A 114592-nucleotide genomic window follows, 5' to 3' on the forward strand; every position below is an offset into this window, starting at 1 on the left:
GTTTTCGTAGGTGACGATCATGCTTTCATCATCAAGCATGGCAGACTGGAAGCGCGGCCACGGGCACATATAGGTGCAGACCTGCTCACGCGCCCAGCCGGCCAGAAGATAGGTCGAACCGGTCAAAAACGCGATCGTGACATAGGTGCCAAAGCTGGCATTGGCGGTAAAGATATCGACCATCACGGTCGGTGCGTCATGGAAATACAGGACAAACGCCCCGCCGGTCGCCATGGAAATCACGATCCAGGCCAGATGGGTGGCACTGATTTTCCAGACTTTTTCCAACGTCCATTTCGATTTGTCGAGACGGACACGGGCGTTGCGGTCACCCTGAATGTAACGTTCAACCAGCATGAACAGGTCGGTCCAGACCGTCTGCGGGCAGGCATAGCCACACCAGATACGGCCAAACAACGACGTCGCCAGGAACAGACCAACAGCCGCCATGATCAGGATGCCGGTGATGTAATAGACTTCCTGCGGCCAGATTTCGATGAAGAAGAAATAGGCACGGCCCAAATCCATGTCGATCAGAACAGCCTGATCGGGGGCGGTCGGACCCCGATCCCAGCGCAGCCACGGCACGACCCAATAGATGCCAAGAAGGGCGATCAGTGCAAACCACTTCAGGTTCCGGAAGCGACCGGAGACGCGTTTCGGATAGACTTTGTCGCGCGTTTTATAAAGCTGGATATCCTCTTCCTCTGGTGTGAGGTTCGGATTAGCCTGCGGGGGGACTTCGGAATGCTGCAAATTGGACATGGCCATGTTCGCTACCTGGTTGTTGCTCTGAACCCGACGACTGCTCTCTGTGCGGGGCGAACCCGCCAGTCGTTTTGAAGGTTAGGCTGTCAGGAGAAGTTGGTTTCTGGCAGCTTTGCAGGGCAAACTCTAATTATTCAAATCTCAGTCAGAAGATACGAGAGGCCCACTTCAGACACCATGACACATGTCAATTTGTCGGACGGTTCTGTGGGAAAAGTACGCGAAAGCAGCCCGATTGATCAGGCGCGCAGAAAAAAGGCCCGCGATCATTGATCGCGGGCCTTCCTTGAAAGCGATTTGGCGTGCTGCTTACTGGCCGCCACCGAGCGAGTGGACATAAACCGTCAGCATTTTGATGGTTTCTTCGTCCAGACGACCACCCCATGCCGGCATGACTCCGCCGCGGGAATTCATGACCGTCTCGGTGATGGTTTCTTTCGAACCACCATAGAGCCAGATGGCATCGGTCAGGTTCGGCGCACCGAGATCCTGAATGCCTTTGGCATCTTCGCCGTGGCAGGATGCGCAGTTCTCTTCAAAGACGACCGCACCACGATCCGCTGCAGCGGTGTCGGTTGCACGATCGGTGAAGGCAAGAACATACTCGACCACATCTTCGATCTGGTCACGTTCAAGCAGTTCGTCACGACCGAAGGCCGGCATGTCATTGAAGCGGGTATCTTCGTTGGCATCCCAACGCACACCGACATGCAGTGTTTCGTTGATCGCCTCAAGCGTACCGCCCCAAAGCCACGCATCGTCCTGAAGCGACGGGAAGCCCGGGTTACCCGAACCGCCCGTGCCATGACACGGTGCGCAGTTGTCGGCAAAGACCGCCTTGCCGCCAGCCATGGAGAAGTTCAGAAGTTCACTGTCATTGGTGATTTCCGAGACATCCAGGGCTGCCAGACGTTCCATGTAAGGTGCACGTTCGGCCGCAACGTTGGCCATGGTTTCGTGCAGCTGGGTACGGTTGGTGGTTGCAAACATACCCTTGAGATAATCATTGGCAGTCGGCCAGGACGGGTAAACCACCCAGTAACCAACCGACCAAATGCACGTAATCCAGAAGACATAGACCCACCAGGAAGGCAGCGGAGTGTTGAGTTCCTTGATGCCATCCCATTCGTGACCGGTGGTATCTGTTCCGGATACCTGATCTTTCTCGACTTTAGTCGACATAGCTCTGTTCTCCCCTCAATCCTGATCCCGGAAGGGGATCTGCGCATGTGCTTCCATGTCCTTGTTGCGCTTTTTGCTCGGCCACATGACCCAGGCAATAATCGCGCTGAACAGCAGCATCAGCCACAAACCCCACAGAGGGCGGAAAAAGTCAGCGAGTTGCGTAAAGAATTCCATGACGATTCCCTTGCGTTAGCGCAGGTTCATCTGCGGGTTGTAGGTGGTGAAGTCGACCATCCGGCCAAGGACCTGCAGGTATGCGACAAGCGCATCCATTTCAGTCAGCTGTTCCGGGTTGCCGTCAAAATCACCTGTTGCCGCATTCGGATACCGTGCGAGGAAATCATCATCCCACGCCGCATCCTCGCTGGCCTGCAGGTAAAGGTCTGCCTTGGCCGCCTCGATCATCTCGTCTGAATAGGGGACACCTACCAGTTTGAGGGTCTCGAGATGTGCCTGAGCGTCATCGAAGTCCAGTTTGCGTTCCGCCAGGAACGGATAGCCCGGCATGATCGATTCCGGCACAACAGCGCGCGGGTCAATCAGGTGGGCAACGTGCCATGCGTTGGAATATTTGCCACCAACACGGGCCAGATCCGGACCGGTACGTTTTGAACCCCACTGGAACGGGTGGTCATACATCGATTCTGCTGCAAGGCTGTAATGGCCATACCGTTCGACTTCGTCGCGGAACGGACGAATCTGCTGGGAATGGCAGTTATAGCAACCTTCGCGGATATAGATGTTACGACCGGCCTGTTCGAGCGGCGAATAAGGACGGACACCTTCAACCTTCTCAATGGTCTGTTCCATCGTGAACAACGGTACGATTTCAACGATACCGCCGATGATGACAGTCAGGAAAATACCAAGGATCAGAACAAAGACGTTCTTTTCAACAAAATGGTGTTTTTTAAGAAGCATATCTCGTTCCCCCTTATTCGGCTGCAACGGTTGCAGGTGTGCCGATTGGTGCTTCTTCGCGCAGGTCACCCTTGATGGTCTTGTAAACGTTCCAGACCATCAGCAGCGAACCCAGCACGAACAACAGGCCACCGGTTGCACGAATGATGTAGTAGGGATGCATTGCCTCGACAGTTTCGATGAAGGAATACTGCAGGAAGCCAAGCTCGTCATAGGCGCGCCACATCAGGCCCTGCATGATCCCCGAAACCCACATCGAGGTGATGTAAAGAACGATCCCGATGGTGCCGAGCCAGAAGTGATGGGCCACAAGGCGCATCGAATACAGGCGTTCACGATTCCAAAGGACCGGGATCAGGAAGTAGATTGCACCGAACGATACGAAGGCAACCCAACCCAATGCACCGGAATGCACGTGGCCAATGGTCCAGTCGGTATAGTGCGACAGGCCGTTGACGGCTTTGATCGACATGACCGGGCCTTCGAAGGTCGACATGCCGTAGAAACCGACAGCTGCGACCATGAAGCGCAGAACCGGGTCCGTGCGCAGTTTGTCCCAGGCGCCCGAAAGCGTCATCAGGCCGTTGATCATCCCGCCCCATGACGGCATCCACAACATGATCGAGAAGGTCATGCCAAGGGTCTGTGCCCAGTCAGGAAGCGCGGTGTAGTGCAGGTGGTGCGGACCAGCCCAGATATACAGGAAGATCAGCGCCCAGAAGTGAATGATCGACAGGCGATAGGAATAAACCGGACGTTCGGCACGCTTCGGAATGAAGTAGTACATCATGCCCAGGAAGCCAGCCGTCAGGAAAAAGCCCACAGCGTTGTGGCCGTACCACCACTGGGTCAATGCATCCTGCACGCCAGAGAACATCGAATAGGACTTCGTGCCAAACAATGAGACCGGAATGGCAAGGTTGTTGCCCAGATGGAGCATCGCAATGGTCACGATAAAGGCCAGATAGAACCAGTTCGCAACGTAGATGTGCGGCTCTGTACGCTTGAGCAGAGTACCGACGAAGACCGCCAGATAGCAAACCCAGACAATGGTCAGCCAAAGGTCAACAAACCATTCCGGTTCGGCATACTCACGCCCCTGGGTCACACCGGTGACATAACCGATGGCTGCCAAGACGATGAACAGCTGGTAACCCCAGAACACAAACGCCGGAAGTGCCTTGCCGCCATAAAGCGGAGCGCGGCAGGTGCGCTGCACCACATAGAATGACGTCGCCAGCAGCGCGTTACCGCCAAAGGCAAAGATCACTGCGGACGTGTGCAGTGGACGCAAACGTCCGAAGTTCAAAAATTCGGTATCAAAATTGAGAACCGGAAATGCGAGCTGCCATGCGATGACATCGCCCACCAAAAATCCGACTACTCCCCAAAATACGGTCGCAAGTGCGCCCCAGCGCACAACGTCCATATTATAATCGACAGCAACTGAAGGCGATGCTGCCTGTGCCATGCTCCCCTGGCTCATGCTTGACTCCCGTTCAAGGTGGTCGGGTGAACTGCCCAAAACCCTCTCGGGCAGTTTCAATAGTCCTGGTGAATCGCTGACCTTCCGACCTTTGATTCACCTGCACAAAAAGCCCCACCCAAAATACGCCTTGGCTTTACGTCAGGGCGCGTCATTCCGGGCGAGGTTTCCTAATTCGTTCGATGAGTATGCGGACTGATCGTCCCAAAGCCATTGACCTACGTCAATATTGGCTTGCAAACCCGTCAGAAATTCAATCGGAGGAAACGTTAAGGCCCTTCGGATGGGTACTTCTGTACTGGCTGTGTTTATGCGCGCCAAACCCTTAAAAGGTGTTGATGCACATCAAGGTGAGCGCGAATTATTTCCGGCATGATCTGATAAATTCTAGAGGGCAGGATCATGTCAGAAGCCTATAAGTCACTTCCACTTACAGCACAGACCGCGGATATGACCTATCCGCTGGTTCAGATGTTGAAAGTCGACATGTCATTTGATCGTTGGCGTGCATTCGTCGATCAGTATTGCGTGCCGGTGGCCAAGGAGCCTTTTGGTGCGAGAACCGATGGTGATGACATCCTCTGGCAGCGTCAGCGCGGCATCATCGTGATTGCCAATGAACGCGGTTATATCCACGGCCTGTTTTCCTATTATGTCCGCGATGACATGACCGATGGCCTTGTCTTGCATGTCGACAATGTCATGGCGGTTGAAATTGTGTCGGGCGACTATGTTCTGGATGCCATGCGCGATGGCATGACCCGTCTGGCCCGCATTCACCAGTGCAGCAATGTCTATGTATCGCTTGGTGAACCTGACGACCGCCTGCGGACCTATTTTGCGCGTTCGGGATATGCGCCCAGCAAAGTGCGTTATTGTGCGCCAGCGGAACCGCGTATGTCGGCCTAAGTCCCCCAACCACCCAATTCCGTTCTAATCGATCATCGCTGCGAGAATCGCGCAGCCTGTCGGGGATTCCCCCTGTGGACGCAGTGCGCAATCAGGATTATAAGGCGGGTATGAACGGTATTCCTTTTATCAAAATGCATGGTCTGGGAAATGATTTCGTTGTCTTTGACGGACGACGCGATCCCGCTGTGCTTGATCTTGATAACGCGACTGCGGCCCGCATTGCCGATCGCAAGACCGGGGTTGGCTGTGATCAGCTGATTGTTATTGAACCGGCGCGTGATGATCTGGCCGATGCCTTTATGCGCATCCGCAACAATGATGGCGGCGAGGTCGAGGCCTGTGGCAATGCCACGCGCTGTGTCGCCAATGTCATCATGGGCGAACTGGGCCGCAAGGAAGTCATCATTGAAACCGTTGTCGGATTGCTTGATGCCAATGGTCTGGCCGATGGCCGGGTGACGGTTGATATGGGGCAGGTCAAACTGGACTGGCGTGATATCCCGCTGTCCGAGGCGGTTGATACCAATCATATTCCGCTTTCCCTTGGTCCGCTGTCAGACGCGGTTGGCGTTAATGTCGGCAACCCGCATGGCGTTTTCTTTGTCGATGACGCCGAGGCGATTGATATCGAAAAGCTGGGGCCGGTGCTTGAACATCACGAAATGTTCCCGGAACGTGCCAATATCGAGGTTTGCAGTATCATTGATGAAAACAAACTGCGCATGCGGGTTTGGGAACGCGGCGTCGGGGTCACTCGGGCGTGCGGCACCGGGGCCTGTGCCGCGGGTGTTGCGGCAGCACGCCGTGGCCTGACCGGACGCAAGGTCGAAGTCGTTCTTGATGGTGGGCCGCTAACGATTGAATGGCTGCCCGATGATCATGTTCTGATGACCGGGCCGGTGGCGACCAGTTTCTCGGGCTTTTTGCATGCATCCCTTCTGGGGAACCATTGATCAGGTTTTGAAAACCGGCCGGGCGGAAACGTTGGCCGGTTTTTCTTTTAGGTAATTTTGCGGGCCTGATCCGGCCTTGCGTCGGTTGCGCTGATCGGGCAAAACAGGGCGCATCAGGATTTGGCTCAATCCATGTCGGGACACCCAATCCCGTCTTTTGTGAAACTCAAAAGCAGGTTCAGATAATGGCTGACTTCAATACGCTTGACGGTGTCAATGTCGCTGGCAAGCGCGTTTTGCTGCGCGCTGATCTTAACGTTCCGATGAAAGATGGGGTTGTGGGCGATACGACTCGTATCGACCGTACCGTTCCGGGCCTGATCGAACTGGCCGATGCCGGTGCGAAACTGGTGGTCATCACCCATTTCGGCCGCCCGAAAGGCGCGCGCGTTCTGGAAATGACCCTGAAACCGGTGGCCGAGGCCCTTGCCAAGCAGCTTGGTCGTCCGGTGAAGTTTGCCGATGATTGCATTGGCGATGCAGCAGCCAGCGTTGTGAATAGCCTCGAAGACGGCGAAATCGCCCTTCTGGAAAACCTGCGCTACCACGCCGAAGAAGAAAAGAACGATCCGGCCTTTGTCGCCGAGCTCGCCAAACTGGGTGACGTTTATGTCAATGACGCCTTTTCCTGCGCGCACCGTGCGCACGCCTCGACCGAGGGGCTGGCGCGCGCACTTCCGGCCTATGCGGGCCGTTTGATGCAGGCTGAGCTCGAAGCACTTGGCAATGCGTTGGAAGCACCGAAACATCCGGTGATGGCGATTGTCGGCGGGGCGAAGATTTCCACGAAGCTTGATCTTCTGGGCAATCTGGTTGCCAAGGTCGATCAGCTGGTCATTGGCGGCGGTATGGCCAATACGTTTTTGGCGGCCAAGGGTGTCAATGTTGGTAAATCGCTGTGTGAGCATGATCTGCTTGATACCGCACGCGCCATTTTCAAAAAGGCCGAAGCCGCGAATTGTGAAATCGTCCTGCCGGTCGATGCGCTGGTCGCCAAGGAATTTGCCGCCAATGCGCCGCATGATGTTTCCGATATCGATGACGTTGCTTCTGATGGCATGATCCTCGATGCCGGTCCGGCAACCATTGTTGATCTGAACAAGCGTCTCGAGTCTTGTGAAACGCTGGTCTGGAACGGCCCGCTTGGTGCGTTTGAAATCACGCCGTTTGATACTGCAACCGTCTCGGTCGCTCAGCATGCTGCTGAACTGACCAAGGCAGGAAAACTTCTGTCGGTTGCCGGCGGTGGTGACACGGTCGCAGCCCTGCGTCATGCCGATTCCGATCAGGCATTTTCATATGTCTCGACCGCGGGTGGCGCGTTCCTTGAATGGCTTGAAGGTAAAACCCTTCCGGGGGTGGCAGCGCTTCGCGCGAGCTAAGCCATCGCCTTGATGGTAAAATGACAAACCCCGCCAAACTGGCGGGGTTTTCTTTTGGCTGTTCCGGGAAAGCCCAGGGATCTAGAGCGCAACGTGCTCTAATCCCTTTTGACGTCGGGCAGGCTGTTTTGCGCGGTGCTTCGCATGATGGCATCGCGATCCTTGAGGAAGGCGGCATAGCCATTTTCGGTCATCGCACCAGCCAGTTCGATATAGACGGTGAACAGGCGCGATAATGTATCGGCCTCGTCGGTATCAAGGACGGACAGCAATTCGCTTGATCGCGCCTGACCGGTTTCAAAATGCTCCCACGCATGTTCAAGCAGGATTTTGCCAAGATAATCCAGGTCATCATATTTGCCCTGACCGATGGCATTGCGGATCTCGCCCAGGGTGATGTCGGCGGCAATCAGCATTTCTGAGGGGATGGTAACCAGGCGGTCCGGGCCTTTGATGTCTTCGGGCAGGTCGCGCAGAATGTGAATGATATAGCAAAAGATCGCCATATCACGCGCATGATAAAGCGGCGGATTGGTCAGCGGCGAGGTATAGCCGATTTCCGGATCATGTCTTGCAGAAAGCAGATAAACAAAGATCGATGCCGGAGCAGCGGTCGCCCCTTCGCAATAGGCGATGAAATCGTCCCATTCATCCATCGGTTCTTCCGCGATGTCGCGATGAAGCGCATCGGCCAGTTCAATCCATGGATCGGCGGGAAGGTCGCTGCGGCCAAGGGTCAGGCGGAGCGCGTCATAAACCGGACCGGTCAACAGCCCGCCTTCGGGCATCGGGTTGTCCATATCAGCCTTGGCGGCCATGACCTGGGCCTGCCACTGATGCACGGTTTCAAGGACGTCTTCACGTTCGGCATCGCGCTGGGCGTCGGGAAGTTCAAGGAAACCGTCATCGACGATATCGTCAATCACGCGCATCGAGGCATAGGCAGCCAGAAAGAATCGCTGACGTTCCGGGCCAAGGCGCATGGCCGCACGATAAAGATTGGCGTTTTTCGCCGCGGCCAGATCGTTACAGGCATCAAATGGTGCGCCAAGCACAGCGTGTTCTGGTGGAAGCGAATGGCTCATGCGCGTCTGAATGTCCCCTTGGGTTTCCTTTCAAACAGTCATACAGGACTGCCCGGCCCGCGCAAGATCAGAATTCGATCCGATAGCTTGCCGTCAGCCCCAGCATCGCATCAATGCCATCAAGTAAACCGTCCTGTGTATTGCGGGGCGTCAAATCGCGCGAAACCGACCCGTGCAATCCAATCCAGATATCTTCAAGCGGCATATAGGATAGCGATCCAGCAAGTCCGGCATCATGGGCATCACCCGCCCCGGTTAGATTGAGACCCGGACGGACGCGGCGTTGGGCACCAAACCGATCGGTCTGGTAAATGCCGATCCTGCCCGGGGTTGCGGCATCAAGATCAAGGAACGGCCCCACGGTAAAACCAAGATCGGGGGACGGCGAATAGCCAAGCCCGATCTGGGCATTCATGCCGTGATCAGCACGCGGCGCGCCGCCGAATTCAAGCCAGTATTGTGAAGGGTTTTGCGGATCGCTTGGCGCGGGTGCCAGCGCAATGCCATAGCGGGAAGACGGGGTGAGCCCCTGATCAAAGCCGGGCGGGAGTGTTGATGAAATGCCGTCGGGACCAAAGGCCGAACCACCCGGAACCAGCTGCATCCCGGTTTTTGACGGCGGCACATTTTCAAGCGTTTGTGCCCATACAGAAGGGTTCTGAGCCAGACTTGCCAAAAGCAAGGCCGTCAGAAACGTCAGGGTCCGGTGTCTTTTTACCCAATTTAACCACTGCAGCTTTGTCATGTCGACTGTTCCCACAGGTGATTGAGCAACCACAAAAATCGAGGCAACAGCCAGACGGCGTCTCGTCCCGGACGCTTGAATGGTGTGATTTTGTCGGTCCCAACCAACAACCGCCCAACCCGTGCCGCGTTCTTGGCGCGCGGCAAAACATCATCGGATTTATGACGGACGGGATTTTATGGCGTGAAGATATCCTTACGTGTGACCGGGCTTTGGCCGGTCAGGATGTGCTCTTGCTCAGAAAGTCCCGAATTGCGTCGATTTGCGCTTTATCATTTAAGTGGGGTGCGTGCCCGCAGTTCGCCACTGCAAAAACCGGCATTTCCGGTTTTTTCTGCTTCATCTTATCAACAATCGGTTTGGGAATCAGGTCGGATTTCTCGCCACTGATTAACATGACCGGGCAGGGTAGGGCGTCGAATTCGGCCCAAGCATCAAACTTATCAATATGTTCGGCAAAGACCCGCATCACTTCCGGGTCGTAATGCATCATGAAATTACCGTTCGGTAGACGGCGGACCGATCGCGATGCCAAAAAGGACCAGGTCGCGTCGTCGACCACCCCGAAAGAGGCATAAACAAGCCGGACAAGCTGTTCGACCTCATCAATGGTTTCAAATTCCGGTGACGCCCCGACATAGGATTTGATACGGGCAACGGCATCGGGATCAAGTTCCGGTCCAATGTCATTGAGAACCAGCCGTTCGATCCGCCCGGCGACCTCGGTCGTGGCGTGAAGGCCAATCAACCCGCCCATCGATGTGCCAATCCAGTCGCAGGTATCAATGTTGAAATGATCAAGCAGTTCAAACATCTGTGCGACATAAAAAGGCACGGTGTATTCCGTATCCGGATCGCTGGCCCAGCCAGAGAAACCACGCCCGATCATCGATGGGCACAGCACATAATATTGATCGGTGAAATGCGGCGCGACATGGTCGAAATCATCGGCCAGGCGGGCAAGCCCGTGCATCATCAAAAGCGGCCGGTTGGCCGGATCGCCCCATGCCCTGACATGGACCTCATACCCGCAGCATTTGACGAAATGTTCGCGAAAGTCGACCATGCGGTGCTCCTTGTCAGGGATGTCTGGTTCTGACTTTGATCGTTATGCGGATTTTTTGCACGCGATCATGAACAGTCGGTTGAACGGAAACAGGGTGCGTCCGTCATCGCGGGACGGATAAACCTGATTAAGGCGTTCCTTGTATTTCTTGGTAAAGGTCTCGCGCGCTTCGTCATCGGGCAGGGCGGCCATGACCGGCCGCAAGATGGTCGAACTGGTCCAGTTATAGACCGCATCCGGACCGGTCAGGACATGGCAATACTGGGTTTGCCACAGATCGATGTCGTCACAGGCCGGTGCGAGCACATCAAAATAATCGCCCGGGCGCATGATGCGTGCGGCATGCATGGCGGTTGCCACTTCCTTGCGCCAGTCCATGCCGGCTTCGCCGATCAATTGATGGCTGGGTGCCAGGAAATTGTTGGGCACCTGAATGGCAATGATGCCGCCGGGGCGGATATGCTCAAGAAGGAGGGGAAACAGTTTCGAATGATCGGGCACCCAGTGAAGGGCTGCATTCGAAAACAAAAGATCAACCGGTTCATCTGGCTGCCAGTCGGCAATGTCGGCCTTTTGCCAGGTGATGTTTTCATCACGCTTGCGCGCGGTTTCAAGCATCTCGTCTGAAGAATCAACCCCGATGATGTCGGGTCCGTCCGTTGTGCCCGCCCCATAGGCATCAGCAAGAACGGCGGTCACCGATCCCGGACCGCAGCCAAGATCGACAATGTGACGGGGTGAAAACCCGTTTGCCGGTTTGGGCAAACGTGAAATCAGATCGATGGCCGGTCGCAGGCGCTCATTGCCAAATAAACCGTAACGGGCAGGGTCCCAATGTGTATTGCTCATGGGAAACTCTTATCGCGTTTCGGGAGTCGTTTGAAGCATTGAGGTGACGAAACCCCAAAGACTTGCGCCCCGAACCAGAGAACGGGGCGCAGCAAACCGGACCCGAGGTCCTGTCACATTCCGTCAGCGATCAGTGATCAGCTGCTTCGAGCTGGTCATAATGGCCTTTGATCAGGTGGAACATGAACAGCACGGCGCCAATGAACATCGTAAGGCCGACGAAGTAGGAATAGCCGTCGTGCGAACCTGACGCATAAAACAGGCCAAACAGACCGACCACGATGGTCAGAACACCAAAGATCAACCGATCCATACCCATGCTGGAACTCCTCTAAGCCGGATGTGAGTTATAATAAGCAAAATGTAGCGAAAACTGTGCAGCGATCAAGCCGCAAACATCGTTTTATGCCCGACCCATTTCACGAATTCTTTGCGGTACATCATGAAATTCGGCCGCAATTTGAAAATAAACCGGCCTTTTGAATGGCACAATCAGGTCAGGCAGGGTCGCCAGATCATTCCAGCGCCAGCTATCAAACTCCGGATGCGGAACATCAATATTGATGTGCTTGTCTTTGCCGGTGAAGCGCATGGCAAACCATTTTTGCTTCTGGCCGCGATACTTGCCCTTGAACGCCTTGCCAATCAGATGCTCTGGCAAGTCATAGGTCAGCCAGCTTGGTGTTTCGGCAACGATTTCGGCCTTGTTGGTGCCGATTTCTTCTTCGAGTTCGCGCATGGCGGCCTCAACCGGGGTTTCACCATCATCAATGCCACCCTGTGGCAATTGCCAGGCGCCTTCAAACCCGAACCGGTTGCCCATCCACACCAGGCCGTCAGCGTTAAACAGGGCAATGCCGACACACGGACGATAGGGAAGATCGTCAGCCGTGACTTTATCGGGGGTAACGGTTTCCGTCTTTTTGGGTTTATCGGACTTTTTTGCCATGATTTCTCCTGACGGACGGGCCGGGTGGTCCGGCATCTGTCACTCGTTCTCGATTGTGTTGGCGGGTTCTGCGTTTTCTTCTTGGGCTGCCTGCTCGGCCATGACTTCACGTTCTCGTTCTTCGGCTTCAAGGCGGGCGGCTTCGGCCTCGTCAGCGGATTGCGCGGTGACTTGTTGGCCGGTAATTGCACTGACCGGGACAAGAACCACACCCTGCCGGCGCAGGCGGAAGGCCCAGTTGCGCAGGCGCTGGATCGTGACCGGATAGGATTGGGCAATCCCGACAGCAACGCCGGTACGCTTGGCCATTTCGACCAGTTCGGCCAGACGGCTGTCGATCTGGCGGCGGCTTGGCGTCTCGTCAATGATCACATTGCCGATTGCATTCGGGGTGTCGGCATTTGCCGCCAATTGTGCGCCGTAACTGGCGACACCGCTGCCCGATCCTTCGACATACATCAGACCCGTGCGCGAGATGAATTCGATCACCGGGCGAATGGCACTATCAAGGCTGCCAAATTTCGATCCCTGACGGCTGACCAGTCCAGCATATCCCGGGAAACGCGCCAGAAGCCATTCCAGTCGGACAAGGTTTTCACCCTCTGACAGGGATGTCAAAAGTGCACGCGGGCCGGGGTCGGAAAGCGGGAAGTCGGCCGGTTCCATCGGAAGTTCAAGGAAGACTTCATGGCCCATGGCGCGTGCTTCGCGGGCAACCGTTTGCAGATCCCGGGCATAGGGCGAGATCGCCAGTGAAATGTTAAGCGGCAGATCATTGATCGCCGTTTCGGTACGCTGTTCGTTCAGGCCGACACCGGTCAGCATCACAGCGACAACTGGTGTGTCTTCGGGCAGTTCAAACGGGCGCTTATAGGCATCAAATGGTGTTGTGCCATCATCGCCAATACGCGGGATCCGGCCAAAGCTGCCTTCTTCATCAAGTCCCGGCAGCGGTGCCGGACGCAGCGGATCGGGTTCGATCGGTTCGTCAAGCGATCCTTCTTCCTCGATCAGGGCGGCGAGCTCTTCGGGCGTCGGGGCGTCGTTACCATTGGTGCCGTCCGCACCCGGCGTGCCGATGAGATCAGAGACACCATCAAGGTCGCCTGCAATGTCTTCGGCAGACTGGCCGTCGCCATTTTCGCCGTTGGCGGCTTCCTGTGCGGCGCGGTCGCGATCCTGAACGTCCTGAACGCCGCGTGCGATTTCTTCTTGCAGTTCACGCTCTGTGCCCGGAACCGTCATCGTTGATTCAGGTCCGCCGGTATGGAAAAGCCGCCAGCCGGTTTCAGGATCCAGGATAGGGATCATCGCCACGGCGGTTGCGCCAAATGGTGACAGGAAAAGCGTAATGATCAGCATTTTTGACAGCCAGCTGCGCCGTGATTTCGGGCGCTTTGGCAGTCGTTTGAACTGGACTTCTATCGGCAGTTCGTCAAAGGGCAGGTCATCAAGATTGACGTCATCTTCATCTTCGTCGGCGTCAGTCATCCCCTCGCCAAGGTCTTCGGCCAGATCATCGGCCATTTCCCCGTCGATGTCGCCGTTCTTCTTTTTTCGGAACGGCAAGGAATTTAGGATTTTCCTGAACACGAACAGTCAGTCTCTCACGATGCCGGGCCCACCCTTATCCATTCGGACGTGGGCCAAACAGGGAAATACCCCGGATCATGTCAAGCGCACGTGATAGCTGATAGTCATCAATCGCCAGCTGCTCGGCCTCGTCACGGCGGGAATTTGCATCCTGTTCCGCATCGGTGATGCCTTCGTCCTCGTTGCGAAGCGCCCCGCTAAGGGATGCTTCCGAGCGACGGGTATCGGCCTCGATGCTTTCGACACGTGCCTGCGGAACGATGATGTCCGGCACGATGCCCACTTCCTGAATTGATTTGCCTGACGGCGTGTAATAGCGCGCCGTGGTCAGGCGAAGGGCGACGTTGCCCGGCATTGGCAGGATGGTTTGAACCGATCCCTTGCCAAAGCTGCGCGTGCCCATGATGACCGCACGGCGGTGATCCTGAAGGGCGCCTGCGACAATTTCGGATGCCGAGGCAGAGCCGTCATTGATCAGAACCACGATTGGCAGACCTTCGCTAAGGTCACCATTACGCGCGTTGTAGCGTTCGGTATTCTGGGTGTCTCGCGGGCGGGTCGAGACGATCTCGCCCTTATCAAGGAAGGCGTCGGATACCGAAATCGCCTGATCAAGAAGGCCGCCCGGATTGTTGCGCAAGTCAATCACCAAGCCCTTGATTTCCGGGCCGATTTCTTCGCGCATGTCGCCAATGGCGCGCTGCAGGCCGCTAAAGGTCTGTTCGTTGAATTTGGTGATGCGGATATAGCCAACATCATCCTTGGGTTCGGCGCGCACCGACTGGATCTTGATCACGGCCCGGGTCAGGGTAACGTCAAACGGGGTTTGTTCGCCCTTGCGAATGATGGTCAGGACAATGTCGGTATTGACCTTGCCGCGCATCATCTCGACCGCATCATTAAGCGTCATGCCACGAATGGCGGTGCCGTCGATGTGGGTGATGAAATCGCCCGGCTGAAGGCCGGCCTTTTCGGCGGGCGTGTCATAGATCGGTGCGATGACTTTGACAAAGCCGTCTTCCATCGTGACTTCGATGCCAAGGCCGCCAAATTCACCGCGGGTATCGACCTGCATTTCCTCGAAATTATCCATATTGAGATAGGAGGAATGCGGATCAAGCGATGTCAGCATGCCGTTGATGGCGGCTTCGATCAGTTGTTTGTCATCGACGTCTTCGACATATTTGCCTTTGACCTGTTCGAACACGTCGCCGAACAGATTAAGCAGGCGATAGGTCTCCGCCGAGGAGGTTGAAGATTGCGCCAAAACTGGCGACGCAAGGCCGAAAGTCATGCCGGTCGCGAGTGCGAGTACTGCCAATCGTGAGGTTTTCATCCACTTACCTTGCCGTTTTTCGAGGCCAGCCATGGAAGCGGATTGATTGCTTCCCCGTCCTGGCGCATCTCCAGATATAGTTTTGGCGAAGTTTCACCCATAATACCAACAGGTTCGCCCGCCAACAGATATTGTCCTACCACACTGTCGAGCCGATCAAAACCGGCGATAAGGCTATGGTATCCTTCGCCGTGTTCGATAATCAAGAGGCGGCCGTACCCGCGGAAGGGACCGGCAAAGACAACTTTGCCGTCAAAAGGTGAGACGACCTGCGCATTTGCGCGGGTGCTGATCTCAATTCCCTTGGATCGGTTGACGGTCAAACCATCCGGACCACGCGATTTTTCACCAAAAAGTGTAACCACTTTACCACTGGCAGGCATCCTGAGGTTGCCTTGCGCCAGGGTAATTGAACTGCCAACGGCAAATTCTTCTTCGTCATTGCCATCGCTGCCGCTGCTCGGAGCATTGCTTGCTGGCTCAGTCTTGCTCTCGGGCGGCGGAGGTGGCGTGCTTTTCGCAATCGTTGTTGCGCCCAGCATATCGGTATCCGGTTCGGTACTTGCAGTCGCGCGCATTTCAGGACGTGCGCGCGGCATCGGCAGGCCTTCGGCACGGTTTTGCAGATTGCGCAAAAGCTCGCCCAGTGATTTGGCCTCATCGGCGAGCAGGCTGACCGCCTTGGCGGCTTCTTCGGCTTCGGCCTCTGTCTGGGCGCGCAGGCGGCGCTTTTCATCCAGCAGGGCAGCAAGGGATGTACGTTCCTGCTGCAATTCATCGGTCGCACTGGCGACATCACTTCGCCGTTCCCGGATGTCTTCACGCAGTGTTGCGATTTCCGTCAGTTCCTTGCGCAGATCACGTGCATGTTGCTCGACCCCGGGCAAGGCGGCCTTGAGCAACACGGCAGAGCGCAGGGTATCCTGCGGTGATGTCGGCAGGGCAATCACGGCTTCAGGCGGGGTGGTCGACAGGCGCTGCAGAGCCATCAGGATGCGGGCATATTGCCCGGCCTTGTCCTCAAGGCTGGTGGCGGCAGTTTTTTCGCGCGCTTCAAGCGTTTCGAGCTGATCTTCGAGATCGGTCAGCGTGGTTTCAAGGCGCTGGGTACGCCTGGCAACTGAAATCGCTTCGGACTGAAGGGCTTGTTCCTCGGTCCAGAGTTCACGCGATTTGCGCGACAGGAATTCTTCCTGTTTTTGCTGTTCGGAAAGCTGGCTTTCGAGTTGATCAAGCTGCTGATCAACCTTTTGCAGCGATTGGGCAAAAGAAGGCGCTGCCCCGTTCGCCATGCACAGCACAAGTGCAGTCATAGCGAACGGGGCGATCTTCGAGACTGATTTAGCTCGCAAGAAGCGCGTCATTCTGTTTCAGGCCCTTCAGCAAGGGTTTGCCGGTCATCTCGGCCGGTTGTGGCACGCCCAGCAATTGCAGCAAGGTCGGTGCGACATCGGCCAAACGGCCATCTTCCAATGTTACCCCTTCCGGAGCGTTAACAAGGATGGTCGGAACGAGATTAAGCGTATGTGCCGTATGCGGTTCGCCGGTTTCGGGATCGACCATCACTTCGCAATTGCCATGATCGGCGGTGACAAAGGCAACGCCGCCGACCGATTTGATCGCGTCAATCACCTTGCCAAGGCAGGTATCAACCGCCTCGGCCGCCTTCATGGCGGCTTCAAGAATGCCGCTATGGCCGACCATGTCCGGGTTGGCGAAGTTCAAAATGATGGTGTCGTATTTTTCCGCCTTGATGGCCGCGACCAGTTTTTCGGTCACTTCGGGGGCGGACATTTCCGGCTGCAGGTCATAAGTCGCGACTTTGGGGGATGCGACCAGAATGCGGTCCTCGCCCTCAAATACCTGTTCTTCGCCGCCGTTAAAGAAGAACGACACGTGCGGGTATTTTTCGGTTTCGGCGATGCGAAGCTGCTTCATGCCGGCCTTGGAAACCACTTCGCCAAAGATGTTTGGCAGGGTCTGCGGCGGATAGATCGCATCCATGTATTTTGCATGTTCGGACGAATATTCGACCATCCCGGCCTGCACGGCGAAGTTTACCGGCGTGCCGCGATCAAAGCCGTCAAAGTCCGGCGCACAGAGGGCGGCGAGAATTTCACGCGCCCGGTCGGCGCGGAAATTGGTCATCAAAAGACCGTCGCCATCCTGCATGCCGGCATAATCGCCAATCACGGTCGGCAGAACGAATTCGTCGGTGGTGTCAGAGCCATAGGCATTGGCAATTGCGGCCTCGGCACTTTCAGCCGTGCGGCCGTCGGCATAGTTCGTGCCCTGAACCATGGTGAAATAGGCCTGGCTGACACGTTCCCAGCGATTGTCGCGGTCCATCGCATAATAGCGGCCCGTAACCGTCGCGATTTCAATATTGGCATCGCCTATCAGGGTGCGGAATTTCTCAAGAAACTTGGCGGTACTTTTCGGCGGTGTGTCACGGCCATCAAGATAGGCGTGGATTTTCACCGGCACGCCCGCACCGGCGATGATTTTGGCAAGGGCTGCCATATGCGCCTGATGGGAATGCACCCCGCCTTCGGACAGAAGACCGGCAATGTGGCAAACGCCCTTGGAATCGGACAGCTTGGCGATGATCTTTTTGACGGTCTCGGTTTCGGCGATGGTGCCGGTTATGACCGCCTCGTCAATTTTGGGCAGTTCCTGCATGACGACGCGGCCAGCACCGAGGTTCATGTGACCGACTTCCGAGTTGCCCATCTGACCTTCGGGCAGACCGACATCCAGACCGCAGGCCTTGAGGAACCCGGTCGGATTGTTGGCGTAAAGGTCATCCCAGACAGGCGTGTTGGCAAGCGCAACAGCGTTGTTCTTGCTTTCTTCGCGATAACCCCAGCCGTCCAGAATGCACAGCACCACAGGGCGCGGGCGCTTTACGGAATTCTTGTCAGTCACGTTCATAACCCCCCAGATAAAGGAAAAGGCTGAATGTCCCGTAAATATGGTGACTTAGGGGATATTTCGCCATCAATCCCGTCACGCGGGCAGGGTGGGTCTACCTTCGCGCACAACAGGTACATGAATTACACGGGCAATTTAGCACGATTACCGGTGCTTAACAGCATCCACCGCAGAAAATTTTGCAGATGCAAACCAGTTCTTTTGACAGTGTCTAAAGACGCAGATAGTGTTCAATCTGACGGTGAACCTCTGAGGTGGCAGAAATGCCATTTCGCACCGTGACGGGAGAGTTCGGATATCACGCGATTTGCATGATGTGCGGCGCCGAAGGAGCAATGCCTCATAAACACTCTCAGGCAGATGGACCGTCACGGATAGAGGCTCTGGAGAGAGAAATCAAAAAGCGTCAGGGAGAAGGCGCGAGATGGTTTCCACCGAAGGATGAACGCCAGTTATCCGGTCTTGATCGGACGATGGCGGATAATCTCAGGTCAAGGGACAGAGGGGGCAAAAACACCGGTTCGTAAACAGCGCGAAAACAAGCGCTTTATTGAGCCGTGAAGGAGGCCCTTGATGACAAATCCCGCAACCGATCCCTCTTCGGGATCGCAAGACAATTCCCAACATGACGTCAACCTGTCGGTTGTCGACCTTTACACCATTGGCATCGGCCCATCGAGTTCGCATACGGTTGGCCCGATGCGCGCGGGATATCGTTTCTGCCTTGAGCTGGAAGCACGCAATCTTTTGCAAAATACCGGCAGTGTCGTGGTGGATTTGTATGGCTCGCTTGCCCTGACCGGCAAGGGGCACGCTACCGATACCGCCGTCATCATGGGGCTGAATGGCAAACGCCCGCGCAACATTGATCCCGATGATATCGTGCCAACCGTCACGGCGATTGATGAAACCAGCCTGTTGCAGCTTTACGGGCAGTATCCGGTGGCCTTTAACCGCGATACCAATCTGGTGTTTCATTTCACCGAAACCCTGCCGCAGCATCCCAACGGCATGCGCATTACCGCCTTTGACCGCGATGGTGTAAAAATCCACACTCAGGAATATTTCTCGGTCGGGGGTGGCTTTATCGTATCGAGCGACGACCACGGTGCGGAATATTCCGGCGATAACATCACCCTGCCATTTCCGTTCTCCTCGGCCGATGAGCTGATGGAAATCTGCAAGCGAGAAGGTCGCTCGATTGCGGAAATCATGATGGAGAATGAGCAAAGCTGGCGCAGCCCGGAAGAAACCATCGCCTTTGTCGATCGTGTCCATGATGCGATGATGAGCTGCATTGATCGCGGCGTTCGCACCGATGGCATTCTGCCAGGCGGACTGAACGTCAAGCGCCGGGCATCAAACCTTTATAAGGAACTGACCGAAAAGCCCGAAGCGGGCCTGCGTGATCCACTCACCGTGATTGACTGGGTCAATCTTTATGCGCTTGCGGTCAATGAAGAAAACGCTGCTGGCGGGCGGGTTGTCACCGCGCCGACCAATGGTGCTGCGGGCGTTATTCCGGCGGTTCTGCGCTATTACGAAAAGTTTGGTGCCAACGCCAATCAGCACAATATCCGTGAGTTCCTTCTGACCGCGGCGGCCATCGGGTCGATCTATAAAAAGCGTGCCTCGATCTCGGCCGCTGAAGTTGGTTGTCAGGGGGAGGTCGGGGTGGCCTGTTCGATGGCGGCTGGCGCACTATGTGCGGTTCTAGGTGGCACGCCCGAACAGGTTGAAAACGCCGCCGAGATCGGCATGGAGCATAACCTTGGCCTGACATGCGATCCGATTGGCGGGCTTGTGCAGGTGCCGTGCATCGAGCGCAACACCATGGGCGCGGTCAAGGCGATCAATGCCGCACGTCTGGCATTGCGCGGTGACGGACAGCATACCGTGTCGCTCGACAAGGTGATCGAAACCATGCGTCAGACGGGACTCGACATGCAAAGCAAGTACAAGGAAACCAGTCAGGGCGGCCTTGCGGTCAATGTCAACGTGGTTGAGTGCTAAACCCAATTCTTAAGAATAGGGCAGAAAACCGGGCTTTTTCGCATGTGTCATGGAAATGACCCGGTTTGCTGCGATTGTTTCTTGCGACTTGTGGTTGGTGTTTTGCTATGATTTGCCGATTAAAAATAGGGGCAAAGACCCCAATATCGGTTGGACATAGACATGAGCAAAAAACTGTTCCGCATTTATATCGCGGTCAGTCTGGATGGCTTCATTGCGCGCGCCAATGGTGCGGTGGACTGGTTGGGCGAATACGACCCGGCCGAATTCGGCTTTGATGACTTTCTGGACTCCGTTGGCACGCTGATCATCGGGCGAAACACCTTTGATCAGGTGATGGAATTTGGCGACTGGCCCTATGAGGCCCGTCGCACAATCGTACTGACATCGCGCGATCTGCCCCGGGACCGGCCCGCCAATACAGAGGCCTATGGTGGCAGCATCATCGAACTGGTCGATCAACTGCGCGACCGCCGGACCGGCGATGGCGACATCTGGGTCGTTGGCGGCGGCAGTGTGGTGACACAGTTCCTGTTTGGTGGCTTTGCCGATCAGCTTGATATCTTCACGATCCCGGAAGTGCTGGGCTCGGGCATTTCATTGTTCGGTCAGGATGCCGGGGGACTCAAGCCCCGCCTGCTGGCATCCGAGCGATACAATTCCGGCGTCGTGCGCAGCCAGTACGGTTTGGCATAGGGTGTTTCGTTTGACTAGGCACGGAGCTTGGGCGTTTTCAGAGAGTAGCTAGGTCTAATAGTGCTTCTTCGAAGACGCCTTTACTCTTGCATGTGATCCCATCGGCTCCAGCACCCTGCTCTTGCGTGGAAAAGGATACTTGAGAGCTATTCATTTCCTGATGGTAAGCGGTGACCCCGGTTATCTTCACTTGAATGTTCAACACATAGCTAGCATTAGCCCGCATGAGAGTCTGAGACGAATTCAGTGGGGCAATATAAATGTTTGCTCGTCCTTCAAGGCTAGTTTGCCTTACTCGATCTACTATGTGATTTGTGCCTTCGACGCCAAGCCAATGACTGGAGCTACCCGCAACAGGATAGGTAAACGTTTGGGTTCCGCGAGCAGGGTGCTTGGACGTAATCGTTGTAGTGCCGCATTCGACATATTTTGTCGGGTCATTGGCTGAAAACGAGACGTTGATAATCCTACTCTCTTTAGAGATGTTATTGATTACGAAGAAACTTTGGGAGAGTTCTTTTACATATTCATCCCACACAGCTTCGAAGTCTGCTTCTATCGTGATCTCGTTTGTGCCTAACGAACTGGAAAGGTCCGGTGGGGAATAGTTTACCTGACTTCCAGCACACCCCGAAATCACCAGAACTGTCGACAAAGCTAACCAAAGGCGTACCGAAATCCGGCGGAACATTGCAACCCCCAAGTGTTATTTCTTCTGAGAAGAATATTACTTTGAGATCGCATTGAAAGTTCTCTTAAGGGTAGCTGCTTAAATCTCTTCAAGTGCCTCAAGCGATTCCGGCAGGATCTGACCGCCATCGACGACGATTTGCTGGCCGGTGATATAGGCCGCTTCATCGGATGCAAAGAACAGAGCGGCATTGGCGATATCCTCGACACTGCCCAGACGTTTGAGCGGGATCGAGTTCGCCATGGAATCAAGATATTCCTGACCAAGATCTGCCAACCCTTCTGTCATGATATTGCCAGGCATGACGGCATTGATCGTTGTGTTATAGCGTGACAATTCCATGGCCGCCGTCTTGATAAAGCCAAGCTGGCCGGCCTTTGATGCGCCGTAATGCGACCAGCCCGGATAGCCCGTGACCGGCCCGGTGATCGAGGATGTTATCACCACGCGGCCCTTGCCGGTTTTTTCGAAATAGGGGATGCAGGCCTTGACGCACAGGAAGCTGCTTTTGAGGTTGGTCGACATCACCTGATCCCAATCATCGGCGGTCATATCAACCATCTTGATTTGCGGGAAAATGCCGGCATTGGCGCACAGGATATCAATCCTGCCAAAGGTCTTTGCGGTGTATTCGGCAAGCGCGCTTACCTGATCGAAATCCGACACATCACACAGGAACTTGTCAGCGGTGCACCCGGCGGCCTTGATTTCATCGACGGTGGCTGCCGCGTCCTTTTCGGTGCGGGCGGCAATCATGACCTTTGCCCCCTTGCTGGCAAATACCATGGCAATGCCCTTGCCAATGCCCTTTGAGCCACCGGTGACGATGACGCTTTTGCCGGAAATCGAAGTCAGCATGGTCGATCCTTTCGTGAAGTCATTAGGCAATGCGCCTGCGCCAGATGCGTATTGTGCTGCGGATTGCCGGTTCTCTGATTGTGCGCTGCGTTATGTTTCCTTGATGATTGGGCGAAATATTCCATGATGCAACAAAAAATGTTGCAAGTTACACATTTTGTGCCGCATTATTCACAAAATGGCACGGAAGCAGCCCTGAAACGGCGTGATAACCCGTTTTGCGCGGTCACGATAAAGCGACAGGAGGCATCGGTTGGGCGGCATTTACGATGACAACATGATTGATGTTCTGAAAAAGGGCGCGGTATCGGTCCTGCCCGGTTGGGGCATGGGCGCCAATACCGATGTGTCGCTTCTGACCGTTTCGGAGAACGCGACTTTTCTCGCGACCGATTCTGATAGTGGCGCAAAGCTGATTTTGCGGGTGCATCGGCCGGGTTATCACACGCGGGCGGAAATCGAATCAGAGCTGGCCTGGATCAATGCCCTGCGTGCCAGCGATATCGTCGATACCCCCAAGCCGCGCCTGCGCAGTGACGGATCATTGGTCGCCGAATTTGATCAGGACGGGGTCAGTCGCCATGTGGTTGCCTTTGATTTCATGAGCGGTGAGGAACCCTCTGCTGATGAAGCATTGGTCGATGGCTTTTTCAAGTTGGGTGCGATCAGTGCACGTCTGCATGGACATGCGCGGCAATGGACGCGTTCGGTCAATTTCGTGCGCAAAAGCTGGACGTTTGACACAACGCTTGGCGCCAACCCGCATTGGGGGGATTGGCGCGCGGCCCCCGGTCTTGATGATGACGGCTTGGCCGTGCTTGAACGGCTTTGTGTGCATCTTGATCAGAAACTGGCCGCCTTTGGCATGGGCAATGATCGCTATGGCCTGATCCATGCTGATTTGCGTTTGGCGAACCTTCTGGTCGATGGTGATCGGCTGGGCGTGATTGATTTCGATGATTGCGGCTTTGGCTGGTTTGGCTATGACTTTGCCGCTGCAATCAGCTTTATTGAGCTCGATCCGATTGTCCCGGCCCTGAAAGAAGCATGGATTGAAGGGTACCGAACTGTCGCGCCGTTTTCGGCTGCTGACGCGGCAATGCTGGATAGTTTTGTGATGCTGCGGCGTTTGCTTTTGACCGCATGGATCGCAAGTCATCCGGAAACACCGACGGCGCAAGAGATGGGCACGGACTTTACTGCCGGAACCCTGCAAATGGCGCAGGATTATCTCACCGCCGAGAGTGCGAAATGAAACCTGCGCGCCCCATCCTTGATATGAATGCCTATGATGGCAAAACGTCCATCGGTCCCCCACCGACCGGTGATGACCTGTTGTCGCGTCGGACCCGGAATTTCGGGGCGGCATCGGTTTTGTTTTATCGTGATCCGATTGAAATGGTGTCGGGGTCTGGCTGTTGGATGACGGCGGCAGATGGTACGAGCTATCTTGATTTTTATAACAACGTTCCCTCGGTCGGGCATTGCCATCCACGCGTGGTTGCAGCCATGGCCGATCAGGCCGCCAAGCTTAATATCAACAGCCGTTATCTGCATCAGACGACCGAGGAATATCTTGATCGGCTCAAGGCGACATTCCCCGATTACCTTGAAAATATTGTCCTGACCTGCAGTGGCAGCGAGGCCAATGACCTTGCGCTGCGCATTGCCGGGCGGGCAACAGGGGCGCGCGGCATCATCGTGACCGAGTCCGCCTATCACGGTAATACGAGTGCAGTGACAGAGATTTCGCCATCGGCACTCAAGCGCGGCAATCTGCCTGATCATGTCGTTGCCGTTCCGGCACCGGGCAAGCTGATCTATGGCGATGATGTCGCCGCCGGCTTTGCCGATGAAGTTCACAAGGCCGCACTGGTTTTGCAGGATCGCGGCCATGGTGTTGCGGCCCTGATCGCAGACAGCATTTTTTCAAGTGACGGTGTCTTTTCAAATCCGCGCGGGTTCTTGCGGCTGGCGGTGGCGGTGGTTCATCGTTGCGGCGGGATTTTTATCGCCGATGAAGTCCAGCCGGGCTTTGCGCGGACCGGGGATGCGTTTTGGGGCTTTGATCGCCACGATGTCGAACCCGATATCGTCAGCATGGGCAAGCCTATGGGCAATGGGTTCCCGATGGCTGGTATTGCCGTGCGCCCGGAACTGCTAAGCGCATTTTGCGAGGATGTCGGATATTTCAATACCTTTGCTGCAAGCCCGGTGGCATCGGCAACGGGCTTGGCGGTTTTGAATGTCATCTTTGATGAAAACCTTCAAAGCAATGCAGCACTTTGTGGCAAGTCACTGCGCGAAGGGTTGATGCATCTGGCCGATATTGATGGTCGCATCAGTGATGTGCGTGGGGCCGGGTTGTTCCTGGGTGTCGATCTGTCCCCTGATGGTGATTCGGCCAAGCCCAGCGGGCAGCTGGTTGGTGATGTGATCAATGCCATGCGCGAACATCGCGTTCTGATCGGGGCGGCCGGGAAATATGGTCAGACGTTGAAAATCCGCCCGCCACTGTGCCTGAAATCGTCAGAGGTTGATTTCTTTATCGAGGCGCTGGCGAAGTCGTTGCGGGCCTGCCGCTAGGAAAGCGCAACCGGACTGAATTCGGGTGTTAGCTGCTGGCGGCGGCCTTGATCGTGCAGCCGCTGGCACGGATGGTTTCGCCCAGCACGCCCATCGGATGTTCATCCGTGACCAGAACGTCAACCGACGTCCAGTCGCAATAGCGTGCCGGGAAGGCCTGATTGAATTTGGTGTGATCTGCAACGATCATGCTGCGGGTCGCGCGTTCCATCATGACGGAATAAACATCAGCCGCCTCGATCAACGCATCACTGGCCCCGTCGCCATCAAGACCACTGGCGCCCAGAATGGCCCATTCCACCCGATAGTTTTCCAAAAAACGGACGGTCTGTGCACCATGCATCGCGCCTTCCTGGGCGTGGTAAACACCCGGCGCCATGATCACCCGGATGGTTGGGTTGATGGCAAGAACCGTGGCAACCCCGAATGAATGGGTGATTACGGTCAGATCGTTCATGGTGACGGCAAGGCGTTTGGCGACATGCACCGTGGTTGCCCCGGACCCGATCATGATGTGGCGCGCACCGGCCAGAACCGGGACGGATTGTTTGGCGATGCTTTCGCGTTCAGTAATGTGAAGCTGATGGCGTTCATTCAGGCCCGGCTCGCTGGCCTGACGGCGGACCGCCCCGCCATAGGTGCGGTTGATCAAGCCTTGCGACGTCAGTTCGTCAAAGTCGCGCCGAATGGTTTCATTCGACACATTGAGACGTTCCGCCAGATCCGCGATCCGAAGGGACGGTTCGTGATCCAGTTCGCCAAGAATGCGTTGTTGTCGAAGGGTTTTCTTGTTTGACGCCATGGCGCAATGATAGTGCCCGCACCCTCATCACGCCAGCCGTTTTGCACAAGGTATTTAGTCGGTCGAAATCCCGAACTTCCGGCAATGGGCGTGGTAGCTGCTGGCAAGTTCGTCCGCCCCGATCAGATTGCCGGCCTCATCCTTGTAGGTCAGGTGATGTTCAATCGGCTGACCTTGCCAAAGCTTCTCGATCTCGGCCCGTTTTGATGTCTTGCGGAATTCGGCGATGAAGTCATTGATCGCACAAAGCAACGGATAGGATGCCGGTTCGGCCGCGACCGCCGCGACATAGAAGAACGGGTGCGGCAGGATCGGTTTGGGCAGGACTTCAAGCTTGCCATGCCATGGGCTTTGCGGGTTTTTCGACGCCCAATAAAACACCGGGTGGTCCCCGGCAAAGGCATCAATTGCCCCGTCGGCAACCGCATCATGCACGCGCGAAATATCGCCATAGGCAATCATGTTGGAAAGCTTGGCAATGCCACCGGGCTTGTTTTCATTATCGGCCCAGCGCAGGCCGACATCTTCAAGCACGGCAAGGGCAGCCGGGTCGTTGACCGTGCCCAGGACCTTGCCTTCAAGATCGGCAATCGTGCTGATCGATGTGTTGTCCGGGCGACGGATCAGCGAGAAGTTCAGATAGGTGTAAGTATCCGAGAACGCCACACCCTTATAGAAATCACTTGGCGGCAGGGCGCACCAGACAACATCGGCGGGCGGCTGACCGGCCTTTTTGCCGACAAACAGAAGTTCGGTCAAAAGGTCCCACGGATGTTCAATGAATTCACATTCAACGCCGATGGATTTGGCAAATGCCACTGCATAATCGATATCGATGCCGTGCAACGGCCCGCCTTTTTGCGGGCGGAAGGATGCGCCGACCAGTGCCGGATCAATCGCAATGCGGATATTGCCGCGCGCCTTGATGTCGGCCAAACGGTCATAGGCCGGGTCTTCGGGAATGTGGTTGGCCGCCAAGAAGCGCGAAAGTTTGGTTGAGACGTTTGCAGGATCGGTAGTGCAATCAGACAGCTTGCCGATTTCGCCCGACGCCCAGCTGACCTTGCTGCGTGTGCGGGCCGATGAATCCTTGCTGGCATCAAGCAGTTCAAACACGACCTGATTATGCCCGCTGATATGTTCAAGCCGACCGGACATCTGGGCAAAGCGATCTTTCAGATCCCCAAGGGCCTCTTCGATTTCGCCACCCAGGCTATCAAGGTCATTGCCGATATTGCCCATGCTTTCGCGCAGGGACTTGGTGACATCGGAAAGATCGATCAGGTCGACGGCCTCATTGGTGCGCTGCATGGTGCTTTGCGCCAGGTTGCCGACTTCCTTGGCAACCACGGCAAAGCCACGGCCATGATCACCGGCACGCGCCGCCTCAATCGTGGCGTTAAGCGCCAAAAGCTTGATGCCCTTGCCGATATCTTCAATCGCGCTCAGCACCTTTGCGGCCCCTTCGGCCTTGGTTTCAAGATCCTGACTGATCTTTTCAAGGTCACCGCGGATGGCATCGGTTTTCGACGACACGGTTGCGCGGGTGCTTTCTTGCACGTCGTTGGCCGTGGCCGTGCTTTCTTCGATTTCGCGGCGGGTTTCTTCAAGACCGGTGCGCAAGTTGTTGGAGCGCACATCAATCTCGCGCATCAGGCTGTCCTGGGTTTCGCCGGCGGTATTGGCGAATTCCAGCAGGTTTTCGATGTAATCAAGGGCAGTGGAAATGCCACGCATCAACGCATCAAGTTTATCGGCTTGCGGTGTGGGCGCAACTGACTCCATTTCGGGGATGTCTGATGATTGTTGCGGCGCGTCCTGATCGACTTCGTCCGCACGCGGAGCCATGATGGTTTCGTCCATTTTTCAAAGCCTCACCGCTGCCACTGAATTGTGTGAATTTTTATTTCTTATAAGGAAACTTTATCGCCCGGTGGAAATTGTTGCAAGGCAACATATTGTGAAAGTTGATAAAAGCACCTGTGACGCCTTGAAGTTGCGATGTTTTTCAAATGCCGCTCCGCGATCCGTGCCCGCAAAACGGCATTTGATGTTGCGTTGCAAAGTCTAGGCGTCGGCAATGCCGAACTTGCGGCAATGGGCGTGATACAGGGTCGCCAGTTCATCGGCGCCAATAAGGTTTCCGGCCTCGTCCTTGTAGGTGAGGTGATGTTGCAATGCCCGACCCTGCCATAGTTTTTCGATCTCGGCCCGCTCATTTGAACCCCAGAATTCGCCAATGAATTCGTTGATTGCACACAGCAATTTCCACGATGCTGGCTCGGCTGCAACAGCAGCGGTATAGTAATAAGGCAGTGGCAGGATGTTGCCCGGCAGGACTTCGATCCGGCCATGCCACGGGCTTTCCGGGTTATTGGCAGCCCAGTGGAAAATCGGCTGATCAACCGCAAAGGCATCCACCGCCCCATTGGCTAAGGCATCATGCAGGCGGGTCTGGTCGCTATAGGCAATCAGGTTGGACAGCTTGGCAATGCCGCCCGGCTTGTTTTCATTATCCGCCCAGCGCAGTCCCTGTTCTTCAAGAACCTGAAACGCCACCGGGTCATTGATGATGCCCAAAACCTTGCCATTCAAATCCGAAAGACGATTGATCTCGGTATTTCCTGCACGTCGACACAGTGCGAAGTTCAGATAGGTGTAGGTATCGGAATAGGCGACACCTTTATAGAAGTCGCTGGGTGGCAGGGCGCTCCAGACCACATCGGCGGTTGGCGCACCGGGTTTTGCGCCAACGAACAAAAGCTCGGTCAGCAAATCCCATGGATGTTCGACAAATTCACACTCAACCCCCAGCCATTTGGCCAGCGCGCGTGCGTAATCGGCATCAAGGCCGCGCAACGGATCATTTGGCTTCAGGCGGAATGACAGGCCGACAAAGGCCGGTTCGATGGCAATACGGATTTTGCCGCGCGCCTTGATATCGGCCAACCGGTCATAGGTCGGATCGTCATGCAGGTGATGTTTATCAAGAAACCGGCTGAGGTTTGTTTGTGCCGTGCTCGCATCGCCCAGGCTTGCGCCCAGTGCCTTGGTGTCTTCATGTGCCCAGGTCACCTTGCTGCGTGTCCGCGCCGAGGCATCCTTGCTGCCCGCGAGCAGTTCGAACACCACCTGGTTATGTTCGGAAATATCGGCCAAGCGGCCGGACATGTTGGTAAAGCGTTCCTGAAGGGTGGTCAGCGACCCTTCGATTTCATTGCCGAGACTATCAAGATCACTGCCGATATTGGCCATGCTTTCGCGAAGGGCCTTGGTCACGTCAGACAGATCAATCAGGTCGACCGCTTCGTGGGTGCGCTGCATGGTGCTTTGCGCAAGGTTGCCGACTTCCTTGGCGACCACGGCAAATCCGCGGCCATGATCACCGGCGCGGGCGGCTTCAATCGCGGCATTGAGCGCCAAAAGCTTGATGCCCTTGCCGATATCTTCAATCGCGCTCAGAACCTTGTTGGCCCCTTCGGCCTTGGTTTCAAGTTCGGCACTGATGCGTTCAAGGTCGGCGCGGATGGCTTCGGTCTTTTCGGCCACGGTGGCACGGGTAGAGTCCTGCACATCGCGGGCGACACTGGTGCTGTTGTCGATCTCGCGCCCGGTATCATCAAGACCGGCGCGCAGATTGTTGGAACGCACGTCAATCTCGCGCATCAGGCTGTCCTGGGTTTCGCCTGCGGTGTTGGCAAATTCCAGAAGATGCTGAATGTAATCCAGTGCGGTGGAGATGCCGCGCATCAGTTCTTCGATGCCAGCGTTGGTTTGGGCGACGTCGTGCGCAGTTTCGTCGTCCTGCGCGGCCAAAACGGTTTGTTCCATATTCAAAGCCTTACCATTGCCCAAGAGTCTTTTTGATTTTGGGAATATTTATTTCTTGTAAGGAATGTTATCGGGGCAATTGGCATGTTGCAAGGCAGCATGCGCTAAAAAGGAGAAAAGATCCTTGTTTTATCGCGCATTGCTTGAGCAACGGTATAGGTGATATTCGACCTCAGGTGGGGTTAAACCCCACCTTTACGCCGCAACGCGAAATTGTTTCTGCCGGATCGGGAGGTCGGTCACTTTGGTGCCGGACCAGATTTAAAAATTGATAGGTGGTTCAGGCGGCATTTCCGGGAAGGAAGGTAAATCACTTGGCTGTTTGTCCCACGAAGGGGCTCGGCTGGCGTAAACTACCATGCTGGGCTGGGCGATTTCCGGATCGTCAAGGCTGGATGCCCTTGGAAAAACCACTCCGGGCATGCCGACATTACGGGAAAACAGTGCAGACCCACATGTCGGGCAAAAAGCCCGACTGATCATGTTGCCGCTGTCGGCTTTGCGATCATAGACAGTGACTTTTCCGGTAAGCGTAAAGCCATCCTCGGCAACAATGACATGGGTGCAATGCCCGGTGCCGCTGCTTTTGCGGCAATCAACGCAATGGCAATGTCCGGTCAGTTGCGGCGGGTTGGCGCTTTTGTAACGGACAGCACCGCACAGGCAGCCTCCTTCAAAGCCACCGCTTTGTTCATGGCCGGAAGGGCCGCCCGGGAGCGGATCTGGATGCGGTTTTTGGTTCTGTGACATAGTTTTCTCCTGACATCTTCATGAAACGGGAGTAGATTGTAAGTTGTAACTTGCAAGTTACAATTTACAATTGATAAAGAACTATATTTCAAATGGTTAAGAGAATTGTAGAGCCGCGCTCAGGGTGCCCGATTGCAACGACTCTGGATATTATCGGAGATCGATGGACCATGGTGATCTTGCGAGACCTGATAAACGGAAAGACAAAATTCTCGGAATTTTTGGACTCACCAGAAAAGATCACCAGTAGTGTTTTGAGTGATCGTCTGGAAGCAATGGAACGATACGGCTTGGTTTCCCGAAAACTTTACCAGAGCCGACCCAAACGATACGAAATTCGGTTAACCCGAAAGGGCGCAGAACTCTTGCCAGTCATGCAGGAAGTCTGTCGCTGGGCAAACCGTCACATCCCAGGAACCTGGATTCCACCGGAAGACTTCATGGCGTCTGGAATTCCATCACGTGATTAGCTTGGCTGGTAAACGCAGCCGCAACTATTCGCGGTGATAGGGATGGTTGGTCTGGATGGCGTGGGCGCGAAACAGTTGTTCGGCGATAAGCGCACGCACCAGCATATGCGGCCAGGTGGCCTTGCCCAGTGACCAAAGCGTGTTGGCCCGTGATTTCAAAGCCGCCCCATGCCCGTCCGCCCCGCCAATGGCAAAGGCAATATTGCCGGCATATTGATCCATCCAGCCTTCAAGCTTTTGCGAAAACTCGATAGAGCCGTATTCCTTGCCGCGCTCATCAAGCGCGATCAGGAAGGCATTTTCCGGAATGACACCAAGCAGAAGGTCTGCTTCGCGGTCTTTGAGCTGATTGGGGGGAAGCTTCTTTTTTTCTTCGACTTCGCGCAGCACGAACGGCCAGCGCAGTCGGGCAGCGTAATGGTCAAAAAGATCTTTCTCGGGGCCGGATTTCATCCGTCCCACCGCAGCAAGGGTGATTTGCATGTCTTCGATCCAGACCGTTCCGCAAGATACCTGTTTGGTGCCAGACCCGTGATGATAGGCAGGCGCCAAACAGCGCGGGCTGTTAGTACAGCCGCGCTGCCTGCTGTTTCAGGGCCGGGTTTTCAACGCCCCACATTTCTTCGATGTTGTAGAACGCACGAACTTCCGGACGGAACAGATGAACAATAACATCACCCGTATCCACCAGAACCCAGTCACCCTGTTCCTTGCCTTCGGCCAATGCACGGCCCTGGCCAGCATCCTTGATGGCTTCGACAATGTGCTCGGCCATGGCTGCCACCCGGCGCGAGGACGAGCCGGTTGCAATAACCATGTGATCAGCAAGGGGGGTTTTGTCGGTCAGATCAATGGTGACAAGGTCTTCAGCCTTGTCATCTTCAAGCGTACTCTTGATCAGCGAAAGCATTTCGCCCGGCTTAAGAGTCTGTTTTGCGGTACCTATGGTCGCCACCTTAATGTTCCGCGCGATGGTCGGAATTGTCCGACAAACACATCGCTGCGATGCTTACACCTGCCATCTGCCTTCGGCGCGAATTGCAGTCGAAGAGGCCGGATGGCGCTTGATTGGCAGGTATACCCAGGCCGGAACATCGAGATCGGCCAGCAAACCCGCCCTGTCCATGGGAATGCGCCAGCGTTCCATACGGCGCGCGGCGGTTCCGGACAATGCCTTGTTAGAATACCCCTCACGGTCAAGAACCGCAATGGGAGCACGTAAAATCAACCTTTCCCACCATTTCCATTTATGGAACTGGGCCAGGTTGTCTGCTCCCATCAGCCAAACGAACTTTGTTCGGGTAAAACGGCGTTGCAAGGCTGCAAGAGTGTCGGCCGTATAGCGGGTTCCAAGTTCGGTTTCAATTGCAGAAACAACAATGCGGGGATGCTTTGCCATCATCAGTGCCGAATCAAACCGGTCGGCAAGGTCGGCCATGCCGGTCGATGACTTGAGCGGATTTTGCGGCGACACCAGCCACCAGACAGCATCAAGCTGCAAGCGTTTTAACGCTTCGAGCGAGATATGCAGATGGCCTTCATGGGCGGGATTGAACGACCCGCCCAACAGGCCGACCCGGGGTGGGGCCGCATGTGATCTGGGTGCCGCTGAGGTCATGGACGGGTTTGGCCCTGACCACGGACAATGTATTTATAGCTGGTCAGCTGCTCGACTCCGACCGGGCCACGTGCATGCAGCTTGCCGGTCGAAATGCCGATTTCGGCCCCCATGCCAAATTCGCCGCCATCGGCAAACTGGGTCGATGCATTCACGATCACGATCCCGGAATCCACGCCATTCAGGAAAGTGGTCGTTGCAGTCGCGTTTTCGGCAACGATCGCGTCGGTATGGTGAGAACCAAACGTGTTGATGTGATCAACCGCTTCTTCAACACCCGACACCACCTTGATGGAGACGATCGCATCCAGATATTCGGTGACCCAGTCATCGGATGAAGCCGGTTTGATCCGGCCGTCAATCGCCTGTGCGGTTTCGTCGCCGCGCAACTCGCAGCCCTTGTTAACCAGTGCCTCGGCAATACGGGGCAGAAGACGCCCGGCAACCGAACTGTCGATCAGAACGGTTTCGGTCGCACCACAAATCCCGACACGGCGCATCTTGGCGTTGACCACGATATCCACGGCCTTTTGCGGATCGGCGCTGGCATGGACATAGGTATGGCACAGCCCTTCAAGATGCTTGAATAGCGGAATGCGGCTTTCATCGGTAATGCGCGAAATCAGCGACTTGCCCCCGCGCGGGACAATGACATCGATGTAATCTGATAGTTTCAGCATCTCGCCCACGGCTGCACGGTCCGTGACCGGGATCATCTGAATGGCATTTTCAGGCAGGCCCGCTTCGACGATGCCAGCCACCATGCAATCAAAGATCGCACGCGATGAGTGGAAGCTTTCCGAACCGCCGCGCAGGATTGCAGCGTTGCCCGATTTGATGCACATGGCCCCGGCATCGGCGGTCACGTTCGGGCGGCTTTCATAGATGATGCCGATCACGCCAAGCGGTACGGACACACGCGCGATATCAAGGCCGTTATGTTCCGGGCTCCAGCGGGCCAGTTCACGTCCGACAGGATCGGGCAGGGCGCCAACCGCTTCGACACCTTTGGCAATTGCTTCGATGCGGTCTGCATCAAGTGCCAAACGATCAAGCAGGGCTGCCGTCAGCCCCTTGGCGCGGCCAGCGTCCATATCTTTTGCGTTGGCGGCAAGGATGGCATCGGAATTTTCACGCAGCTTGGCCGCCGCAGCCTTAAGGGCGGCTTCCTTTGGCTCGGCCGGGACCTGTGCGAGTTCGAGTGCCGCCTTGCGGGCCTTGATTCCCATATCGCGCATCAATGCTGCGATATCCTGGCTTTCGATACTGGCAAGCGCCGTCATGGTCCTGGTTCCGTTCCTGTGTTTCCGGCCTGTGCAAAAGCGCATCTGGCCGTTTGTTCTGAGATTTTATCAACAAATTGGCAAAATAGACGTCAAACCCGCTATCTGCAATGTCCTTGAATGCATAAAGCGCGCTGAATGCTTGCCAAACAGGGCGCGGCGGTCCATCTGTTGATGACAGAAAGACATGACATGCCGTGCGCATACCGCAATGCCGTTCGGTACCTGCTTGGGGATAAGGTTTTGAAAAATATGGGTTCCGACCAACCGACTGCGCGTGCAGAGTTCGGCGTCATCAAGACGTTCCTGCCCTATTTATGGCCGCGCGGCGAGGTTGAGCTTAAGGCACGCGTTGTTCTGGCCCTGCTGTTTCTGGTTGGGGCCAAGGTCGCCAATGTCTATATCCCGGTCCTCTATAAATACGCGGTTGATGCGCTTGGCGGTGGCGACAAGGCCGGTGATGCCGCGTCCAATGCGGCCCAATCCGGATCGGCCGATACCACAGCCCTGATCGTTGTGCCGGTGGCATTGATTGTTGGCTACGGCCTTGTGCGGATTCTCGTCTCGGCCTTTGGCGAGATGCGCGATGCGGTCTTTGCCAAGGTGGCCCAACGTGCGATCCGCCGATCCGCGCTGAGTGTTTTTGAACATCTGCATGGCTTGTCGCTGCGCTTCCATCTTGATCGGCAGATGGGCGGTCTTTCGCGTGCAATTGAACGCGGGGTGAAGGGCATTGAATTCCTTCTGTCCTTCATGCTGTTCAACATCTTGCCGACCCTGCTTGAGATCGTCATGGTCTCGGTCATTCTCTGGGCGCTTTATGATGTCTGGTTTGCGCTGATTACCTTTACCACCATCGTGATCTATATCGTTTTCACCCTGGTGGTCACCGAATGGCGCATGAAGTTCCGTCGCGAAATGAACAAGCGCGATGACGAGGCCAACACCAAGGCGATCGACAGCCTGATCAATTACGAGACCGTCAAATACTTCAATAACGAAGCCCATGAATCGGTCCGCTATGACAAGGCGCTGCGTGGCTATGAAACCGCGGCGGTGCAGTCGCAAGTCTCGCTGTCAAAACTCAATGTCGGGCAGGGCGCGATCATTGCGGTGGGCTTGGTTCTGAACATGTTGCTGGCGGCCCAGGGGGTGAAGGATGGCAGCATGACGGTGGGTGACTTCGTTCTGGTGAACACCTATCTGCTGCAGCTTTACATGCCGCTCAACTTCCTTGGTTTTGTCTATCGTCAGATCAAACAGTCTCTCACCGATATGGAGCGGATGTTCTCGCTTCTTGATGTGGAAAAGGAAGTCGAAGACAAGACGGATGCGAAGGGCCTTGCGTGCGGCAATGCCGCCATCCGGTTTGAGGATGTGCATTTCTTCTATAACCCGGATCGTGAAATCCTCAAGGGTGTGAGTTTCGAGGTGCCGGCGGGTAAAACCGTTGCCGTTGTCGGGCCAAGCGGGGCGGGCAAATCAACGCTGACCCGTTTGATGTTCCGCTTTTATGATGTGTCGGGTGGCAAGATCACGATTGATGATCAGGACATCCGCGATGTGACGCAAAATTCGCTTCGGCGCGAAATCGGCATCGTGCCCCAGGACACCGTTCTGTTTAACGATACCATTGCCTATAACATTTCCTATGGCCGTCCCGGCGCGGAGCAGGGCGAGATCGAAAATGTCGCCAAGCTTGCAAGCATTGACGGCTTTATCGAAGGTCTGCCCGAAGGCTTCAAAACCATGGTCGGGGAACGTGGCCTGAAACTGTCGGGCGGCGAAAAACAGCGCGTATCAATCGCGCGCATGTTGCTTAAACGTCCGAAAATCATGATCTTTGACGAAGCCACATCAGCCCTTGATACCCGAACTGAAAAGGATATCCAGCAGGCACTTCGTGACGTGTCGCGTGGCCATACCACGCTGATTATTGCGCACCGTTTGTCGACGGTGATTGATGCCGATGAAATCATCGTGCTGCGTGACGGCCAAGTCGCCGAACGTGGCCGCCATCAGGAATTGTTGGACCGTGACGGCCTGTATGCCGAGATGTGGGCCCAGCAACAGGAAATCCGCGAGGCCGAGGAAATCCTCGCCCATGCGGGCGAAATTCCGACCTGACCGCCCTACCGGGTGAAATTGTTCTGGAACCTTGCGACGTCATCGCCAAATAATGGGGATGACGTCGCAACTGGTTTTGGGGGAAGTCCGGTGGGGAAATTGACACGAAGCGATCTGCATGCGCTTGAGGGAGCGTCATCAGAACACCAACATGATCATAGCCATGATCATCATCATCATGGACCGATGGATGAAGGTGATTATGCCGGGGACACGCGCGAAGAAGTTGATCGCATGCGTCGCAACATTCTGGTGGGGATGGGCATGTTGCCGCTTGCCGGAATGGTGCTTAATCCGACAAAGCAGGCTTGGGCTTTCTCAAACGAAGTCAGCATGCGTGAAGACGATCAATATCGCTATATCCGATCCAATGCGATCCCGGATCACGCGACTGGCAGCTTTCCGAACGGCAAGAATCCCAATTCCATCAAGGCACAATCGCTTGAATTTCGTTTGCCTCTGAACCCGGCGAAAACCGGACGGTTTTCATCAATTGATCACATGTCATTTGGTGTCGCTGTCAATGGCGTGCCGTTTGATCCCTATACAGCGGAGTTCTGGCAGCGTGATCGGCAGTCCGGCTGGCGTTACGAGGCGATCTCGCCAACGGTCGATCTTGGCCTTGATCAGAATAATGCCCATGTCCAGCCGGACGGGACCTATCATTATCATGGCTTGCCCAAGGGATTGATCAAAAGCTGGTCGCCCGATCAGCATTCCATTCGCATCGGCTTTGCCGCCGACGGTTTTCCGATCTATGCAATGTTTGGCTATTCCAATCCAAACGATCCGGCATCACCGGTGGTCGCCGTGCGCAGTTCATGGCGGGTGAAATCCGGCACACGTCCGAATGGACCCGGCGGCACCTATGACGGCACTTATGGCGAAGATTTCGAATTCGTTCCTGGCTTGGGTGATCTGGACGAGGCCAATGGGCGTGAAACCGTAACGCCTGAATATCCAAACGGCACCTATGCCTATTTCGTGACCGAGAGCTTTCCGTTTATTCCGCGCCTTCTGGCAGGGATGCCGGATCGAAGCTTTGCCAAGGGGCAGCGTGGTATGGGGCCCGGTGGCCCTGGTGGTCCCGGCAGTGGTCCCGTTGGAGGACCCGGCGGTGATCGACGTGGCCCGCCGCCGGGCGGTGGCTTCCCCGGACAACGTCCAAAATTCGGCCCCCCGCCACGGTAATCAGGGCAAGGGTCCGAAGACGGCCGTGCTATCAAGCAGCCAAAGCGATGTGCTGATGGTGATGAAGGACAGCAAGGTCGCGGCCATCAGGGCAGCCGCACTCATGCCTTCGTGACCATAACGCTGGCCATAGATGGCATAGACACTAAACATCGGTGCGCAGGCAAAGGTGACGGCGGCGATTTTCATCATCGGATCAAGATCTGGCACAAGGCCCAGCAACAGGAAAATGATCAGCGGGTGCAGCACCAGTTTGCCAAATACGATGCGCGCCATGTCAAAGCGCAAACCGCGCAGCTTAAGGCCAACTAGCCCGCCGCCAATGACAAACAGTGCGACCGGACCAGACGCCGATGCCAGCATATCAGTCACCGAGAATATCGGGCCGGGCAAAGTGATGCCGGAAATCGAAATGGCAAGACCGATCAGAAGGGCAACAATAATCGGGTTGCGACCAAGGCGGACAAAGGTCTTGCGCCAAATATGCCAGCGGTTTGCGTCTTCGGTTTGCGCACTGTCGCCCAGAATCAATGTCAGCGGTGTGATCACCAGATTTTCAATGATAAAACACAGTGCCAGTGCAATTGCCGCCGTCGGGCCAAGCAATTGAACGACAATCGGATAGCCAACAAAGCCGCTGTTTGAGGCCGACATGCCCATTCCTTGAAGGGCAGCGTTCTGTTGGCTTTTCCGGGTGATGACTCGGGCAAAGAAATAGCCCAGTGCAAACACGATCAGCGACCCGGCGCCATAAACGGCCAGGTAGTCGGCATTAAGAACTTCGGTGATGTCACGCACGATCAGGGCGTGGATCAACAGGCACGGCAGGGCAAAGTTGATGACAAATGCCCCCATGCCACGTACGACCGGCTGCGGCACGATGTTGCGAAAGACCGCGATATAGCCAATGGCAATCAGTAGGAAGATCGGTGTCGTAATGGCAAGGATATCAAGCATATGTGCCAGAGGCTTTCATTTTAAGTGCGCGCAGCTATGAGCTATCCCTGCTTTGGCGTGCAGGTCAAGAAACGGAATGATTTCCAAGATGAACCAAACGGTAAAGGATTGGCCTGACGGGCTGGATCGACAAAGTTTTTCCGGGCTGGCTTTGTTAAGGGGCGCATCCGCGCAAGGCGCGCGGGCGGTCGAAATTCTGGGCCGTTATCGGGTGCTTGAACACTTGGCGCCCTGTGATCCGGAGGTTGTCGGAACCTTGCCGCTTGCGATCGATACGCCGAAATCCGATATCGATATCCTGTGCAACGTGTCTGATCTGGCAGGGTTCGGGGCGTTTGCCGATCAGTGCTTGGGTCATTTCGATGGCTATACCCGCCATCGGCGCGATGCCACCAGGCATGTGAATGAGGCGCTTGTCGTCCGTTTTGAGTGCGAAGGTCTTCCCATCGAAATCTTTGCCACAGATTGCCCGACGCGAGCCCAATACGGCTTTATCCATATGCTGGTCGAGGCGTGAATTCTGTCGCTGATGGGGGATGATTTTTCCAAGCGCGTGCGTGAGCTCAAGCAATCGGGCCTTAAGACCGAACCGGCTTTTGCCCGGCTTCTGGGATTGGTGGGTGATCCCTATATCTCACTGGCGGAACTGCTGGATTTATCGCCGGTGGAAATGCGGGCCCGGCTTCGAGTGCCGAGGCTTTAGGTCGTCGCGCCTGATACCGGCAACGCGTGATAGACGACGTTTTCGATGTCCTGATCTCTTGCGACCGTAAGCGCATTGGCGGCGATATCGAGGATTTCACGTGCCGTGCAATTGAATTTGGCTTCGGGTTCCGCCCAGGTCGCACCGACGCTGACCGTGATGCGCACCGGATTGCCATCGGCGTCGGTAAAGCGGCATTGTTCACGCACCGTATCGCACAGTTTGAAACCAAGAAAGCTTGTCTGTTCCTCACGCGCGCCGGGCATCAGGCAGGCAAAGCCATAATCGTCAACCCGGCTGACAACATCACGATCGCGAAGCGATGACGTCACCGCTGATGAAATGGCCAGAACAACGCGCTCCATGGTTTCCTTGCCATATGTTTTGACAAGGTTTTCATGGTCATCGACCTCAAAGCAGTAGATGGCAATCGGCGTGTGTTTGAGCCGCGCATTGATCAGTTCGCGATGCAGGAATTCCGTCATACCCGCTGCATTCCATGAACGCGTTCTGGGATCGGTCAGCATTTCCTGTTTGGCCGGATCAAGGTCATCATAGACCTGTTGCGGGGTTCTTGCCCCGTAACGCAGCGCGATGATGGTCTCAGCCCACAGTCCCAGATCTTCAAGAATCTGAAGGGTTTCATCGCTGAACTGGCGGCTGGTGGTGTCGACAACACACAGGGTTCCGATCTTGAAACCATCCGGATTGGTCAGCGGGACGCCGGCATAGGATCTGACAAAAGGCGCGCCGGTAACCAGTGGATTGTCGCGAAACCGGTCATCGGAGACCGCATCTTCGACGAAAAAGGCCTGATCGTCATGGATGACGTGGCCGCAGAATGAAACGTCGCGCGGGGTTTCCGATGTCGGCTGGTTGATGTTGGATTTGAAAAACTGGCGGTCGTTATCAAGCAGGGAAATCGCCACTATTTCGGAGCCGAAAATGCGTTGCGCAACACGGGTGATGCGATCAAGTTCCGGGTCGGCTTCACTGGTCAGAATGCCCATGCTTTCAAGCGACTTCTGACGATCAAGCTCGTCCTTGGGCAGTACTGCCTTGTGCATCCGATTTCCCCCGTTTCGTGTTTTATGCCCCGAATTCTAGTCGGTTCCGGCGTGCAATCAAGGTGACCTTTGATCTAGTTTTTATCGCTAACCGGATCACCAATGGCAATCTTGCCGCCCTCAATCACCCGGCAGGTTACGCCACCGCGCCAGTCCGGCATCAAGGCGTCTTGCAGGCCCATGGCAACGTCATCCATGCGATTGCAGGGGTCGGTTTCACCGGTGATTTCAAAAACCACGTCACCTATTGAAAGTTTGCTGCCTTTGGAACGGGGCAGGGCAATCCCGCGGACATACAAATTGGCCCGGCGTTCGGTCCATGGAATGTCACTACGGCCAATCTCATCGCATGCCGCCTGCCAGTCTTCTTCTGCCAGGATGGTCACCTGACGCCGGCGCAGTTTGCCACGGTAATCCCCGTCAACGCCAAGTTCGGTTGTGACATCAACCTGATCAAGCGTTTCCATCGGGGCGTGCGAGCGGGCCTTGCGTGCAATGCCAATCAGTTCAGCCTTGATAACCATTTATGTTTTCCACTGACCGGAAATGACCCAACGACCCGCGAAGTTTTCCGGCACCAGAATGGTTTGACGCGGGGTTCCGCTTTCATCCAGCTCCGGATAGTCGATGGTGTAATGTAAGCCGCGGCTTTCACGCCGCCACAGCGCAGACTGAATGATCAGCTTGGCGACTACCGACAGGTTACGCAGCTCAAGCAAGTCATTGGTGACACGGAAGTTGCCGTAATATTCGTCAATTTCCGAAAGCAGCAAATCCACCCTGTGCTGGGCGCGCTGCATGCGTTTGGTGGTGCGGACAATGCCGACAAAGTCCCACATCACGTTGCGCAGCTGTTCCCAGTTATGGGCAACAATGACTTCCTCGTCGGAATCGGTAATGCCAGTTTCATCCCAGTCCGGGATCGGTTTAAAATGATCCTGCACCGGCAGGGCTTCGACAATGTCCTTTGCCGCCGCATCGCCAAACACCAGGCATTCCAGAAGCGAATTCGACGCCAGCCGGTTCGCCCCGTGCAAACCGGTACCGGCACATTCGCCAATCGCATACAGCCCGGTCAGATCAGTTCGCCCGCGCAGATCGGTCAAAACCCCGCCGCAGGTATAATGGGCGGCCGGCACAACCGGGATCGGTTGTTTCGTCATGTCGATGCCATAGCTCAGGCAATTTTCATAGATGGTCGGGAAGTGTTCCTTGATGAAATCGGCCCCCTTGTGGGTGATATCAAGGTAAACGCAATCCGCGCCCAGTCGTTTGAGCTCATGGTCAATTGCGCGTGCGACGATATCGCGCGGTGCGAGTTCACCCCGTTCATCAAACCGGTCCATGAAACGTGTGCCATCGGGCAGCAACAGCTTGCCGCCTTCGCCGCGCACGGCTTCGGAGATCAGGAAGGATTTGGCTTGCGGGTGATACAGGCATGTCGGATGGAACTGGCTGAATTCCATATTCATCACGCGGCAGCCGGCACGCCACGCCATGGCAATACCATCCCCCGTCGATCCGTCCGGGTTTGAAGTAAACCGGTAAACCTTGCTCGCCCCGCCGGTCGCTAGGATCACGGTGCGTGCGTTAAAGGATTTGACCTGCCCGGTATCAAGATCAAGCGCATAGGCCCCGATACAACGCCGGCCTTCGCCGCCGAACTTGCGATCGGTGACCAGATCAATTGCCAGATAATTTTCAAAAATCTTGATGTTGGGGTGATTAAGCGCCTGACCCTGAAGGGTCGTCTGAACCGCGCGCCCGGTGGCGTCAGCGGCATGGACAATACGCCGGTGACTGTGGCCGCCTTCGCGGGTCAAGTGGAATGGCTGATTGTTGTCGCCATTCGGATCACGGGTCAGCTGAATGCCCAGTTCATCAAGCCATGCAATCGCCTTTGGCGCATTGGTGGCGACGAATTCGACGGTTTCACGTTTGCACAGATCGGCACCGGCGACCAGGGTGTCGCGCACGTGATTTTCAATGCTGTCAGTGGCATCAAGCACAGCGGCAATCCCGCCCTGTGCCCAATTGGTCGAGCCGTCATCAACCTTTCCCTTGGAAAGAACGGCGACCTTTACGTGCGGGGCAAGCTTAAGCGCCGTGGACAAACCGGCAGCACCACTGCCGATGATCAGCACATCATACTGGAAAGAATTTTCGGACATTTTTCCCATCACTTTCGGGCGGTGCCAGATGGCGGAAATTGGCGCGGTGGCGTCAACATCAGGCTCCGAACAGAGGCGCAGAATAGGACTGCTTTTGTCCAATCTCAAACATAATTGTCTGAAAAAGTATGATGAAATACCGTCGAAGCAACATTGTTGATCGCGCATAAGGCCGCGATCGGGTTACCATCAAACCGGTTTGCGTCGTGCAGTCCGTCTTGACCAAGGGAGAGTCCGATGACGTCAGATACGGCCCGTCAGCATCACCACACAGGAAGCTGTCATTGCGGCAAGGTGCGCTTTGAAATCCAGGGGCAGGTTGACAATCCGGTGATGTGTCACTGCTCTCTGTGTCGCAAATTGCACGGCCATGTCAGTGCCTATGCCCGGTTTGATCGCAAGGACTTGCACCTGATCGATGAGGCCGGATTGCGGTGGTATCGGATGTCAGGCAAAACGGATCGAGGCTTTTGCAAGCTGTGCGGGACGGGGATTTTCTGGCGACCGTTGCGATCACAAAGCATGGCGGTGATGCCCGGTACCCTTGATGATACCAGTCAGCTTTCTATGTCAGGCCAGATTTTCTGTGCTGATAAAGGCGATTATTATCAGCTAGACCCAGCACTTAAAATGTTCGATCAGGCTGATCCGTAACGCCGGGTACCTTAAGCCAGGTCAGTTCGTGCTTGTTGTTATAGAGATGCACGACCTTTGATCCCGGGATATCGGCAAATTGGGTGATGGCGGAATAATCTGTATCGCCCTGCAGCTTGATGGTGCAGATGAAATTGGTCGCCATATCGGCCTCCATCCACTGATTGACCAGCTGATACAATCGATCCGGATAACAGATCACGTCCGAGCACAGCCAATCGATATGGCCGATTTCCTTCGGGTCGAGGCCAAATGCACTTTCCTGACGGAAATCCACACGCGGCAGATTGGCGATCTTGCTATCAAGACGCGCCTTGTCGATGGAAATCACATCGGTGCCAAATTCATGCAGCACCCAGGTCCAGCCACCCGGGCTTCCGCCCAGATCCATGGTGCGTTGTCCGGCTTGCGGATAGGCGCCCAGTCGGGTGAACGCCTCCCACAGTTTCAGGTAGGCCCGGTTCGGGGGCGTGACCTTGTCTTCTTCAAACTCGATATCGCCGTTTTTCCACGGGCTGGAACAATCAGCTGCCGCAATGATGGTGTCGGGATCAATCAGTGTCCATGACCCAAGCGGTGCGGTCGGGGCCGGTTCGCCAAATACTTGGCGTTTGGCCGAAACATGGGGCAGGTGGCTTTCGATCAGCTTGGCACGGGAAAAATGGTCAAACTTGAACAGGGCCCAGTTGCGCTGATTGAATTTCAGGATTTTGGCTGCCCCCTTGATCGACGGGATGGCAATGCGCACCGGATTGCGCCAGACATTCTGTGCCCAGAAAACACGCCGCTCGGGACCCGGGGCAAACATCAGGCGATCATGGCGTTCAATCACGTCGCCAAGTTCGGCTTCCAGCTGATCCTCAAACCCGACAGGGGCGAGATAGCCGGTGGCATCCATGGGTTCAATCACGGCATCGATGCCGTCCGGGGTGTCGAATATGTTTGTGTTTTCCATCATGGGCCTGCTTTTACGCCGTTTTGACCCAATAAAAAAGCGGGAAAGCTGCATGACAGCTTTCCCGCCGGTGATTGCCGATCAGGGAAGCGACAACTTAGAATTTGTCAGCCTGGACCAGACCGTCGATCAGAAGAACCTTGGTCGGATCGCCTTTGATACCAAAGTCATTGTCGTTGATCATGGCAAGCGCGCCGTCACCCATGATGGCCAGGCCTTCAAGCTTGTTGGGCGCTTCCGGGTAATCGGCACTGTCAAAACGAAGCGTCTTGGAAACCGCGACCAGATCAATGCTGCCAAGATCATTTTGCTGTTCCAGCGACGGGCTGGTCGACATGTCATCCCAGCGGGTGGCAAGGATGTTGGTCGCACCGGCAAGTTTGACTTCATGCAGCTTGGTGGTCTTGTTGGTGCGTTCAAGCACCAGCAGACGATCATTGCCAAGGGCGAGAACTTCGGAAATACGCGGTGCGTTTTGTTTTCCCGACGGATCATTGCGGAAGGTCTGTGGGTCATCAAGCTGATAGATATACTCGCCGCTCAGTTTGGAAGAGGCGCGGTCATACACAAACAGGCGGGTGTTCTTTGCCTTGGTGTAGGCGGCCTTGTCCGGGTTGGCCAGCGGGTTTTGAACCATGAAGTACAGCTTGCTCTCGTCTGGCGATACCGCCATCGATTCAATGCCGCGGTTGGTTTGACGTTTGACCAGAATGGCCGGAAGACCGCCGGTCACCTTATAGGCTGATCCTTCGAAATCCTTTTCCGAGCCGGCCGGAACGATGCGCTCATTCACGGTACCATCCGCCGCGACATGCAGGATCGACGGACCGTTTTCTTCGCCAATCCAATATGACCCGTCAGAAAGGCGAATGATGCCTTCGGCGTCGATCGAGGACACCGACTGTTCCAGCATATTGCCATTGGCATCAACCGGCTTTTCGGTTTTGGCGACGGTCAGCTTGTTGGTCAGCCCGGTCAGGGGCACGCCATTCTGGTCTTTCAGCGTGATGACATCCTTGATGTCAAAGCTGCCATTGTCATTGAGGAAAATGGTGTAGATCGACGGCGAATAATCCGGGGTCGGATAGACACGGACTTTCTGGCCCTTGCAGACCTGATCGGCGGAGACGCCCAGAACCGCTTCGACATTTGCGCAGGTAAAGTTCGGACCCCGGTCAGACACGGCATAGAACATGTTGCCCGGATCGCCTGGACGGCGATAAGCGCCAGAGCCCAGACCAACGGTCAGATCGCGTGCCTTGCCGCCATCGACCATAACGGTCGACAGGTTGTTGATCGCACTTTTGGTTTCAAAAACCTTGGCCTCGCCCGCCATGGCAGAGCCCGCCATCAGCATGGCCGTAACGCCGAAGAGACCGGCTGCAAAAGTCCGTTTCATCACTGGGAATCCCCTGGAAAATTTCACAAAAACAAGCAGCTCAAGCCCGCAATGCTCGGGCGAACTGTGTTCCTGTTCACATTAAGGGGTCTGTGTGACAGTTTGTTTGCGCTTGTGCGTCGCTTTGATGAAACAAATCAGATGTTTGGCAACGAGGCATCTGTTGCCGGACTACTTCCAGAAATCCTCACGGCGCACCGTAAAGGTCTCCGAAACGCTGGCATATTCCTGATAGCCAAGGCGTGCGAGCGGCTCAAACAGGGTGATATCCACCATCCCGTCGCGAATGATGGCGTCATCAATATGCATGCCGACCACCGTACCAATCACCATGGCACAGGGACGTTCGGGATTGGCGCTTGGCAGATCGACGATCTGGAAAACCTTGCATTCCATATGCACTGGCACACCCCTGATCAGGTGCGGTTTGACGCACTGGGCAGGTAGTTTTTCCAGGCCTGCATATTCAAATTCGTCTTCGCCTGGCGGCAACGGGGCGGAGGAAAAGTTAAGTTCCTTCAGCAACGCCTTCGGGGCAACACCAACCACAAATTCGCCGGTATCGCGCGCATTGCGCAAACTGTCGACCGAGCCGCCCGACGAAAACATCACCATCGGCGGATTGCCATGCACCGCATTGAAAAACGAATAGGGTGCAAGGTTAGGGCGACCATCGACATCAACCGTCGACACCCAGCCAATCGGACGCGGCGCCACACAGGCCTTGAACGGATCATGCGGCAGGTTATGCGCGGTTTTTCCCGGTTCGTAGAACATGGTGTGTCCTGATCTGTTTGCGTGCTGTTCCTTATCCGGTGTCGCAGCCCGTTTGGATCACCGATAATTGTCCGGCCTGTTATTGGCCCGGTGCGTAATCATGTTCACGCACATGTTCGGGGCGGTCGGAAAGGTGCAGGCGAGTCTGGGGCATCGGGGTTTCGGCGATGATTTTGCCGTTCTTGATGACAAACAGGCGATTGGCGCGCATGCGGATGGCCTCGATGGTGTCTCGGGCCTGAAGGATGACGAAGTCCGCCTTGTTGCCGACCTCAATCCCGTAACCCTCAAGGCCGAGGATCTTGGCCGGTTGGGTGGTGACGGCATCAAAGCAGGCGCGGATATCATCGCGCGAGGTCATCTGGGCAACGTGCATCCCCATGGAGGCGACCTCAAGCATGTCACCCGATCCCATCGAATACCAGGGATCCATGACACAATCATGACCAAAGGCCACTGTGAGCCCGGCGTTGCGCAATTCCGGTACACGGGTCATGCCGCGGCGTTTGGGGTAGGTATCGTGGCGACCCTGCAGGGTGATGTTGATCAGCGGGTTGGCGATGGCGGAGACCTCTGCCTCGGCCATCAGCGCGATCAGCTTGGAGACGTAATAATTATCCATCGAATGCATCGATGTCAGGTGTGATCCCGCCACCCGGCCATTAAGCCCAAGACGCTGCGTTTCATAGGTCAGCATTTCGATATGGCGCGACAGCGGATCATCCGACTCATCGCAATGCATATCAACCATAAGCCCACGGTCCGCCGCCATCTGGCAAAGATCCGTAATGCTTTGCGCACCATCGGCCATGGTACGTTCGAAATGCGGAATGCCGCCCACCACATCCACCCCCTTATCAAGGGCGCGAATGACATTGTTCTTGGCTGTCGGGCTGCGCAGATAGCCATCCTGCGGGAAGGCCACGAGTTGCAGATCGATATAGGGTGCGACCTGTTTCTTGACTTCCAAAAGGGCATCCACCGCCAGCAAACGATCATCGCAGACATCAACATGGCTGCGGATGGCAAGCAGGCCTTTTGATACCGCCAAATCACAGTATTTCAGCGCGCGTTCGATCACCGCTTCGGGCGTCAGAAGCGGTTTGAGCTCCCCCCAAAGCGCGATGCCTTCGAGCAGCGTGCCCGACTCATTCATGCGCGGCAGCCCCAGTGAAAGCGTCGCATCCATGTGGAAGTGGCTGTCGACGAAGGGCGGGCTGACCAGCATGCCGCCGCAATCAAGCACCTCGACCGCCGGAACGTCAATGTGACTGGCGATCTCGACAATCTTGCCATTCTGACAGGCAATATCGACGCCGGTCTGGCCGTTGGCGATATTGGCATTTTTCAGGATCAGATCGGGTTGCATGATGTCATCCTTGGTCTGGTGGTGGCAGTCACAAATGGTATGCGCAGCTTATCGCTGTCCCTTGAACCATGGCACAAGAAGCGCCTTGGGGTAATCGGCTTTGCGGGCGACAACAATAAGCGCAATGATCGACAGGATATAGGGCATCATCAGGAAGACCTGCGATGGCAGGAATGCGCCGACCTCGGTCTGAAGACGCACCTGAAACGCATCGAAGGCCCCAAACAGCAACGCCCCGATCAAGGCCTTGCCCGGTCGCCAGCTGGCAAACACGGTCAGCGCAATACAGACCCAGCCGCGTCCATTGATCATGCCAAAGAAGAACGCATCAAAGGCCGACATGGTCAAAAACGCGCCGCCCAATGCCATGAGCGATGAGCCAACCACGACCGCCCCGATACGAAGGCCATAAACCGAAAGACCCTGTGCCTCGACCGAGGACGGGTTGTCGCCAACTGCCCGGATCGCAAGACCCAGCGGGGTGCGATACAAAACCCAGCCGGTTACAAACACCAGAACAAGGGCCAGCATCGTCATCGCCGTTTGCGAAAACAGAGCCTGCCCGATGAAGGGAAGGTCCGACAGGAACGGAATATCAAGCGGTCGGAACGGCTCGATCCGGGGTGGGGACGAAACATCGGGTAAAGCCGTGCGATAGGTGAAATAGGACAGGCTGGTTGCAAGCAGTGTCACGCCAATCCCCGAGACATGCTGGCTCAGCCCCAAGGGCACGGTCAGGATCGCATGGATCAGGCCAAAGAACGCCCCGGCAAGGGCGGCAACCAATACGCCACCCCAAAGCCCGGCACCAAGCCATACAGCCATCCAGCCCGCCATGGCGCCAGCGGTAAAGATGCCCTCGATCCCGAGGTTAAGGACACCGGCCCTTTCGCAAATCAGTGCGCCCAGAACGCCAAAGATCAGCGGCGTCGCGATGCGAATGGCGGCTTCCCAGAAGCTGGCGGCAAGAAGAATATCAATGATTTCCATGGTCTTTTCCCTTGCCCTAGCCGTGCGCCGATTTGCGATCAAAGTGAACTTTAAACCGGGTCAGGAACCCGCCGATCAAAACGCACAGCAATGCCATGGCAACAATCAGATCCGCCAGATAGCTTGAAACGCCAATCGCGCGGCTCATGGAATCTGCACCGACGAAAACGGATGCGACAAACAAGGCCGATGCGATCACTCCGATCGGCGACAGACGGGCAAGCATAGCCACCACGATCCCGGCATAGCCATAGCTCGGTGACAGATCGGTTGCAAGATAGCCACGTGTGCCGGCCACTTCCGATACACCGGCCAGACCCGCCAGACCACCGGAAAGGGCTGCAACCAGGATCATGGTTTTGGTTACCGAAATGCCGGAGAACTTGGCAGCAGCAGCATTTTCCCCAACCGCCCGAATTTCAAAGCCCCAGATCGTGCGTTTGACGAAAACCGCCAAGGCAACGGCGGACACAAGTGCAATGATTAGGCCTATATGCACCCGCATGCGTTCCAGAAGTGCCGGGAAAGCGGCACTGTCGATGACCGGTTCGGATTGCGGCCAGCCCATCGACATCGGGTCTTTAAGCGCCCCTTCAAGCATCATCTGCACAAACAGCAAGACAATGAAGTTCAACAGAAGGGTGGTAACGACCTCATCCACGCCAAGGCGGGTTTTCAACAGCGTCGGGCCAATCAGCATAAGCGCCCCGGCTGCCATACCGGCAAGGATCACAACCGGGACCATCACCCAGCTTGGTCCGTCAATCACGCCCGAACCAGTGGCAACGGCGGCCATGGCCCCCATGTAAAGCTGACCTTCCGCACCAATATTCCAAAGCTTGGCGCGGAATGCGATGGCAGCGGCAAGCCCGGTCAGGATCAGCGGCGTTGCACGGGTCAGCATTTCCGAGATCGAAAAGACCGAGCCAAAGGCACCACTGATCATAAGGCCATAGGCCTCAATAATCGGGGCACCGGCAAGGGCAAGCGGAATGGCGGCCAGAAGAATGGCAATCGTCGCGGCCAGAACCGGCACGCCATACACCAGAAACGGGCCGGGATTATTGCGGGGTTCAAAGCGGATCATGCCGTTTCTCCCGGATTGGTGGTCTCTTTCGCATTGGGGGCATTCGAGGCATGAGGTGCCGCTTTTTGTCCGGCCATCATCAGACCCAGTTCGGACCGATCAATGCTGTCGGTGGGCATGGCGGGCGTAATGTGCCCGGCATGGATCACGGCGATCTGATCGGAAATCGTCAGAAGTTCATCAAGGTCTTCGGAGATCAATATCACTGCCGCCCCGCCTTGGCGGGCTTCAAGCAAGCGACGATGGACTTCTGATTGCGCGCCAACATCAAGGCCGCGTGACGGTTGATTGGCAAGGATCAGCCTTGGTGATTTTTCCAAAACACGTGCCAGGATCAATTTCTGAATATTCCCACCTGACAAAAGGCGCGCCGGGGCATCCGGGCCGGGGCAGCGCACGTCATAATCGCTAATCGCATGTTCGGCACGTTTGCGGATGGCATCGAAATCAAGGAAACCGAGTTTCTGGTAATCCGCACTTCGGACATCCTCGATCGCAATGTTTTCGGCCACTGTCATCGACCCGACCATACCGTCATGATGACGGTCTTCGGGAATGCGGGCGATGCCGTTCTGGGCAAATTTATGGGCGTCAAACTTGGTGACGGTTTCACCAAATATCTCGACCGTGCCGCTATCGGGTTTATCAAGCCCGGCGATCAACTGTGCCAGTGCTGCCTGACCGTTGCCCGATACCCCGGCAATTCCGAGAATTTCGCCTTCGCGGGCGGTGACATTTACCCCATGCAGGGACCGGCGGGAATCCCCGCGATCAATGGTAACCTCATGAAGGGTGATCACCGGCTTTCCGGCTTCGCGCGGGGTGCGTCGGCTGGCGGGGACTTCGCGACCAACCATCAGTTCGGCAATGGATTTATGATCGGCGTCGCTTGTTTTCATCTCGCCAACCTTTGCCCCGCCACGCAGCACGGCGATCCGGTGCGAAACAGCCAGAACCTCGGCCAGTTTGTGGGCGATGATGATCACGGCAAGGCCGTTTGCGGCCAACGTGCGCAGGATGGCAAACAGACTGTCGGCTTCTTGCGGGGTCAAAACCGCCGTTGGTTCATCAAGCACAAGCAAGCGCGCATCGCGATACAGCGCCTTGAGAATTTCCACGCGCTGCTTTTCGCCAACGGTCAGTTTGTGGACCGGCTGATCCAGATCGACATTCAAGCCAGATCCGGCCATCAGTTCGCCAAGCTTTGCGCGCGCGCTGCTGTGATCACGCCGCAGCCTGAAAATCGGTTCGGTCCCAAGGACAATGTTATCAAGCCCGGTCAGGTTTTCGGCCAGGGTGAAATGTTGGTGAACCATGCCGATCCCGGCATCAAGGGCAGCCTGCGGGGCGCCCGGTTCAAGCTGTTCAAGCTCACCTGCGCGACTGGCGACCGTAACGGTGCCTTCGTCTGCGACATAGTGACCGAACAGGATATTCATCAGGGTGGTTTTACCCGCACCGTTTTCACCAAGAAGGGCGACGATTTCGCCCTTTTGAACGGTCAGGTCGATGGCGTCATTGGCAACGAGTGGGCCAAATCTTTTGGTGACAGCTGCCAGCGACAGCAGCACGTCTTGCGACGTTTCGGGTGATGTGTGCGCAGCAGATGACATTCGGGTAATCCGTTTTGTTTTTATGCGTCACGCTGTGGGGCTGTGGGCGTATTCGTGGTGGGATCGGGTGTAAGACCCTATCATGTCGTAAACGACAAAGGGCAGTTCGATTGTTACACCGAACTGCCCAATAAGTTCACGGAAATCTTACATCGTTGATTTCGGTTCTTCGTCGTTTACTTCGACAGTGAAGGACCCATCAAGGATTTCAGCCTGTTTGGCTTCGACTTCTTCGACCGTACCGTCCGGCAGCAGGGCCGGATCGAGAACGACAGAACCGCCGCCAAATTCCATGTAGCTGAATTTGCCGTAATCTTCGGCTTTGAATTCACCAGCTTTGACCGCCTCAATCGCGTGGTCAATGGTGGCTTCCATGTGCCAAAGTGCGGAACCCAGAATGGTGCCCGGGTAATCCGCCGCCGTGTCGATCACGTTACCAACGGCCAGAATGCCGCGTTCCTTGGCGGCATCGGAAACGCCAAAGCGTTCGGCATACATGATGTCCGCGCCATTATCGATCATGGCAAAGGCTGCTTCTTTTGCCTTGGGCGGATCGTACCAGCTGTTGATGAAGGTCACCATGAACTCGACATCCGGATTGACCGATTTTGCACCTGCCATGAAGGCATGCATCAGACGGTTCACTTCCGGGATGGCAAAGCCGCCAACCATGCCGATTTTGTTGGTTTCGGTGGCCTTACCAGCCGCCATGCCGACAAGATAGCTCGGCTCATGGATAAAGTTGTCAAAGACCGAGAAGTTTTCCCCGTCCGGTGCGAAGCTCGAACCCATCAGAAACGCGGTTTCCGGATAGTCAGCCGCAACCTTGCGGGCGGCGCGTTCGACACCAAAGACTTCACCAACGATCAGATCAGAACCGTTTTCGGCATATTCGCGCATGACGCGCTCATAGTCGGTGTTGGCGACGTTTTCAGAAAACTCATAGGAAATATCGCCGCGTGCTTCAGCCGCGTTAAGCGCCTTGTGAATGCGCGAAACCCACTGCTGTTCGACCGGAACGGTGTAGATCGCCGAAACCTTGAGCGGATCGGCGGCCTGGGCCGGTGCACCAAAGCCAAACGAAACGACGGCGGCTGCGCCAGCGATGGCCGACAGCATGGCACGACGCGTTAGGCGGAAAGTACCAGACTTCATTTTTGTCCCCCTGCGGATTATTGCCGTTATGCGAAACTCAACCTTTTGCATAGATTGTGAGCAGATTGTATACGCGATCACAAAAGAGGCAAAGCACCTTCTGTCCAAATGGTCAGTTTTCCGCTCTTTGGTGTAAGTCGCTGGGAATGAACGGGGATTGGATTAAATTTCCGCGCGCAATTGGCCGGTTTTTGCTCAGCCATGAGGTGGGGCAGGCGTTTTCTGTTCCCGATTGGCACCGTTGAGCCCGACGTTGATTTACCGAGTCCGGGCTGTATAACCGACCTGTTCGGTTTTTGGTGTAACGGGCCAAAATCTTCCGGTTTTTCGACCATAGCAGTTAAGATTGTCTAAACAGGTGACGCACTTTCTAGCACAATGCGAATCCTTGAAAAATTTCGGAGTCGGTTAACTCTTTCATTAACTATTTCCGTTGATGCTTTCATCAAGATTTCAAGGGGGAACCTAGAAGGCATCATGACAAAAAAGACATCTTTACCACTTGATCAGGTGATGGTTGGCGATTGCATCGAACTGATGAACAGCCTGCCGGAAAAATCCGTCGATCTGATCTTTGCCGATCCGCCCTATAACCTTCAGCTTGGCGGTGATCTGCTACGTCCGAACAATTCCAAGGTCGACGCCGTTGACGACCATTGGGATCAGTTTGACAGCTTCCGTCACTATGACGAGTTCACCCGTGACTGGCTGACTGCGGCCCGCCGTGTGCTTAAGGATACCGGTGCGATCTGGGTGATCGGTTCGTATCACAACATTTATCGTGTCGGGAATACGCTGCAGGATATCGGGTTCTGGATCCTCAATGATATCGTCTGGCGTAAAACCAACCCGATGCCGAACTTCCGCGGCAAGCGTTTCTGCAACGCGCACGAGACCCTTCTGTGGTGCTCGAAAAGCGAAGAACAGAAAGCCATCACCTTTAACTACGAAGCGATGAAGCAGCTCAATGAAGGCTTGCAGATGCGCTCTGACTGGTTGATGCCGATTTGCTCGGGCTCTGAGCGTCTCAAGGATGACAAGGGCAAGAAGGTCCATCCGACCCAGAAGCCCGAAGCACTCCTTCAGCGTGTTCTGATGGCAACCACCCGTCAGGGTGACGTGGTGCTTGACCCGTTCTTTGGCACGGGCACGACCGGTGCGGCGGCTCGTCGTCTGGGCCGTCACTTCATCGGTCTGGAACGAGAAGAAAGCTATGCGGAAGCTGCGCGTGATCGCATTGCCAAGGTCCAGATGCTTGATGGTGACAGCCTTGAGCTGACCGAGTCGAAGCGTTCCCTGCCGCGTATTCCGTTTGGTGCGGTCATCGAACGTGGCCTGCTTGCACCGGGCGACAAGATCTATGACAACCGGGGCAATGTGGCCGCGATGGTGCGTGCAGATGGCTCGATCAGTCACAAGGACAATGCCGGCTCAATCCATCAGGTCGGCGCGCATGTTCAGGGCGCACAGGCTTGTAATGGTTGGACTTATTGGCATTACAAGTGCGATGGCCGACTGGTTTCGATCGATAACCTGCGCAGCCAGCTGCGCAAGGAAATGGGTCAGGTCCCCGCCTGATCCGAACCGGGAAAACTCCGGCTAAATCATTGATGCCCAAAAGAACCGGCGTGGTTGCAAAACCCGCCGGTTTTGCTTTTTTTCGAAATTATTGCTATATTTTCGAGATCAATGCTTATCCGCAAGGATAGATGGAGACAAAGATGCAGCCAGGTGCAGTAGGGGGTGCCGCATACGCACCCAACCCGGTCCAAATTCAGCAGGCAGCCGCGCCGATTGCTGAAACGGGCAATAATGACCTGAATTCACCGCCGACACAGCGGGTAGAGCAAACAGCAGAAGCCGAAACGTCGCAGCAGGCCGCGCCGACCCCGACAGAGGGCCGCGGACAGGTGATCGACATTTACGCCTGATCGCGCCGCGCGAGGTTCAAAAACAAAAGGCCCGTGGTTTTGACCGCGGGCCTTTTTAATTGCGCTGGTTAACTGCGCGGGGTTTATGCCGCGAAAGAACTGCGATCAATCCGGCCCGTATTTCAGGGCATGGCGCACGATCTTTTTCATCACCGTCGGCAGGGCAAAATCCGAAAGCCCGTCAATGGTTGTCCAGCTGCCATCAAGTTTGTCGGCCTCCTGCGCGGGCAGGCTTGTGGCCAGTACGCTGACATTGAGATGAAAATGCGTGAAGGTATGGCCAACCGTGCCATCAAGCTCCGACCATTTGGCTGATACCGGCGCCTCGGAGAGCATGACATCATCAGGCGCCTCGATCGCGCGCCAGTCACTGCCGGGCACTTCGTAAAGGCCGCCCAGCAATCCCTTTTCCGGGCGACGGCGCACCAGAATGCGGCCATCATCTTCGCGCCGGATCCAGAAGGCATAGCCGACCCGGGTCGGTTTCGGCTCCTTTTTGCGTTTCTTGGGAAGGTCGGGCGCGATGCCGGACTTGCGGCCTTCGCAATCGGCCTGCCACGGACAAATGCCACATGCCGGATTGCGCGGGGTGCAAACGGTCGCACCCAAATCCATCAATGCCTGGGCGTAATCACCGGGGCGATCGGATGGGGTCAGGGCGGCCGACTTTTCCTTGATTTCTGGTTTGACGTCAGGCAACGGCGTTTCCAGCGCAAACAGGCGCGAAATTACCCGTTCGATATTGCCATCCACCGGGCTGGCATGGCGGTTAAAGGCAATGGCGGCAACTGCGCAGGCGGTATAGGGACCAATGCCCGGCAGTTTCAGCAAGCCTTCCTCGGTATCGGGAAAAACACCGTCATAGTCAGTGGCGACCACCTTGGCGCATTTATGCAGGTTGCGCGCACGGGCATAATACCCAAGCCCTTGCCAGGCATGCAGAACATCATCAAGTTCGGCATTGGCAAGATCGGTCACCGTTGGCCAGCGGTTCAGAAAGGCCGCAAAATAGGGTCCCACCGTTTGCACGGTGGTTTGTTGCAGCATGATTTCGCTGAGCCAGACGTGATACGGATCGGGCGTCTCGCCGGGTTCTGATCGCCAGGGCAGGGTGCGGTGATGGCGGTCATACCATTCCAGCATGGTTGCTGCGAGGCGTTGGGTGTCCTGATGGGTGAAATGCACGTCGATCCCGTGTTATGTTGTTTTACGGATCTGGTCCGAAGTTATGCAGACCCTACGAAAGAAGCGGGCGTGAGCAAGAAAAAAGATAGTATTGGTACGAAAAGTGGCTCGGTGCTGGATCAGGCATCGAAGTCTGTCGCACCAAAAAAGAAGCAGGGATTTTCCCCGCTGGGCAGTTCGGAGCGCCGCATGGGACTTCGCAATGTTGCCCCGCTTGTGGGTAATCTGACCCGGCCACTTGTGCGCAAACGCGGCTTTTTCCAGACCGAGATCATCCTGCATTGGGCCGAGATCGTCGGGCGTGATCTTGAACAATATACCATGCCGCTGAAATATAGCCCGCCGCCCAAAGAAAGCATTGCCGGCGGTACCTTGCTGATCCGGGTGGTTGGCCCGGTTGCGCTTGAACTTCAACATCGCATGCCGCAGATCATCGAGCGGGTGAACAGCTATTTCGGCTATCGTGCGATCAACAAGATCACCATGCTTCAGGGCGATATTTCGCGCCCCGAACGCACCGTCCATCGCCCGGCCGAAGTGCCCGAAGCGGACATCAGCCCAACCAGTCAGGCCGACCTCGAAAAGATCGAAGATCCCCACCTGCGCGAAGTGCTGACCCGTCTTGGCCGTCATATCGCAGGCGCAAGCGGTGGTCTGCGCCCCAAACCTGGCAAGAAATAAGGCATTCACCACGGTTGGCGGGGGCTGTTAACCGCGCGTTGCGTGATCACGGCCTGTTGTCTTGTGCGTCGGGGATAATCGAATCAGTTTATTGAAATGAACGATCACGGAGTTGCCGCAATTGCGCGCCAACTTGGCGACTCGTTGGTGGCATAGCCGTTTTCGGGGGTGTGTTGACTCCCGCGCTGCAACAGGCTTGTAATCACAAAACTTTGTTTTAACGGAGGTTTCCTTGCTAAAGGCAGTTAAGTTTCTTGCTGGTGCTTTTTTGATGATGGTTGGTGTGGCAAGCACCCAACAGGCACAAGCAGTTGAATGGAAAGAACATGTGATGGGAGATGCAAATGCGCCGGTCACGATGATTGAATATGCATCTTTGACCTGCCCGCATTGTGCGTCCTTCCACACCGAGGTTCTGCCTGAGATCAAGGAAAAGCTGATTGATACCGGCAAGCTGAAGCTGATCTTCCGCGACTATCCGCTTGATGGTGTTGCCCTGCGGGCCGCGGCCATCGCGCAGTGCGCGGGCGAAGATCGCTATTTCGGTGTTCTGGGCATGCTGTTCAAATCCCAGCTGACATGGGCACGTTCGCAGGACCCGATTGGCAGCATCAAGGAAGTGGTACGCTTTGCCGGCATGACCGGTGATGCGGTGGATGCCTGCATTGCCGATCAGGAACTGATTGACGGTATCGTCGGGTCGCGCATGACCGGTGAACAGGAATTCAACGTCAATTCCACGCCGAGCTTTGTGCTGGACGGCGACACCATTGCTGGTTCGCGCGATGCGGAATTCTTTATCGAAAAAGTCGAAGACCTTATCGACTAACCAAAACAATTCTGCCGGACACCGCATCCGCGGTGTTCGGCAACAGGGGACAGGGTCGGACCGGGGGACATGATTGGTCCAGTTTAAATCGCTAAAGCTGACGGGGTTTAAATCCTTCGTCGATTCAACAGATCTACTCGTTGAAGACGGGCTGACCGGTGTTGTCGGCCCGAACGGCTGTGGCAAATCCAATCTTGTCGAAGCACTGCGCTGGGTGATGGGCGAAACATCAGCCAAGCAGATGCGCGGTTCTGACATGTCCGACGTTATTTTTGGCGGCACATCAAGCCGCCCCGCACGTAACGTCGCCGAAGTTTCTGTGACCCTTGATAATAGCGAGCGCAAGGCGCCCGCGATGTTTAATGATTTCGACATGCTTGAGGTCACGCGCCGTATTGAACGCGGCGGCGGGTCGAACTATCGCGTCAATGGCAAGGACGTCCGTGCCCGTGATGTGCAATTGCTGTTTGCCGATGCCGCGACCGGTGCGCGCTCAAACGCCATGGTGTCCCAGGGCAAAATTGGCGCCCTGATCGGGGCCAAACCGATCCAGCGTCGCCTGATCCTTGAAGAAGCCGCTGGTATCACCGGCCTGCATTCGCGCCGTCACGAGGCAGAGCTGCGTCTTAAGAACGCTGAGCAGAATATGGAACGTCTTGAAGACGTTCTGTTGCAGCTTGATGGTCAAATCGCTTCCCTGCAAAAACAGGCAAGACAGGCCGAACGCTATCGCAAGCTTTCTGAAAGTGTCCGCCAGACCGAGGCCTTGCTGTTCCATATCCGCTGGACCGATGCCCTGAAACGTCAGGAAGACGCCCGTGAATTGCTGGTCGCCGGTGAAAGTGCGGTGCGTGATCTGACCTCGTCGGTGACCGAGGCGACAACAGTTCAGGCCCATGTCGCCGCAAGCCTGCCTGATCTTCGTAAAAAAGAGTCCGAGGCCGCCGCCGCCCTGCAGCGCCTTTTGATCGAACGTGAAGGCTTGGATAAGGACAAGGCGCAGATCGAAACCCAGATGGGTCAGCTGCGCGGGCGCATCCAGCAGATCGATGCCGACCTTGCCCGCGAGGCAGAACTGGCAAGTGACGCCGAAGGTGCGCTTAAAAAACTTCAGGACGAACGCGAAGAACTGAGCGAGGCCCAAGGCGGCGAAGACGACGCGCTTGATGAAGCCTGCGAAGTGGCATCTGAAAAGGCCCTTCGGGTTGAAGAGCTTGAAACCGACGTCGATGCCATGACCAACAAGGTCGCCGAGGAAGAGGCACGCCTTAAATCGGTTCAGCAGCGTTTAAGCGAGCTTAATGCCCGCCGGTCACGCCTGACCGAACGCCATGATGAAGCCGTCGCCAAGCTTGATGATATTCGCATTGAAGCCGACTTTTCCGAGGCGCTTGAAGAAGCCAGCATGCATCTTGAAGAGTGCGAGGAGCTGGTCGAACAGCGCAAGATGGCGGTCGAAGAAGCCGAGATGCGTCTTGCCGAAATGCGTGACCGCGAAGATGGTCTGAAAACCGCGGAAAGCGATGCCCGCGATGCCCTGCGCGATGCCGAAAGCCGCAAGGCCCGCCTGACCGCCGAGATTGAAGCACTTGAAAGCCTTTTGCGCGGCGGTGACGACGACAAATATCCGGGCGTGATTGAAAACATTACGGTGCAGGGCGGCTTTGAACTGGCCATGGCCGCGGCCCTTGGCGAGGACCTTGATGCCCCGGATGCGATCGATGCCGCAATGCATTGGGCGACGATTGATCCGGCGACCGATGATCCGGCCTTGCCCGATGGTGTGACGGCACTTGCCAAATATGTCGAGGCACCCGCACTTTTAAACCGTCGTCTGTGGCAGATCGGCATTGTCGATGACGAAGCGACCGGAAACTTCCTTGCCAAGAACCTGAAGGTTGGTCAGCGACTTGTCTCGCGCGAAGGTGCACTTTGGCGGTGGGATGGCTATCGCGTTCTTGCCGGGGCGGAATTGCCTGCTGCTGTGCGCCTGCGTCAGCGCAACCGCCTTGAAGAACTGCGTGGCGAACTGGAAGAAGCCGATGCGGTGGTCGAAGCCGCAAGCGAACGTGCCGAGATCGCCAGTGAAAATGTCGAACGCCTGGACGAAGAAATCGAGGCGGCCCGAACAGCGGAGCAGGAATCCCACCGCGCAGTGCGCGATGCGGAAAATGCCGCGTCCTCCGCGCGTGAGGAAATCGCCAATATCAAACGCGATGCCAGCGCCATCGAAAGCCGCCTTCAGAATGCCGAAGAGGCCGAAAAGCGCGCCAAGCAGGACCTTGATGAACTGATTGCCGAACAGGAAGAGCTGGCCGCCCTGCCGGAAGAAAGCAGCGAAGGCCTGATGGAAATCAAGGCCGAACTGATCGAGAAACGCGCCAATCTGGCTGATGCGCGCGCCGATCAGATGGAGGCTCGAAGCCAGCTTGAACGCATGCAAAGCACCATGTCGGGCCGGCGCAAACGTCTTGAATTTGTTGAAAACGAAATTGCCACCTGGAACGAACGGGCATCCGGGGCCGGTGAACGGGTTGCCGAACTGCGCGAACGTCAGGAAGAAGCCCGCATGGAGATCGAGGAGCTTGAACTCAAGCCCGAAGAGATGGAAGAGCGCCGCGCCATCCTGTCAGACCGGATCGAACTTTCCGATGCGACCCGCAAAGAAACTGCTGATGAATTGCAGCGCGCCGAAAATGCGCAGCGCGAAGCGGACATGAACCTGCGTGAAGCCGAACAAAAACTGGCCGAGGCCCGCGAAGGCCGCGTGCGTTGTGAAGCCTTGCTTGAGCAGGCCGAACAACATCGCCGCGATCTGATTGAACGTATCCGCGAACGCGTCAACGCCACCCCGGATCAGCTCGTTGAACTTGGTCAGATTGATCTGACCAAGGAATTGCCGAGCGAAGGCGATATCGAAGCCCGCCTGCAACGCCAGACCCGCGAACGCGAAAATCTGGGGGCGGTAAACCTGCGGGCCGAGGTCGAGTTGGCCGAGATGCAGGAACAGAAAGACACCATGGTGTCCGAACGCGATGATTTGATTGCTGCCATTGAAAAGCTGCGCAATGGCATCAATCAGCTCAACCGCGAAGCCCGTGCGCGCCTTAAGGCTGCCTTTGACGAGGTCGACAAGCACTTCCAGCAACTGTTTGTCCGCCTGTTTGGGGGCGGTGGTGCGCATCTGATGCTGACCGAGGCGGATGATCCGCTTGAAGCCGGGCTTGAGATCATGGCATCCCCGCCGGGCAAAAAGCTTCAGCATCTTTCACTGCTGTCTGGCGGTGAGCAGGCCCTGACCGCTGTGGCCTTGCTGTTTGCGGTCTTCCTGACCAACCCGGCCCCGATCTGCGTGCTTGATGAGGTCGACGCCCCGCTTGATGACGCCAACGTTGACCGTTTCTGCAAGCTGTTGGAGGCCATTGGTCGTCATGCTAATACCCGCTTCCTCGTCATCACCCACCACCGTATGACCATGGCCCGGATGAACCGTCTGTTTGGTGTGACCATGGCCGAACGCGGTGTTTCCTCGCTGGTATCGGTCGATCTGCATCAGGCAGAAGTCTATTCCAAGAAAGAACAGACCGAGCTCGACTTCACCAACTGATCCCAGCCGCTTAATAAGCATCTCATTAATAAACTGATAGGGCGGGCGATGTTACACATCATTGAAACTCAATGATGGTGAAGGCCGAATGTCCCAAAAAGTGCGCGAGCTTTACGAACAGTTTCCCTATCCGTTGCGTGATCCGCAGCAGGAAAAAGATCGTCTGTTAATGCCGCCACTTGATACCCTTTCGCGGGTTAATCATTACTGTTTTGGCGGGACCAAGGTCTTTGATGACAGTTTCCGCGCCCTGGTCGCGGGTGGCGGCACCGGTGATTCCCTGGTCTGGCTGGCCGAACAGTTGCGTGATGTCGGTGGGGCGGTGACGTATCTTGAGCCGTCCGAGGCCAGCACCAAGATCGCCCGCGCCCGGACCGAGGCCCGCGGCCTGACCAACGTGACCTTTGTGAACCAGACGATTTCGGAATTCGCCAAATCCGCACCAGAAACTTTTGATTACATCAATTGCGCCGGTGTCTTGCACCACCTTGAAGACCCCGAAGAAGGCCTGCGTGATCTGACGAGCGTGCTCAAGGTCGATGGTGCGATGGGCATCATGGTGTATGGCGAACATGGCCGTCTGGCGGTGACCGAATGGCGCAAAATGATCGAGCCCTTGCTCGAAGGCAAAGACCTGCAGCAACAGCTCGCCATGACGCGCACGCTGCTTTCTGCCCTGCCAGAAGATAATATGCTGCTTAAAATGGGTGGTGGTCCGGGCTTCATCAAAGGTCTGCTTGAAAACGATCCGGAAATCGTTGATCTGCTGCTTCATCCTGTCGAATGCGCCTATGATGTGCATGGGGTGTATCGTTTTGCCGCGTCTGCTGCGCTGCATGTCGCGGCCTTTACCGGTTTCTTCGGTTTTGGCGGTACCGGCAAGGCGCATTACAACATCGAAAATCTGGTCCGTGATCCGGGATTGTTGCGCGAATTGGCGGCCAAGCCGCTTCGCGATCAGCAGGCCTTCTGTGAACGGTTCAGTGGCGCGATGCCGCTGCATGCCTTTTATCTGACGCGCGAGGACAAGGGCCAAACGGCCGAGGTTCTGCCGGATGCCGAACTCGCCCCCTATTTCTTCGTTCCGCCCAACAAGACCTTCTTTGATGATCTGGTCGCACTCGCCGGTCAGCCCGTTCTGATCGAAGATGGCAGTGGCAATGCGGTTGATCTGACCGGTGGGCCGGATCTGGCGCGCCTGTTGGCAGTCTTTGATGGCAAGAACACCGTGGCCCAGATCGTCGCCATTCTACGCGATGAGATCCTTGATACCCAGCCGATTGATATGAATTCGATTGCGATCAATACGCTGGGGGCGGTGTGGGCGCTGTTTCACAAGTTCGACTGGATGCTGGCGGCCAAACCGGACGGCTGGCAGAAAACGGATGGCGAACGCACCCTTCGCGTGCGCAAGGTTTAATCCGCTTTTGAGTTTCAGACGGTTGGCGGGGCGGCTTTGCCCTGCCTCGGTGAATCGGGCCAGCTGACCGTCTTTAATCCGTCGATATTTCATGGTTCTGGCAAAATTCGGTCCGGATTTTGGCAAATTGTCCGGTCAGCGTGAAAATCCCCGACTTTGTCATTTGGGCTGTTGAGGCGCCTAAAATCGGCAGGAACCAAGGAAAACCGCCGGTTGCAGCCAAGTGTGCCAAGTTACTGTTATTTTTAGTGACTGCGACTATTGCCTAACTCTAAAAGTGTTTTCCTTCACATTTCATGGGTTAAATAACTGAAATAATTGGAATTATTCCGGTTTTCGTCGGCTGCGCAAGACGGGGTTTTACAGCTTGACAGCCCATGGGGTGCTAAGTATGTTGCCCGCGCATTTCCTTGCGACGTCTGCAGGGCTGCCACAGCGGGGTTCACGACAATGAGCGATGATAAAGATCGCGCTTCATTAGCAGAGCTTGAAAGCAAACTGGCAGCTGTAACAGGCAAACGCGAAGAGCTGCACAGCCCGAACCGGGCGACCGGCAAACCATCCCAAGGGATGGCGCTTGGCATGAGGATTTCGGCGGAAATGATCGCTGCTGTCCTTGTTGGCTTGCTGATCGGCTGGGCGCTGGATCGGGTGCTTGATACGACGCCTTGGCTACTTGTTCTGTTTGTCTTTCTCGGGGCAGGTGCCGGAGGTTTGAACGCTTATCGCGTTGCCAAGGGTTTTGACAGTGCTGTCGGACTTGGTCGTGCGATGGGGGAGCGCAAGCAGGGGAACGGGGGCCAATCCGAACCCTGATAATATTGAGCGAGGATTACGGTGGCTGGACCGCTAGAGCAGTTTGAAATCAAGCCCTTGGCCGAACTTTCGGTTGCCGGCATTGATGTTTCCTTCACCAACTCCGCACTTTGGATGGTGATCGCAGCCGTTCTCGTAACGGGCTTCATGACGCTTTCGATGCGTCGCGGCGCGCTGGTTCCGGGCCGCTGGCAGGGCGCTGCCGAGGTGATGTATGAATTCGTCGCCAATATGCTCAAGGACAACGTGGGAAGCGCAGGTCGCAAATATTTCCCGTTCGTCTTTACACTGTTTATGTTTGTTCTGTTCGGGAACCTGCTTGGCATGATCCCGCACAGCTTTACCTTTACGAGCCATATCGCTGTAACCTTTGCGATGGCTCTGGTGATCTTCCTCGGTGTGACGGTCATCGGCTTCATGCGTCATGGTACGCATTACCTTCGGATGTTCTTCCCTGAAGGTGCGCCGATTGCGACTGCGATCATTCTGATCCCGATCGAAATCATCTCCTATTTCTCTCGTCCGTTCAGCCTGGCGATCCGACTGTTTGCGAACATGACCGTCGGCCACATCATGCTGAAAGTTATCGGTGGGTTCGTTGGCCTGATTGGCATTCTCGGCGTGCTTCCGTTTGCTTTGCTGACGGGGATTACTGTTCTGGAGTTCGGCATTGCTGCGCTTCAGGCTTATGTCTACACAATTCTCACCTGCATCTATCTCCATGATGCAATCCACATGCACTGATGTGTGTGGTTTGGTGTGATCTCTTCTGATTGCCTTTAAGAAATTCGAAAGGGTGAAGTTATGGAACTCGATGCTGCTAAGATGATCGGTGCTGGCCTGGCTGCTATTGGCATGATTGGTGCCGGTATCGGTGTTGGTAACATCTGGTCGAGCCTGATTGCGACTGTTGGCCGTAACCCGGCTGCAAAAGGCGACGTTGAACTGTATGGCTGGATCGGCTTTGCTGTTACCGAAGCTATTGCACTGTTCGCACTCGTCGTTGCGCTGATCGTTCTGTTCGGCTAATCGGCGCCTTTTGCGCGAATACACGGCCCGGCGAGGCACCCCCTCGCCGGTCTCGTTGAATTCGGGAGTAGGCTATGCCGCAGTTTGATATTGCGACGTTCTCAGAACAGATTTTCTGGCTGTTCGTTATTTTCGCCATCTTGTATTTCCTGATGTCGAAAATCGCGCTGCCGAAGGTCGGTGACGTTCTTGAACGCCGTCAAAAAACCATCGAAGACAACCTTGGCAAGGCTCGGGCGTTGAAAGACGAAACCGATGCCGCCATCGCGAAATACGAGGCTGCTTTGGCAGAAGCTCGTGAGGCTGCTCAGGCAGACATTCGCGAAGCATCGGAAAAGGCTGCTGCAGAGCAAGCCAAGAAAACCGATGCCATGGTCAAGAAGCTGTCTAAAAAGACATCTGATGCCGAAAAGGCAATTGCGGACGCGAAAGCGGATGCAATGACGGGTGTTGCAGAAGCAGCATCGGAAATTGCCCGTGAAGCAACCGACAAACTTATCGGTGTCAAGGTTCAGGCCAAAACTGCCGACAAGGCTGTTTCGGCAATCGTAGGAGAGTAAGACAATGGCAACCCAAGAGGTTACTTTCCTTACCGATCCATACACCTGGACCACGCTTTCCTTCGTGCTGGTCGTCGGTTTTGGCGGTTTCAAAGCCGTCAAAGGTATCTCGAGCGCACTTGATAAACGTGCCAAGAAGATCTCTGACGAACTGGACGAAGCACAGCGTCTTCGCGAAGAAGCCCAAGAGCTTCTGGCCAATTATCAGGCCAAACAGCGTGAAGCGCTCAAGGAAGCTGACGAAATCCGCGCGCATGCCAAGGCAGAAGCCGACCGTATGCTCGAGAGCGCCCAGGCAGAGCTCAAAGCGGCCCTTAAACGCCGTGAACAGCAGGCCCTGGATCGTATCTCCAACCTCGAAAGCCAGGCTATCGCCGAAGTTCGAGCGCATGTCGCCGAAATCGCAGCCGCGGCCACCACGGCCCTTGTTTCTGACAAGGTCTCCGGTGCAAAGGCAGACGAGCTGGTTGATAGCGCGATCGCGGAAATCAAAGGTCGTCTGAACTGATTTTTCCGGTCTCCGGAAATTAAAAACCCCGCAGCATTGCTGCGGGGTTTTTTGTTGGCCGACAAACGCCAGCTGGCCTACTAAGCGCGTTACTACTTTTCGGCTGACATCACGAGAAATGGCGGACGTCGGCGATGATCAGCCCAGCGTTGATTTTGCGTATTTCCCTGGGGTTCAGGTTCAAGAAGACGTCGAAGGCTAAACCCAGCGTCCAGTAGACCATTGACATAACTTTCGACGGTTCTGTGATATTTGATGACGCCGTCGACGAACCATCGCGTTTCGCGCGGCCCCTCATCACGGTAATCATCTAGCGGCCAGTGCAACTTTTTCCCGTTGGCATCCAGAGCCCATTCTTGTGCGGCGAGTGCTGTGCATACGGGATGCTCGACCGAAAATATCAGCCTTCCCTTGATGGGTAGCCATGAGGCAATCTTAGCCAATACGTCTTCGTAGCTTTGTACATAGTGAAGCGCCAACGAAGATATTACGCAATCAAACGTCTGAGGCGTTTGAGGCTCAAAGGTCTCAATCGGGCCATTGAGATAGGTTATTGCGCGGTCGTCTGTTTTCTCGCGCGCTGCAGTGATCATGTTTTTTGATGGATCAATTCCCGTGACCGATGCGGCGCCCTTGGATCTGGCAAAGCGTGCGAAATCGCCAAACCCGCATCCAATATCAAGTAAGTGTAAGCCTTCCAGCGAACTTGGCAGCAGGCTGCGAATTGCGGGTTGCTCAAGGATGTCGTTCAGACCGGCTCCCGATCTGCGAAGTTCCGCGTAACCCGTGTAGAACTCCGGATTGTCATAAATGTTTTGTGGCTGGGGCATATCGACCTGTATCATATGATGGCAGCATGGCTTCTGTCCCGTTAGAACAGGTTATTCTGTTCCAACGGCGTCTACCAATCTTTTGATAGGGCGTAATATGCGAATTCCCGGCCCACGGTGTCTCTGGCAGGCTCAGAAAAGCCGGTCCCGCTCGTGCGGTTCATCGAGGTCCATGACCGGGCCAAGCGGCACCACACCGGACGGATTGATCGTCGGGTGGCTTTCGTAATAGTGGCCCTTGATATGGTCCATAAACACCGTTTCCTTGATCCCGGGCTGCTGATACAGATCGCGCGTATAGGCCCAGAGATTGGGATATTCATTCAGCTTGCGCAGATTGCATTTGAAGTGCCCGTGATAGACCGGGTCAAAGCGCACAAGGGTCGTAAACAGGCGCCAGTCGGCCTCGGTAATATGATTGCCCACCAGATAGCGCTGCTTTGACAGACGTTCTTCAAGCCAATCAAGCGCGTCAAACAGGGTCGTGACGGCTTCTTCATAGGCCGACTGCGTGGTAGCAAAGCCAGACTTGTACACGCCGTTATTCACATCGTGATAAACGCGCTCATTCACCGCGTCGATCTCAGCCCTTAACGCTTCGGGATAGAAATCAACATCGGCTGCGCCAAGATCATCAAAGGCACTGTTAAACATGCGGATGATCTCAGCAGATTCATTGCTGACGAGTTTGTTGGCCTTCTTGTCCCAGACCACCGGCACGGTGACGCGCCCGGTATAGTCGGCCATCGCATCGGTATAGACCTGATGCATGAAATCGCGATTTTCCAGATGATCGGGAAGGCCGGCATCTCGGTCAAATTCCCAGCCATTCTCGCCCATATGCCAATGCACGACAGACACACTGATCATGTCTTCCAGGCCCTTGAGCGCGCGGAAGATCAGGGTGCGGTGCGCCCACGGGCAGGCATAGGAAACATACAGGTGATACCGGCCTTTTTCGGCCGGGAATTCGGCATTCTGGTCGGCAGACACCCAGTTGCGAAAAGCAGAATCCTGGCGTTTGAATTTTCCGCCGGTGCTTTTGGTGTCATACCATTTGTCTTGCCATTTTCCGTCGACAAGTAATCCCATGTCCGTTTCCCAATTTCTGTTCGTCGGTGTGGGCAGTCATCCTGCCTCGGTTGGGCTTCATTCTCCTGATTTGCGCGTTGAAGACAATCCGCTGATGTGACATTAATTTGTTTCCAATCGCGCAACAGTATCCCAAGAAATGTAGCCAGGAGCCGCATAATGCTGATCGGAAACCTTGACGGCATGACCGTCTTTGCCCGTGTTGTCGAAGAACGCAGTTTTTCCGGTGCGGCGCGTAAGCTGGGCATGTCGAAATCAGCCGTCAGCAAACATGTGACCAAGCTGGAAGACAATCTGGGTATCCGGCTTTTGAACCGCACCACCCGGCGGCTGAGCCTGACCGATGCGGGATCGACGTTTTATCAGCACTGCGCGCGCGTGGCCGAAGAGATCGAAACGGCTGAACATGCCCTGACCGACTTGCGCGGCACACCGCGCGGCACCTTACGCATTTCCGCCCCGCTGACCTTCGGGCAGATGTATCTGCCGCAACTGGTCACCGAATTCATGGAAAAGTATCCCGGCCTGCATGTCGATATCCATCTGGCCGATCACATGGTGGATCTGGTGGCTGAGGGGATCGATATGGCGGTCCGCATCACGCGCCTTAAGGATTCAAGTCTGATTGCGCGCAAGCTTGCCGATTTCACCGGCCATGTCGTGGCATCGCCGGGCTATCTCGCCGAACATGGGGAACCCAAAACCCCGCAGGAACTGGCAGACCACAAAACGATTTCCTATACCAATGTGCCCAGCCCCAATATCTGGGATTTCGAAGGGCCCGAAGGCCAGGTCTCGGTGCGCGTCGATCCGGTGATGTCATGCAATAACGGCGAATTCACCTCCGTCGCCGCCATTCGTGGTCTGGGCATCGCGCGTGAGCCGGAATTCATCGTTGCCGAGGCACTGAGTGAAGGGCGTCTTGTTCGCATCCTGCATGATTATGACCCGCTGAGCAGCGGGGGCATTTACGCGGTTTATCCCGAACGTCGCCATCTGCCCAGCAAAGTGCGCGTCTTTATCGATTTTCTGGTTGAGAAATTCAAAGGTGGTCTGTGCAACTTCCACAAGGATGCCTGCGTGGAATATCACGAAGGCCGGGGACGTCAGCGCCCCACACCCTGATGTTCTGGATGACTACGGATTACTTGCTTTCCACCCGCCAGCCCAGCAAACAGATCGCCCCGATCAAAAGGGCGACCAACGGGATCGGCAGCAGGTTGGTAATGCCGCCAATGACCGTCTTGAAACTGTCGGTCTGAACAAACCCGGCCCAGTTGCTGCCATGCCAGATGCGATCATCGGGCACATGGCGGAAATCGGGTAGCCCATCCTCAATTCGACCGATATAGCCATCATTTTCCGCTACCAGCCCGGCCAGAAGGTCGGGGGTTGAATTGGTGTTCTGGGTTTCGGCTGTCAGGACATCACGATCAACATGCAGGCTGGTCTGGCTGCGTTTGTCCTGATCGCGCACGCGTATGCGTATCAAACCGCGCGTCTCGATGGGTACCGTCGCCTGCCATGACTGATCAGGCAGCTGTTCAAACGGGGCATTGATCTGTTCGCCGGTTTCCGGATTGATCACGCTGGCAGATTCGGGGGCAGCACCGATTTTGCGCCAGTTCAGGATCAGGCTGTCGCCATCCGGGCTGCGTTCGGTGCGCACCGTGTTTTCATCCAATGCCGGTTCCTTCATCAACCAGTGCGAAAGACGCCTGAGCAATTCGGCAACCGGGCCGCCGCCGTCATGGCCGCGCTGCCACAGCCACATCTGATCGGAACTCAGCATCGCGACCCGGCCTTCCTCAACGCGCTGCATGGTCAAAAGCGGCAGGTCATCAACACCGGTCAGAAGCGTCATGGCGTCCGGGTCCGACACCCGCGTTTCGATCTGGCGATACCATTGTCCCCATTTCGGCGGTGTATTGGGGGATCCGGCAATCGCGGTTGTGACCGGATGCAGGCGGCCAGCCTGATTGACGCGCGGGATAAAGGCCTGCTCGACAATGCGTCCGGTCGGCGTGGCTGGCATCAGATCATTCAAGGCCGTGCTGGCAAGCCCGTCCGGCCCGACATATTCCGGTCCAGCCACCACCAGTGCCGCCCCGCCCCAGCGCACGAAATCAACGACCTTTTCCAGATAGTGCGGCGGCAGAACCCCGCGCATCTGATAGCGGTCAAAAATGATCAGATCAAACTGGCGCAGGCGCACTTCAAACAGATCCCGGATCGGAAACGGGATCAGGGCCAGTTCATTGATCGGCGTGTCATCGCCCTTTTCCGGCGGGCGCAAGATCGTGAAATGCACAAGATCCACACCGGGATCCGCCCGCAAGAGGTTGCGCCAGGCGCGCTCGCCCGGATGGGGTTCCCCCGATAGCAACAACACGCGCAACCGATCCCGCACACCGGTGGTTTCAAGGATCAGGCGGTTGTTGGATTTATCGGTTTCTTCTTCAAGGGTATCCATGCGCAGTTCTGCCAACACCGATCCGGCATGGGGGACGGGGATGCTGACCCGGCGTTGTTCATTGGCGGGCAGGGCAATTTCGCGTTCCGTGCCGTCTTCAAGTAACATGCGAACCGGAATGGCGGTGCCAGCGGGCAATTGCGGATCGATCGCCTCGATCATGAATTCGGCGTCCTTACCGACAATGCCGTAATCCGCACTTTGACGAATAACCAATCGACGATCGCGTTCATCGCGCCCGCCACTGATCAGAACATGTAATGGCGCATTCAGATCAAGACGCCCCGGCACGTCATGGACCTGCCCGTCGGTGATCATCATGACCCCGCCCAGCCGCTCGCGCGGTAACCCACCAAGCAACCGGTCAAGCACGGCAAACATGCGGGTATCGGCTTGGCCCGGAACATCTTCAAAGCGAAGCTCTACCGTTGGATCATCGGCAAAGCGATCCTGCAGTTCGGCAATTGCCGCATTGGTCTGTGCCGTTCGGTCGCCAATATTCTGGCTTGCGGATCGGTCGACCAGAACAAGGACGATGTCGCTTAGTTTTTCACTTTCGCGGTCGGTAAATTGCGGTGCCAGAAGGGTAAGCAAAACCAGCACCATGACCACCGCGCGCCAGACCGTGCCACGCAGCCGGAATATGGTAAAGACAATGACCGCGCCAAGGCACAAAACGGCAAGCGCTTGCAGGATGGTGATATCGAGAAGCGGTGCGATCTGAAGATTTTGCCATCCCTGGTTCATCGGCCCAACCTTTCAAGGATGGCGGGGATATGCACCTGATCGCCCTTGTAACTGCCCGTCAGGGCATACATCACCAGATTGACCCCGAACCGATAGGCCATTTCACGTTGGCGCGGCGATATGTCTTCGCTGCGCAGATCATCACGGCCTTCGGGGATGATCCATGCCGATGCCCAGTCATTGCCACCAAACAGGACCGAGGCGACCCCGTCCAGACGCTGGCTCGGGCGGGCATCAAGCCACAGCGGTTCGGAAAATCGGCCAAAGGCATGATCAAGCAGATAGAAACTGCGAAACAGGATGTGATCACTGGGCGCGCGATCGAGAAGCGGGACTTCCAAGCCGGCCAGAAGGCGGCGCAAACGAGCCGGTTGGACTTCGCGGTCGCGACTGTCGATCAGGATCATCCCGCCATTATTGAGATAGCGGTTCAGTCGATCCTGCGCGCGTTCGGAAAACGGCTCCTGCCCATCAACCAGCGGCCAATAGATCAGCGGATAGAAACTGAGTTCATCGGTTTCCGGATTGATACCGTCAACCGAGTTGAGCTCGGCGGCACTGCGCCGACGCAAAATTTCGGTCAGGCCGGTCATGCCCGCACGGCTTAGCCGATCAACCGGCGCATTGCCGGTTTCAAGATAGGCCAGACGGGGTTGCAAGGCGGCGTCTGGCAGGGAAACGGCATGGCCGGTAGACGGCATTACGACGGCCGACAGTGCTCCGCTGCCAAGAACGAGCACCAACAGGACCGACGTCAGCGCATTGCTGCGTCGGCTGCGCCGCAGGGACAGATTGTTAAGCGCAAGCAAGATCAGCGCATCAAGCAGAACCACCATAAAGGCTGCCAACAGGCAAAGGGCTGCCAGGTCGATCTGGCTTTGAACGGTGATTTCGCGCGTGCTGATGCCAGATGGCCAGATCACATCACGCCCGATATTTGTCAGTGAAGGACCAAGGTTCAAGGCAACGGCCTGACCGTTTTCCCCATAAATGCCCGGCGGGTGGCGCGGGCTCGGTACCGGAAGCGGTGTCTGAACCGGCAGGATCAGGGCATCGGGCTGATGTGGGCGGCCAAACCCGTCAAGCACGGTCTGGGCGGGCAGGCTGCTTTGCAGTTCGGGGTCGCTGCGGTTGCTGGGGCTGGCAAGCGGCAGCAGCTTTTGCCACAGCTCGACAAACAGGCCCGACATTGGCAGGTTTGACCAGTCGGCCCAGGGCGTGACATGGAACAGCACAATCCGCCCGGCATTGCGTGGCGTGCTGGTTATCAACGGTGTGCCATCGGTCAGGCGCGCCCAGGTCTTGCTGACAATGTCCGGGTCCGGCTCGGCCAGCAATTGGCGGGTAACCGTGATGTCACCCGGAACTTCGATGCCCTGAAACGGACTGTTTTCCGGGAAATCGAGCAAACTTTTAGGCTTTTCCCAGGACATGGATCCGCCAAAGTCGCGATTGCCAAGGCGCAGGGTGACAGGCAAAAAGTCCTTCCCGATCTGCGACGAACTGTCCCCGGCAAAGCGAACCAGCATGCCGCCTTCATTGACCCAGCGTTCCAGCGCATCAAACTGGCTGCCAAGCCCAGATATCGGCCCAGCGGAAACCAGAACATCTACCCCGTTTTCCAGCAAAGTCGCGAGCGGGGCATAGGTCACATCGGCATAGGGCGAAAGCGCACGATCCAGGAAGAAATACTGATCAGACAGAACCCCCGGACCATCGCCGGAACTGACGATTACGCCGACCCGTCGTTGCTGCCAGCGCGCCCCGGTTTGAAAAACTGATGCGGCACTTTCTATGCCTTCGATCCCGACGGACTGAATGGCGTTTGAGATATCGCTTGGCAGCAGGATCGCAATGTCGCTTTGATCGGTATCGGCGGCGATTTCGATGTTATGACGCAAAATGACATTGCCGCGCTCCCCACGGGCCAGAAGGTTTACTTCGCGGGGCAGTTCGTCGCGATTATGGGTAAGTGTTGCCACCATACCCGTGCCGGATCGGTTCAGCGATCGGATGGCGATGCGATCCGTAATGGTCGGCGAAATCGTTGTGATCGTTGCGATGTCTTGCAGTTCCGAGGCAATCTCGGCCTTGCCGGGACTATCCATCTCGCCCGTCAGCCACAGGATGCTGCCAATCGACTGGCTCATGTCCGGACGTTCGGAAATCAGATCGGAAAGCGCGGCATAATCCGAGGGCCAGGGACGGGGTTGCAGGCGGTCAAACAGGCTTTTGGTATCATTGGGCGATACCGGCCCGACAATGTCAGGCAGTTTCCACGTGGTCGCCCCGGCGGCCTCAGCTGCTGTTTGCGCAACATAGATTGTTTGCAGGTCAAACCGGGCCTGATTGGCGATCTGTTCCAGTGCCGTGCGGTATTGCCGCCAGTTGGCCGCACTGTCCCAGCCATTATCGGCAATGATCAGGATGGCACCATCATTGGCGGCAAAGTCATTTCGGTTCATCACCGGGCGGGCCGCCGCAATGATCAAAAGGGTCAGGATCAGACAGCGCAGAATGGTCTGCCAGATCGGGGCGCGCTGGATATCGCGGCGCTTGCTTTTAAGGCCGCGCAGGATGCGGGCGGCCGGGAAGGTAACGGTCTTTGGTGATCGGGGGGCGGACCGGATCAAAAGCCAGACAATCGGCAACACCATCAGCCCGGCCAGCATCGCAGGATAAAGAAATGTGATGGCCGACAGGCTCATGACATCTCCTGCGTGTTATGGCGGTGCATGTTGGGCCGCCCCCGGCCGTTCGACCCGCTTTGATTTTGCCGCTCGCTCAGATGCTGATAAAGCGCAAGCAATGTCGGGCTCGCACTTTCGGATGTGACATGTCGATCATAAAGCCAGTCATTCTGGCGCGCGGCATCGCGGACAAGTGCCCGCCATTTCTGGGCGCGCTTTTGATAGCCATCGGCAAGGTCTTCGAACTTCTCGCTGCGAAAAATCATTTGATCTTCGGTATCAAACAGATCAACGCGCCCCTGATAGGGCGGGGTGATTTCCGCAGGGTCAAGGATCTGCACCAGCGCACCGTCATTTTGATACTGACCGAGACGGCGAACGGTGCGCGTCGATTTTTCGGTTTGATCGGAAAATTCAAGGAAGTCGCCCAGGATCAGGACCGAATGTTTGCGTCCAGGGTGAATGTTGGCCCCCTGATCGGCAATGCTTTGCGGCGTGGCCAGCATCGCATGGGCCAGTTTTTCAAGATGCTCGGCCGATGTGATGCGTGTGCGTTCACCGTCAAAGGTGCCAACGGTTTCGCCGTTGCGGATCAAAAGATCGGCCAGTGCGATGGAAATGATCAGGGTACGCTCGGCCTTGGATGGCAGGCTGTCTTTTGATGACCAGTATGTCGACGGCGAAAGAACCGGCCAGATCCAGTAATTGTGACTGGCCTGCCATTCGGTCTGGCGGATGAAGGTATGTTCACTGCGTGCCGACCGGCGCCAGTCAATCTGGTTGGTCGGATCACCCGGCACATAAGGTCGGAACTGCCAGAAATCACTGCCCGGTCCGACCTTGCGATTGCCATGCAGGCCACTGCGCAGACTGATGGCCGTTCGGCGCGACTCATCAATCAGCTGGGGCAGTCGGGCCGCAAGGGCGCGGGCGGCGGCGACATGATCATGCACGGCAGTGCTCGCCAATTAGCTGTTCTCCTGCAAATGGGCCAGCGCATCGGTAATCAGGCCCTTGGCGGTAAACCCTTCGGCACGCGCGCCATAGGTCAGACCAAAACGATGGCGCAGGACCGGAACCGCAAGTTCTTCGATATCCTCGATCGATGGTGCAAAGCGGCCAAACAGCATCGCACGCGCCCGGCACGCCAGTGACAGGGCCTGTGCCGCACGTGTGCCAGGCCCCCAGGCAACGTTTTCGCGAATGTCGGCAAGCGATGTGCTTTCCGGGCGGCATTCGCGGCACAATGCGATGATGGTATCAAGCACCCGGTCGGGCATTGGCAGACGCCGGACAAAGTCCTGTGCCTCCACGAGGTCATCGGTCTGAAGAACCTGACGCGGACGGGTCGGATAGCGCCCGGTGGTCTCGGTCACGATTTTGCGTTCTTCCTCGGCATCGGGATAACTCAGGCGCACTTCAAGTAGGAACCGGTCAAGTTGCGCTTCGGGCAGGGGATAGGTACCTTCCTGCTCAAGCGGGTTCTGGGTGGCCAGAACATGGAACGGTTCGGGCAGCTTGTAGCTGTAACCGGCCACCGAAACTTCGCGTTCCTGCATGGCCTGTAACAGGGCCGACTGGGTGCGCGGGCTGGCACGGTTAATCTCGTCAGCCAGAAGAAGCTGGCAAAATACCGGGCCCTTGATAAAGCGAAAGGCGCGCTTGCCGTCCGCCCCTTCTTCGAGCACTTCGGAGCCCAGAATGTCGGCTGGCATCAGGTCGGGTGTAAACTGCACACGTTTATCAAGCAGGCCAAGAACCTTGCCCAGTGTATGGGCCAGCAAGGACTTGCCAAGGCCCGGCGCACCGACCATCAGCACGTGTCCACCTGATAAAATGCCGATAAGTGTTTGCTCTACGGCATCATTCTGCCCAAATATAATAGAGGAAATCATTTTGCGGGCTTCAGCCAGCCGTGCGACACACTCGTCCAGACGAGCTGCATCGCGTTCCAGACTGCTTTCCTGGGAGAAACCCATTTCTTCGGGGAATTGTGGCGCGTTTGTCATGGCGGTTGACTGTGCTTCCTATGTTGCAGTGCAGGCGCTGGCAGGCCAAAGAACGCAGATGAAATCGGTTAAGCGAAACGGGAAAACGTCTGGTTCAGGATCAACTCTACAGCATGAATGATAACCAAAAAACCGTCGATCTCGCCGAAAAATTGTGGACGCGTTTGCGCGGGCAAAAGCCTGATACCGGGTGGCATCCGCAAATCTGCGGCGATATCCCTATGTCTATAGGTCGGGATGGCACCTGGTTCTATCAAGGTGGCCCGATTGGGCGAATCGAATTGGTGAAGCTTTTTTCTTCCGTACTGCAACGTGACGAGGAAGGCGGTCATTGGCTTGTGACCCCGGCCGAGATGGCCCGGATCGATGTTGAAGACGTCGCCTTCATCGCAGTCGAGATGCAAAACGAAGGCGAAGGCAAGGATCAGAACATCCGTTTTCGGACCAATATCGACCAGTGGGTGGAACTTGATCAGGACCATCCGTTGCGGGTCGAACATGACCCCGAAACCGATGAACCATCCCCCTATGTCGGGCTTGAACGCGGCCTTGAAGCGCGTCTGAACCGGGCGGTGTTTTATCAACTGGTCGAACTCGCCGAGGAAATAAGTGACCCTGATAACGGTATGATCCGTATCGGTGTGTATAGTCATGGCCAATTCTTTGAGATCGGTCGTATGGAGGCCACCGAATGACACCCGATGACATCATTGCAGCCTTGCGCGCGCCGACAGGCGATGTTTTGCAGCGCCGTGGTGATCATGCTGTCGATTTCCCGGGTTCCAAATCCCGCGCACGGGCCTTTGCCGATGGTGAACTGGTCTCGCGCCCGGCGGCCGTTCTGGTGCCACTGGTCAAACGCGATGCCGGTCTGCATGTTATCCTGACAAGGCGCACCGATCATCTAAGCGACCATGCAGGCCAGATCAGCTTCCCCGGTGGCCGACAGGAAGAAGTTGATGCCACCCTTGAAGAAACCGCCCTTCGCGAAACCGAGGAAGAAATCGGTCTTGCGCGCCGACATATCGATCTGGTCGGGCGGATTGACGATTATTACACCGTGACCGGCTATCAGGTGACGCCGGTGATTGGTCTGGTGACCCCGCCCTTTGATCTCAAACCCGATGATCATGAAGTTGCCGAAGTCTTTGAAGTTCCGCTGAGTTTCATCCTTGATCCGCGGAATCAGAAACTGCAAACCGTGATGTTCGAAGGCACCCGCAGGCGTTATTTTGCGATTCCGTACCGCGAATATTACATCTGGGGGGCAACGGCCGGGATGCTGGTCAATTTCTCGGAAGTCATCCGGGCCAACGCGCCGTCACTACAAGCCTAACCTGTTTTTACTTAATCCGAATACTGGGACCTGCCTTATGTTGCGACAAATCATCCAGATCGGCCTTCCCCTGATCCTGCCCTTTGTAATGTATGGGCTGTGGTTAAAGTGGGCGCGCGCCAAGGCCATCCGTGAAGGTCACGACATTGTCCCACCCTGGAGCAAGGGGCCCTGGCTGCTGCTGTTTGGTCTGGGCGTGGCATTGACAGCGGCAATCCTGATTTTCACTGCACTTGGGACTGGTGCGCCGCCCGATTCCATTTATCATGCGCCGGTATTGCGTGACGGCGTGGTCGAGCCGGGCTATTTCGAACCCAAGGAATAGCCACAGCCCAGCCACCGTCGCAACGCTTGAATAACAGGTGGCACCAAAGCAGCGATGACAGCACTCGAAGTAACCGGCAGATTGCGGCCATACGGGATCATGGTCGCCGATGATACCGCCCGCGTTTTTGATGCGATTGCGCAGCAAGGCGGTTGCGCGCGCTTTGTCGGTGGTGTGGTGCGTGACGCGTTGCTCAAACGCGACCTGATCGATGTCGATATCGCCTGTGATCTTGCGCCGGAGGTAACCCAGACCGCCCTTGAAAAGGCCGGCATTCGGGTGATCCCTACGGGCCTTAAACATGGCACGGTCACCGCGATTACCGAAGCCGGGGCCTATGAAATCACCACACTTCGGGTGGATGTTCTGACCGATGGCCGCCATGCCGAAGTCGCCTTTACCGACAGCTGGCTTGAGGACGCCAAGCGCCGCGATTTTACCTTTAACGCCATTTATTGCGATCTGAATGGCACGATCTATGACCCGTTTGATGGCGAAACCGATCTGCGCGACGGGCGGGTGCGCTTCATCGGGGTGGCGGAAAACCGTATTGCCGAAGATTTCCTGCGCATTTTGCGGTTCTTCCGCTTTCAGGCATGGTTTGGCCGTCCGCCGATTGACCCGATCGGGGCAGAAGCCTGTCGCAAGGCGGTAATTGGTCTTCACGATATTTCGGTCGAACGTATCCGCGATGAAATGTTCAAACTGCTGCGCGCAACCAGTCCGGCAGGCACGATCAATGACATGATCGGTTTTGGCATCCTGCCCGCCATTTTGCCCGAGCTGACCCACACCGATTGCCTGCGCATCATGCAATGGCTTGATAGTACGGCCCTTGCCGATCCCACCATCCGGCCTGATCCGCTGCGCCGTCTGGCGGCCCTGTTTGCCCCCGAAGGCGATAAACGCAAAAGCGATGATCAGGAAGATAATCTGGCCGCAGCCGAACGCTTTGCCCGGAACTTGCGCCTGTCGAACGAAGAAACCGACCGGTTTGCCGAAATGGTCGCCCATGCACCGCTGATTGATCCGAAATTGCCGCCGGAAACGGTGCGCCGTGATCTTTATCGCATGGGACCAGCAGCCTTTCGGGATGCGGTGCTTCTGGCGTGGAGTGCGCGGGGCGCTGAACCGCCGCGCTGCACGCGGGCTGAAAATGACGAATGGAAAGCCCTGCTTGAAGCGGCGGCAAATTGGCAGCCGGTCAAATTGCCGATACAAGGGCGCGACATCCTGAAAGCCGGTCTTGCACCTGCAGGCCCACGTGTCGGCGCGCTTTTGAAACAGGCCGAGGAATACTGGCTCGATCAGGATTTCAAACCCGGCCCGGATGAATTGATGGAATATGTCGCCCGCCAGAATGCGGCCGGCGACGAGGAGAAGTAATGACGACAGGCGCAATTGGACATCGGGTTTGCTGTTTTGGCGACAGTCTGGTCAATGGTGTGCGCGACGGTGAAAAGGGCGGTTGGCCCATGCGTCTTGGACGGCGTCTTTTTGATGAGGCCGGGCGCGAAGTCACCATCTATAATCTTGGTATCCGTGCGGAAACGTCGGAGGGGCTGAAAGCCCGCTGGGAGTTTGAGGCCAAATTGCGCATGGTCGAAGAATTCCCGACGGTTCTGATCTTCAGTTTCGGGGTGAATGATGCCAACCATGCCGAAGATCGCGGTGAAGAAACCACCATGCGGGTTTCCCCGGCCAAGTCGGCGGCGAATGCGGCCGAGATCATCGGGGCTGCGTCCAAACTGGCACCCACCCTTTGGATCGGGCCGCAGGCCGTGATTGATGGCAGCAAATCCAGTCAGGAAATCAATCAGCGCCTTGAAGGTCTGAACCAGATTTATCTCGAAACCGCGCGCGGTTTCGATGTGCCTTACCTTGATCTGCTCGCGACGACCCTTACTGATGACACATGGCAACGGGCCTTGCGGCGCGGCGATGGTTATCACCCCGATAAGCACGGCTATGACCGGTTGGCAGAGTTGATCTGGGAATGGGGTGCCGTTCAACAGGCTGTTGGACTGACACCTGCCGAAGGCTAAGCAACTTCGATGATCAGGTCAGAATATCGAAATACTGACCACGGCTTCCTGCTGCTGCCAGTGCGCTCTGTGCGTTGCCGGACGGGCTGTAGGTCGGCGAGGAAATTTGTTCGACATACTGGTCGGACTGCGTCTTTTGCTCGCCGTCTTTGAGGAACTGTTTCTGTTCATTGCGGTCGCGTTCATAGGACTGAACGGCGCGTTCAATTTCCTGATCCGATGTCAGGACGGAGGCACGGGTCCCGTCAATAATACGGTTTTGCTCGGCAAAGCGCTGCTCATCGCCGCGCTGCTGTGCAATGGGGCTTGCCTGCCGGATCGGGGCCGACTGCTGAAGATCAGAAAAGGGCGCAATAGTGACCATGACGGAACTGCTCGTTTGAACCGATTGGTGTTTTTAATTCGCGCGGAATATTACCCAGAGTGACTCGGATTTGAAGCCCTAATTTGCCCCTCAGGGCGACAAAAATGACAAGTCTTTGAAAACCAAATTAAAGTAATTTTGGCTCGCTGGCATTGTTGCTGTTCACATCATAGATTCCGGTCGCGAATCGGCTCGGACTGGTCTTTGCGAGCGCCTTCAGTTTCGCCGCTTCGACCGAAATATGGTCGAGCGTAATGTCGGTGCGTTCGGCCGGCAGACGGATCAAAGCGGCACTGACGCTCATCAAATCAAAACGTGCCGGTTTACCATCGCGACCCTTGCCGATCAGATAACCGTTTTCACGGGTTTCCGGGTCATAGAAACTTTTGATTTGGGCATCGAACATGGCCTGCACACGTTTGACTGCCTCGACCGCATCTTCAAAATCAATCGACTGGACATAGGCAAAGAAATCATCACCGCCGATATGACCGACAAACCAGTCATTCTGGCTTAGAACCTTACCCAGGATATCCTTGAACAACAGGATCGCCCGGTCGCCTTGGCGGAAGCCATAGCTGTCATTGAACGGTTTGAAATTATCAAAATCGAAATAGACGGCAAACCGGCGCCGGCGCGGTTCGGCCAATGCCCGCGCGGCATAGCGGTAAATCGCACTGTTGCCGGGCAATCGGGTCAGCGGGTTTTCATCACGGGCATTCAGGGTATTGCGCTCATTCACCGCGCGCAAAAGCGCACTTTGATCGAGCACGCCAAGGTATTGACCATTCTCGGTCAGGATCACGCCATCAAGCGCCTCGGTCGCGACAAAGGTTTCAAGCAGTTCTGACAGGCTGGTGCGAATATCGGCAATCGGGCAACGGCGTAGGAACCGTTTGATATTGGCCCGGTTGGCCGGGTTTTGCAGCAACTCGCGGCCAAACGGCGTATAGATGAACGCCTTGAACTCGGAATCCCGGACAATGCCCAACGGCTCACCATCCGGATTGACGACGGGGACCAGCGAAATATCGGGGTTCTGCTGAAAATAGCTCAGGATATCGACCGGGTTGATGTCGCTTGGCAGGGCGGCCGTTTCCAGCAAATAGGACCTGACAACGTCGTCATCACGATCTGACTGGCGGCGTGAATCGGCGGCGATATCAGCAGCGGTTTTCACAAGGTCAGTCTGTTCGGGGATATCAAGGGCAGGGCGGGCGATAAAGAAGCCCTGTACCAGATCGCAGCCGAGACGACGGCAACACTGGAACTCTTCGCGGGTTTCAACCCCTTCGGCAACCACCTGTGCGGCGATCATATGGGCAAAGGCGGTGATCTGTGTGACGAACAGTTCCTTGCGGCGGTCGCGGTCGATGCCATCAATAAAGAACCGGTCGATCTTGATGATGTCAGGTTCGCATTCATACAGCGCGCGCAACTGGGCGAAACCGCTGCCGTAATCATCAATGGCAATCTTGAAGCCCTGACTACGATAGCGCACCAGAATGTCCTTAAGGTATCCGGCATTGCTGATATCGTGGCGCTCGGAAATCTCAAGAAAGATGGTATCGCGCTCCAGTCCGGCATCGCTTAGCAGAGCGGCGGTTTGACCGGGCTGGTAATCTTCGGTTTTCACAACGCGATTGTCGAAATTGTAAAACAGCTTAAGCCGCTTGGCGCCGGGGAAACGTGCGAATTTCTCGATCGCCTTGGCCCGCAGCATCATGTCGACACTATGCAGGTTGCCGGTGTCCCAGGCGGTATCAAACAGCGCCTGAATGGACGTGAACCCGGCATCTTCCCACCGGCGCAACAGCGCCTCATAGCCAAAGACATGGCCTGTATGCGGGCTGACAATGGGTTGAAATGCGAAGTCGACTTTTTCGACGACCTGCTGCCAGTTGCGCAGCATGACCGGATGGGTCATGGGTCGGTCGGATATCCACTGTTCATCTGCATCAGAATCCAAATGCAGTACCCCGATCTTCAAAATGGTCTTATTTCCCGGAAATTAGAAGAATTAGAAGTTCCGGGTTTGCTGGTATCTCAGATATGACAACAAGTTCGTGACAGTAGGATTACGAATATGTGACATCCGCGGAAAACATCCGCTTTTATGTCAAAAAACCGCCGCGATCCTATACAAAGGGGCTAGACAAATTCACGGGATCGATACCCTTTAAACCTGTCCGATTGCTCGCCCGGCAAGCGGATGATGCTCCTGAACCAGCCCGCGCAGCCGTGACTCGAGAACATGGGTATAAATCTGCGTGGTCGAGATATCCGAATGGCCCAGCATCTTTTGCAGGGACCGCAAATCCGCGCCATTGGCCAGAAGATGACTGGCAAAGGAATGGCGCAGGACGTGCGGTGAAACCTTTGATGGCGGGACGCCAGCCTCGATCGCCAGATCCTTGATCATTTTCAGAAACATCTGACGGGTGAGATGCCCGGTTTTTCCGCGCGACGGGAAAAGGTATGGGGATTGCCCGGGGCGGTCGGCATGGCCATCTGATTTGTCTGATGGAATGAAGGCATCACGAACCTCCAGATAGTCCCGCAGCGCATCGCGCGCCGGATCCGAAAGCGGCACCAGCCGTTCCTTGCTGCCCTTACCGCGCACAATCAGCATCTGCGGATCGCGTGCGGCGGCGGCAAAGGGCAGCTCGACCAGTTCGGATACGCGCATGCCCGTGGCATACATCAGTTCCACCATCGCCAGCAGGCGTTTGCCTTTGATGCCCGGATGGTTGGTCGCCGCAAGGATCAGGCGGTCGATTTCCTCAATCGACAGGAATTTCGGCAGGGTCTGGCCCTGCTGGGGGCTATCGATATTCGATGACGGGTCGTCATTGCGATAGCCATCGGAATACAGAAACTTGTGAAATTGCCGAAGCGCTGACAAACGCCGCGCCTGTGTGCGCGGGGCAAGCCCGGCGGACCCAAGTTCTGCCATATAACGCCGGACATCCGCATCACTGGCCGCCACCGGGTCGGATTTCGCAGCCGTCAGCGAGGATGCATAATCCTCAAGATCGCGGCGATAGGCATCAAGCGTATGCGCACTGGCCCCGCGTTCGGCCGCCATCATTTCCAGAAAGGCCGATATCAGCGAGTTTGTCAGTGCTTTGGCCATGGCTGGTTCCGCCAGTGATTAACACACTTGGTCATCAAGCAATCTTAGTGGTTGAACGACATCAGCAATTCTGTCGCCAGACGCCGCGCATCCCCATGCAGCCCGACCGTTTCAAGCGACGTGACTGTGTCGCTCAGAACTTTGGGATCGGCATTTTCGGATGCCGCAATCTGCTGGGCCTGAATGGCCATTGCGACGGTTTTTGCCTTTTGCTGGGCACGCGCCGCAGTAGCCAGATGATGGGAAACTGCACTGCTGGTCGTAACACGCTCTTCCGCATAAGGAGCGGTCAGAAGCCCGTCCCAGAGGGTGTTAGGGACTTCGATGCCAAAGCCTTCAAACAGATTGAAGATCAGCTCGCTATAGCGTCGTGCGGCCGCCTGATCACCACGTGCGGCCTGCATTTCCTGCCATTCGATCATGCGTGCACGATGACGGGCAAGGGCGGCGGCACGTTCTGACGCGCTTTGCACATCTTCGGGCGATGCCGAATTGGGCATCACGGTTGCCGATGCCATGCCGCCACTTGATGTCGGTGCATCGGGCACAACCGCACCGCCAAGGCCAAAGTTCTGCTGCGGGGCAGATTGGGTGTCGGTCCCGAAGCCCTGCGATGCATTTCCGCTCGCCGCGTTCACAGCCGGTTGGGTCGGTTTGACCGCACCGGTTTCTTCAAGGCCCGAAATCGCCAGAACCGGATAAAGCAGGCTTAGGCGCGAAGAAATGTCATTTGATGCATTGGCCGAGGACCGGGCAACCTGAAGCCAGCTTTCTGCCCGTTCGAAACTATTGGCGGCAATCGATGCCTTAAGGGCTGAGACAGCAAACCACGAAAAGTCGCCATTCACCGGAATATCGGCTAGCAAAGGTGCCGAAAGGCGGGCGGCCTGCATGAAATCACCTTCAAACTCGGCCGCTTCAAACAGGGCGGCGAGGATTTCGGCGCGTGCTGCGGGAACGTCACTTTGGGCTGCTGCCTGATAAAGCTTGGCATATTGGCGCGCCTGAATGCCCTCGTTGGCATCATCAAGAACGTTCGCCAGCGCATCAGCTTCGAAATTCACAGACTGATAAACGTCTGCCAGTTGTGTCGGACTGATCAGGCCAAGCTTTTCGGCCTTGCGTGCGGCTTCAAGCCGGACGTCCGTCGCGGTGGCATCGGCATTGGTGATGCCAATAATGGCCGCGGCATTGCCGGTTTCAAGTTGGCTGGTCGGGATTGATTGTTTGGCAATGGCCAAAAGCGCCAGATCCAGCGGGCGCAGCTCGTCCAGCAATTCAGGATCGGCGGCGTTGCCGCTGCGGATTGCGGATACCAGACCAAAGAAGGTCGCATCGCCTTCGCCGCCCATTTCACGCACCAGATCGACCGAAAAGGCCGCCGAGGTCGGATCATTGGCATAGAACGCGCACATTGCCGCGGCCTTCAGCCAGAAAAGTTCCTCGTAACTTGTGCCGTAACTTTCAATGGCGTCACAGGCAGCATCGATCTCTGCACCGATCAGAAGTGTGTTGGTTTCTGCCTGTGCCAGCATGGAGCCGCGCGATCCTTGCGGGGCGGCGCGGACAAGTTCGATGGCGTTATCAAGTGCGCCCATTTCAATCAGCTTGGCAACGCGTGCTTCCAGCAGGCTGATCTCCGCAGAATCCTGTGGCAGGGCGGCGGCCGAAAGCAGCATCCGTTCCTGCAGATCGCGGGCGGTATGGGTGGCCGGTGTGGCCGGCAGTTCGGAAATCAGCTTTGCCGCAGACCGGCGTGTTGTGCCGTTCCACATATCAATGCCAAGACCGCCACGCGACCGATCAATCGTGCCGACTGCTTCGGCGTCGACCGCGCCAAGTGTTAAGGACTGAACCGCATTTGGATCAGACGGGAATGTATCGGTCTGGCTGGTATTTGAATTCGTGCTGCCAAAGCCACCAGATAGCGGCGCCGATGAGGTTCCCGGATTGGTCGGGCTTTGATCAGACTGGCGCTCCGCGTTCTGTTCGGCTTCCTGTTTTAAAAACAGCGGCACCGGGGCCGACGTTTGCGCAAGTGCAGGGGCGGACACAAGTCCCGTTCCCGTCATCATGGCCAGTAAACAGGTCTGTACGAGAGCCTTTTGCATTTAATCTGCACCGGTTTTGTTTGTGTTTGGCGAGCCGTTTGGCAAGGCACAGCGTGCAGGGCGATGCGGAGCATCGGCCAAACGGTGTAACGCAGAAAAACGCCGCCAAACACAAACCCGAAGGGCCGGGAAATCTGCCTGTCCCGCAGCGTCAGAGACCTTGCGCGTAACCCCGCTACGCTCAGCGGCCTTTTCCTTGCTGGACAGGCGGATTTCTCCGGCAAAACGGTCCAGATTAAGTGCAAAAGGCTCTGAAAAACGGGAACGCAATGTCATCTTAGTTGAACCTCGAATTCGGGATGGTTTCTTCGATTTGGGCCGTCGGGGCCGGGATGTCCCAGGTCACCAGGAACGTAGCACCGCCGGCAATCACGGCGATAACCAGCAACAGGATGATGCGCGATAAGATCTTCATTTTAATCCAGACTTCGAAGCGTTTGAGCGAAGGACGCGAATACCAGTATGCGGACGAAAATCAAAGATGCAAGAACCGGAACCGCCAATCATTTTGGCCATTCGTTTCCTTGTCTTGAACCTTTCATCGCATCGCGGTGGTCGCACGCCAATTCGGCAACTTCATGGCAGTATAAGTCCCTGTTACTCACAGAGAGTTAATGCAACTTCCGTGGTGTTTGCGCGCAACAAGGTTGGGTAAAATGTCATCCCAGCATGCGCAAAGTGACCGAAAGCGGTAATTTGACGCTGCATTTTTGTCGTGTTTGCTGTGCGGTTTGCTTGCGTTCAGGGGCAAGCTGCCCTAAAGAATTGGGTAATTTGTAACGCATTTGATTGAACCACAGGACTGCAAACCGAACATGGACAGCAACATTGCCGAGTCGGGTTTGCACGAAGACGTGATCGCCAGAATTCGCAGTGGCCTTAAGGGCCGCACATTGGTGTTCATTGGACTGATGGGTGCAGGAAAAAGCTGCATCGGCCGGATGGTCGCCAAGGAACTCAATCTGGATTTTGTCGATGCCGACCGCGAGATCGAAGAAGCCGCTGGCTGCTCGATAGCCGATATCTTCAAGCTGTATGGCGAAGAGGCTTTTCGCGACGGCGAGGAACGTGTAATTGCCCGTTTGCTTGATGGCGAACAGATCGTGTTGGCCACAGGCGGTGGTGCGTTCATTCGTGAACGTACGCGTGAACTGATTCTCGAAAAATCCGTATCGGTCTGGCTACGTGCCGACCTTGATCTGCTGATGCACCGCACCAGCGGGCGTACCCATCGCCCGTTGCTCAATAACGGTGACCCCAAGCAGGTCCTGGCCGATCTGATCGAGACACGTTACCCGGTCTATGCCGGGGCAGACATTATCTTCGACTGTGATGAATCCTCAAAGGAAGCCACCCGTGACGCGGTTCTTGAACTGCTCGCCAATTCCTTTGATGACGACGGTCAATTGATCAAGACAGGAACCTGACAGAGTGAGCAATCACGACACCCTTCGCGTCGAACTTGGCGCGCGCAGCTATGACATCCTTGTTGGCAGCAACCTTTTGGCCGACACCGCCAAATATATTGCCCCGTTCGTCAAGAAGGCCGGTGTTGTCGTGATCAGCGATGCGGCCCTTTCCGACAATCACCTGCCGACCGTGCTGAGCTCGCTCGACGGGGCGGGGATCGCACATCGCGAAGTCGTCGTGCCATCGGGTGAAAAATCCAAAAGCTTTGCGATGTTCGAAGACGTCGTCGAACAGATTTTGGCAATGGGGATCGAACGCTCCACCCTGATCATTGCGCTGGGCGGTGGTGTGGTTGGGGATCTGGCCGGTTTTGTTGCCGCGTCGCTTCTGCGCGGACTTGATTTCGTTCAAATCCCGACGACGTTGCTCTCGCAGGTCGACAGTTCGGTGGGCGGCAAGACCGGGATCAATTCCAAGTCGGGTAAAAACCTGATCGGGGCGTTTCATCAGCCGCGGCTGGTTCTGGCCGATACGTCGGTTCTTGATACCCTGCCGGCACGTGAATTGCGCTCTGGCTATGCCGAGGTTGCCAAATACGGCCTGATCGATGATCCGGAATTCTTTGCTTGGCTTGAAGAAAACGGGCAGGCGGTGCTTGATCAGGATGGCCCTGAACGCCGTCAGGCCGTGATCAAAAGCTGTGCGGCCAAGGCCCGCATTGTTTCCGAGGACGAACGCGAAGGCGGCAAGCGCGCGCTTTTGAACCTGGGTCACACCTTTGGCCATGCGCTCGAAGCTGAAACCGGATATGGCGAAAAGCTTCTGCACGGCGAAGCCGTTGCCATGGGCATGGTCATTGCCCATGACGTTTGCGGCGCCATGGGCATGGCCCCGGCAGGTGAGAAAGACCGGATTACTGCCCATCTGAAATCGGTGGGTCTGCCGGTGGCAGCATCCGAAGTGACCGGCATGCATTGGGATATCGACAAGGTGATTGGTCATATGTCGCGCGATAAAAAGGTCCGCGACGGCGAGATTACCTTTGTCATGACACGCGGCATCGGCAAGGCCTTCACGTCAAAGGCGATGGATGTCGAGAAAATGCGTGCGGCCATCACGCGGTCCTGCCGCGGGTAACGGTTTTGCGACATTTGGCGCTGTGATCAGCGCCAATGTGTTGTTGTTAACTTGTTTAACGCCATTTGACCTTATAGATGAACACGGGACAAACTGGTTCTAACGATTTCACCGCTTGGAGACGGCCCTGAATGACGGTCACGATTGTCGTGATTTTTTTCCTGTTGATGCTTTCGGCATTCTTTTCTGGCTCGGAAACCGCGCTGACGGCGGCGTCGCGTCCGGTCATGCACCACAAGGAACAGGATGGTGATCTGCGGGCCGGGATCGTCAACAGGCTGCGCCGTTATCAGGAACGGTTGCTGGGCGCGATTTTGCTCGGCAACAATATGGTCAACATTCTGGCCTCTGCGCTCGCGACCTCGGTGATGATCGAACTGTTTGGCGAAAACGGCGTGGTCTATGCGACCGCCGTCATGACCGCCCTTGTTCTGATTTTTGCGGAAATTCTGCCAAAGACCTACGCACTTCAGCATGCCGATACCATGGCGCTGCGCGTTGCGCGCCCGATGAGCGTGCTGGTCGTTCTGTTTGCCCCGATCACCCAGACCATTCAGGTTGTCGTGCAGGCCACCTTGCGCCTGTTTGGCAGCGGCGAAGGCCCGGGACTTGATAGCGAACGCGAATTGCGCGGCGCGATCGAACTGCATGCCGATGACGTGGTTGTTGGCAACCACCATGCCGAACGCACCATGCTGCATGGGGTGCTCGATCTTGAAGATGTTGGCGTCTGGGAAATCATGGTGCACCGTCGCAAGGTGCAGATGATCGATATTTCCCGCCCGATGGAAGAAATCCTCGATACGGTTCTGGCAAGCCCGCACACCCGTATTCCGATCTATGAAAAGGATCCGGACAACATCGTCGGTGTCCTGCATGCGCGCGAAGTCCTTAAGGCGATCGTGCGCGGCGCCAAGCCGGCCACGGCCGAAGATGTCCGTGAACTGAGTGCCGAACCCTGGTTTATTCCCGATTCAACCACCCTTGCCGATCAGCTCAAGGCGTTCAAGGAGCGTCATGAACACTTCGCCATTGTGGTCGATGAATATGGCGCGTTCGAAGGCGTGGTGTCGCTTGAAGACATTCTTGAAGAAATCGTTGGCGATATTTCCGATGAAACCGACGTCGAAGTGGTCGGTGTCCATCCCCAAGCTGACGGATCGGTCATTGTCCGCGGTGATGTCACCATTCGCGACCTGAACCGTCGCTTTGGTTGGCGATTGCCGGACGAGGAAGCCGCCACTGTGGCGGGTCTTTTGCTGTATGAAACCCGGCGTATTCCCGATGTCGGGCAGCAGTTCCGTTTCCACGGGTTTGAGTTCGAAGTGTTGCGCCGTATCCGCAACCAGATCACCCGTGTACGTCTGCGCGCGGTCACCGATCCGGCCGGGGAAGAGCAGGAATAAGAATCTGCACCCCGGGGCTGCGGTGTGTTGCCGTAAAACCATTCCCGCGTAAAAAATTTCAGCTTTATCTACTTATGGGTTAAACTTGTGCATCAAGGTCTTGACCCAAAGGATTGCAGGGCCACTTGCAAATAAGGGCCCGTCACACTGTGTCATCCAGAAACGTCAATTCAATCTGACGTTTGTCAGTGTGAGACCAGATGATCTGATCGGGTTTGGGCATGTGGCAACAGCAACCTGCAGAGAGAGATGCATGGATACCAAAATTGTACCGGGTGTGGTCCAGGAACAATCCATCGCGACACTCAACCCCGCCGATTCCGTGATGGACGCCGTCAACATGATGTCTGAGCGCAAAATTGGTGCGGTCATTATCGTCGACAATACGGCCAGGCTGGCCGGAATTTTCACCGAGCGTGACCTTGTCAACCGTGTGGTCGCCAAGGGTCTGGATGCGGCATCAGTGCCGTTATCCAAGGTCATGACAGCAGATCCCGATACGCTTGGTCCCGATGATTCGGCCATGAGTGCGCTCGATCTGATGAGTGCGCGGCGATATCGCCACTTGCCGGTGGTGGATGGCGACAAGGTTGTCGGCATGGTGTCGATCCGTGACCTGTTTAATGTGGTCAAACGCCAGCTCGAAGAAGATGTCCGCGAGCGCGAAAAATTCATCTTCGGTTCCGATTACGGCGTGGCCTGAACCAACGGCCTTCCAGGTGTAAGACACGGCATCGGCCTGAGGGGAAAATCCCCTCGGGCCTTTGGCCTGTGCGAAATTTCCGGTGTTTTGGGTAAGCCGGGCTGGCTGGCCGGAATGGCAGCAAACGCTTTTGCGACTTGACAGCGCGCAGGTGAACGTCTTTACGTTTACGTAAAGGAGAGAGTCCCATGCCATTGTCCCGCCCCGCCGAACGCGAACACATTCATACCCGCACCGTGACCTGTCAGGGGTTTCGTCGCAAAGACGGCCTGTGGGATATCGAAGGTCACATCACGGATGTCAAAACATACGGCTTTTCCAATCACGACCGCGGTGAAATCCCGGCGGGGGAGCCGGTTCACGGCATGTGGATCCGGGTGACCATTGGCGATGACCTTGTTATCCGCGAGGTCGAGGCCGTCACCGACTACGCCCCGTTTGCCGCCTGTGACGCGATTGCGCCCAATTATGAAAAGCTGGTTGGCTTGAAGCTTGGCCCGGGCCTGCGCAAGCAGATCCGTGACCGCACGGGGGGTGTTCATGGCTGTACGCATCTCAATGAATTGATGGGGCCGGTGGCGACCACCGCGTTTCAGACGGTCTTTCCGATCCTGGCCAAGGAATCCCTGCAGATGCGCGATGAAAATGATGACAAGCCGCCACGTCGCAATCCGTTGATCAATACCTGCCATGGCTGGCGCAGTGACGGGCCGGCTGTGAAACGCATCTCGCCTGAATTCTACACCGGTGATGAATAGGTGCTCTGCGCGTTTTTGCCGTCTTGCAAGTACATGCGCGCAGTCCAATATCAAAATGGTCCGTAACGTGTATTTGTCAGGTTGTATGTGGCCATGTTGCGCTGGGATGGAAACCATAAAACAATAAACAACAAGAACTGCCGGAATGCTGTTTTGCGATCTTTGGCAACAGCAGCGCTTTATTCATTTCTGCTGGGGTCGGCGGGACTGACGACATCGACGTCGCAGGCCCATGATCTTGTGTCATCCCCGGCTGAGTCCGGACAGGCCGACTTTAACGGCCAGGACAGCTTTCTGATCCTGCAAACCAACCTGCATCCCCCATATCAGGAACTGCAAAACGGCATGCTAAGCGGCTATTCCGTCGCCATCCTGAACTGCGTGTTCGAGCGGATCGGTGTCGGGTATGGCTTTGCCATTGCGCCGCGCCAGCGTAACCGGGAGATGGTTCGAAATGGCCGGGCAGACGGGTTCTTTCTGGCGCGCATCAGCGACACCATGGATGAATATGCAGTGGCGACAAATCCGCTGGCGCTTGAAAAATGGGTGTGGGTTTCCTCGACGCAGCAGTCCGATAACCCCCGCGTAAGCGGTGTGCCCAAACCGGGCGATTTCGCCTCTGTTGGTGCGATACTCGGCTCGAACGAGGCCGAATGGCTAAGCGAGCAGGGCTATGGCGATATCATGCGCGTCCCGTCAATTGCATCGCTGGTCGGGCAGGTGGCAGCAGGCCGGGTGGAGTATGCGCTTGTTGACAAGCACAGCTTTGAAATCGCGCGTAAGTCGCTGGAAATCGGGTCTGACAAATTCGCTGTCAAATTCGAACGGTATGCACCGTTGGTGGTCTATTTTTCCAAACGCTATGTCGCTGCCTTTCCCGATCTGCTTGACCGATTGAACGGGGTGCTGGAATTTTGCGAAACCCGCCCGATGAGTCTGGAGCCGTGGGAACGCGATGCCATTGAACGCGAACAGTTGCCGATCGTGCGGCAATTTGCCAATTCCCCGGCCCTTCAGGACCATGTTCTTGATCTGGTCGAAGGACGAAAAGGCCTGGCAGCAGATCAGAAACGCCAGACGGATGAGGAATGGACAACCTTGTCTCGGCGCGGCCAATCCAGCGCGACAGCGGCCGAAATTCTGGGCAATGACTTGTCGGATTATCTGCGCACGTTTCAGGCCGGCATTGGCGATCAGATCGCAGAGGCATTTGTGTTCGACCTGCATGGCCAGATCATTGGCATGAGCCGCCTGACATCGGATTTTGACCAAAGTGACGAGGCGCAATTCCAGATGACCGAAAGCATCAACCGCGATCATGCCATGATCACGGATATCCGCTATGACGGCTCGACCCGGGCTTTTCTGTCGCAGATCACCGTGCCGGTCGTCGATCCGGATACCGGCAGAACAGTTGCGGCACTTACCGTCGGGCTTAACGTTTCTGCGGCACTGCGTCCCGATATCTGACATCGGCCATGAAAACCGAAACCACCGGATTAATTACCCGACGGTTCCGTGATCTCAATTTCGATATTGCTATACCAGTCTGCGGCAGCCTGCATTTCGGCCTTTGTCAGGTCCTTGGCAATCGGTGTCATGATGTCATGCACCCGTTTGCCGGTGCGAAACGCCTTGAGCTGCGTTTCGATATAGATATTGGTTTCCCCCGCCAGATTGGGCGCATCTTCAAGTGTCGAAATCCCGTTTGCGCTGTGGCAGCCAATACAAAGCTCCGGCGCGTCATCCTCGGACGTGTTGGCGGGTAGGGTGCCGCTGGCGGTAAAATGATTGAACCAGTGTGCGACGTCCTCGATCTGGTCATCAGACAGACTGCCGGCGACCACCGTCATCATTTCATGTTCGCGCGTGCCGGTCTTGAACGCCCGAAGTTGTGCGATCAGGTAATCAACCGGCTCGCCGCCGATATGCGGGGCAATCGGAATGCGCGCCAGCCCGTCAAGCCCGTGACAGGTGCGGCACATGCCCGCCACCTTGCGGCCATCCTTGAGCGTTGCGGGATCAGTCGTAGCAGGATCAGTCGTGGAGGGGTCCTGGGCCGACACAGATGACGGCATGGAAAGAACCCCGGCGGACAGAAGTCCGCCGAGGAGTGCGATCAAAGCTGTGCGCATCAATTGCCCTCATACCAGATGCGATAAAGAGCACCGGCCAGATCATCGGAAACAATGATCGACCCATCACGCAATTGGGCAACATCGACCGGACGACCAAGATATTCCTCGTTCTCGTCAATCCAGCCTTCGGCAAACGGTTCGGTGCTGGCATTGCCTTCGTCATCAATGAAGGTCACCATCACCCGCGCGCCGACCGGCGTTGTGCGGTTCCACGACCCGTGCTGGGCCGAGAAGATCGCATTCTTGTATTTGGCCGGGAACATCTTGCCGGAATAGAAGCTCATGCCAAGGTCGGCGGCATGGGCCACGGTTTCAACCGCGGGCATGACAACGTCATAAGGCACTTCCTGACCGGCATATTCATTGGTGCGGACATCACCGCCGCCATACCACGGATGGCCGAAATGCTGGCCGGCGGCGGTTTGATGGTTGATTTCACCGGGCGGGATATCATCACCCATGCCATCAACCTGGTTATCCGTCCACCACAGTTCGCCGGTGACCGGGTGGAAGTCATGACCAACGGAGTTACGTACCCCATAGGTATAAACTTCGCGGCCGGTGCCATCGGTATTGATGCGGATGATGCCGCCAATGCCCCACTCGCGATACAGATCAAGCTTGTCTTCCGGTGCCACGTTAAACGGCTGACCGAGCGAGATATAAAGCTTCCCATCCGGGCCGATTTTGCAAACGCGCGCGGTGTGGTTATAGCTTTCCTCGGCGGGCGGGATCAGATCGCCCTGCTTGACGACGTTAAAGGCCGCGACATCCGGGCTTTCATAAAAGAACTCGGCGGCCGGGAACACCAGAACGCGGTTCTGTTCGGCGATATACAAAAAACCGTCAGACGAGAAACACGGACCATTGGGAATGGCAAAGCGCAATGACGGGGCAAAGTCCTTTACCTCGTCAGCGACGCGGTCCTTGTTGCGGTCGGTGACGGCCCAGACCTTGTCCTTGCGCGTGCCGACAAAGGTCACGACCCCTTGCGGGCCGACCGCAATATGGCGGGCATCGGGGACGATGGCATAAAGGCCGATCTTGAACCCGTCTGGAAGCGTGATGCGTTCAAGGGTCTTTTTGATCCCTTCGGCATAATCCCCGCCCTGTTCGATGACGGTGAATTCTGTCGTCCCGGTTGATTGGAAACTTGAGAGTTTTTCAAGATTGTCCGGCGCAGGTGCTTGTGCATAGGCGGTTCCGGACATGGCAAGCGCAATGCTCGCCATAAGAAGGCGTTTCGTCATTACGTAGTCCTCCCGATTGTAGCGGATGCCATTGACCGGCATCCGTGCCGCGCGGATTTGAAACTCCGCACGGCTTGTGCATAAGCATTGCGCCTAATCGGGATGAACGTCTAGGTTGATTTCACGATATGGAATTGTGATTAATTGTTTCGTGCGGCAAGGGCGGTTTCGTATTCCGCGGGTGTCATGGTTTTCAATGCAAGCGCATGAACCCGGTCCTTGAGCAATTCATCAAGCGCCCCATACACAAGGCGCTGGCGGTTCACGCGGTTCTCGCCTTCGAATTTTTCGGACACGACAAGGACGGAAAAATGGGACTCGCCACGCGGGTCAGCCCCGGCATGACCGGCATGTTTGGATGAATCATCATTGATCTGTAGTTCGACCGGGGCGAACTGTTCGGTCAGGATGTTACGGATCTGGTTGGCGACCTGCATGATAAGGGCCTCTGTTTTTTGGTGATGTTTGCAGATGGCTGCAAAAACGAATCTGGTTGAGAGGGTCTGGCATGCGCTAGGCGCTTTTCAAGCCTTTTATCGCATTTAAAGCGCCCTTATGATATTGCGCGCCGCAAACTTTCAGAACATATAGACGCAAATGAACCGAGGACACCGCAACAAGCGCAAGACGCTCTACCATGACGAACCCGTTCTGCCGGAATGTGACTGGCCGGATTGTGACGGGCATGGGGAATTCCGTGCGCCCAAGGATCGCAAGTTGCGCGACTATTACAAGTTCTGTCTGGAACATGTCCGCGAATACAACAAGTCGTGGAACTATTATGCCGGCATGAAGGCCGAGGATATCGAAAGCGACATGCGCCGCGATACCCATTGGCAACGCCCGACCTGGCAGTTCGGTCATATCCGCGGTTCGAAAAAGCCGTTCAATTTCAAGTTCAAGGACGGGTTCGGCTTCTTTAACGAAGATGGCGACCAAACCCATCACGGTCCCGGTGCCGAAGACAAGGCGAATGCCGAACGCAAACGCAAAAGCGAAGAAGCCCAACGTCGTGCAGGCGCGCTTGGCATGCCGGCCGAACAGCAACAGGCGATGGCGACCCTTGATCTTGGCTGGCCGTTCAGCCGTGATGAGCTCAAGGCCAAATACAAGGCGCTTTCGAAAAAGTATCACCCCGATGCCAATGGTGGGGACAAGGCCGCCGAGGAACGCTTCAAACGCATCAGCGCGGCCTATACATCGCTGACCCAGTACATCCGCGATCTCGAAGCGCGGGTGACTCTTTAGGTTTCCCGCTAATTTTCTGCGAAATTCGGTGAAAACCGGTCTATTTGGTCGCAGTTTGCGTACCGGATAGCTCTTATCGAGTAAACCTTTTGCGATAATAGAGATTTTTTGCGCATCTTCCCTTTGTGTGATGCGTCATAACCGCTATTAATGAGCAAGTTTAACGAAACGACCGCGCCACCAGCGCCGGTCCGACAAATGCGCGAGTACTTATGAGCCAAGGTTACGAAGCGAGCGGTGCAGCGGCAGAACATCCGCTTGATACACCCGATACCACCATTTCCGTGCGCGAAACGTTCGGGATCGATGTTGATATGGAAGTCCCGGCCTTTAGCAAGGGCAGCGAACATGTACCGGCGGTTGACCCGACCTATCGTTTTGATCGCGACACCACGCTGGCGATCCTGGCGGGCTTTGCCTATAACCGCCGTGTGATGATTCAGGGGTATCACGGCACCGGTAAATCGACCCATATAGAACAGGTGGCATCGCGCCTGAACTGGCCGTGCGTGCGTGTAAACCTTGATAGCCATATCAGCCGTATCGACCTGATCGGTAAAGACGCGATTGTGCTTCGCGATGGTAAACAGATCACCGAATTCCGCGAAGGCATTCTGCCCTGGGCACTGAAACGCCCGGTCGCGATGGTGTTTGATGAATATGATGCTGGCCGTCCGGACGTGATGTTCGTTATCCAGCGTGTTTTGGAAGTCGATGGCAAGCTGACCCTGCTTGATCAGAACAAGGTCATCCACCCGCATTCGCATTTCCGCCTGTTTGCGACGTCAAACACGGTTGGTCTTGGTGACACCACGGGCCTCTATCACGGCACCCAGCAGATCAACCAGGCCCAGATGGACCGTTGGTCGATCATTGCGACGCTGAACTATCTGTCGGTCGAAGATGAAACCAACATCATCACCGCCAAGGTTCCGGCATTTGATAACGCCGAAGGCCGCCAGAAAATCGAAGCCATGGTGGCTCTTGCCAACCTGACCCGTCAGGGCTTTGTTGCTGGTGATATTTCCACCGTCATGAGCCCGCGTACCGTGATTACGCTTGCTGAAAACGCCAAGATTTTCGGCGACGTTTCCTATGCCTTCCGCGTGACCTTCCTGAACCGTTGCGATGAAGTCGAACGTCCGATCCTGGCAGAATATTACCAGCGTTGCTTTGGCGAAGAACTGCCCGAGGAAGCCATCAATGTGATGGTCCGCTAAGGCGTGACCCTCAAACAGATTGGCGAACTGGTTCCACAAGCGAGTAGTGCAATGAAGAATGATGAGGCTCTTTCCGGCTTCTTGCGCGGCACGGCAGCAACGTTTCGTGCGCTTGCCGGGCGCAATGATCTGGAAGTCGGCTTTGTCAAAGGCGGGCGCCCCGGGGGGTACGGCGAACATGTGCGTTTGCCGATGCCCAAACAGGCCATGCCCAAGGATGAGGTCGCTGATCTGCGCGGCGTTGCTGATGGCTGGGCTCTTAAAATGCGTCACCATGATGCTGGCCTGCACGCCAAACGCATGCCCGAAACGGCCGAGGCACAGGCTGTTTACGATGCGCTTGAAACAGCGCGTGTTGAAGCAGTTGGTTCGCGCTATTTCCCCGGTGTGCGCAAAAACCTGCGTGAACATGCCGAACAGGATTGCCACGCCAAGAACTATCACCGCGTAACATCGCGTGATGACGCCCCGTTTGCCGATGCGATCGGGATGCTGGCGCGTGAAATTTTTACCGGTGAAAAGGCGCCTGAATCAGCAGGCCCGCTGATTGATTTGTGGCGATCCCACATCGAAGAAAATGCCGGTGCTGACCTGACCGATCTGCGCGATGTCATGGACGATCAGGAAGCCTTTGCACGCGGCATGCGCAAACTTCTTGATCACCTGTCGCTGGAAGAAGACCTCGACGATGCCCCGCCCGAACAGGAAGGCGAGGACGAAGATCAGCAAGAAGGCGAAAACGATCCCGATCAGGAAGACATGGAAAGTCAGGGTGGCCAGCAGGGCCAGAATGACGATTCCGAACCTGATGGCAGCGATGATCAGTCTGATGCCGGTTCCGAAGAAGCCGAAGCCGGCGAAGGCGATATTGACGATCAGCAGCTTGAAGCCATGTCGCAGGAAGAAAAGCCTGCCGGCCCGGGCGAGCAGCCTGAATTTGATGGTCGCAACGAACCGGTCGAGCGCGGGTATGAGCCGTTCACCCGCGAATACGACGAAGTCGTCACGGCAGATGATCTGTGTGAAAACCTCGAACTGTCGCGCCTGCGTGCGATGCTTGATAAGCAGCTCGCCAATCTTCAGAACGTGGTTTCGCGCCTTGCCAATCGTCTGCAACGCCGCCTGATGGCGCAGCAGAACCGTGGCTGGGACTTCGACCTTGAAGAAGGCATTCTCGATGCCGCGAAGCTTGCGCGTATCGTTGCAACGCCGTCGACCTCGCTGTCCTTCAAGCAGGAACAGGACACTGATTTCCGCGATACGGTCGTGACGCTTCTGATCGATAATTCCGGCTCCATGCGGGGTCGTCCGATCACGATTGCGGCCCTGTCGGCCGATATTCTGGCGCGCACGCTGGAACGCTGCGGGGTGAAGGTCGAAATTCTGGGCTTTACCACCCGCCAGTGGAAAGGCGGTCAATCGCGTGAAAACTGGGTCGAGGCCGGCAAACCGCCAAAACCCGGTCGTCTGAACGATCTGCGTCACATCATCTACAAGGCCGCCGATACGCCTTGGCGTCGGGCGCGCAAGAACCTTGGTCTGATGCTGCGCGAAGGCCTGCTGAAGGAAAACATCGACGGCGAAGCGCTGCTTTGGGCGCATGAACGTCTTCTGGCGCGTACCGAACAACGCCGGATCATGATGGTGATTTCCGATGGTGCACCGGTCGATGATTCAACACTTTCGGTCAACTCCGGAAATTATCTGGAACGCCATCTGCGTGAAGTGATCGAATGGATCGAAACCAGATCGGCGGTCGAATTGCTGGCGATTGGTATCGGCCATGACGTGACGCGCTATTATCGCCGCGCGGTGACGATCAACGATCCGGAAGAACTCGGCGGCACCATGCTGCGCGAACTTTCCGATCTGTTTGACGAGGAAGGCGCGCGTCAGCCAAAACGCCCGATGCGCCATGTGCCGGCCGATAATGCGCAGGCCCGCGATCATGCCGCGGGTGACCGCGACCGCTGGTAACGGCCAAGGTGTATCGAGGATGAGCATCATCACCCGCTTTGCACCCAGCCCGACCGGATATCTTCATCTCGGCCATGCGGCCTCGGCCTTGTTTTCTGCAAAACAGGCCGGGCCGGATGGCCGTTTTCTTTTGCGGATCGAAGACATCGACCAGACCCGGTGTCGTCCGGAATATCTCGATGCGATCTATGAAGACCTCGCCTGGCTGGGCCTTCGATGGGAACAGCCCGTCCGGGTGCAGTCCGATCACTTTACCGATTATCAGACGGTGCTCGATCGCCTGTCAGATATGGATTTGCTCTATCCGTGCTTTTGCACGCGCAAGGATATTCAGGCCGAAATCGCCCGCATCGGCAACGCGCCGCATGGCCCCGATGGCGCGCTTTATCCCGGTACCTGTCGGCAGTGCTCGGCATCTGAACGGCAGGACCGCATTGCGGCGGGGGAAAGCTATGCGCTGCGTCTTGATATGGGCGCGGCGCTTAAACGGGTGGGGCGTGAACTGACCTGGTTTGATCGGGCTGCGGGCAAACAGATTGCCACGCCGGAAATCTTTGGCGATGTGGTGCTTGCGCGCAAGGATACCCCGACCAGCTATCATGTCTCGGTTACCCACGATGATAACCATCAGGGGATCACCGTTGTTACGCGCGGGGAAGACCTGTTTTTTGCCAGCCACCTGCATCGATTGTTGCAGGAATTGCTGGGCTATGACGTGCCGGAATATCACCATCACGGGCTTCTGACCGGCTCGGACGGCAAACGCTTTGCCAAGCGCGACAAATCCAAGACGCTCAGATCCATGCGCGAAGAGGGGCTTCTGCCCCAAGACGTCATCAGGATGGCCACGCTGTCCTGATCCGTTTGACGTTACGGCATTATCCCAAAGCAATATCGTGGTTAGATCATATTCCCATTGTCGTGGGTTAGTACCTACGTATAGGATATCTTTGATCATACGACGATGTCAGAGGCGCAAGACCAGATGGAAAAAAATGCTGGCTTGGTCAGGAGGATCGGTAAACGCGTTCTCGACCCGGGTATAGAAATTAATGCTGGCGAGAATTTGACCGGTAAGGTTCAGCGCGACCTGCTGGATCTGGCTTATCGCAATAACTGGGCGAACATTCTGGTCAATCTGGCCGCGGGTGCCAGCATGATTGCGATGTTCTGGCTGCGCGGCGATTTACGCGCGGAAACGGTCATCTGGCTTCTGGTCGTCACAGTTATTTGCTGCATTCGGCTTTGGGGAGGATACCTTTACCACCTGACGCGTGAAAACAGTACCGAGCTCTCCTCTGATCAACTTCGCAAATGGCGCTTTCGCTACCAAATCGGGGTGATTGTCACCGGGCTTATGTGGTCACTGGTCGGCGCGATTGAAATTCCCGCAGTTCAGGGCGAAAGCCAGTTCCTGACCATGATCATTATTGCCGGCATGGCCGGGGGTGCCACCGGCATTCTGGCGCCGGTCTTCCTCGTTGGGCGCTTCTATCTTTGTGCGTTGCTGTTGCCGCCGGCAGTGATCCTGGCGGTGATGGGGGATGCGAACTATATCCTGTCGGTCTTGGCGATGGTGTTCCTGCTGGTGATGCTGGTGACCCATCGCAACAACCACGCCGTTCTGTTCCGCTCCTTTGTGCTGAAACATCAGAACCAGCGGCTGATTGAAGATCTCAAGCAGAAAAACCGGATTACCGAGGACTGGAACGCGACCCTTGAAGCCCGCGTTGAACAGCGCACCGAGGAACTCCGCGATCTGGTGGAGCATGACGCGCTGACAGGCATCTATAACCGCGACGGAATCGTTGCATGGTTTGAGGAAAAAAAGCGATCGGACGCGTTACTCGATTACGCGGTTTTGTTTATCGATTTGGATCGCTTCAAGCAGATCAATGACGGGCTCAGTCATGCGATCGGTGATGAAGTCCTGCGCGCGGTCAGTGAGCGGCTGGGCGAATGTGTTGGTGAACATCATGCGCTGGGCCGCTGGGGCGGGGACGAGTTTCTGATCGTTCTGGCCGCCCCGCATCAGGAACTCCATCCGCTGGTCGAATATACGGTTGAGCTGGCCCAGCATGCGGTAAGCCAGCCGATCAATATTGTCGGCCATACACTGCATGTCGGCTTTAGCACCGGGGTTGCCTTTTCCTCGGGCCGCAATCCGTCAATTTCGGAATTGATCCACTGGGCCGACCTCGCCGCGGCAGAGGTCAAGAGATCAGGACGCGGCAGCGTACATAACTATGACAAGATGCTGCTGACTGAACAGGAACGCCGCCTCAGCGTCACACAGGCCCTTCGGCGTGCCATGAGTGCCGATGAGTTCAATATCGAATACCAGCCGGTCATTGATGCCGTGACCGGCGATATCATCGTCTACGAGGCGCTTTTGCGCTGGAACAGTGGGGTGCTGGGTGTGGTGCCACCCGATGAATTCATCCCGATTGCCGAGGAAAGTGCCCTGATCGTTGATATCGGCGAATGGTGTATGCGCCGGGCCTGTCAGACCTTGCAAGACAGCAGCGAAATTGCAGCGACAACGAAAATTGCGATCAACGTATCGATTCGCCAAATCGTCATGCCGAATTTCGCCGATATGGTCTCGCGTATTCTGGTCGAGACCGGGCTGGCCGCAAATCGACTGGTTCTGGAAGTCACGGAATCGATCTTTGAAAAACGTCAGACCACCCAGATCGCCAGTGTGCTCGGTCAGCTCCATGACATGGGGATTGAAATTTACATTGATGATTTCGGGACCGGCTATTCGTCCCTGTCGCGCCTGCACGAAATCCGGGTCGATGCCGTCAAGATCGACAAGTCATTTGTTCTGGCCATGGATGAAAATGCCCGCGTCGTGATCGAGGCGGCAATTCTGATTGCCCATCGCTTTGGTCTTAAGGTGATCGCTGAGGGGATCGAAACCGCCCATCAACGTGATGAGCTGATGGCGATGGGGGTTGATGCCTATCAGGGGTATTTCTTTGCCCGGCCCGGTCAGATGCCCTGCCGCGATACCCAATGGCAAAGCGATCACCATCAGCCTGTCTGAGATGCCCGTTTTCTGGTGCCATGAGCGCATAAAAAAAAACGGCCTGTCGCAACAAGTGGCAGGCCGTCTCAGTACTGTTCTGCGGGGGGAGGCAGAATCAGCGGCTAAAATCAATCAGGACAAGGAAGCTGACCGGCACAAGGGCCAGCGCAACGTAAATCCAGAAGGACGCGACAGGAATGCCTAGAGCGGCAAGAACATAACCGGCAAGATAAAGCGCCAAGCCAATTACAGCGACCAGCAGAATGCCCAAAAGCGGCAGAGAAACTTTACTATCTGATTTCATGTCCCGTCATGCTCCCGAAACGGATTTTTTAACTCATGGTGTTGAACTTACCATGCTGTGCGCGTCTGCGTTTTGATCCGTATCAATAAAGCGTGCAGTTTGAAACCAGAGGCCCGTATGCGGATAAAACACGTCCTGACATTATATAATACAAGGATGGAGAATCGGTGCGTAGCCATAGACCGAAATGGCGCAATTGCCCGCCAAGGCGCTGTTTGTTATTGTCGCCCCGGTTTGAAAAGCCAAAGATTCCGTGCGGTTGAGTTGGGCAAATACCGGCCCAAACCACGGATTATCGCCAAAACCGCTCGGATAAGCGTTTTTGTCGCGGTTTTCGCTTGATGAAGGCTTGACGACATAGGCCATAGGCAGTATTAACCCGCTTCCAAGCGCGGGCCTGCATGTTCAGGCCAAGCGTCCTTTTGCGAATTTATAGACCAGGAGATCAGGTCATGGCACGTCGCTGCCCGGTATCCGGCAAAGGCGTTTTGGTCGGCATGAATGTGAGCCACGCCCACAATCGTACCAAACGTCGTTTCCTCCCGAACCTGCAGCCGACCTCGCTGCTTAGTGAGTCGCTCGGTCGTTCGGTGCGTCTGCGTCTGACCACCAATGCTGTCCGCACCATCGAAAAACGTGGTGGTCTGGATGCATATCTGCTCAGCACTGCAAATGCAAAGCTGCCGGCAGATTTGGTGAAAATCAAACGCCAGGTCGCCAAAGCTGTTGAAGCAAAAGCTGCCTAATCAAGGCTTCTGCTTTACAGACAGAATTTACGAAGGCCCGCTTTATAAGCGGGCCTTTCGTTTTTCCAGTCCCGTGATTGTTTGCGTCAGTCGAGACGCACAATGCACGCTGCCAGACAGGGTCTGGCGGCTTTTTTTGTGCTGCGCTTGATCGTCTTTGCCAAGGGGTTCCAAGGGTTGCGCAACGATGTTGCGTGAAGAAACGCGACTCGGCGGAACACGGGCTTTGCGCTTTTGGAAATTTGTTCTATACTTTGCTCTATCAGTGGTTTACGTTGCCGTGTCGCCCGGTTTGGTGAAACGTCATGATATGTTCATCAACAGCGATTCCCGGACCTGCTAAACAAAGTAAGCGACTCGGTAAACACGGTGGAGCGGATGATATGCATTTATCGCCCAATGCGTGTCCGGCACTTGTTCTTAACGCCGACTTTCGGCCGTTGAGCTACTTTCCTCTGTCTCTTTGGTCCTGGCAGGATACGCTCAAGGCGGTCTTTCTTGAACGCGTCGATGTTCTGTCCGAATACGACCGCGAAGTACGCTCTCCCTCCTTTAAAATGCGCCTGCCCAGCGTCATCTCGCTCAAGGAATATGTCCCGCTCAAAAGCAGCCCGGCCTTCACCCGGTTCAACGTCTTTCTGCGTGATGAGTTTTCCTGTCAGTATTGCGGCGATCGCCTGCCAACCAACGAGCTGACCTTTGACCATGTCATTCCGCGTGCACGCGGTGGGCGCACCAACTGGGAAAACATCGTCACGGCCTGTTCTGACTGCAACCTCTATAAGGGCAGTCGATCGGTGCGCGAGGCGGGCCTGCGACTGCGCAGGACGCCGGGACAGCCCACAATGCACGAACTGCAATCAACAGGACGCCGTTTCCCGCCAAACTATCTTCATGAAAGTTGGCGGGATTTTTTATACTGGGATACCGAACTGGAATACGACTTCTGATCATTGGCTATCGTTATTGCGGCAAAGAAAAAAGCACTGCCTTTCACTGCAGTGCTTTTTTCCGTGATCATTATAGCCGCCTTGCTCCTACCAGCGATATTTGACCGTTGCCAGAATAGTGCGGCCCTGTCCGTAATAACAGGCATTGGAACCTGAGCAGGTCGCAACCCAGCGTTCGTCAGCCAAGTTGGTTGCATTTAATGCCAGGAGATATCCATCAATTTCGTAGTGGATACCGGCATCAAACAAGGTTGTAGCCGGAATTTGGAAGCTGTTTGATGCATCACCATACTGATTGCCAAGATATCGGACCCCGCCATTAAAGCCAAAACCCTTCATTGCCCCGTTTTGCAACGTGTAGTCGGCCCAAAGAGATGCGGTATGTTCTGGCACACCGGTGGGAGATTTGCCCTGATTCCCATCATTGTTTTTGGTGACTTCGGCATCATTGTAGCTATAGGCCGCTTTGGCAACCAGTCCTGCAATTGGCTCAATCGTGCCTTCGAGTTCGAGGCCACGTGAACGAACTTCACCGGTTTGAACCTTGCGCGCGCTATTGTTTGGATCGGTTGTGGTGACGTTCTGGCGCCGCAGGTCATATAGCGCAGCAGTCAGCAGGCCATTGAAGCTTTGCGGTTCGTACTTGGCTCCGACTTCAAACTGCTGACCCGTTTCTGGATCAAAGTTCTGCGAACCCTCGCTTGCAACCGGATTGAAGGATTCCGAATAGCTGAAATAGGGAACCAGACCAAAGTTGGTTTTGTAAACAAGGCCGGCTTGACCGGAAAAAGCGTGATCATTGGTGCTACTTTTTGCACCATTGCTGGCGTTGTTCCGCTTTTCCTCATCCGACCAGTCCTGACGACCGCCAAGGGTCAGTGTCCAGTGTTCGTCAAAGTCGATCTGGTCTTGCGCATAGATCCCAAGCTGACGAAGCGTGATGTCGTCGTCATACCAAGTCGATAGCGCACTAATCGTCCCGCCATAGACCGGATTATAGACATTTAATGCCGATGCGCTTCCATATGCGGCGTAACGGTCATAAATGTTATGTTGATAATCCATCCCGGTCAGCAGTGTATGGTGGATATTGGCTGTCTCAAACCGTGTTTCAAGCTGATTATCAATGGTGATTGTGTGCGCGTTCTGATCCGTCCGCAAGACGTTGCGTTTCAGGGTGCCTGCATTCACATCCGACCAACCGTTACCGTAAACAGTTTTATAATCGACATCGACAAAGGCATAACGCGCATTCTGGCGGAAGGTGACATGATTGCTGAAATCATGGCTGAATTCATAGCCAAAGGATGTCTGAACACGTTCATATCCTTCAAAGCCCGGTTCGCCGGTGAAGACATCAACTGGAATTGCGCCGTTGGGTGCGCTGTAGATTGTCCCGACGGTCGGTAGCCAGTTATTGGCGGAGCCGGTTTTGTCGTGTTGGTAATGGGTAAGGATGGTCAGGGATGTATCGTCATTTTCCCATTTTAACGACGGTGCGATATAGATCCTGTCATCATCGACCATATTGGTTTGGGTTCCGGAATCTTGCACAAGACCGGTTAGGCGATACAGGACACTGCCATCCTCGATCAGCTTGCTGCCGACATCAAACGCACCCTGTTTATGATCGAAACTACCCGCTTCAAGCGCAACTTCGTTGACCATGTTTTCGTGCGGACGTTTGGTGACGACGTTAACAAGTCCCCCAGGGGCATTTTGCCCGTACATCACAGAGGTCGGCCCGCGCAGCAGTTCAATGCGCTCTGCACCATAGGCCTCCTGACGGAAGGATGCATAGCCTGACGAGCGAAGTTGGAGACCATCTCGATAAAGACCGATATCCTGCTGTGTGAAGCCACGTACCTTGAACCAGTCATAACGCGTATCATAACCGAACTGGTCAGGCTGAACCCCTGCTGAGTATTTCAGCGCTTCCATCACCGTGCTGGCCTGCCGGGTGTTGATTTCATCGGTGCCGACAACTGACATTGATCGTGGCGTTTCGGTAATTGGCGTATCGGTCTTGGTCGCAGTGGCACTTTGGGTTGCAACGAAGCCCTCAACCGGTGAGGTTGCGGTTTCAAACTCCGCGTCTGCCTCGATCACAAGTGGTGCCGTTTCCGTTCCTTCGGTGGTCTCGCTGTCGGTTGCTTTCGTATTCGTATCTGATTGCGCCAGTGCGTAACTTGGCAAGGCAATGATAAGTGCGACTGCGGTGCCCAGTAATAGGGCCGAAGACAGTTTCTGTCCTGTAAAACGCATTTGGGATTCCCTGTATCGGTTGTCTTTGATGACGACCTGTCGGGCGGGAACCGGCGGGCCATCTATGATGATGGACACTCGATATCACGCAGTAGGGGATGGGATATTGAACCGGATTTCGCCGTATTGAACGGAATTTGGCTTAAGTTAGGCAAAATGCTCTTTGCGCCAGGCGCCAGGTGTTGTGCCAACGATCTTGCGGAAGACCCGCGTCAGATGTGCCTGATCGGCAAAGCCAACCCGAAGGGCCACCGAGGCAAGCGGCGTGTCGGCATCTTTAAGCAGGGTCTTGGCTCGTTCGACCCGCGCTTTCATCTGCCACTGTTGCGGTGGCATACCGGTACTTTCACGAAAGGCTGAACAGAAATAGGATTGGGACAGCCCGGTCAGTTGTGCCAGTTCATCGAGGCGAATGGTGCGCCCGCAATTTTGTTCGATATAGTCGACAGACTTGCGTAAATGGAAGGGGGCAAGTTTGCCGCGTTTGCGTTGTGGTTCGTCGGATTGCGTGGGGCTCAGCAGCGCGGCGGTCAGTGCTGTTACCAAACTCTCGCCATAGATTTGGGGACTTGTCTCGCCATTTTCGAGATCAGTCGCCAACATCCGCGCCAATGTGTTAATGCGCTGATCGCAGAAACCCATTCGTGGCGTTTCAAGAATATCACGTTTAATTTCATGCCCCAAGCTGCTTTCCAGTGCGTTGACATCCAGATGAACATCCAGATGACGCAAACGGCACTTCCCGAAAATCTCGGATGATATTTCCATTCCGGCAGGCACATAATACAGGCAGCCATTCTTGCGGTCCTCTGTCTTCGCAATGTCGCTTGCTGTACGGACATTCACCCGTGTTTCGCCAACGCAATCAAGCAACGCGACCAGAAGAGGTGCACGTGATATATAGGTTCCCCCGGCTTCCTGTGCGCACTCTACATGCCACAAATCTGTGATCGCTGCGTTCCAGCGACGAAAGCGCAAGTCATCAAGAAGAGAAATCCCTTCGATCTTGCTGATCATTTGTGGATGGAATGCCATGGAAGTCATGACAACGGGGTCCTTCATGCAGGTGGTGTCTGGTGGTGCGAATGGCTCTCAATATAACCGGGATTTTTATGCAAACAATAATAATTCTCATTACTATGCGAAGAATTGTCGGATTTCTGAGCAGTTGTTCGCGCGAGGCGAGAGGCGCGCAAAAGCAAAACCCGCCTGGCGTGTCAGACGGGTTTTGTAAGCAGGACCAAAGTCGCTTGCTGTTACTTTTTCATCCAGCGCGACGGCGCGATCAGGCAGAAAATAGTCAGTGCCGCAGAGAAACACACATTCACGGTCGGCATGGTAACGCCAAACAGGGTCCAGTCGATCTTGTCACAGCGAATGATCGGCTGGGCCATCAACTGCGCCTTAAGATCGGCAATCGATCCGGCTCCGCTTTGCACCCCACCACACATGGCAGGCCCTTCCCACCACAGTTCCTGAACCCCGAGATGATAAAACGCGATAACCGTGCCGACTGCAAACGTCGCGGCACACAGGTAAACCACGGCCCGTGCCGCTGCCGGAAACCGAATGAGCAGGAGCGCAACCACCGAAAGACCGGCCACCACATAAAAAGGCACACGCTGATAAAGGCAGAGCACACAAGGCAACAGCTTCTGGACATATTGCGCATAAAATGCAAAGCCTATGCTGCCGAGTGAAATCAACAGCAGGGCGAGGGGCGGAAAGGCCGGGATGAAGCGGGGGCGCAGCAGTTTGAACATCAACAAATCCGTTTGTCGTCTTCCATAAGAATCTGGCATCGGGTCAACCATGCGGGATCAGTTTAAGCGCGGCAAACCCACCGACAAGAACCACGATAAATATGGTGAAAAAGAGGCCCAGTCGCTTTTCGATAAAGTCGCGGATGACCGGGCCGAATTTCCAGATAAGCGCTGCAATGACAAAGAACCGCAATCCGCGCGCTAGGATCGATGCGACCGTAAAGACAATCGGATCAAGGGCGGTTACACCCGAAAGAATGGTGATCACCTTATAAGGGAATGGCGTCACGCCGGCTATAAAGACGGCCCACGCACCCCATTCATTATAATAATCGCGGAACTGATCGAATTTTCCGGCATAGCCATAAAGCTCAAGCACCGGACGGCCAACCGTCTCAAACAGGAAGAAGCCGATACCATACCCGACCAGGCCGCCCAGCACCGACCCGACAAGGCAGATCAAGGCATAGCGCCAGGCCCGTGTGGGCGCGGCGATAATCATCGGGATCAGCAGAATATCAGGCGGGATCGGAAAGACAGAGCTTTCGATTGCGGCGATGAAAAACAAGGCCCAGCCAGCATGTCGGTGGCCAGCAAGGGTCATGGTCCAGTCATAGAGGCTGCGGATCACGGCAAGGACGCCTTATCGATGTTATTTGCGGTTGGTGTACGGCGCTTGGCCTTGAAAACAGGCCAGATCAAACCCCATTTTGCCCGCAATCGCAATGGCGCAGTTTATCGGGTTTCACAGGGATGCATTTTTGCACAAAGCCCCATTGACCCGGCGAAATTTACAGCTATTATCCCGCCCGTCGATGGATGGTGCGCACACGCACCCGTAATGCCTGCCCCTGTGGCGGAATTGGTAGACGCGGCAGACTCAAAATCTGTTTCACCTAGTGAGTGGGAGTTCGATTCTCCCCGGGGGCACCATCGCTTTTTCCTTAATATAAAACAGTTGAGCTTAACACCAACTGCGCGCCCCAAGTCGCTAGAGTAGTTTCCGTTTAGATTGAAACGTTTTGCCGGAGGCATTCTTTTGTCCTGCAAGGAAAGGATCGCCGTGCGTAGCGGTGCTACGGGCAAGATCCTCGACGCTGCGGGGCAGAAGAATGTCCCGGCCCGAAGGGTTCGGTTTGGCGATGTTTTGCGGTGTTACACCGCTTGAACGATGCACCGCATCGCCCTTGCGCGCTGTGCCTTGCCAAACAGTTCGCCAAACACGAACAAAACGCTTCAATCTAAACGGAAACTACTCTAGCGTCGGTAGGCGTGTTTCATGATAATTGCACCTGAAACAAAAAAAACGCCCCAGAGCAGTCTAGGGCGTTTTGGAAATCTTTTATTGCCGTTCGATCAGAACACCACGCTGGGCAGCCAGTTGGCGAGCGACGGCCAGAGCCAGATCACGAAAATGCCAAACAGCTGAAGCGCGATGAAGGGGATGACGCCCTGATAGATCTGGCCGGTGGTGATTTCCGGTGGGGCGGCACTGCGCAGGTAAAACAGCGAGAAACCGAACGGCGGTGTCAGGAACGATGTCTGCAGGTTGATAGCAATCAGGATCGCCAGCCACACCGGATCGTGGCCCATCATGATCAGCCCCGGCGCAATCAGCGGCAGCAGGATCACCGTGATTTCGACGAAATCAAGGAAGAAGCCGAGCACAAAAATCAACGCCATGCAGAAGATCAGCGCACCCGTCGGGCCACCAGGCATGGCTTCCAAAATCTCGGCCACATGGTCTTCACCGCCCAGCCCGATAAACACCAGCGAGAACATGCTGGCTGTCAGGATGGTGGCAAAGATCATCGAGCTGACCGTCATGGTCGAGGTCAGGGCGGATTTCAGAATGTCGGTTTTCCATGCCTGACGCAGACACGCCAGGATCGCAACGATCCCGATGATCGCCAGGATGACGTAGCCAACACCCAGGGCATAATCAAAACCGGTCAGATCGCTGCGCTGGAACCGCACCGGCGCAACCCCGGCCATAACAGCCAGGATCAAAAGTGCCACGGTCCCGGTCAAAACCAGGTTGCGGTTCGCCCCCTGACGGATACCCGCCATCAGGATCGCGCCAATTGCGCCGACCGATGCCGCCTCGGTCGGGGTGGCAACCCCGCCCAGAATGGCACCCAGTACCGCAATGATCAGAAGCACGGGTGGCAAAACCGCACCCACCACTTCGCCAAGGCTTGGCCGGCCATCATCGCTTTGCACCGGCGGCATATCATCCGGGCGAAACACCCCGCGCAGCAGGATATAGATGATATAGATCGCAACCAGTGTCAGACCCGGGATCAGGGCCCCGGCAAAAATCTGCCCGACCGAAATGGTTTCAATCGTGAATTTACCCTGTTCATATTGCGCCTGCTGATAGGCCGATGACATCACGTCAGAGAGAATAATCAGAAGTGTTGAGGGCGGAATGATCTGGCCCAAAGTACCGGCAGTACAGACAAGGCCCGATGCCATTTTCGGGTTATATCCCGTGCGCAACATGGTCGGCAGGGCAATCATGCCCATGGCAATCACGGTGGCGCCGACAATCCCGGTCGAGGCCGCCAGCAACGCACCCACCAGCACGACCGAAATGCCCAAACCACCGCGCAACTGGCCAAACAGGCGCCCCATGGTATGAAGCAGATCTTCGGCAATGCGCGACCGTTCCAGGATCACACCCATAACGACAAATAGCGGAATGGCGATCAGAACATCATTGGTCAGCGTGCCAAACACGCGCTGCCCGAATGCCCCCATCAGGCCGATATTCATCGTATCGGTCACCCAGCCGAGATAACCGAAAATCACCGCCGTGCCAGCAATCGAAAACGACACCGGAAAGCCCAGCAGGATGCAGCCCATCAGGGCGGCAAACATCAAAAGATCAAGATATTCCATCACTTCGCACCACCTTGATCTTCAATATTCCCGCGCAGCAAAATTACTTGCCTGAGCAGGCAGGCGACAGACTGGATAATCAACAGAATGCAAAAGGCCGGGATCAGCGATTTCAAAAGCCAGACGGCCGGAATGCCCCCAACCGAAATCGCGCCTTCCATCATCGAGATCGAATTGATCACCGATGGCCAGGTCCAGTAAAGCAGGGCCAGCATTGATGGAATTGCCAAAACGAGATAGCCAAAGGCATCGATCCGCGCCTTGGTCTTGTCGGTGGCAGCGGCATAGAAAATGTCCACCCGGACATGGCCATCAACCAACAGCGTATAACCCGCCCCCAACATGAACAAAGCGGAATGCAGATAAAGCACGCTTTCATTAAGCGCGATTGAACTGAACCCGAAAACATAGCGCAGCAAGACCACGGCAAACTGCAAAAGAACCATGATCAGTGCAAACCAGCGCACTGTCATGCCGGTCCATTGATTGACCAGATCAAGCCGATCAGCAAGGCGTTCCATGAATTTCCCCAAGCAGAAAAACAACCGGCGCAAGGATATCCCTGCGCCGGTTTTCAGTTCTATCAGAAGCCGAGCACTTTGGCGCGGGCATTCATCTGACCGTTATCGGCATAGGTCATGTAACCACCGATCAGATCACGATAGGCAAGGAAGCTTTCGGTGACTTTGCGGGTCAATGCATCGTCGCTTTCGCGCAGTTCTGCATAAACCTCGGTCGCAGCGTCACCCATCGCGGCAACGACTTCATCGGGAAGCATGCGGACTTTGACGTCCTGCTCGGCAACCAGTTTCTGCAATGCCTTGGCGTGGTTGGTTTCGTACTCGGTCCAGACTTCGTTATAAAGGCTGTCTGCCGCGAACTTCACAACCGCCTGCAGATCTTCCGGAAGGTCTGCATATGCCTTGGCATTCACCGCACATTCCTCGGCTGAGGACGGCTCGCCAACACCCGGCCAGTAATAGTTCTTGGCAACCTGATAGAAGCCAAGCGCACTATCGGTCCACGGACCGATGAACTCACCGGCATCAAGCGCACCGCTTTGCAGCGCCTGGAACATGTCGCGACCGCCCATGGCCTGAACCGCCATGCCGAGTTTCGCGCACATTTCCGATGCCAGGCCGGTGGTACGGAACTTAAGGCCCTTAAGGTCATCGACCGAGTTGATTTCGTTACGGAACCAACCTGCCCACTGCGGACCGGAGTTACCACAGAGGAACGGCTTCAGGCCGAACTGACCATAGATTTCGTCATACAGTTCCTGACCGCCACCATAGTTCAGCCAGCCAACCTGTTCGTCGGCACGCAGGCCAAACGGCTGCGACCCGAACAGAAGGATGCCTTTGGATTTCGAACCCCAATAGGCCGGAACCGCATGATAGATCTCGGCGGTGCCTTCGGAAACGGCGTCAAACACACCACGACCCGGAACGAGTTCGCCAGCGGCATGGAGTTTGACTTCAAGACGACCGCCCGAAAGGGTGGTGATACGGTCTGCCAGTTTCTGTGCAGCCACACCCGGCCCAGGCAGGTTTTTCGGCCATGCGGTAACCATGTTCCACTGGCGCTTGTCCTGTGCGATGGCAGGGGTTGCGAATGTTGCAGCGGCCGCTACACCTGCGCCGGCCACACCGGCGGTCAGAAATTCACGTCTTTTCATGTTAAGAAGCCTCCTTGATTGTACCCTGATAGGGCGATGTAGGGGCAATCGTCATTGCCCCCACGTGAAAGTTCGACTTATTTGCCGAGAATACCGGGCAGGTTCAGCCCGTTTTCCCGTGCGCAATCCAGTGCGATGTCATATCCCGCATCCGCATGACGCATCACACCGGTTGCCGGATCGTTCCAAAGGACGCGTTCGACCCTGCGTGCGGCATCTTCCGTGCCGTCACAGCAAATCACCATGCCGGAATGCTGCGAGAAGCCCATTCCGACACCGCCGCCATGATGCAGCGAGACCCAGGTTGCCCCGGACGCCGTATTCAGCAGCGCATTCAAAAGCGGCCAGTCACTGACCGCATCCGAGCTATCTTTCATAGCTTCGGTCTCCCGGTTCGGACTTGCAACCGAACCACTGTCAAGATGATCACGCCCGATCACGACCGGGGCTTTGAGTTCACCATTCTTGACCATTTCGTTGAACGCCATGCCTAGGCGATGGCGCTGCCCCAGACCGACCCAGCAAATACGGGCCGGCAGGCCCTGGAAGGAAATGCGTTCGCGCGCCATGTCCAGCCAGTTATGCAGGTGCGGATCATCGGGGATCAGTTCCTTGACCTTCTGGTCGGTCTTATAAATGTCCTCCGGATCACCCGACAGGGCAGCCCAACGGAACGGACCGATGCCCTTGCAGAATAGCGGGCGGATATAGGCAGGAACGAAGCCCGGGAAGGCGAATGCATTCTCGAACCCTTCTTCAAGCGCCATCTGACGGATGTTGTTGCCGTAATCGACGGTGGGAATACCTGCGTCATGGAAGGCAACCATGGCTTCGACCTGAACGCGCATCGATGCACGCGCGGCCTTGGAAACCGCCTTGGGATCAGATTCCTGTTTTTCGCGCCATTCGGCAACGGTCCAGCCTTGTGGCAGGTAACCATGCACCGGATCATGTGCCGACGTCTGGTCGGTGACGATATCCGGGCGAACGCCACGCTTGACCAGTTCCGGGAACACATCCGCCGCATTGCCGATCAGGGCAACGGACTTGGCATCACCCGCCTTGGTCCAGCGTTCGATCATTTCAAGCGCCTCATCAAGCGAGTGGGTTTTCTCGTCGACATAGCGCGTGCGCAGGCGGAAGTCCGCACGGGTTTCATCGCACTCGACCGCAAGGCAGCAGGCCCCGGCCATGACAGCTGCCAATGGCTGTGCGCCACCCATGCCGCCAAGGCCGCCGGTCAGGATCCACTTGCCCGTAAGGTCGCCGTCATAATGCTGGCGGCCTGCCTCGACAAAGGTTTCATAGGTGCCCTGAACGATGCCCTGCGACCCGATATAGATCCAGGACCCTGCAGTCATCTGGCCATACATCGCCAGACCCTTTTTATCGAGCTCGTTGAAATGGTCCCAGTTGGCCCAATGCGGCACAAGGTTGGAGTTCGCAATCAGAACACGCGGCGCATCCTTGTGGGTGCGAAACACGCCCACCGGTTTGCCCGACTGCACCAGAAGGGTCTGGTCATCTTCAAGTTCCTTGAGGCTGGCAACGATCTGATCGAAGTCCTTCCAGGTGCGCGCTGCCCGACCAATGCCGCCATAGACAACCAGCTCATGCGGGTTTTCGGCCACATCCGGATGCAGGTTGTTCATCAGCATGCGCATCGGCGCTTCGGTCAGCCAGCTTTTCGCCGAAATTTCGCTCCCGGTGTCGGGATAAATATCACGCTGATTGTGACGCGGATTGTTGGTCATGACTTGCCTCTTAGTGCTGGGGCCAAATCGGCCAGTGTCTTCAGGATTTCGGTAAGATGCGTGCGCAGTTTTGCCGCACGGCTTTCGTCATAGGACCAAGGGGCTTCCTCGGCCGTCAGATAGGTTGATTGCGCCAGTTCCATCTGGATGGCGTGCTGATTGATCTCCGGGCGGCCATAGTGACGCGTGGTCCAGCCGCCCTTGAAACGACCGTTCAGAACCGCACTGTATCCTTGCGCCTGCGAACAGATTTCGGATGTCAGCGTCTCGATCATCGGGTCGCAGGTGGTACCCAGATTGGTGCCGACATTGAAGTCCGGCAATGTGCCGTCAAACAGGAACGGAATGTGGGACCGGATCGAATGGCAATCATAAAGGATCGCGATCCTGTGTTTGGCGCGCACCCGTTCAAGCTCGGTCGCCAGTGCCTGATGATAAGGCGCATGGAAGGTCGCTGCGCGATAGGCAATGTCGTCTTCAGTCGGGGCCACGTCCCAGATGTTCTCGCCATCAAAATCGGTCAGCGGCACAAGGGTCGTGGTGTTCTGACCGGGATACAGGCTAACCCCTTCGGGATCGCGATTGGCGTCAATCACATAACGATGGAATGTCGCACGCACCGTCGTCGCACCATCGAGCACCCCGTCATAAAGGGTATGGATATGCCAGTCGGTATCGGCCAGTTCACGGCCACGGTCATTAAGCTTCGCGGCAATATCATCCGGCACATATGTGCCGGTATGGGGCAGGCCCAGTACAATTGGGCTATCACCGCGTTTGATTTCAACCGGGTTGGTCATGATTATGCTGCCGCCCCAACCACAAAGCCCGACAGCTTGGCTGCCGCCACCAGCGCACCTTGGCTGACAAGCTCGGCCGCCTTGGCAAGGTCGGGTGCCATGTAACGGTCTTCCTGTACGGTCGGGATATCGGCGCGCACGGATTTCAGAACATTCAAAAGCCCCGGGCTGGTTTTAAGCGGGGCGCGGAATTCAACGCCCTGCGCGGCACAGATCAGCTCGACCCCCAGAATGTTTGAAAGGTTGGCATTCATGCGTGCCAGTCGACGTGCGCCGTGGGCGGCCATCGACACATGGTCTTCCTGATTGGCACTGGTCGGTGTGCTGTCGGTCGAGCACGGGTTGGCCAGATGTTTGTTTTCACTCATCAGGGCGGCCGTCGTGACCTCGGCAATCATCAGACCGGAATTCAGGCCCGGCTCCGGGGTCAGGAACGGCGGCAGATCATGCGACAGGGTCGGGTCGACCATCAGCGCGACACGGCGCTGGGCAATCGCGCCGATTTCGGCAACCGCAAGGGCGATCTGGTCCGCAGCAAAGGCGACCGGCTCGGCGTGGAAGTTGCCGCCTGAAACAATGCGACCATCTTCCTTGAGAACCAGCGGATTGTCGGTGACGGCATTGGCTTCAATCTCAAGTGTCTGACCGGCAAAGCGCAGCAAATCCATTGCCGCCCCGGTGACCTGCGGCTGGCAACGGATGCAATAGGGGTCCTGAACACGGGTATCGCCTTCGCGGTGGCTTTCGCGGATTTCCGATCCGGCCATCAGGTCACGCATTGCACGCGCGACATTGATCTGGCCCGGATGACCGCGAAGGGTATGGATTTCATCGACCAGCGGTGCGGTCGATCCCATGATGGCATCGGTTGAAAGCGATGCGGTGACGATCGAACTTGCCGCATTGCGCCAGGCCGAAAACAACCCAACCAGCGCGCAGGCGGTTGAAAACTGGGTGCCGTTAATCAGCGCCAGACCCTCTTTCGGGCCGAGCACCACCGGGTTCAACCCGGCCTTGGCAAGGGCATCCTTCCCGGGCAGGGTTTCACCTTTATAGGTGGCTTCACCCGCACCAATCATGACAGCCGCCATATGGGCCAGCGGTGCCAGGTCGCCCGAAGCGCCCACCGATCCTTGCGACGGAACAACCGGCGTCACGCCCTTGGCCAGCATACCTTCGATCAACTCGATCAGCTCCCAGCGCACACCCGATGCACCGCGCCCGAGTGAGAGCAATTTCAACGCCATCATCAAACGGGTGGTCGCGCCATCAAGTGGCTCGCCGACGCCGCAGCAATGGCTCAGGATCAGGTTGCGCTGCAGGGTTTCGGTATCTTCCGGCGCAATCTTGACCGAGGCCAGTTTGCCAAATCCGGTATTGACGCCATAAACCGCTTCCTCGCCATCGGCGGCCTTGCGCACCATCTCGTTTGCGGCCTCGACACCG

General features: G+C 56.0%; 105 protein-coding genes, 1 tRNA gene, 1 pseudogene and 2 riboswitches (2 of these 109 running past the window's edge). Of the genes and pseudogenes, 43 read left to right on the plus strand and 64 right to left on the minus strand.

Features of this window, described 5'->3' with window-relative positions; genetic code table 11:
- The 5 genes from ccoG to ccoN form a co-directional block, all read right to left on the minus strand.
- On the minus strand, positions 1-771 hold the 5' portion of the coding sequence (gene ccoG / locus ACXAF0_RS04650) for a cytochrome c oxidase accessory protein CcoG (RefSeq protein ID WP_475344214.1). The gene continues 729 nt to the left of window position 1, outside the view; the window shows 771 of its 1500 coding nt (coding positions 1-771); its start codon is at positions 769-771; its stop codon lies off the left edge, out of view.
- A 306-nt stretch (positions 772-1077) separates the two neighbouring features.
- Complete coding sequence (gene ccoP, locus ACXAF0_RS04655; protein WP_475344216.1) at positions 1078-1950, minus strand: cytochrome-c oxidase, cbb3-type subunit III; 873 nt, start codon at positions 1948-1950, stop codon at positions 1078-1080.
- Between the two features lie 15 nt (positions 1951-1965).
- Entirely contained in the window at positions 1966-2127 is a 162-nt protein-coding gene (locus tag ACXAF0_RS04660; RefSeq protein ID WP_167722914.1) for a cbb3-type cytochrome c oxidase subunit 3, read from the minus strand.
- 15 nt (positions 2128-2142) lie between these two features.
- Positions 2143-2874 (minus strand): cytochrome-c oxidase, cbb3-type subunit II, encoded by a 732-nt coding sequence (gene ccoO / locus ACXAF0_RS04665; RefSeq protein ID WP_475344218.1) that lies wholly within the window; start codon positions 2872-2874, stop codon positions 2143-2145.
- Between the two features lie 13 nt (positions 2875-2887).
- Complete coding sequence (ccoN, locus tag ACXAF0_RS04670; RefSeq protein ID WP_475346223.1) at positions 2888-4345, minus strand: cytochrome-c oxidase, cbb3-type subunit I; 1458 nt, start codon at positions 4343-4345, stop codon at positions 2888-2890.
- A 417-nt stretch (positions 4346-4762) separates the two neighbouring features.
- Here ccoN and ACXAF0_RS04675 point away from each other — a divergent pair, with 417 nt between their 5' ends.
- The 3 genes from ACXAF0_RS04675 to ACXAF0_RS04685 all read left to right on the plus strand — a co-directional run bounded on the left by ACXAF0_RS04675 (position 4763) and on the right by ACXAF0_RS04685 (position 7607).
- Entirely contained in the window at positions 4763-5269 is a 507-nt protein-coding gene (locus ACXAF0_RS04675) for a hypothetical protein (protein WP_475344220.1), read from the plus strand.
- 110 nt (positions 5270-5379) lie between these two features.
- Positions 5380-6225: a diaminopimelate epimerase gene (dapF, locus tag ACXAF0_RS04680; RefSeq protein WP_475344221.1), complete on the plus strand. Its 846-nt coding sequence runs from the start codon at positions 5380-5382 to the stop codon at positions 6223-6225.
- A gap of 185 nt (positions 6226-6410) precedes the next feature.
- Positions 6411-7607 (plus strand): phosphoglycerate kinase, encoded by a 1197-nt coding sequence (locus ACXAF0_RS04685; protein WP_475344222.1) that lies wholly within the window; start codon positions 6411-6413, stop codon positions 7605-7607.
- Positions 7608-7705: 98 nt separating this feature from the next.
- Here ACXAF0_RS04685 and ACXAF0_RS04690 read toward each other — a convergent pair whose 3' ends face one another.
- The 10 genes from ACXAF0_RS04690 to gpmI all read right to left on the minus strand — a co-directional run bounded on the left by ACXAF0_RS04690 (position 7706) and on the right by gpmI (position 18164).
- The gene (locus ACXAF0_RS04690) at positions 7706-8692 is read right to left on the minus strand and encodes a squalene/phytoene synthase family protein (protein WP_475344223.1); all 987 of its coding nucleotides are present in this window, start codon (positions 8690-8692) and stop codon (positions 7706-7708) included.
- Positions 8693-8759: 67 nt separating this feature from the next.
- Entirely contained in the window at positions 8760-9437 is a 678-nt protein-coding gene (locus ACXAF0_RS04695) for a hypothetical protein (RefSeq protein ID WP_475344225.1), read from the minus strand.
- Between the two features lie 220 nt (positions 9438-9657).
- A complete protein-coding gene (locus tag ACXAF0_RS04700; RefSeq protein WP_475344226.1) occupies positions 9658-10503 on the minus strand; it encodes an alpha/beta fold hydrolase in 846 nt (281 codons plus the stop codon).
- Positions 10504-10545: 42 nt separating this feature from the next.
- A complete protein-coding gene (locus tag ACXAF0_RS04705) occupies positions 10546-11352 on the minus strand; it encodes a methyltransferase domain-containing protein (protein WP_475344228.1) in 807 nt (268 codons plus the stop codon).
- Between the two features lie 130 nt (positions 11353-11482).
- Positions 11483-11671 carry a hypothetical protein gene (locus ACXAF0_RS04710; protein WP_475344229.1) on the minus strand — a complete coding sequence of 63 codons (189 nt, stop codon included), beginning with the start codon at positions 11669-11671 and terminating at the stop codon, positions 11483-11485.
- Between the two features lie 84 nt (positions 11672-11755).
- A complete protein-coding gene (locus ACXAF0_RS04715) occupies positions 11756-12301 on the minus strand; it encodes an RNA pyrophosphohydrolase (protein ID WP_475344230.1) in 546 nt (181 codons plus the stop codon).
- A gap of 39 nt (positions 12302-12340) precedes the next feature.
- Complete coding sequence (locus ACXAF0_RS04720) at positions 12341-13870, minus strand: divergent polysaccharide deacetylase family protein (RefSeq protein WP_475344232.1); 1530 nt, start codon at positions 13868-13870, stop codon at positions 12341-12343.
- A 58-nt stretch (positions 13871-13928) separates the two neighbouring features.
- Positions 13929-15230, minus strand: coding sequence for a S41 family peptidase (locus ACXAF0_RS04725; protein WP_475344235.1), 1302 nt, complete (start codon positions 15228-15230; stop codon positions 13929-13931).
- Entirely contained in the window at positions 15227-16543 is a 1317-nt protein-coding gene (locus tag ACXAF0_RS04730) for a murein hydrolase activator EnvC family protein (RefSeq protein ID WP_475344236.1), read from the minus strand. The genes ACXAF0_RS04725 and ACXAF0_RS04730 overlap by 4 nt, the downstream gene beginning before the upstream one ends.
- Before the next feature lie 28 nt (positions 16544-16571).
- Positions 16572-18164, minus strand: a complete 1593-nt coding sequence (gene gpmI / locus ACXAF0_RS04735; RefSeq protein ID WP_475344238.1) for a 2,3-bisphosphoglycerate-independent phosphoglycerate mutase — start codon at positions 18162-18164, stop codon at positions 16572-16574.
- A gap of 272 nt (positions 18165-18436) precedes the next feature.
- Positions 18437-18542: riboswitch (glycine riboswitch) on the plus strand.
- A 3-nt stretch (positions 18543-18545) separates the two neighbouring features.
- Positions 18546-18668, plus strand: a riboswitch (glycine riboswitch).
- Positions 18669-18737: 69 nt separating this feature from the next.
- On the opposite strand from gpmI, the gene ACXAF0_RS04740 reads away from it, so the two are divergent.
- The gene (locus ACXAF0_RS04740; protein ID WP_475344241.1) at positions 18738-20177 is read left to right on the plus strand and encodes an L-serine ammonia-lyase; all 1440 of its coding nucleotides are present in this window, start codon (positions 18738-18740) and stop codon (positions 20175-20177) included.
- Positions 20178-20339: 162 nt separating this feature from the next.
- Positions 20340-20873 (plus strand): dihydrofolate reductase family protein, encoded by a 534-nt coding sequence (locus ACXAF0_RS04745; protein WP_475344243.1) that lies wholly within the window; start codon positions 20340-20342, stop codon positions 20871-20873.
- A gap of 37 nt (positions 20874-20910) precedes the next feature.
- Here ACXAF0_RS04745 and ACXAF0_RS04750 read toward each other — a convergent pair whose 3' ends face one another.
- Positions 20911-21564, minus strand: a complete 654-nt coding sequence (locus tag ACXAF0_RS04750) for a hypothetical protein (protein WP_475344244.1) — start codon at positions 21562-21564, stop codon at positions 20911-20913.
- Between the two features lie 78 nt (positions 21565-21642).
- Positions 21643-22422, minus strand: coding sequence for a 3-oxoacyl-ACP reductase FabG (gene fabG / locus ACXAF0_RS04755; RefSeq protein ID WP_475344245.1), 780 nt, complete (start codon positions 22420-22422; stop codon positions 21643-21645).
- A gap of 253 nt (positions 22423-22675) precedes the next feature.
- On the opposite strand from fabG, the gene ACXAF0_RS04760 reads away from it, so the two are divergent.
- Together ACXAF0_RS04760 and ACXAF0_RS04765 are read left to right on the plus strand one after the other, a co-directional pair.
- A complete protein-coding gene (locus ACXAF0_RS04760; protein ID WP_475344247.1) occupies positions 22676-23677 on the plus strand; it encodes a phosphotransferase enzyme family protein in 1002 nt (333 codons plus the stop codon).
- A complete protein-coding gene (locus tag ACXAF0_RS04765) occupies positions 23674-25008 on the plus strand; it encodes an aspartate aminotransferase family protein (protein WP_475344248.1) in 1335 nt (444 codons plus the stop codon). The genes ACXAF0_RS04760 and ACXAF0_RS04765 overlap by 4 nt, the downstream gene beginning before the upstream one ends.
- 28 nt (positions 25009-25036) lie before the next feature.
- Here ACXAF0_RS04765 and ACXAF0_RS04770 read toward each other — a convergent pair whose 3' ends face one another.
- From ACXAF0_RS04770 to ACXAF0_RS04785, 4 genes are all read right to left on the minus strand, one after another.
- Positions 25037-25810 (minus strand): DeoR/GlpR family DNA-binding transcription regulator, encoded by a 774-nt coding sequence (locus tag ACXAF0_RS04770; RefSeq protein WP_475344249.1) that lies wholly within the window; start codon positions 25808-25810, stop codon positions 25037-25039.
- Positions 25811-25864: 54 nt separating this feature from the next.
- On the minus strand, positions 25865-27673 hold the full coding sequence (locus ACXAF0_RS04775) for a methyl-accepting chemotaxis protein (RefSeq protein WP_475344252.1): 1809 nt from the start codon (positions 27671-27673) through the stop codon (positions 25865-25867).
- Between the two features lie 204 nt (positions 27674-27877).
- Positions 27878-29641, minus strand: a complete 1764-nt coding sequence (locus ACXAF0_RS04780; RefSeq protein WP_475344254.1) for a methyl-accepting chemotaxis protein — start codon at positions 29639-29641, stop codon at positions 27878-27880.
- 261 nt (positions 29642-29902) lie between these two features.
- Positions 29903-30391 carry a GFA family protein gene (locus ACXAF0_RS04785; protein ID WP_475344258.1) on the minus strand — a complete coding sequence of 163 codons (489 nt, stop codon included), beginning with the start codon at positions 30389-30391 and terminating at the stop codon, positions 29903-29905.
- A gap of 92 nt (positions 30392-30483) precedes the next feature.
- On the opposite strand from ACXAF0_RS04785, the gene ACXAF0_RS04790 reads away from it, so the two are divergent.
- Positions 30484-30861 (plus strand): winged helix-turn-helix transcriptional regulator, encoded by a 378-nt coding sequence (locus ACXAF0_RS04790; protein ID WP_475344261.1) that lies wholly within the window; start codon positions 30484-30486, stop codon positions 30859-30861.
- Positions 30862-30885: 24 nt separating this feature from the next.
- Here ACXAF0_RS04790 and rlmH read toward each other — a convergent pair whose 3' ends face one another.
- The 4 genes from rlmH to ACXAF0_RS04810 form a co-directional block, all read right to left on the minus strand.
- Positions 30886-31344, minus strand: coding sequence for a 23S rRNA (pseudouridine(1915)-N(3))-methyltransferase RlmH (gene rlmH / locus ACXAF0_RS04795; protein ID WP_167722865.1), 459 nt, complete (start codon positions 31342-31344; stop codon positions 30886-30888).
- A gap of 82 nt (positions 31345-31426) precedes the next feature.
- Entirely contained in the window at positions 31427-31816 is a 390-nt protein-coding gene (gene rsfS / locus ACXAF0_RS04800; protein WP_475344265.1) for a ribosome silencing factor, read from the minus strand.
- A 54-nt stretch (positions 31817-31870) separates the two neighbouring features.
- Complete coding sequence (locus tag ACXAF0_RS04805; RefSeq protein ID WP_475344266.1) at positions 31871-32479, minus strand: nicotinate-nucleotide adenylyltransferase; 609 nt, start codon at positions 32477-32479, stop codon at positions 31871-31873.
- A complete protein-coding gene (locus tag ACXAF0_RS04810) occupies positions 32476-33762 on the minus strand; it encodes a glutamate-5-semialdehyde dehydrogenase (protein ID WP_475344268.1) in 1287 nt (428 codons plus the stop codon). Before ACXAF0_RS04810 ends, ACXAF0_RS04805 begins: the two co-directional genes overlap by 4 nt.
- A gap of 252 nt (positions 33763-34014) precedes the next feature.
- On the opposite strand from ACXAF0_RS04810, the gene ACXAF0_RS04815 reads away from it, so the two are divergent.
- Together ACXAF0_RS04815 and ACXAF0_RS04820 are read left to right on the plus strand one after the other, a co-directional pair.
- Positions 34015-35889 carry an ABCB family ABC transporter ATP-binding protein/permease gene (locus ACXAF0_RS04815; protein WP_475344271.1) on the plus strand — a complete coding sequence of 625 codons (1875 nt, stop codon included), beginning with the start codon at positions 34015-34017 and terminating at the stop codon, positions 35887-35889.
- Between the two features lie 99 nt (positions 35890-35988).
- Entirely contained in the window at positions 35989-37080 is a 1092-nt protein-coding gene (locus tag ACXAF0_RS04820) for a YHYH protein (protein ID WP_475344274.1), read from the plus strand.
- On the opposite strand, the gene ACXAF0_RS04825 is transcribed toward ACXAF0_RS04820, so the two are convergent.
- Positions 37081-38037 carry an AEC family transporter gene (locus tag ACXAF0_RS04825; RefSeq protein WP_475344276.1) on the minus strand — a complete coding sequence of 319 codons (957 nt, stop codon included), beginning with the start codon at positions 38035-38037 and terminating at the stop codon, positions 37081-37083.
- Between the two features lie 88 nt (positions 38038-38125).
- Between ACXAF0_RS04825 and ACXAF0_RS04830 the strand changes: the two are divergent.
- A pseudogene (locus ACXAF0_RS04830) lies at positions 38126-38740 on the plus strand (DUF4269 domain-containing protein).
- Here ACXAF0_RS04830 and ACXAF0_RS04835 read toward each other — a convergent pair.
- The 3 genes from ACXAF0_RS04835 to nadB form a co-directional block, all read right to left on the minus strand.
- Positions 38737-39807 (minus strand): GAF domain-containing protein, encoded by a 1071-nt coding sequence (locus ACXAF0_RS04835; protein ID WP_475344281.1) that lies wholly within the window; start codon positions 39805-39807, stop codon positions 38737-38739. The pseudogene ACXAF0_RS04830 and the gene ACXAF0_RS04835 overlap by 4 nt on opposite strands.
- A 74-nt stretch (positions 39808-39881) precedes the next feature.
- Positions 39882-40331, minus strand: a complete 450-nt coding sequence (locus tag ACXAF0_RS04840) for an MOSC domain-containing protein (protein WP_475344285.1) — start codon at positions 40329-40331, stop codon at positions 39882-39884.
- On the minus strand, positions 40332-41978 hold the full coding sequence (gene nadB, locus ACXAF0_RS04845; RefSeq protein WP_475344286.1) for an L-aspartate oxidase: 1647 nt from the start codon (positions 41976-41978) through the stop codon (positions 40332-40334).
- A gap of 237 nt (positions 41979-42215) precedes the next feature.
- Between nadB and ACXAF0_RS04850 the strand changes: the two genes are divergently transcribed.
- Positions 42216-42632, plus strand: coding sequence for a GFA family protein (locus ACXAF0_RS04850; RefSeq protein WP_475344289.1), 417 nt, complete (start codon positions 42216-42218; stop codon positions 42630-42632).
- Here ACXAF0_RS04850 and ACXAF0_RS04855 read toward each other — a convergent pair.
- From ACXAF0_RS04855 to ACXAF0_RS04890, 8 genes are all read right to left on the minus strand, one after another.
- Positions 42604-43587 carry an SAM-dependent methyltransferase gene (locus ACXAF0_RS04855; RefSeq protein ID WP_475344292.1) on the minus strand — a complete coding sequence of 328 codons (984 nt, stop codon included), beginning with the start codon at positions 43585-43587 and terminating at the stop codon, positions 42604-42606. The genes ACXAF0_RS04850 and ACXAF0_RS04855 overlap by 29 nt on opposite strands.
- A 97-nt stretch (positions 43588-43684) precedes the next feature.
- On the minus strand, positions 43685-44986 hold the full coding sequence (locus ACXAF0_RS04860) for an esterase-like activity of phytase family protein (RefSeq protein ID WP_475344295.1): 1302 nt from the start codon (positions 44984-44986) through the stop codon (positions 43685-43687).
- Positions 44987-45157: 171 nt separating this feature from the next.
- Complete coding sequence (locus ACXAF0_RS04865) at positions 45158-45763, minus strand: flavin reductase family protein (RefSeq protein WP_475344298.1); 606 nt, start codon at positions 45761-45763, stop codon at positions 45158-45160.
- Positions 45764-45842: 79 nt separating this feature from the next.
- Complete coding sequence (locus tag ACXAF0_RS04870) at positions 45843-47132, minus strand: amidohydrolase family protein (protein WP_475344302.1); 1290 nt, start codon at positions 47130-47132, stop codon at positions 45843-45845.
- Positions 47133-47180: 48 nt separating this feature from the next.
- Entirely contained in the window at positions 47181-48122 is a 942-nt protein-coding gene (locus ACXAF0_RS04875; RefSeq protein ID WP_008889864.1) for an ABC transporter permease, read from the minus strand.
- Between the two features lie 16 nt (positions 48123-48138).
- The gene (locus tag ACXAF0_RS04880) at positions 48139-49209 is read right to left on the minus strand and encodes an ABC transporter permease (protein ID WP_475344307.1); all 1071 of its coding nucleotides are present in this window, start codon (positions 49207-49209) and stop codon (positions 48139-48141) included.
- Positions 49206-50822, minus strand: a complete 1617-nt coding sequence (locus ACXAF0_RS04885) for an ABC transporter ATP-binding protein (RefSeq protein ID WP_475344310.1) — start codon at positions 50820-50822, stop codon at positions 49206-49208. Before ACXAF0_RS04885 ends, ACXAF0_RS04880 begins: the two co-directional genes overlap by 4 nt.
- Before the next feature lie 147 nt (positions 50823-50969).
- The gene (locus ACXAF0_RS04890) at positions 50970-51977 is read right to left on the minus strand and encodes a BMP family protein (RefSeq protein ID WP_475344314.1); all 1008 of its coding nucleotides are present in this window, start codon (positions 51975-51977) and stop codon (positions 50970-50972) included.
- Between the two features lie 477 nt (positions 51978-52454).
- Between ACXAF0_RS04890 and ACXAF0_RS04895 the strand changes: the two genes are divergently transcribed.
- Together ACXAF0_RS04895 and ACXAF0_RS04900 are read left to right on the plus strand one after the other, a co-directional pair.
- A complete protein-coding gene (locus tag ACXAF0_RS04895) occupies positions 52455-53555 on the plus strand; it encodes a DNA methyltransferase (protein ID WP_475344315.1) in 1101 nt (366 codons plus the stop codon).
- 143 nt (positions 53556-53698) lie between these two features.
- Positions 53699-53908 (plus strand): hypothetical protein, encoded by a 210-nt coding sequence (locus ACXAF0_RS04900; RefSeq protein ID WP_475344319.1) that lies wholly within the window; start codon positions 53699-53701, stop codon positions 53906-53908.
- A 105-nt stretch (positions 53909-54013) separates the two neighbouring features.
- On the opposite strand, the gene mutY is transcribed toward ACXAF0_RS04900, so the two are convergent.
- Positions 54014-55093, minus strand: a complete 1080-nt coding sequence (gene mutY / locus ACXAF0_RS04905) for an A/G-specific adenine glycosylase (protein WP_475344322.1) — start codon at positions 55091-55093, stop codon at positions 54014-54016.
- A gap of 69 nt (positions 55094-55162) precedes the next feature.
- Here mutY and ACXAF0_RS04910 point away from each other — a divergent pair, with 69 nt between their 5' ends.
- From ACXAF0_RS04910 to ACXAF0_RS04950, 9 genes are all read left to right on the plus strand, one after another.
- Positions 55163-55774, plus strand: a complete 612-nt coding sequence (locus ACXAF0_RS04910) for a DUF721 domain-containing protein (protein WP_475344324.1) — start codon at positions 55163-55165, stop codon at positions 55772-55774.
- A gap of 232 nt (positions 55775-56006) precedes the next feature.
- Complete coding sequence (locus tag ACXAF0_RS04915) at positions 56007-56603, plus strand: thioredoxin domain-containing protein (protein WP_475344325.1); 597 nt, start codon at positions 56007-56009, stop codon at positions 56601-56603.
- Positions 56604-56676: 73 nt separating this feature from the next.
- Complete coding sequence (gene smc / locus ACXAF0_RS04920) at positions 56677-60210, plus strand: chromosome segregation protein SMC (RefSeq protein ID WP_475344328.1); 3534 nt, start codon at positions 56677-56679, stop codon at positions 60208-60210.
- Positions 60211-60298: 88 nt separating this feature from the next.
- The gene (locus ACXAF0_RS04925; RefSeq protein WP_475344329.1) at positions 60299-61630 is read left to right on the plus strand and encodes a class I SAM-dependent methyltransferase; all 1332 of its coding nucleotides are present in this window, start codon (positions 60299-60301) and stop codon (positions 61628-61630) included.
- A 450-nt stretch (positions 61631-62080) separates the two neighbouring features.
- The gene (locus ACXAF0_RS04930) at positions 62081-62446 is read left to right on the plus strand and encodes an AtpZ/AtpI family protein (RefSeq protein ID WP_475344330.1); all 366 of its coding nucleotides are present in this window, start codon (positions 62081-62083) and stop codon (positions 62444-62446) included.
- A 21-nt stretch (positions 62447-62467) separates the two neighbouring features.
- On the plus strand, positions 62468-63190 hold the full coding sequence (locus ACXAF0_RS04935) for a F0F1 ATP synthase subunit A (protein ID WP_475344331.1): 723 nt from the start codon (positions 62468-62470) through the stop codon (positions 63188-63190).
- A 60-nt stretch (positions 63191-63250) separates the two neighbouring features.
- Positions 63251-63475 (plus strand): ATP synthase subunit C family protein, encoded by a 225-nt coding sequence (locus tag ACXAF0_RS04940; RefSeq protein WP_007089066.1) that lies wholly within the window; start codon positions 63251-63253, stop codon positions 63473-63475.
- Positions 63476-63549: 74 nt separating this feature from the next.
- Positions 63550-64035 (plus strand): F0F1 ATP synthase subunit B family protein, encoded by a 486-nt coding sequence (locus tag ACXAF0_RS04945; RefSeq protein WP_475344333.1) that lies wholly within the window; start codon positions 63550-63552, stop codon positions 64033-64035.
- A gap of 4 nt (positions 64036-64039) precedes the next feature.
- A complete protein-coding gene (locus ACXAF0_RS04950; RefSeq protein ID WP_475344335.1) occupies positions 64040-64543 on the plus strand; it encodes a F0F1 ATP synthase subunit B family protein in 504 nt (167 codons plus the stop codon).
- Positions 64544-64635: 92 nt separating this feature from the next.
- Here the strand turns inward: ACXAF0_RS04950 and ACXAF0_RS04955 are convergent, their stop codons facing one another.
- Together ACXAF0_RS04955 and ACXAF0_RS04960 are read right to left on the minus strand one after the other, a co-directional pair.
- On the minus strand, positions 64636-65373 hold the full coding sequence (locus ACXAF0_RS04955; protein ID WP_475344337.1) for a class I SAM-dependent methyltransferase: 738 nt from the start codon (positions 65371-65373) through the stop codon (positions 64636-64638).
- A gap of 132 nt (positions 65374-65505) precedes the next feature.
- The gene (locus ACXAF0_RS04960; RefSeq protein ID WP_475344338.1) at positions 65506-66465 is read right to left on the minus strand and encodes a glutathione S-transferase family protein; all 960 of its coding nucleotides are present in this window, start codon (positions 66463-66465) and stop codon (positions 65506-65508) included.
- Between the two features lie 159 nt (positions 66466-66624).
- Between ACXAF0_RS04960 and ACXAF0_RS04965 the strand changes: the two genes are divergently transcribed.
- A complete protein-coding gene (locus ACXAF0_RS04965; protein ID WP_475344340.1) occupies positions 66625-67590 on the plus strand; it encodes a LysR family transcriptional regulator in 966 nt (321 codons plus the stop codon).
- 19 nt (positions 67591-67609) lie between these two features.
- On the opposite strand, the gene ACXAF0_RS04970 is transcribed toward ACXAF0_RS04965, so the two are convergent.
- Genes ACXAF0_RS04970 through ACXAF0_RS04985 form a run of 4 tightly spaced genes read right to left on the minus strand, consistent with a single transcriptional unit; the run spans position 67610 to position 74384 of the window.
- Positions 67610-69685: a hypothetical protein gene (locus ACXAF0_RS04970; RefSeq protein ID WP_475344342.1), complete on the minus strand. Its 2076-nt coding sequence runs from the start codon at positions 69683-69685 to the stop codon at positions 67610-67612.
- Positions 69682-72393, minus strand: coding sequence for a DUF4159 domain-containing protein (locus ACXAF0_RS04975; RefSeq protein WP_475344346.1), 2712 nt, complete (start codon positions 72391-72393; stop codon positions 69682-69684). Before ACXAF0_RS04975 ends, ACXAF0_RS04970 begins: the two co-directional genes overlap by 4 nt.
- On the minus strand, positions 72390-73343 hold the full coding sequence (locus tag ACXAF0_RS04980) for a DUF58 domain-containing protein (RefSeq protein ID WP_475344349.1): 954 nt from the start codon (positions 73341-73343) through the stop codon (positions 72390-72392). Before ACXAF0_RS04980 ends, ACXAF0_RS04975 begins: the two co-directional genes overlap by 4 nt.
- Positions 73344-74384, minus strand: a complete 1041-nt coding sequence (locus ACXAF0_RS04985; RefSeq protein WP_475344351.1) for an AAA family ATPase — start codon at positions 74382-74384, stop codon at positions 73344-73346.
- A gap of 113 nt (positions 74385-74497) precedes the next feature.
- On the opposite strand from ACXAF0_RS04985, the gene ACXAF0_RS04990 reads away from it, so the two are divergent.
- Genes ACXAF0_RS04990 through ACXAF0_RS05010 form a run of 5 tightly spaced genes read left to right on the plus strand, consistent with a single transcriptional unit; the run spans position 74498 to position 78090 of the window.
- A complete protein-coding gene (locus ACXAF0_RS04990) occupies positions 74498-75079 on the plus strand; it encodes a DUF1285 domain-containing protein (protein WP_475344354.1) in 582 nt (193 codons plus the stop codon).
- Entirely contained in the window at positions 75076-75720 is a 645-nt protein-coding gene (locus ACXAF0_RS04995; RefSeq protein WP_475344356.1) for a CoA pyrophosphatase, read from the plus strand. The genes ACXAF0_RS04990 and ACXAF0_RS04995 overlap by 4 nt, the downstream gene beginning before the upstream one ends.
- A 37-nt stretch (positions 75721-75757) precedes the next feature.
- On the plus strand, positions 75758-76045 hold the full coding sequence (locus ACXAF0_RS05000) for a hypothetical protein (RefSeq protein WP_475344359.1): 288 nt from the start codon (positions 75758-75760) through the stop codon (positions 76043-76045).
- Positions 76046-76099: 54 nt separating this feature from the next.
- Positions 76100-77431, plus strand: coding sequence for a CCA tRNA nucleotidyltransferase (locus ACXAF0_RS05005; RefSeq protein ID WP_475344363.1), 1332 nt, complete (start codon positions 76100-76102; stop codon positions 77429-77431).
- Positions 77431-78090 (plus strand): DUF459 domain-containing protein, encoded by a 660-nt coding sequence (locus ACXAF0_RS05010; protein ID WP_475344366.1) that lies wholly within the window; start codon positions 77431-77433, stop codon positions 78088-78090. The genes ACXAF0_RS05005 and ACXAF0_RS05010 overlap by 1 nt, the downstream gene beginning before the upstream one ends.
- A gap of 13 nt (positions 78091-78103) precedes the next feature.
- On the opposite strand, the gene ACXAF0_RS05015 is transcribed toward ACXAF0_RS05010, so the two are convergent.
- The 5 genes from ACXAF0_RS05015 to ACXAF0_RS05035 all read right to left on the minus strand — a co-directional run bounded on the left by ACXAF0_RS05015 (position 78104) and on the right by ACXAF0_RS05035 (position 84116).
- Complete coding sequence (locus ACXAF0_RS05015) at positions 78104-78454, minus strand: hypothetical protein (protein WP_475344369.1); 351 nt, start codon at positions 78452-78454, stop codon at positions 78104-78106.
- A 127-nt stretch (positions 78455-78581) separates the two neighbouring features.
- Positions 78582-80381 carry an EAL domain-containing protein gene (locus ACXAF0_RS05020; protein WP_475344372.1) on the minus strand — a complete coding sequence of 600 codons (1800 nt, stop codon included), beginning with the start codon at positions 80379-80381 and terminating at the stop codon, positions 78582-78584.
- A 252-nt stretch (positions 80382-80633) separates the two neighbouring features.
- Positions 80634-81590: a site-specific tyrosine recombinase XerD gene (gene xerD / locus ACXAF0_RS05025; protein ID WP_475344374.1), complete on the minus strand. Its 957-nt coding sequence runs from the start codon at positions 81588-81590 to the stop codon at positions 80634-80636.
- Positions 81591-81634: 44 nt separating this feature from the next.
- The gene (locus ACXAF0_RS05030) at positions 81635-83701 is read right to left on the minus strand and encodes an antifreeze glycopeptide (protein WP_475344376.1); all 2067 of its coding nucleotides are present in this window, start codon (positions 83699-83701) and stop codon (positions 81635-81637) included.
- A 277-nt stretch (positions 83702-83978) separates the two neighbouring features.
- The gene (locus tag ACXAF0_RS05035) at positions 83979-84116 is read right to left on the minus strand and encodes a hypothetical protein (RefSeq protein WP_167722791.1); all 138 of its coding nucleotides are present in this window, start codon (positions 84114-84116) and stop codon (positions 83979-83981) included.
- A 400-nt stretch (positions 84117-84516) separates the two neighbouring features.
- Here ACXAF0_RS05035 and ACXAF0_RS05040 point away from each other — a divergent pair, with 400 nt between their 5' ends.
- The 6 genes from ACXAF0_RS05040 (at position 84517) to ACXAF0_RS05065 (ending at position 90585) form a co-directional block, all read left to right on the plus strand.
- Positions 84517-85128 carry a shikimate kinase gene (locus tag ACXAF0_RS05040; RefSeq protein ID WP_475344380.1) on the plus strand — a complete coding sequence of 204 codons (612 nt, stop codon included), beginning with the start codon at positions 84517-84519 and terminating at the stop codon, positions 85126-85128.
- Positions 85129-85132: 4 nt separating this feature from the next.
- Positions 85133-86248, plus strand: coding sequence for a 3-dehydroquinate synthase (gene aroB, locus ACXAF0_RS05045; protein ID WP_475344382.1), 1116 nt, complete (start codon positions 85133-85135; stop codon positions 86246-86248).
- 131 nt (positions 86249-86379) lie between these two features.
- Complete coding sequence (locus ACXAF0_RS05050; protein WP_475344384.1) at positions 86380-87654, plus strand: HlyC/CorC family transporter; 1275 nt, start codon at positions 86380-86382, stop codon at positions 87652-87654.
- A gap of 253 nt (positions 87655-87907) precedes the next feature.
- On the plus strand, positions 87908-88357 hold the full coding sequence (locus ACXAF0_RS05055) for a CBS domain-containing protein (protein WP_475344387.1): 450 nt from the start codon (positions 87908-87910) through the stop codon (positions 88355-88357).
- 188 nt (positions 88358-88545) lie between these two features.
- The gene (locus tag ACXAF0_RS05060; RefSeq protein WP_475344388.1) at positions 88546-89115 is read left to right on the plus strand and encodes a DUF2889 domain-containing protein; all 570 of its coding nucleotides are present in this window, start codon (positions 88546-88548) and stop codon (positions 89113-89115) included.
- Positions 89116-89268: 153 nt separating this feature from the next.
- Positions 89269-90585 carry a transporter substrate-binding domain-containing protein gene (locus tag ACXAF0_RS05065; protein ID WP_475344393.1) on the plus strand — a complete coding sequence of 439 codons (1317 nt, stop codon included), beginning with the start codon at positions 89269-89271 and terminating at the stop codon, positions 90583-90585.
- A gap of 29 nt (positions 90586-90614) precedes the next feature.
- On the opposite strand, the gene ACXAF0_RS05070 is transcribed toward ACXAF0_RS05065, so the two are convergent.
- The 3 genes from ACXAF0_RS05070 to ACXAF0_RS05080 form a co-directional block, all read right to left on the minus strand.
- Entirely contained in the window at positions 90615-91250 is a 636-nt protein-coding gene (locus tag ACXAF0_RS05070) for a c-type cytochrome (protein ID WP_475344396.1), read from the minus strand.
- Complete coding sequence (locus ACXAF0_RS05075) at positions 91250-92503, minus strand: PQQ-dependent sugar dehydrogenase (protein ID WP_475344398.1); 1254 nt, start codon at positions 92501-92503, stop codon at positions 91250-91252. The genes ACXAF0_RS05070 and ACXAF0_RS05075 overlap by 1 nt, the downstream gene beginning before the upstream one ends.
- A 140-nt stretch (positions 92504-92643) precedes the next feature.
- Entirely contained in the window at positions 92644-92940 is a 297-nt protein-coding gene (locus ACXAF0_RS05080; RefSeq protein ID WP_475344401.1) for a BolA family protein, read from the minus strand.
- A 160-nt stretch (positions 92941-93100) separates the two neighbouring features.
- On the opposite strand from ACXAF0_RS05080, the gene ACXAF0_RS05085 reads away from it, so the two are divergent.
- The 5 genes from ACXAF0_RS05085 to ACXAF0_RS05105 all read left to right on the plus strand — a co-directional run bounded on the left by ACXAF0_RS05085 (position 93101) and on the right by ACXAF0_RS05105 (position 100000).
- Positions 93101-93751 carry a DnaJ domain-containing protein gene (locus ACXAF0_RS05085; RefSeq protein ID WP_475344403.1) on the plus strand — a complete coding sequence of 217 codons (651 nt, stop codon included), beginning with the start codon at positions 93101-93103 and terminating at the stop codon, positions 93749-93751.
- A gap of 212 nt (positions 93752-93963) precedes the next feature.
- Entirely contained in the window at positions 93964-94971 is a 1008-nt protein-coding gene (cobS, locus tag ACXAF0_RS05090; RefSeq protein ID WP_475344405.1) for a cobaltochelatase subunit CobS, read from the plus strand.
- A gap of 51 nt (positions 94972-95022) precedes the next feature.
- Entirely contained in the window at positions 95023-96948 is a 1926-nt protein-coding gene (gene cobT / locus ACXAF0_RS05095; RefSeq protein WP_475344408.1) for a cobaltochelatase subunit CobT, read from the plus strand.
- A 19-nt stretch (positions 96949-96967) separates the two neighbouring features.
- Positions 96968-97807: a tRNA glutamyl-Q(34) synthetase GluQRS gene (gene gluQRS, locus ACXAF0_RS05100; RefSeq protein ID WP_475344410.1), complete on the plus strand. Its 840-nt coding sequence runs from the start codon at positions 96968-96970 to the stop codon at positions 97805-97807.
- 126 nt (positions 97808-97933) lie between these two features.
- Complete coding sequence (locus tag ACXAF0_RS05105) at positions 97934-100000, plus strand: putative bifunctional diguanylate cyclase/phosphodiesterase (protein WP_475344413.1); 2067 nt, start codon at positions 97934-97936, stop codon at positions 99998-100000.
- A gap of 97 nt (positions 100001-100097) precedes the next feature.
- On the opposite strand, the gene ACXAF0_RS05110 is transcribed toward ACXAF0_RS05105, so the two are convergent.
- Positions 100098-100286 carry a hypothetical protein gene (locus ACXAF0_RS05110; protein WP_475344415.1) on the minus strand — a complete coding sequence of 63 codons (189 nt, stop codon included), beginning with the start codon at positions 100284-100286 and terminating at the stop codon, positions 100098-100100.
- Positions 100287-100427: 141 nt separating this feature from the next.
- Positions 100428-100652 carry a hypothetical protein gene (locus ACXAF0_RS05115; RefSeq protein ID WP_475344416.1) on the minus strand — a complete coding sequence of 75 codons (225 nt, stop codon included), beginning with the start codon at positions 100650-100652 and terminating at the stop codon, positions 100428-100430.
- 86 nt (positions 100653-100738) lie between these two features.
- On the opposite strand from ACXAF0_RS05115, the gene rpmB reads away from it, so the two are divergent.
- Positions 100739-101032 (plus strand): 50S ribosomal protein L28, encoded by a 294-nt coding sequence (gene rpmB / locus ACXAF0_RS05120; RefSeq protein ID WP_008889909.1) that lies wholly within the window; start codon positions 100739-100741, stop codon positions 101030-101032.
- A gap of 383 nt (positions 101033-101415) precedes the next feature.
- Positions 101416-101982 (plus strand): HNH endonuclease, encoded by a 567-nt coding sequence (locus tag ACXAF0_RS05125; RefSeq protein WP_475344422.1) that lies wholly within the window; start codon positions 101416-101418, stop codon positions 101980-101982.
- 87 nt (positions 101983-102069) lie between these two features.
- On the opposite strand, the gene ACXAF0_RS05130 is transcribed toward ACXAF0_RS05125, so the two are convergent.
- The 4 genes from ACXAF0_RS05130 to ACXAF0_RS05145 all read right to left on the minus strand — a co-directional run bounded on the left by ACXAF0_RS05130 (position 102070) and on the right by ACXAF0_RS05145 (position 106641).
- On the minus strand, positions 102070-104247 hold the full coding sequence (locus tag ACXAF0_RS05130; protein ID WP_475344424.1) for a TonB-dependent siderophore receptor: 2178 nt from the start codon (positions 104245-104247) through the stop codon (positions 102070-102072).
- 147 nt (positions 104248-104394) lie between these two features.
- Complete coding sequence (locus ACXAF0_RS05135; protein ID WP_475344425.1) at positions 104395-105291, minus strand: helix-turn-helix domain-containing protein; 897 nt, start codon at positions 105289-105291, stop codon at positions 104395-104397.
- A 212-nt stretch (positions 105292-105503) separates the two neighbouring features.
- Positions 105504-106010 (minus strand): disulfide bond formation protein B, encoded by a 507-nt coding sequence (locus tag ACXAF0_RS05140; RefSeq protein ID WP_475344427.1) that lies wholly within the window; start codon positions 106008-106010, stop codon positions 105504-105506.
- 43 nt (positions 106011-106053) lie between these two features.
- On the minus strand, positions 106054-106641 hold the full coding sequence (locus tag ACXAF0_RS05145; RefSeq protein WP_475344430.1) for a YqaA family protein: 588 nt from the start codon (positions 106639-106641) through the stop codon (positions 106054-106056).
- 216 nt (positions 106642-106857) lie between these two features.
- On the opposite strand from ACXAF0_RS05145, the gene ACXAF0_RS05150 reads away from it, so the two are divergent.
- Positions 106858-106943: transfer RNA gene (locus tag ACXAF0_RS05150), tRNA-Leu, on the plus strand.
- A 423-nt stretch (positions 106944-107366) separates the two neighbouring features.
- Here the strand turns inward: ACXAF0_RS05150 and ACXAF0_RS05155 are convergent.
- From ACXAF0_RS05155 to hutH, 6 genes are all read right to left on the minus strand, one after another.
- Complete coding sequence (locus ACXAF0_RS05155; RefSeq protein WP_475344431.1) at positions 107367-108914, minus strand: TRAP transporter large permease; 1548 nt, start codon at positions 108912-108914, stop codon at positions 107367-107369.
- Positions 108914-109435, minus strand: a complete 522-nt coding sequence (locus tag ACXAF0_RS05160; RefSeq protein WP_475344433.1) for a TRAP transporter small permease subunit — start codon at positions 109433-109435, stop codon at positions 108914-108916. The genes ACXAF0_RS05155 and ACXAF0_RS05160 overlap by 1 nt, the downstream gene beginning before the upstream one ends.
- A 62-nt stretch (positions 109436-109497) precedes the next feature.
- A complete protein-coding gene (locus ACXAF0_RS05165) occupies positions 109498-110592 on the minus strand; it encodes a TRAP transporter substrate-binding protein (RefSeq protein ID WP_475344434.1) in 1095 nt (364 codons plus the stop codon).
- Between the two features lie 77 nt (positions 110593-110669).
- Positions 110670-112346, minus strand: a complete 1677-nt coding sequence (gene hutU, locus ACXAF0_RS05170; protein WP_475344436.1) for a urocanate hydratase — start codon at positions 112344-112346, stop codon at positions 110670-110672.
- The gene (gene hutG / locus ACXAF0_RS05175; protein WP_475344438.1) at positions 112343-113146 is read right to left on the minus strand and encodes an N-formylglutamate deformylase; all 804 of its coding nucleotides are present in this window, start codon (positions 113144-113146) and stop codon (positions 112343-112345) included. Before hutG ends, hutU begins: the two co-directional genes overlap by 4 nt.
- Positions 113147-113148: 2 nt before the next feature.
- Positions 113149-114592: the 3' portion of a histidine ammonia-lyase gene (hutH, locus tag ACXAF0_RS05180; protein WP_475344440.1), read on the minus strand. It continues 98 nt past the right edge of the window; the window shows 1444 of its 1542 coding nt (coding positions 99-1542); its start codon lies beyond the right edge, outside the window; the stop codon is at positions 113149-113151.

The sequence above is a fragment of the Thalassospira sp. ABD4_177 genome (assembly GCF_056160125.1).

What these genes read in the sequence shown, in the direction of transcription:
- ccoO (WP_475344218.1), bottom strand. Translation starts at nt 2,874, where the DNA reads ATGCTTCTTAAAAAACACCATTTTGTTGAAAAGAACGTCTTTGTTCTG.
- ACXAF0_RS05160 (WP_475344433.1), bottom strand. Translation starts at nt 109,435, where the DNA reads ATGGAACGCCTTGCTGATCGGCTTGATCTGGTCAATCAATGGACCGGC.
- ACXAF0_RS04855 (WP_475344292.1), bottom strand. Translation starts at nt 43,587, where the DNA reads ATGGAAAACACAAACATATTCGACACCCCGGACGGCATCGATGCCGTG.
- ACXAF0_RS04850 (WP_475344289.1), top strand. Translation starts at nt 42,216, where the DNA reads ATGACGTCAGATACGGCCCGTCAGCATCACCACACAGGAAGCTGTCAT.
- ACXAF0_RS04825 (WP_475344276.1), bottom strand. Translation starts at nt 38,037, where the DNA reads ATGCTTGATATCCTTGCCATTACGACACCGATCTTCCTACTGATTGCC.
- gluQRS (WP_475344410.1), top strand. Translation starts at nt 96,968, where the DNA reads ATGAGCATCATCACCCGCTTTGCACCCAGCCCGACCGGATATCTTCAT.
- hutG (WP_475344438.1), bottom strand. Translation starts at nt 113,146, where the DNA reads ATGACCAACCCGGTTGAAATCAAACGCGGTGATAGCCCAATTGTACTG.
- ACXAF0_RS04975 (WP_475344346.1), bottom strand. Translation starts at nt 72,393, where the DNA reads ATGAGCCTGTCGGCCATCACATTTCTTTATCCTGCGATGCTGGCCGGG.
- ACXAF0_RS04815 (WP_475344271.1), top strand. Translation starts at nt 34,015, where the DNA reads ATGGGTTCCGACCAACCGACTGCGCGTGCAGAGTTCGGCGTCATCAAG.
- hutU (WP_475344436.1), bottom strand. Translation starts at nt 112,346, where the DNA reads ATGACCAACAATCCGCGTCACAATCAGCGTGATATTTATCCCGACACC.
- ACXAF0_RS05075 (WP_475344398.1), bottom strand. Translation starts at nt 92,503, where the DNA reads ATGACGAAACGCCTTCTTATGGCGAGCATTGCGCTTGCCATGTCCGGA.
- ACXAF0_RS04700 (WP_475344226.1), bottom strand. Translation starts at nt 10,503, where the DNA reads ATGGTCGACTTTCGCGAACATTTCGTCAAATGCTGCGGGTATGAGGTC.
- ACXAF0_RS04710 (WP_475344229.1), bottom strand. Translation starts at nt 11,671, where the DNA reads ATGGGTATGGATCGGTTGATCTTTGGTGTTCTGACCATCGTGGTCGGT.
- ACXAF0_RS05125 (WP_475344422.1), top strand. Translation starts at nt 101,416, where the DNA reads ATGCATTTATCGCCCAATGCGTGTCCGGCACTTGTTCTTAACGCCGAC.
- ACXAF0_RS05020 (WP_475344372.1), bottom strand. Translation starts at nt 80,381, where the DNA reads ATGACCCATCCGGTCATGCTGCGCAACTGGCAGCAGGTCGTCGAAAAA.
- ACXAF0_RS04675 (WP_475344220.1), top strand. Translation starts at nt 4,763, where the DNA reads ATGTCAGAAGCCTATAAGTCACTTCCACTTACAGCACAGACCGCGGAT.
- ACXAF0_RS04885 (WP_475344310.1), bottom strand. Translation starts at nt 50,822, where the DNA reads ATGTCATCTGCTGCGCACACATCACCCGAAACGTCGCAAGACGTGCTG.
- ACXAF0_RS04695 (WP_475344225.1), bottom strand. Translation starts at nt 9,437, where the DNA reads ATGACAAAGCTGCAGTGGTTAAATTGGGTAAAAAGACACCGGACCCTG.
- ACXAF0_RS04685 (WP_475344222.1), top strand. Translation starts at nt 6,411, where the DNA reads ATGGCTGACTTCAATACGCTTGACGGTGTCAATGTCGCTGGCAAGCGC.
- ACXAF0_RS04765 (WP_475344248.1), top strand. Translation starts at nt 23,674, where the DNA reads ATGAAACCTGCGCGCCCCATCCTTGATATGAATGCCTATGATGGCAAA.
- ACXAF0_RS04945 (WP_475344333.1), top strand. Translation starts at nt 63,550, where the DNA reads ATGCCGCAGTTTGATATTGCGACGTTCTCAGAACAGATTTTCTGGCTG.
- ACXAF0_RS05035 (WP_167722791.1), bottom strand. Translation starts at nt 84,116, where the DNA reads ATGAAGATCTTATCGCGCATCATCCTGTTGCTGGTTATCGCCGTGATT.
- ACXAF0_RS05085 (WP_475344403.1), top strand. Translation starts at nt 93,101, where the DNA reads ATGAACCGAGGACACCGCAACAAGCGCAAGACGCTCTACCATGACGAA.
- ACXAF0_RS05155 (WP_475344431.1), bottom strand. Translation starts at nt 108,914, where the DNA reads ATGGAATATCTTGATCTTTTGATGTTTGCCGCCCTGATGGGCTGCATC.
- rpmB (WP_008889909.1), top strand. Translation starts at nt 100,739, where the DNA reads ATGGCACGTCGCTGCCCGGTATCCGGCAAAGGCGTTTTGGTCGGCATG.
- ACXAF0_RS04875 (WP_008889864.1), bottom strand. Translation starts at nt 48,122, where the DNA reads ATGGAAATCATTGATATTCTTCTTGCCGCCAGCTTCTGGGAAGCCGCC.
- ACXAF0_RS04660 (WP_167722914.1), bottom strand. Translation starts at nt 2,127, where the DNA reads ATGGAATTCTTTACGCAACTCGCTGACTTTTTCCGCCCTCTGTGGGGT.
- ACXAF0_RS04730 (WP_475344236.1), bottom strand. Translation starts at nt 16,543, where the DNA reads ATGACTGCACTTGTGCTGTGCATGGCGAACGGGGCAGCGCCTTCTTTT.
- ACXAF0_RS04860 (WP_475344295.1), bottom strand. Translation starts at nt 44,986, where the DNA reads ATGAAACGGACTTTTGCAGCCGGTCTCTTCGGCGTTACGGCCATGCTG.
- ACXAF0_RS04870 (WP_475344302.1), bottom strand. Translation starts at nt 47,132, where the DNA reads ATGCAACCCGATCTGATCCTGAAAAATGCCAATATCGCCAACGGCCAG.
- ACXAF0_RS04745 (WP_475344243.1), top strand. Translation starts at nt 20,340, where the DNA reads ATGAGCAAAAAACTGTTCCGCATTTATATCGCGGTCAGTCTGGATGGC.
- xerD (WP_475344374.1), bottom strand. Translation starts at nt 81,590, where the DNA reads ATGGCCAAAGCACTGACAAACTCGCTGATATCGGCCTTTCTGGAAATG.
- ACXAF0_RS04785 (WP_475344258.1), bottom strand. Translation starts at nt 30,391, where the DNA reads ATGTCACAGAACCAAAAACCGCATCCAGATCCGCTCCCGGGCGGCCCT.
- cobT (WP_475344408.1), top strand. Translation starts at nt 95,023, where the DNA reads ATGAAGAATGATGAGGCTCTTTCCGGCTTCTTGCGCGGCACGGCAGCA.
- ACXAF0_RS04950 (WP_475344335.1), top strand. Translation starts at nt 64,040, where the DNA reads ATGGCAACCCAAGAGGTTACTTTCCTTACCGATCCATACACCTGGACC.
- ACXAF0_RS04690 (WP_475344223.1), bottom strand. Translation starts at nt 8,692, where the DNA reads ATGAGCCATTCGCTTCCACCAGAACACGCTGTGCTTGGCGCACCATTT.
- ACXAF0_RS04985 (WP_475344351.1), bottom strand. Translation starts at nt 74,384, where the DNA reads ATGACAAACGCGCCACAATTCCCCGAAGAAATGGGTTTCTCCCAGGAA.
- ACXAF0_RS04770 (WP_475344249.1), bottom strand. Translation starts at nt 25,810, where the DNA reads ATGGCGTCAAACAAGAAAACCCTTCGACAACAACGCATTCTTGGCGAA.
- ACXAF0_RS04840 (WP_475344285.1), bottom strand. Translation starts at nt 40,331, where the DNA reads ATGGTTATCAAGGCTGAACTGATTGGCATTGCACGCAAGGCCCGCTCG.
- cobS (WP_475344405.1), top strand. Translation starts at nt 93,964, where the DNA reads ATGAGCCAAGGTTACGAAGCGAGCGGTGCAGCGGCAGAACATCCGCTT.
- ACXAF0_RS04895 (WP_475344315.1), top strand. Translation starts at nt 52,455, where the DNA reads ATGACAAAAAAGACATCTTTACCACTTGATCAGGTGATGGTTGGCGAT.
- ACXAF0_RS05040 (WP_475344380.1), top strand. Translation starts at nt 84,517, where the DNA reads ATGGACAGCAACATTGCCGAGTCGGGTTTGCACGAAGACGTGATCGCC.
- gpmI (WP_475344238.1), bottom strand. Translation starts at nt 18,164, where the DNA reads ATGAACGTGACTGACAAGAATTCCGTAAAGCGCCCGCGCCCTGTGGTG.
- ACXAF0_RS04995 (WP_475344356.1), top strand. Translation starts at nt 75,076, where the DNA reads ATGACACCCGATGACATCATTGCAGCCTTGCGCGCGCCGACAGGCGAT.
- ccoP (WP_475344216.1), bottom strand. Translation starts at nt 1,950, where the DNA reads ATGTCGACTAAAGTCGAGAAAGATCAGGTATCCGGAACAGATACCACC.
- ACXAF0_RS04810 (WP_475344268.1), bottom strand. Translation starts at nt 33,762, where the DNA reads ATGACGGCGCTTGCCAGTATCGAAAGCCAGGATATCGCAGCATTGATG.
- ACXAF0_RS05135 (WP_475344425.1), bottom strand. Translation starts at nt 105,291, where the DNA reads ATGACTTCCATGGCATTCCATCCACAAATGATCAGCAAGATCGAAGGG.
- ACXAF0_RS04805 (WP_475344266.1), bottom strand. Translation starts at nt 32,479, where the DNA reads ATGACCTCAGCGGCACCCAGATCACATGCGGCCCCACCCCGGGTCGGC.
- ACXAF0_RS04705 (WP_475344228.1), bottom strand. Translation starts at nt 11,352, where the DNA reads ATGAGCAATACACATTGGGACCCTGCCCGTTACGGTTTATTTGGCAAT.
- ACXAF0_RS05005 (WP_475344363.1), top strand. Translation starts at nt 76,100, where the DNA reads ATGACAGCACTCGAAGTAACCGGCAGATTGCGGCCATACGGGATCATG.
- ACXAF0_RS05110 (WP_475344415.1), bottom strand. Translation starts at nt 100,286, where the DNA reads ATGAAATCAGATAGTAAAGTTTCTCTGCCGCTTTTGGGCATTCTGCTG.
- ACXAF0_RS04780 (WP_475344254.1), bottom strand. Translation starts at nt 29,641, where the DNA reads ATGGAACAAACCGTTTTGGCCGCGCAGGACGACGAAACTGCGCACGAC.
- ACXAF0_RS05070 (WP_475344396.1), bottom strand. Translation starts at nt 91,250, where the DNA reads ATGCGCACAGCTTTGATCGCACTCCTCGGCGGACTTCTGTCCGCCGGG.
- ACXAF0_RS04930 (WP_475344330.1), top strand. Translation starts at nt 62,081, where the DNA reads ATGAGCGATGATAAAGATCGCGCTTCATTAGCAGAGCTTGAAAGCAAA.
- ACXAF0_RS05115 (WP_475344416.1), bottom strand. Translation starts at nt 100,652, where the DNA reads ATGGCCTATGTCGTCAAGCCTTCATCAAGCGAAAACCGCGACAAAAAC.
- ACXAF0_RS04750 (WP_475344244.1), bottom strand. Translation starts at nt 21,564, where the DNA reads ATGTTCCGCCGGATTTCGGTACGCCTTTGGTTAGCTTTGTCGACAGTT.
- ACXAF0_RS04790 (WP_475344261.1), top strand. Translation starts at nt 30,484, where the DNA reads ATGGTTAAGAGAATTGTAGAGCCGCGCTCAGGGTGCCCGATTGCAACG.
- ACXAF0_RS05105 (WP_475344413.1), top strand. Translation starts at nt 97,934, where the DNA reads ATGGAAAAAAATGCTGGCTTGGTCAGGAGGATCGGTAAACGCGTTCTC.
- ACXAF0_RS04970 (WP_475344342.1), bottom strand. Translation starts at nt 69,685, where the DNA reads ATGAACCAGGGATGGCAAAATCTTCAGATCGCACCGCTTCTCGATATC.
- ACXAF0_RS04775 (WP_475344252.1), bottom strand. Translation starts at nt 27,673, where the DNA reads ATGGACGAAACCATCATGGCTCCGCGTGCGGACGAAGTCGATCAGGAC.
- ACXAF0_RS05050 (WP_475344384.1), top strand. Translation starts at nt 86,380, where the DNA reads ATGACGGTCACGATTGTCGTGATTTTTTTCCTGTTGATGCTTTCGGCA.
- ACXAF0_RS04740 (WP_475344241.1), top strand. Translation starts at nt 18,738, where the DNA reads ATGACAAATCCCGCAACCGATCCCTCTTCGGGATCGCAAGACAATTCC.
- ACXAF0_RS04900 (WP_475344319.1), top strand. Translation starts at nt 53,699, where the DNA reads ATGCAGCCAGGTGCAGTAGGGGGTGCCGCATACGCACCCAACCCGGTC.
- ACXAF0_RS04940 (WP_007089066.1), top strand. Translation starts at nt 63,251, where the DNA reads ATGGAACTCGATGCTGCTAAGATGATCGGTGCTGGCCTGGCTGCTATT.
- ACXAF0_RS04955 (WP_475344337.1), bottom strand. Translation starts at nt 65,373, where the DNA reads ATGCCCCAGCCACAAAACATTTATGACAATCCGGAGTTCTACACGGGT.
- ACXAF0_RS05055 (WP_475344387.1), top strand. Translation starts at nt 87,908, where the DNA reads ATGGATACCAAAATTGTACCGGGTGTGGTCCAGGAACAATCCATCGCG.
- ACXAF0_RS05010 (WP_475344366.1), top strand. Translation starts at nt 77,431, where the DNA reads ATGACGACAGGCGCAATTGGACATCGGGTTTGCTGTTTTGGCGACAGT.
- ACXAF0_RS05165 (WP_475344434.1), bottom strand. Translation starts at nt 110,592, where the DNA reads ATGAAAAGACGTGAATTTCTGACCGCCGGTGTGGCCGGCGCAGGTGTA.
- ACXAF0_RS05080 (WP_475344401.1), bottom strand. Translation starts at nt 92,940, where the DNA reads ATGCAGGTCGCCAACCAGATCCGTAACATCCTGACCGAACAGTTCGCC.
- ccoN (WP_475346223.1), bottom strand. Translation starts at nt 4,345, where the DNA reads ATGGCACAGGCAGCATCGCCTTCAGTTGCTGTCGATTATAATATGGAC.
- ACXAF0_RS05015 (WP_475344369.1), bottom strand. Translation starts at nt 78,454, where the DNA reads ATGGTCACTATTGCGCCCTTTTCTGATCTTCAGCAGTCGGCCCCGATC.
- ACXAF0_RS04835 (WP_475344281.1), bottom strand. Translation starts at nt 39,807, where the DNA reads ATGCACAAGGCAGTACTGCCCAAGGACGAGCTTGATCGTCAGAAGTCG.
- ACXAF0_RS04880 (WP_475344307.1), bottom strand. Translation starts at nt 49,209, where the DNA reads ATGATCCGCTTTGAACCCCGCAATAATCCCGGCCCGTTTCTGGTGTAT.
- ACXAF0_RS04965 (WP_475344340.1), top strand. Translation starts at nt 66,625, where the DNA reads ATGCTGATCGGAAACCTTGACGGCATGACCGTCTTTGCCCGTGTTGTC.
- ACXAF0_RS04715 (WP_475344230.1), bottom strand. Translation starts at nt 12,301, where the DNA reads ATGGCAAAAAAGTCCGATAAACCCAAAAAGACGGAAACCGTTACCCCC.
- fabG (WP_475344245.1), bottom strand. Translation starts at nt 22,422, where the DNA reads ATGCTGACTTCGATTTCCGGCAAAAGCGTCATCGTCACCGGTGGCTCA.
- rlmH (WP_167722865.1), bottom strand. Translation starts at nt 31,344, where the DNA reads ATGCAAATCACCCTTGCTGCGGTGGGACGGATGAAATCCGGCCCCGAG.
- ACXAF0_RS04725 (WP_475344235.1), bottom strand. Translation starts at nt 15,230, where the DNA reads ATGAAAACCTCACGATTGGCAGTACTCGCACTCGCGACCGGCATGACT.
- ACXAF0_RS05030 (WP_475344376.1), bottom strand. Translation starts at nt 83,701, where the DNA reads ATGCAAAAGGCTCTCGTACAGACCTGTTTACTGGCCATGATGACGGGA.
- nadB (WP_475344286.1), bottom strand. Translation starts at nt 41,978, where the DNA reads ATGTCCGAAAATTCTTTCCAGTATGATGTGCTGATCATCGGCAGTGGT.
- ACXAF0_RS04990 (WP_475344354.1), top strand. Translation starts at nt 74,498, where the DNA reads ATGAATGATAACCAAAAAACCGTCGATCTCGCCGAAAAATTGTGGACG.
- ACXAF0_RS04960 (WP_475344338.1), bottom strand. Translation starts at nt 66,465, where the DNA reads ATGGGATTACTTGTCGACGGAAAATGGCAAGACAAATGGTATGACACC.
- ACXAF0_RS05130 (WP_475344424.1), bottom strand. Translation starts at nt 104,247, where the DNA reads ATGCGTTTTACAGGACAGAAACTGTCTTCGGCCCTATTACTGGGCACC.
- ACXAF0_RS05060 (WP_475344388.1), top strand. Translation starts at nt 88,546, where the DNA reads ATGCCATTGTCCCGCCCCGCCGAACGCGAACACATTCATACCCGCACC.
- ACXAF0_RS04890 (WP_475344314.1), bottom strand. Translation starts at nt 51,977, where the DNA reads ATGAAGTCTGGTACTTTCCGCCTAACGCGTCGTGCCATGCTGTCGGCC.
- ACXAF0_RS05140 (WP_475344427.1), bottom strand. Translation starts at nt 106,010, where the DNA reads ATGTTCAAACTGCTGCGCCCCCGCTTCATCCCGGCCTTTCCGCCCCTC.
- ACXAF0_RS05000 (WP_475344359.1), top strand. Translation starts at nt 75,758, where the DNA reads ATGTTGCGACAAATCATCCAGATCGGCCTTCCCCTGATCCTGCCCTTT.
- ACXAF0_RS04925 (WP_475344329.1), top strand. Translation starts at nt 60,299, where the DNA reads ATGTCCCAAAAAGTGCGCGAGCTTTACGAACAGTTTCCCTATCCGTTG.
- ACXAF0_RS04865 (WP_475344298.1), bottom strand. Translation starts at nt 45,763, where the DNA reads ATGTTCTACGAACCGGGAAAAACCGCGCATAACCTGCCGCATGATCCG.
- dapF (WP_475344221.1), top strand. Translation starts at nt 5,380, where the DNA reads ATGAACGGTATTCCTTTTATCAAAATGCATGGTCTGGGAAATGATTTC.